This is a genomic window from Rathayibacter sp. AY1C5, from assembly GCF_002931705.1.
GTDB lineage: Bacteria > Actinomycetota > Actinomycetes > Actinomycetales > Microbacteriaceae > Rathayibacter.
Window position 1 is genome coordinate 1 of the sequence record NZ_PSWD01000011.1, and the last position, 89,468, is coordinate 89,468.

The following is an 89,468-nucleotide window of genomic DNA, read 5'->3' on the forward strand; positions in this document are numbered from 1 at the left end:
GGGGTTCGGGTGTCCAGGGGAGGCATGCACAGGAGACGCGCGAGGTCCCTGTTCGTGACGCGGAGGCGCGGAATGCGTTCGGGTGGCGCAGTGATCGGTGTCAGACCGGCTCGACCGGCAGGGGCTGTGCCATCGTCGGGAGGGGCGGAGTCCCCGACGATCCGGAACCGACACCCAGGAGGGGACCGCATGGCGCACGCCGCGCTGATCATCCACAGCGCACGGAAGGTCGACGCGGCCGGGACGGTGGAGGACCACTGGCTCCGCGCGCGGGACGGCGCGATCACGGCGACCGGCACCGGCACCGGCTGGCAGGCGCAGGCGGAGGGGGCGGAGCTGCACGACGCGCGGGGCCTCACCGCTGTCCCGGGCTTCCTCGACCTCCACGTGCACGGAGGGGGCGGTCACGGCTTCGACGGAGGAGCGGAGGCGATCCGCGCGGGCCTCGCGCTGCACCGCTCCCGCGGCACCACGCGCTCGCTGGTCAGCCTGGTGTCGGCACCGCTGGAGCAGCTGGAGGCCTCTCTGGACGCGGTCTCGGCTCTCGCGGCCGCCGACCCGCTCGTGCTCGGCGCGCACCTGGAGGGCCCGTTCCTCGCGCCCTCGCGCAGGGGAGCGCACGACCCCGCGGCTCTCGTGCACCCCTCCTCCGGCGCGGTCAGCCGGCTGCTGGACGCCGCCCGCGGACGCCTCGCGCAGATCACGCTCGCGCCCGAACTGCCGGGAGCCCTCGCCGCGGTGGAGCGGCTCGCCGGCGCCGGCACGGTGGTCGCGGTGGGCCACACCGAGGCGGACGCCGACCAGGCGCGGGCAGCGTTCGACCGCGGAGCCCGGCTGGTCACGCACGCGTTCAACGCCATGCCCGGGATCGGCCACCGCTCCCCGGGCCCGATCCCGGTGGCCCTGGGGGACGAGCAGGTCGCGCTCGAGCTGATCCTCGACGGCCGGCACGTGGACGTCGAGGTGGTGCGGCTCGCGTTCGCGGCGGCTCCCGGGCGGATCGCGCTCGTCACCGACGCGATGGCGGCGGCCGGGGCGGGTGACGGAGTGCACCGCCTCGGCCCGCTCGACGTCGAGGTGCTCGGCGGAGTCGCCCGGCTCGCGGGCACCGCTGTGCTCGCCGGATCCACGCTCACGCAGGAGGAGGCCCTGCGGCGGGCCGTCGGGCCCGGCCGGCTCGGGCTGCAGGCGTCCGTCGCCGCCCTCACCGCCGTTCCCGCCCGCGTGCTCGGCCGTGGCGACCTCGGCCTGCTGGCCCCCGGGTACCGCGCCGACGTCGTCCTGCTCGACGCGTCGCTCCGCGTGCAGCGGGTCTGGGCCGAGGGGCGCCCGTACCCCGACTCCGCGGACGGCGCGTCGCGACCCCGGGTCAGGGCGTCGGCGTCACGGTCCAGGTCCCCTCGGTCTGGACGGCCATGACGCCGGGCAGGTCGGCCTCGAACACCTCGGAGAAGGCGACGGAGTCGCCGAACAGCTGCGGCTGATCGGAGGTCGTGAACACGCGGCCGGAGAACGAGTCGTCCGGACCCGCGGGCGTGTAGTCGACCGTCACGCGCGGGACGTCGTCGGAGAAGAACAGGACGGCCGGGCCGGTGCCGGACTGCGCACCGCTCACCGTCGCGAGGTCGTTCCAGCTCTGCAGGCCGAGCGTCCACGGCCCGTCGGCTCGGACGATCACCTGCTGCTCGACGGGGTCGTCGCGGAAGATCCCGGTCAGGAACGACCCCGTCATCGGGGCGGCGGCCTCGCCGAAGGGCGTCATCCGGCCCGCGGCGGTGACGATCGCCGTGCCGGTGCAGGCCGAGCAGTCCAGGCTCAGGACGACCGCGAACTCGCCCTGCCGCTGGAACGACACGTCGGCCGGGCCGGTGCCCGAGACGGTGGCGGGGACTCCCTCGCCGACCGGCCCGGCGTCGACGACGGTTCCGACCGGCTCGGCGGTCGCCGGAGCGGAGGGGGTCGGGCTCGGAGTGATCAGGTCGGTGATGGCGGGTCTCGGCGTCCGCGAGGCGGGCGCGGACGCCGTGGCGCCCGCCTCGGCCCCGCCGCCGGCGGTGCACCCGCCCAGCAGCAGGAGCCCCGCCGCTGCCGTCGTCGCCACTGCCGCTGTCGTCCCCCGAGCCCTCATGCGTCCAGACTGCCAGGGCTGGTCCGGATCGTCGTCCCCGGAGGGAGTCAGAGGAGCAGGGCGCCGAGGCCCGCGGCGGCGAGGACGACGATCCACGGGGGCACGGTCCAGCGCGTCAGCGCCACGAAGGCGCCGATCGCGAGCGCCAGAGCGCCGGTCGAGCCGATGCCCTCGGTCAGCACCGGATCGTAGAGGGCGCCGCCGAGCAGTCCCACCACGCCGGCGTTCACGCCGGCCAGCGCCCTCTGCGCGACCGGCAGGTGCCGCAGCCGCTGCCAGAACGGGAGCACGCCGACCACGAGCAGAGCGCCCGGCAGGAAGATCGCGACCAGCGCGATCGCCGCCCCCGCGACACCGTCCGGCGTCCCCGCGCCCACCGCGCCGAGGAACGCGGAGAAGGTGAAGAGCGGGCCGGGCACCGCCTGCGCCGCCCCGTATCCGGCCAGGAACTCGCTCTGCCCGACCGTGCCGGCGCCGACCGTCTGCGCCTCCAGCAGAGGCAGCACGACGTGGCCGCCCCCGAACACCAGAGCGCCCGACCGGTAGAAGACGGAGGCGAGACCCGCCGCTCCCTCGCCGGTGAGCGCGGCGAGCAGGGGGAGGCCGACCAGGAGGAGCCCCCAGAGGGCGAGGGCCGAGACCGCGAGCGCCGTCGGGATCCGGACCGCGAACCCCGGGCCGTCGTCCGGAGCCCCCTCCTCGCGGCGGAGCCAGAGAACGCCGGCCAGGCCCGCAGCCGCGATCACCGCCACCTGCAGCGCGGGCTCCGGGGCGAGGAGGACGGCGACAGCCGCTGCGCCGGCGATCGTCGCGCGGCGGCGGTCCGGTGCGAGCGAGCGCGCCATCCCGAGCACGGCCTGCGCGACGACCGCGGCCGCCGCCGCCTGGAGGCCCAGGAGCCAGCCGGCGGAGGCGACGTCGCCCGCACCGGCGACGAGCCCGGCGACGAGGACCAGGGCGATCGCCGAGGGGAGCGTGAATCCGCACCACGCGGCGACCAGTCCGGCGAGTCCCGCGCGCTGCAGGCCGACCGCCATCCCGACCTGGCTGGACGCGGGTCCGGGGAGGAACTGGCACAGCGCGACGAGGTCGGCGTACGCGCGATCGGTCAGCCAGCCGCGGCGCACCACGAACTCCTCGCGGAAGTAGCCGAGGTGCGCGATCGGCCCGCCGAACGAGGTCAGCCCGAGGCGGAGGAACACGAGGAGCACGGGGAGGGCGCCGCCCCGCTGCAGCCGACCCGTCTCCGACACGGGGGCATCCTGCCAGACGGCGGTGTCCAGCACGCGTCGTGTGACCGGAAAAGGGACGATAAGCGGCCGGATAAGCGATTCCTCGCCCATTCTCCTCCGGTCGATGAAACGGTGGGTAGAAATACTGAACCCCTTCTCATCCCCTCTGTTAGCCTGATCCGGCTTCCCTTTCCTTCTCGAGGAGAAGGTGATCCGCATCAGTAACGCGAGCGCTGCCGCTCGTTCACTGAACGCCTTCTCCTCCTCTTTCGATCGGTGTACCCGGAACGGTGACGATCGGAAAGGCTCTCTCTTCCGTGACTCCTCAGGACACTGCCGTCGGCGACTCCGCCGACTCCTCCCGCACCGGCTCCCGATCGGGCGTCAAGGCCCTCTCCGCTCTCTCCCGCCGCACGATCCTCGCCGGATCCGTCGCCGGCGCGGGCGCGATCGCCTTCGCGACGCCGGCCCTCGCGGCCGGCGACCTCACCGCGGTGCCCCGACTGCCCGGCGAGGTCTCGCGCCTGTCCACCGCCACGTCGAAGACGGGCGGGAAGCGCTACGAGATCATCGACGTCGTCGTCGCGGGGGACCGGGCGCGCCTGTTCGTGCCGCACGCGACGCCTCCGTCGCAGACCAGGGGCGCATCGATGCTCTGGTACTACCACGCCCGCAACGGCACCCACACGGCGCTCTCGAGCGCCTTCGCGTACTCGGCCGACCTCGCCGTGGACCGCGGCATCGTCAGCATCTGCCCGACCTACGGCGGCAGCATCTGGTCGAGCCCGCGGGCGATCGAGATCCAGGCCGCTGTCGCCGCCTGGGCCTCGTCGGTATGGCGGATCGACGCGAGCCTCCTCCGCTCCGACTCCGGGGGCGGGCCGCTTCTGACCTGGGCCTACGGGAAGCGGATGGTGCCGAACATCCGGGGCGCGTACCTCTGCAACAGCTCCTACGACATGGAGGAGCGGGCGGCGAGCGAACCGGACCGGATCGGCCCCGAGTACGCCGACGCCGCGGCCATCGCCGCCACCAACCCGGCGCGGCTGCCCGCGTCGGTGTGGCGCGGTGCGCGGCTGAGGATCACCGGATCGCCCGACGACAAGGTCGTGCCGTTCGCCCTGCACGGCGCCGCCCTCCACGCCGCGGCCCTGCCCCTGGCGAAGGAGGCGACGGTCCGCACCCACCCGGGGGAGGGCACCGACGGGCACAAGGTCCCGAGCTTCACCAACAAGGAGATGCTCGACACCTTCCAGCGCTGGATCACCGAGGGCCCCGTGCCGCAGACGGAGCCCGAGCCCGAGACGCCACCCGTGTCCACGCTGCCCGGCGCGGGCACCTACGAGAACGGCGCCGCGCAGATCGTCACCACCGGCACCTGGACGACGCTGAAGGCCACCGCGGACAGCGGCGGGAGCATCGCCTACTCGACCAGCTCCGGCGCCTCCGCGACGCTCGCCTTCACCGGCACGAGCATCGCCTGGATCAGCCGACTCACGTCGTCCTCCGGGATCAACGACGTCGAGCTCGACGGTATGAAGGTCGCCTCCGTCGACCGCTACAGCGCGTCCACCCGCTCGAAGCAGACGGTGTGGAGCAGCGGACAGCTCGCCGCCGGGCCGCACACGCTGACGATCCGCCGGGGGAGCGGCCGCAATCCGGCCTCGACCGGGACCAACCTGCTGCTCGACTCCTTCGTGGTCGGCGACGCGACGCCTCCGCCGGCGACGACGCTGCCCGGAGCGGGCACCTACGAGAACGGCGCCGCCCCGATCGTCACGACCGGCACCTGGTCGACGTTGAAGGCGAGCACGGACAGCGGCGGCAGCATCGCCTACTCGACCACCGCGGGCGCCTCCGCCACCCTCGCCTTCACGGGTACCAGCGTGAGCTGGATCAGCCGCCTCACCGGCTCGTCCGGCATCAACGAGGTCGAGCTCGACGGAGTCAAAGTCGCGTCCGTCGACCGCTACAGCGCCGCGACGCGGTCGAAGCAGACGGTCTGGAGCAGCGGACAGCTCGCGGCCGGGCCGCACACGGTGACCATCCGCCGCGGGAGCGGCCGCAACCCGGCCTCGAGCGGCACCAACCTGATCCTCGACGCGTTCGTGGTCGGCGACGCCGCTCCGGTCCCCACGGTCACCGTGCCCACGCCGATCGCGGAGTGGTCCTTCGCCGAGAGCGCCGCCCCCTTCGCCTCGGCCGTCGCGGGCGCTCCGGCGCTCCGGCAGGGCGCGGGCTCCTCCGCCCGCGCCGTCGCCACGCCGTTCGGCACCGGAGTCGCCCTCAACGGGACGACGGACCACCTGGTCGTCCCCAAGGACGAGGTGGGCCCGCTCAACCTGGGCGCCTCGACCGGCCAGGTGACGATCGCGGTGTGGGTGCTCAACTCCGACGCGGACGGCGCCTGCATCGCGGGCGTCTGGGAGGAGTCGACGGTCGGGCCGCTGCGCTCCTACGCGCTGTTCAACAACCTCCCCGAGTACGGCGGCTGGGAGCGCGTGTGCATGCACGTCTCGAAGCTCGGCGGGCCGACGCCCGGCTACCCGTACTCGCGCGACTACTCGGTGGAGCCCCGCCGGATCACGCGCGGCGTGTGGCAGCTGCACGTCGGGACGTACGACGGCGCAGTCGCGGTCTCGTACCTCGACGGCGCCGCCACCGCGTACCCGGTGTACACCGACAAGCTCGGCGCGACCTACGCCAAGAACCCCTACGTCTACCCCGACGGCCTCAACGCGGCTCCGGGCGACTTCGTGGTCGGAGCGGTCGGCCGGGACGGCACGATGATCAACCGCTTCGCCGGCTCCCTCGCCCGACTGCGGGTGTGGGACCGGGCGCTGACCGCGGAGCAGGTGAAGCAGCTCTACTCGGCCGAGAAGGGCGCTCTCGGGTGACGACCCGAGGGCGGTGACACGAGTCCGAGAAGCGGATGATCCGCTTCTCGGACAAGGCCGTTCGAGCGATAGCGGGCGTCCCTCTTTCGAGGGTGGTGTTATCGGCTGAGTACAGATCGGCGGGCGGCCGCTTCACGGCTGCTCCGCCGTTCTCCGCCGCCTGGATCCGCTGCGCGGAATTCCGTACTCAGGCGGACGTGCGCTCCCGGAGCGCCGTACGGCGGGGGATCATCGCCCGGCGGCCGCGCAGCCCTGTCCCGGATCTCGGAGTGCGGCCCCGCGCCAGATGCGCACCGGCGCGACCACCTCCCAGCCGAGGGTGAGGTAGAGGGCGCGGCCGGATGTGCTGGCGACGAGGAGACCGCTCCATGCCCCTCGGACCGGGCCAAGGCGATGAGGGCGTCGACGACCCGCCGTCCCAGCCCGCGTCGGCGGAACCGCGCATCGGTCTCGATCCGGTCCAGGACCGCGACCGTCCCGTGCACGGCGGCGGTGCCCTGAGCGGCGACGACTCCGTCGACCAGCAGCCGGACGCTCGCCACTCCGTCGGCGGCCTCGAGCACGGCTCCCGCGAGCAGGGCACCCTCGGCGGTGCGGCCCGGGCCGAGGAGCGCCGCCATCAGGCTCTCGTCGCCCAGGCCGATGACCGTCAGCCACTCCTGGGGCCCGGCCACCCGCTCGGCGCCCGCCTGCAGCGCGGAGGGCGACGGATCGACCAGGATCCGCTCCCGCGTGCGCGACTCCGCTCCGACATCGACCAGCCAGACCCCGTCCTCGCGGACGCGCTGCACGCCGCGTGCCCGGCACCAGCCCTCGACCCAGTCGTCCACCCGCTCCGTCGTCGTGATCACGCCCCGAGAGCAGCCGCGACCGGACGGGCGCGATCGTGGGAAGCGGGTTCTCCCGGCGGTGGCCGTCGATCCCCAGCAGGACCGCCCTCGCCCGGATCGCACCCCGCGCACCGCGATCCGCCGGGTCCTCCCTTTGTCAACCTCAGTGCCACGGCGCCGTCCCCGGCCCTACCGTCGGCGCGAGACATCCGCTGCACCGCCGGGACCCTGACGGCCGTGCCGAGAGTGAGGGGCCGATCCGATGCCCAGGCAGGACGGCGACCCGCGGAGCACCACCCGAGTGCTGCGCGAGCTGGTCTCCGCGTTCGAGGATCCGGGGGCCGTGCACCCGGCGCTCGCCCGGCAGGTGCGGAGCGCCGCCCGCGAGCTGCTCGGCGCGTCGGAGCGGGAACCGCTGCGCCTGCGCGTGCGGATGCCGACCCTGATGGTCCCGCGCTCGGTCGTGGACGAGGTGCCCGATCCGCCCCCGGTGCCGCCCGCCGCGCTCTGACCCGACGGCGCTCGTACACTCGGACGATGCGACACGGCATCGTCATCCTCCCGCAGGACCCGTGGGCCGAGGCCCGCCGGAAGTGGCAGTCGGCCGAGGGCCTGGGCTTCGACCACGCGTGGACCTACGACCACCTCTCCTGGCGCTCCCTCGCCGACCAGCCGTGGCACGCGACCGTCCCCACCCTCACCGCTGCCGCGATGGTGACCGAGACGCTCCGCCTGGGCACGTTCGTGGCCTCCCCGAACTTCCGCCACCCGGTGCCGTTCGCGAAGGAGATCGCGACGCTGGACGAGATCTCGGGCGGTCGGACCATCCTCGGGGTCGGCTCGGGCGGCACGGGCTTCGACGCGCGCGTGCTCGGGCAGCCCGACTACTCGCCCCGGCAGCGGCACGAGCGCTTCACCGAGTTCGTCACAGCCCTCGACGCGCTGCTGCGCTTCGAGGAGCCCGGCTCGGGCGGAGTGGACCTCGAGGGGGAGTGGTTCACCGCCCGCTCGGCGCGCATGGTGGGCGAGCCCGTGCAGAGCCCCCGCGTCCCGTTCGTCCTCGCCGCGAACGGGCCGAAGGGCCTCGCGCTCGTCGCCGATCGCGGGCAGGGCTGGGTCACCACCGGCCCGGAGGGAGTGTCGAGCGAGGAGTGGTGGCGGGCGGTCGCGTCCCTCTCCCGGCGGCTCGACGCGGCGCTCGAGGCGGCCGGGCGCGACCCGCGCACCGTCGAGCGCCACCTCTCGCTCGACTCCGGGAGCGACTACTCCCTCGAGAGCGTCGCCCGGTTCGAGGACATGGCCGGCCGGGCGGAGGAGCTCGGCTTCACGGACGTGATCGCGCACTGGCCGCGGCGCGACGGCGTCTACGCGGGCGACGACGAGGTCCTCTACGAGGTCGCCTCGCGCTTCTGACCGGGCCTCGGGGGCTCCGGAGCGGTCCTCAGACCGCGCGGGCGCTCCCGCGGTCGACGAGACGCGCGGGCAGGAGGCGGATCGACGGCTCCTCGCCGCGGGACGGCTGCTCGATCCGCTCGACGAGCGTGTCGACCAAGTGCGCGCCGAGCTCGGCGGCTCCTGTCTCGACATAGCTGTAGGGGAGCGAGAAGTCGCGGGCGAACTCGGCCGAGTACAGGCTCACGACGGACAGCTGCCCGGGCACGGCGACAACGCGTCGGCCCAGGATCGCGGGAAGCATCGCGATGGTCCGGTCGCTGTGGACGACCAGCGCGGTGACACCGGGGTTGTCGTCGAGGAACGCCGTGACCATCGGCTCGACGGCGTCGGCGGCGGTGGCGGCAGGGCGCAGCACCAGCTCGATCCCGAGCCGACCGGCGGTCTCGAGAGCCGACTCGCGGAACCGGAGCCCGTAGGTCCCTCCGCGGTCGAAGACACGCTCAGGAGGGGTGACGAGACCGATGCTCCGATGCCCGAGGGCGCCCAGGTGCTCGATCAGCAGGCGGGCCGCGTCGCCGAAGTCGAGGTCGAAGACGTCCACCCCGGAGGCGTCCGCGGGCACGCCGAGGGCGGCACCGGGCCGCCGCGAGGCGCGCAGGACGGGCAGCCGGTCGTCGTCGTCCGCCACGCTCAGGAGGATCAGTCCATCGACCTGACCGGAGCGCGTGAGCCGGCGGACGGCAGCCGCCCCGTCGGCCTCGGTGGCCAGCAGCACGTCGTAGCCGAGCTCGCGGGCGCGGGCCGTGATGGGGAGGACGTACTCGACCATCGCGGGCGCGAACTCGTCCGGGTCGAAGTGGACGAGCAGGCCCAGCGCCATGGTGCGGCGCGTCGCGAGCGCCCGTGCTCCGGCGTTGACCGTGAAGTCGAGCTCGGCGATCGCGTCCTCGATGCGCTTGCGCGTCTCGGGGGAGATGCTGCGCTTGCCGGAGAGGACGTACGACACCGTGCTGCGAGAGACCCCTGCCGCTTTCGCGACGTCTCCGATCGTGGCCATCTCCACCCCCGCTCGAACCGTGTCGAGAGTGGCAGTGCGGCGCGGCGCACGCAACTCGGGCGCCGCGTCCCCGGAGCGAGGATCGGACGCTGCGGCTCCGGCGCTCTGCTCGTCCACGGCGCGCTCGTCCCCGTCGGGGAACCTCCGGTCCCGACGACACGCCGACGCGGCCGGGCGCACGAGGTGCCCGGCCGCGTCAGGGCGTTCTGGACGGATCAGCCGCAGCGCGCCGCACCGTAGGCCGGTGCCGTGGATCCGCTCGCCGCAGCGCCGTCGACCGTCCCCGCGATCCGCACGTCGAGAGCGCCGGCTCCGACGCTCGCAGCGCGGGTGCTGAAGGCGGCTGAGACCGTCTTGCCGGGAGCGACCCCGGTGAAGGTCTTCGTGCCCCAGGCCGAGCCGATCGTGACGTCAGCGGCGACCGCGCTGGTGTTGGTCGCCGTCCCCGTGATCGTGACCTTCCCCGCGGTGCAGCGCGAGGCCGCCGTGCCGCTCACCGTCAGGCCCGTGGTCCGCCCGACGAAGGGCGTGACCGAGATCCTGTCGATGTTGGGCGCGTACTGCGAGGTGAGCAGGACGCCGGGGAAGGTGTCGGAGAGGTAGGTCGTCCCGTCGAAGCCCGGGAGCTCCTTCGAGGTGATCGCGATGGTGTTCGAGCCCTTCCTGAGCGTGACCGGCACGCTCAGGTCCCACAGCTGGTTCTGGTGGAACGTGTGCGGGAAGAGCACGCGCTGCGTCACTCCGTTGACCGTGATGTCCGCGTGGCGGGCGAGCGGGTCGGGGTTGTAGTGCGTCGCGGGGGACTGCTCCTCGTTGGAGTAGCGCAGCGTGAGCGCGTACGTCCCGTCCTGCTCGGCCTTCACGTCGCCGAAGGTCAGGGTCGAGTCGCCGTCGCGTCCGCCCCCGATGTTCCCGACGGCCTTGCCGCCCGACGCGAAGGACAGATCGCGGACCGTGGCGGGGCCGGTGATCGTGGCCGCCTCCGCCTCATAGCTCGTCGTCGCGGGCGGGTTCGCGCTCGCTCCGATGACGATCCGATCGACGAGGAGCGTGCCGCTCGTGCCGACGACTTCGATCTTGTTCACGCCGCCCGAGAGGAAGACCTGACGGGTCGAGCTCGCGCCCACCGGCCCGACCTTCACATCGTTCACGTAGAGGTCGCCGGTGCCGCCGCCCAGGGTGTCCACTGTCACGGAAGACGGCGCGTCCTTCGCGGAGTAGCCCCAGACGGTGGTGGAGGCGCCGCTGGTGAGCTTCGCCGTGCCCGAGCCGGAGACGCCGGCGCGGGAGTAGTCGGCCGTCGCTCCGTTGTCGAGCGTGCCGGTCTCGGCCTCGTGGATCGAGGTCGCGACGGCCGCGCTGGGGAGGGAGAGCTCGATCTTGTCGACGATCGCGTCGCCCACGGTCGACTTCGTGCCGGCGAGGTTCTTCGCGGCGAGCGAGATCGTGTGGGTGCCGGCGGTCAGCTTCACCTTCGTGTCCGCGTGGTCCCAGACCACGAACTTGTAGGCCAGCGGAAGGAGGATCTCCTGCTCCGCAGCGCCGTCGACGCTCAGGAACGCGTTGATCGGACCCTGCTGGGCGTTGGCGGCGTAGGTGTTGAGGGAGTTGGCGAAGACGCTGAGGTCGTACTCGCCGTCCTTCGGGACGGTGACCGCGAAGTTGAGCTTCAGGTCACCGCCGGTGCGGATCCCGCCCACGTTGCGTCCGCCCGAGGTGTAGAAGCCGCCGACGTTGGTCGGCGAGCCCTCGGGTCCGTTGAGGTTCCGCGATCCGGTGTAGCGGGCGTCCTCGGCCTCGTACTTCTGGCGGAAGTCGACGGGCGAGGCGGACGGCGACGACGCGTTGGCGCCCGGGGTCAGGACGACCTCGTAGGCGGAGTCGACGTCGAGCGCGGGGAGGGATCCGCCGAAGTCCAGCGAGAGGGCGCCGTCCACGACGGACGCGTCGAACTCCTTGACCGTCTGCGGGGCTCCCGAGTCGCCGACCTGGCCGGTCCAGCGGATCTCGCTGACCTCCACGTGGACCTTCGAGCCGAAGGTGGCGGCCGGGATGCGCTCGAACGCGACCTTCTGCGAGCCGCCGACGCCTCCGAAGAGGGCTCTCGCCTGCTTGGCCGCGGTGTCGAGGGTCGCGACGCCCTGGAGGGTGTAGCTCTGGCCGGGCTTGGGCGGCGTGACCGCGACGGTGTCGCCGGTCATCGAGGCGTAGGCGTTGAGGAGCCACCACTGGCCGTTGGCGCGGTTGGCCTGCACCGCGGAGTCGGAGAGGTTGCCGTCGATGTTCCAGTAGGCGATGTCGCCGTCGACCTTCTTGTCCTCGAGCGCGCTGATCCACTGGACCATCTGGCCGGGCACGGAGGTGTGGTAGTTGAAGGCGTACTCGTTGAGGTTCACCGGCAGGTGCTTCCCGGCGTAGGACGTGCCCGCGTACAGCTCGTCCTCCCAGGCCCGGAAGCGGTCGACGTTGGTGCGGATCTCACCCGGGGCGCTCAGCTCGTGCCAGGTCATCACGTCGGGGACGGTGTCCTGCTCGAGCGTGTGGGTCATGAACCCGCGGACCTGGTCGTAGAGGACGCTGGTGTTCGGTCCGGCGATGCGGGCGTCGGGCATCCTGTCGCGGATCAGCGCGTAGGTGCTGTCCCAGGCCGCGAAGAACGCGGTCGGGTCCTCCAGCCAGCTCTTCCCGTCGTAGCTCCACTTCCCGTTGCCGAACATGTTGCCCTCGGGCTCGTTGAACGGCACGAACACGATGTTGTCCTGGTACTCCTCGGGGAGCGCGAGCACCTGGTCGACCTGCGTGGCGATCTTCGCCTGGTAGTCGGCCAGCTTCTCCTGGGGAGTGCTGCCCGGCCACTCGTAGGGGAAGCCGCGGTAGATGTCCGTCATGTAGATGTAGGTGTCGCCGTCCGAGGTGTCGGCGACGGCCTTCGCGACGCTCAACGCGTCCGCGCCCGGATGCTGCGGCCCGTCCTGCGCCTTGGTCGAGACCGTGCGCAGGTCGATCCCCTCGAGGAGGTTGTCGGAGGGGAGGCCCTCGCCGTAGACCCCGTAGAGGGTGCCGGACGCGCCGCCCATGAACTCCCCGGTGCTCGTGCCGAGGTCGATGGTCATCTCGTCGAGTGCGCGCACCGTGACGGTCGCCGTGACCGCGGTGCCGAGGCCGGTGACGGTGCCCTTCACGGTGAAGGTGCCGCGCTTCGCGTACGCGGAGGCGGGGACGCTCTCCCAGGTGACCGGGGCGTCGCGGTTCACGCCGTCGGAGTAGGTGGCGGGGACCCCCGGCAGGGCCGGCGCGACGCCGATGCCGGTGGTGACCGCGACGCTCGTCGAGAGAACGCCGGTGACGGCCGGCGCGGCGTCGCCCGCCAGACCCCGGACCTGAGCGGCGGTCAGAGCCCGGTTGTAGACGCGGAAGTCGTCGATCGCTCCGTCGAAGTAGGGGTGCACGTTCCAGAGCGCCCGGCCGATGTTGCCGCTCTTGGAGGCGGAGGCGGAGTAGAGCTGCTTCGCGAGATCGACGGAGGCGGGAGCCGTCGCGACCTGCAGACCGTTGAGGTACAGGGTCACGGTCGTGCCGTCCATCGTCGCGGTGACGTTGACCCACTGGTCCTTCTGCAGCGGCGAGGAGCTGGAGACCCCGGTCTCACCGCCGTCCTTCAGCTGCTTGATGATCGCGCGGGCGCTGCCGCCGTCGAACGACGGAGCGAAGGCCGACGCGGCGTCGGGGCTGATGCCCAGGCACCACAGCCACTGGAAGCCTCCGGTGCCGGACCACTTCGTCCAGGCGGAGACGGTGGTCTGCGTCACGCCCTGGAAGAGCCCGTTCGGCACGGTCAGGTACGGCGCGGAGGTCGAGTCCGCCGCGCCCCCGGGAAGGTCGATCGCGGTCGTACCGGCCTTCCGACCCGCGACGTACGTCGCTCTCGCGCTGTTGACGACGGTGCCGTCGAGCTTCTTCGACGAGAGGTCGGCGACCGTGGATCCGGACACCTGCCCCTGCTCGAAGTCGTACTGGAGGATGAGCGCGTCGGCGGGGACGGAGGTGTCGGCCGCGGAGGCGGACTCGGCGCTCGGGAGAGCGACGGCGAGGGCGGCGAGTGTCGCGGCACTCAGCGCGAGGGCGAGGGAGCGGGTGCCGCGCCTCGGGGAGGACATCGTTGTCACGCTGGTCACTTTCTGTGGGGACAGCCGGCCGGACGACGGCGGGCGTCGGTCCGGGGTCGGAGCAACAGTGCTTCGAACCGGTTCGACAAAACTAGGTTCCGCGCCTGCGACACGCAAGAGGACCTGAGAAGTTCCTCGTCCGGCTCGCAGGTGACGGCGGTCGCTCCGGGCTCTCGCCCGGACCCGTCAGCCCGCCGGAGCGGCCGTCGCCGCGACGCTCGACGGTGAGCGGACGGGCGCGCGTCGCCGGGGGAGTGCTGCTGATCGGGATGCTCGCCGGATGCACGGCGGGCCCCTCCGCTCCCGTCGACGACCGGATCATCGTCGCCGCGGAGACCGGCGACCGGCCCGCAGGAGGACGTCCTGGACGCGGTCGAGGGGAGCCGCCCGGACTGGCTGAGCCCCGACGGCGTCCTCCCGCGGTGACCCGCAGGACCGCGGCGGCCTGTGCCGCGTGCGGGAGGATGAGGGCATGACGCTCCCTCCGCCGACGCTCCTCTCCCCGCCGCTCCAGGACCGGCTGGCCCGGTGGTTCGACGGGGAGGCGCCGCCGGCCCCCTCGGTGAGCTGGGCCCTGTTCGACCGCACCGGGCTGCTCGTCCACCACGGCCGCGGCGAGCACCGCCTCGACGGCGCCGCTCCCGGGCCCGGGACCGTGCACCGCATCGCCTCCATGTCGAAGAGCTTCGAGGCGGCGGCGGTGCTGATCCTGCGCGACCGCGGGCTGCTCCGCCTCGACGACCGCGTCGCCGACCACGTGCCGGAGTTCACCGACCCGCTCGACTCCGCGGGCCGGCCGCTGCCCGTGACGGTCAGGATGCTCCTCAGCAACTGCTCGGGGCTCCCGGAGGACAACGGCTGGGCCGACGACGTCATGGCTCTGACGCGGGAGGAGTTCCTCGAGGTCGTCAGCCGCGGGCTGACCTTCACGGAGCGGCCGGGTGAGGTCTACCAGTACTCCAACATCGGCTTCTGGCTGCTCGGCGTGCTCGTCGAGAACGTGACCGGGGAGGACTTCCCGTCCTTCGCGACGCGGACGATCCTCGAGCCGCTCGGCCTCCACGACACCCGCTACGACAGCGGCGACTACCCCGACGGCACCGACCTCGCGGCCGGCTTCAGCACCTTCGACGACGGAGCGACCTGGGTGCCCCGCCCCGTCACCGGCACCGGAGCGGGCGCCTGCGCCGCGAGCATGTTCAGCACGGTCGGCGACATCGCCCGCTGGAGCGGCTGGCTCTCCTCCGCGTTCGAGGGCGAGGACGGCGCGGACGACGACCCGGTGCTGAGCCGCGCCTCCCGCCGCGAGATGCAGCGCGGCTGGACGCCGGTCCCCGCGCTGAGCCCTCGCGCCGTCGAGAGCACGCTCGACGGCTCCGCGTACGGGTTCGGCCTCGTCGTCGAGCACGACGTCCGCTTCGGCGGGATCGCCCACCACTCCGGCGGCCTGCCGGGCTGGTCGTCGAACATGCGCTGGCATCTGGAGTCGGGCCTGGGGGCCGTGGTCTTCGCGACCGCGAACGGGGCGAAGCTCGCCGCCGCCGCGACGGGACTCCTCCGCGCCGCCCTCGAGGACACCGCTCCGCCGGCGCGGACCATCACCCTCCTCCCGTCGACGCTCGCCGCGGCCGCCGCCGTCGAGGCCGCGATCGTCGCGGGAGACCTCACCCGGGCGGGGGAGCCGGGCAGCGGCGCCCTGTTCAGCCCCAACCTGCTGAGCGATGTGCCGGCCGACGTGCGCGCCCGCCGCCTCGCCACGGCGATCGCGGAGATCGGCGGGCTCGCCGAGGACCCGACCGCGAGGCCGCTGGTGGAGCGGCTGCTCTGGAGCGCCTCCGCGGCGCAGGCGGCCTTCCTCCTGCCGGGCCGCGACGGAGAGCTCGAGTGCCTGCTCGAGACCACGCCGACCGTCCCGGCCCTGGTCCAGCGCCTCGAGATCGTCGTGCGCGAGGCTCCGACGGCTGCCCTCCCGGTCGTGCGCTTCTACCGTCCTCGGGCCGGCTAGCGGTCGAAGACGAGGCGCGGACGCGGCGGACCTCGACGCTCCCGCACCGAGAACGGCGGGCGGCCCTCGAGGGACCGCCCGCCGTCACGCTCCCGCGGTCAGCGGATCGTCGTGCTCGCCGTGTCCGCGTTGCTGCGGATGGACGGGTCGGGCGTCTTCGTCGAGAACGCCGCCGCCAGCGCGGTCGCCGTGCCCGAGACGGCCGCCCTCACCGTGATCTTCTCCGACACGGTCCGCCCGTCCGCCAGGCCGGCCCGCTGGAACACCACGACGTTCCCGACCCTGGTGTACGAGCCGGTCGCCGAGACGAACTGCACGCTCGCGGGCAGGACGACCTGCGAGACGACCGACGCCGAGGCGGCCGGACCGGCGTTCGTCGTGATGAGGGTGTAGGTGAGCGTCCTCCCCTTCACCGCCGAGGCCGGCCCCGAGAGGTCGACGCGAAGATCGGCCTTCGTCGCGACCTGCTTCGGCGAGACCGTCAGCGTGCTCGTCGCCCGAGCCGTGCCCGCCGAGTTCGCGGCCTGGATGCTGAAGGTGGTGGTCCCGGCCGTGGTCGGCGTCCCGGAGAGGCGCCCGGTCGCGTCGAGGGTGAGTCCGGCGGGCAGTGCGCCGGAGACCAGGGAGACCGACGGAGCGGGCGTGCCGCTCACCGCGTAGCGGAAGTCGTAGGCCGAGCCGACGACGCCGGCCGCGACCGTCCCGGAGAGGGTCGGCGCGACCGTCGGCGACGAGACGGTGACGGTGCTGGTGGTCTCCGCGGAGGCGGTGCCGGCGCGGGCCGCCAGCGTGAACGTGAAGGTGCCCGGCGCGGACGGAGTCCCGGTCAGGCGCCCGGCCGGAGTCAGGGTGAGGCCGGACGGGAGCGCACCTGAGGAGACGGCCACCGACGGCGCGGGGAAGCCGGAGACGGTGTAGCCGAAGTCGTAGGGGGTGCCGACGACGCCCGGCCCGGGGGTGCCGGAGATCGCCGGTGCAGCGGCGGCGGGGGAGACGACGACGGTGCTGGTGGTCTCCGCGCTCCCCGCAGCGTTCGAGGCCCGCAGGGTGAAGGTGGAGCGTCCGTCGGCGGTCGGCGTCCCGGTCAGGCCGCCACGATCATCGAGGCTCAGGCCGGCGGGGAGCGTTCCGGAGACGAGCGAGACCGTCGGCGCCGGTGTGCCCGTCACGCTGTAGTCGAAGTCGTACGGGGTGCCCACCGTCGCGGCGGGCGGGTCGCCGGCCAGGGTCGGCGCGACCGTCGTCTCCGCCACGGCGAACGTGTGCGGGGCCCCGACGGTAGCGCCGAAGGGGTTCCGCGCGGAGACGGCGAAGGTGGACGTGCCCGCGGTCGTCGGCGTGCCGGAGAGGAGCCCGGACGCGCTGAGGGTCAGGCCGTCGGGGAGTGAGCCGGAGGCGATCGCGAACGAGGCGGGGCGGTCGGCCGCGAAGGTGTACGAGGCGGCCGCTCCGAGCGGCCCGGACGCGGGAGGAGCATCCGCCGTCAGGACCGGACGCGGGCCCCGGGCGAGCACGTGATCGGGTCCGGCTGCGAGAGCCGTCGTGCCGGCGAGGCCGGCGGGTGACTGCAGCTGCCCGGCCGAGCTCCGGCCCCAGCCGACGATCGTGCCGTCGCCCTTCAGCGCGAGGCTGTAGTCGGACGCGGCGGCGATCGCCACGACCCCGGACAGGCCTTCCGGCACCGTGGTCTGGCCGTAGTCGACGACGACCGAGTCGGAGCTCGCGCCCCAGGCGACGACGGTGCCGTCCTCCTTCAGCGCGAGGCTGTGGGTCTCTCCCGCCGCGACGGCCACCACGCCCTCGAGCCCCGCGGGGACGTCGGTCTGCCCGTAGAGGTCCCAGCCCCAGGCGACCACCCTCCCGCCGGACACGGCGAGGCTGTGGCGCTGGCCCGCGGCGATGGCCGTGACGCCTCCGAGGCCGGCCGGGACCAGGCCCTCGCCCAGCCCGTTGCTGCCCCACGACGTGACGGTGCCGTCGTTGCCGAGCGCGAGGCTGTTGTCGCGGGAGGACGAGATCGCGACGATCCCGGTCAGCGCGGCACTCCTCGACACCTGCCCGTCGCCGTCGTAGCCCCAGGAGACGACGGTCCCGTCGCTCTTCAGCGCATGGCTGCTGTAGTCGCCGGCGGAGACCGCGACGACCCCCGTGAGACCGTCGGGGACGCTGGTCTGCCCGTACGACCCGCGGCCCCAGGCGACGACCCCGCCGTCGCCTTTCGCGGCGAGGCTGTGGGTCCGGCCCGCGGCGAGGGAGAGGACGCCCTCGACCCCGGCCGGGACCGTGGTCTTCCCGTCGGTGCCGCTTCCCCAGGCCGCCACCCCGAGGACAGGGGCGGACGGAGCGGCGACCGCCGCGAGAGGAACGGCGGTGCCGACGAGGAGCGCGACGGCCGCGGTCAACCCGAGCAGACCCCGCCGGAGCCGCCGCGCCGCTCCTGGATCCCGCGGCTGCGACGTGCCGTCCTGGACGGCGGGCGGACGAGGGACGGTGCTGGAGCGCATGTGCTGCCTTCGATCGGGACGGCCCTCATCGGCCGTCCTCGAACCGTGGCACGGCCGTCCCGCCGCTGACAATGTCCTCTAGCGGCCCTGTCCGGAAGAGGGCGCCGCGGAGCTCCGCGGAGGGGACGTAGGCCCGGTCTCACTGCGGCCGAGCGCTCCCGCCGCGGGCCCGTGACGGTCAGCGCATCCCGAGGGACGCCGTCGCGTCCGGACCGCTCAGCGGGATCGGAACGGGGACCCCGGCTCTCCCGCGTACGGGGCGTCCGCCTGGTCGAAGTCCCAGCGGCCCGCGGTGGACGGGCGGACGACGGGGGTCTTCGTCGGGGTCGGCGTCGCCGACGGCGCCGGCGCGGCGGCCAGCCCGGCGTGCCAGCGGAAGATCGCGTCGATGCCGTCCTGGTTCACCCACGACGGTGCGTTGTGGCCGAGCGCGTGCGTCCGGACGGTCGCCTCCCTGGCCGTGGCCGTCGCCTTCTTCACGAGGGCGAGCCCGTGCAGTGCCGGCGGCACGCTCGGGTCCGGGTGGGCCGTGTCGGACACCACCGCGCGGATGTTCGCGCCGGCCCAGGCGGAGGCGGGCAGCCGCTTCGGGTTGTGGGAGTCGATCTGAGCGGTGCTGCCGCCGAAGGCACCGCCGATCGAGAAGCGGCCCCGCGTCGTGCGGTCGTGGGTGTCGCGGAGGTCGTAGACGCCGTTGACCAGGTAGACGCCGTTGATGCCGGGGAAGACCCGCGCGCCGTAGTCCTCGCAGGCGAGCGCGCCGCCGGCCGACATCGCCCAGAGGTAGCTGGCGGCGATCGGGAACTGGCCGGAGAGGTAGGCGTAGCCGTTCCGCTGGTGCTTCTGCGCGGTGTCGTTGGTCCAGATCGTTCCGCCGAGCGTCTGGCAGATCGCGATGGCGCCCCGCTCGACGGCGAGCTCGGCCGGGTACGCGAAGACGCTGGACAGCGAGGTGTGGTCGGCCTGCGCGGAGTGGATGAACCAGATCACCGGTACCGCCGCGGCCTGCCGCGGCTTCACCGTCTGCGGCACGAAGATCCGCGCGAGGTCGCCCGCGATCGAGACCGTGAGGACGTCGTAGAGCACGCCGCGGTTCTTCGTCCTCACGTTGATCGTGCGGGTCCTCTCCCCGGGCAGGCCGGGCACGGGGGAGGCGGAGGCGGAGGCGGCCGGGAGCGTCGCCGCGCCCAGAGCGAGAGCACCCGTGAGGGCGCCGCCGATGACGGCGCGCCGCCGGAGGCCGGGAGTTCGAGAGGGGGGTACTGCTGAATCGTCGGGGGACACGGGGGCTCCTCGTGCAGGGACCGCGAACCGACGAGGTCGGCGGAGCGGTCCGGGTCGGCGGGGGGTGTGCCTGCAACGCTAGCCGGAGGACCGGCCGGACGACCCGTCGATGCGCGCCAGTCGCGGGACGGCGGAGGGACGACGCCGCACGGACGGAACGGTCGGCGGCTCGGCGACCGCATCGGCGGCGGATCGAGGCGCTCAGGAGGCGAAGGAGAGGCCCGTTCCTGATCGTCCGCCCCGCCGGTTCCGACCCTTTCGCCCCGTTCGGGAGCACTTCCCCGCACCGGTCTGGCCCCCCGGTGTGAAGGCTCCCAGGTTCCTCGCGCTCGTCGGCGGACCGGTGCCAGCGTGAAGGGACCGAGAAGCAGAAGGAGAAACGACCATGACTCTTCGACGAACTCTTGCCACCCTCGCCCTCACGGGCGCCATCGCCTCCGTCGGCGTCGTCGCTGTCGCGACGCCCGCCTCCGCGGCCGAGGTCGCGAACGGACAGTACGTGAGCGCCGGGAACTACGCGTGCGGAGCCCAGGAGGTGGCCACCGGCGCCACCCTCGGACCCGAGGGCGTCCTGCGCCAGCGCGCTCTCGTCTTCCGCAACTGCGGGTCGAGCACGGTCGAGCGCAAGGCCGACATCATCGCCGACTTCGACGGCAGCTGCTACTCCGTGGCGCCGGGCAAGGCCCGAGTCCTCGACGCGCTGTTCGTGGCGGCGGGACGCAACACCTACCGCGCGTCCAAGGCCTGCTGAGGTCGCGTGCTCCGCCGGAGGGGCGGGTCGGGGACATCCCCGGCCCGCCCCTCCAGCTGTCCGGAACGACCACGCCGTCCGAGCCGTCCTCCCGTCGACCCGCCCGAGCATCACTCCAGCACAGGGCCCAGCTCCGCCAGGACCTCCGCGACCCGGGCCCGCGCCCGTGCACCGAGCCCGCGGACCGGACGCGGGAGGCAGCGCGCCTCGGCGAGACCGAGCTGCTCCGCCATCGCTGCGACCACGCGGTAGCTGCCGCCGTGCTCCGCGAAGAGGTCCCAGACGGGCTGCAGGCGTGCCGATCCCGCGATCGCGGCCGCCTCATCGCCCGACTGCGCCGCCCGGGCGATCGACAGCGCCGTCCGCGGGAAGATGCCGCCGATCACCGAGTACCAGGCGTCGCAGCCGCCGAGCAGCCCGCGCGCACCCGCGGCGTCCCCCGAGACCCCGACGGTGACCCCCTCCGGCACCCGCGCCCGGATCTCGCTGACGCGCGCCGCCGCGGCGCCCGGTCCCTCCGGCACGCCGGGGATCTTGAGGGAGGCGACCTGCGGCAGCCGGGCGACGGCCCCGTAGAGGTCGTCGGAGAAGGAGAAGCGCGTCGTCCCGGGGTTGTCGTACACGACGAGCGGCACCGAGAGCTGAGCCGTCACGTCTTCGTAGAGCCCCAGCACGTCCTCGTCCGTCAGCGGCTGGTAGCCGAGCGGCGCCAGGAGCACCGCGCTCGCTCCGGCGCTCTGCGCGTCCTCGGCGAGCGCCAGCACCTGCGAGGTGCGCAGCGCCCCGATCCCGACCACGACCGGCACCGGGCCGGCGCCGCGGACGGCGATCTCGGCGGCGCGCCGGCGCTCGCCGCGGTCCAGGTACGGAGCCGAGCCGGTCGAGCCCAGGGCGCCGATCGAGTCGACTCCCGCCCGCGCGAGCCGCTCGACGAGAGCGGCGAACGACCGCTCGTCGATGCTGTCGTCGCGGAGCGGTGTGAGGGGGAAGGCGCTGAGTCCGGTGAGCACGTCGGTCCGTTCGCTGAGGGCGGGAGGGGCCCGGACAGTCTCCCCGGCGGCAGGGGCCCGGTCGAGGCCAGAACCGCCGGGGGCCGGGGGACCAGCCGTCACTCCGCGTCGAGCACCACTCGGGAGTGGAGTCCGAGCCGGTCGAGGAACGCCTCGTCGTGGCTGACGACGACCAGGCCGCCCCGCCAGGCGGCGAGAACGTCGACGAGGTGGTCGGTCGTGGCGAGATCGAGGTCGTTCGTCGGCTCGTCGAGCACGAGCAGCTGCGGAGCCGGCTGCGCCAGCACGAGCCCGGCGAGCGCGACGCGGAACCGCTCGCCGCCCGAGAGCGACGCGATCCTCCGATCGACCACGTCGCCGCGCACCAGGAGCCGCGCGAGGGCGTTCCGCAGCTCGACCGCAGGACGATCCGGCGCGGCCCGGGAGACGTGCTCCCGCACGGTGGCCTCCTCGTCGAGGAGTCCCTCGCGGCGCTGGGGGAGCCAGCCGACCCGCTCCGTCAGCGCTCGGGCCGTGGTGCCGGCGAGCGGATGCTCCCGCGCACCCGGCGCCCCGACGAGGTGCTCGAGCAGGGTCGTCTTCCCCGTCCCGTTCGCGCCGACCACGGCGATCCGCTCCGGCCCCTGGAGCACCGTCGTCCGGCCGCGCACCGTCACCTCCGCCAGCCGGCGCCCGGCCGCGACCCCGGGGTCCGGCAGGTCGAGGCGGACCCGGTCGTCGTCCCGGACTGCTCGCGACGCTGCGTCGACCTGCTCGCGCGCCCGCGCCTCCGCGGCCCCGTGCCCGGAGCGCAGCCGTCCCGCGGTCGCCTCGGCTCGTCCTCTCCGCGCGTTCGCGAGGATCGCGGGCATCGACTCCGCCGATCGCGCCCCCGCCCGCGCGCGGCGGGCGATGGTCGTCTCGGCCTCGATGCGCTGCCGCCGCTCGGCGCGGAGAAGCCGGTCGGCGTCGCGCAGATCGCGCTCCGCGGCCGCCTGCTCGAGGGCGAGCCGCTCCTCGAACGCCGAGAACGTCCCGCCGGAGGTGCGGACCGCCCCGTCGCGCAGCTCCGCGATCTCGTCGACGTGCTCGAGCAGCTCCCGGTCGTGGCTGACGAGCACGAGCGTCCCGCGCCACCGGTCGACCAGGTCGAGCAGAAGCCCTCGGGAGCGCCGGTCGAGGTCGTTCGTCGGCTCGTCGAGCACGGCGATCGGCCGACCGCGCAGCCGGACGCCGGTCACGGCCGTGAGGACGACCTGCCCTCCGGAGAGGGTCGCGACCGGCCGCAGCAGGTCCGCCTCCTCCAGGTCGAGACCGGCGTCGCCGAGTGCGGCGAGCGCTCGGGCCTCGAGGTCCCAGTCGTCCGCGAGCACCTCGAAGTGCCGCGGATCCGCGTCGCCGCGGAGGATCGCGTGCAGAGCGTCCAGGCGATGCCGGGTCCCGAGGAGATCGGCGACGGTGTCGTCGGGCCCTCGCCGGAGGCGCTGGGGCAGCAGGTCGACGGGTCCCGTCGTCGAGACGCTCCCGGCGGTGGGGGAGAGGCCGCCGGTGACGAGGCGGACGAGGGTCGACTTGCCGGCGCCGTTCGCGCCGACGAGACCGGTGCGCCCGCGTCCGAACGCAGCGGTGACGCGGTCGAGGACGACGGAGCCGTCGGGCCAGGCGAACGTGCAGTCGTGGAGGACGACGGCGGGCGGGGTGGTGCGGGACGAGGAGGGCACGGTGCTCCAGTGGTCGGTGTCGGCGCACGACGACCACCGGGCTCCGAGGGAGCAGGGGCTCGCCCCTGAGGGGCGGGCACGGGGGACGTCAGTGCGAGAGCAGCTGCTGCGTCGTGGACGCAGTACCGGTGCTGGAGCGCAAGAGTCCGTCTTCCGTGCGGGGGGCCCCCGTGACCGCGAGCCGCTGGATCGGCCGGTGTGGCGGCCGCACCGACGTCGCGGCTCGCGACGAGGTACCCGACGACCGTACGTGCCCGTCGATACACGCGCAACCGTGACCGACTGCTCGTCCGCGGCCTGCGTCCGTCGGCGCCGTCGCGCGGCTCGCGGCGGACGGCTCTCCACCCACGGCGGGACGGCCGGACCGCCCTGGTATGCACGCTGCTGCCCACCGGTCGAGGGGGTCGCCGGCGGGCCCTCCCGTCGCCGGGCCCTCACTACGCTGAGCCCATGGTGACCATTCGCGACGTCGCGGCCGATGCGGGGGTGGCCCGCAGCACGGTGTCCTACGTGCTCTCCGGCAACAAGAAGCTCCCGGAGGCGACCCGCCTGCGCGTGCTCGCGAGCGTGGAGCGGCTCGGCTACCGGCCCGACCCGATGGCGCGGGCCCTGGCGCTGCGGCGCACGAACATCCTCGGCTTCTTCGCCTCCGTCGATCCGGAATCGCGGCAGACCGATGTCGACGTCTTCATGCGCTTCGTGCGGGCGGCGATGTACGCGGCCCGCGCCCGCGGCTTCGACCTGCTGATGATGGGCACGGGCGAGGGGGAGCTCGCGCGCGACGTCCTCGCCGATGCGCTCGTCGTGATGGACATCCGCCGGGACGACCCCCGGCTGCCGGTCCTCGCGAGCATCGGCCTGCCGACCGCGCTGGTCGGCTACCCGGGCGAGGGCAGCCCGTTCAGCGCGATCGACCTCGACTTCGACGGCGCGGCGCGGGTCGCCGTCGACCACCTCGCCGACCTCGGGCACGTCGAGATCGCGGTCCTCGGGATGGGCCCCGACGCCTACGAGAGCGGCTACGCCTTCGCCCTGCGGTTCCGCGAGGGCTTCCTCGACCAGTGCCGCCTGCGCGGCGTGCGGGGCGCCGTCATCCCCAGCACCGACGACGTCGACGACTGGTTCGAGCAGGCGCAGGAGCAGCTCCCCGGCCTGAGCGCCGTGGTCACGCACGGGCCGGGCGTGCTCGAGCCGTTCCTGCAGCGCCTCAGCGGCCTGGGCCTGCGCGTCCCGGAGGACTGCTCGATCATGACCGTCGCCCCGGAGGCGGTGATGCGGCACGCCGACCAGCCGGTCACCGTGGTGGATCTGCCCGGCGACGAGATGGTCTCGCGGGCGGTCGACCTGGTGCTCGACGAGCTCGCCGGCACCGCGACTCCGGGAGTGACGGAGCTGCTGCCCGCGGTGGTCGTGGACCTCGGCACCACCGCGCCCTTCTCGCCGGGCACCAGCCGGGGCGTCGTCCCCTCGTGGCGGCGGGCGCGCGGCTGACGTCGACCGGGTCGCCCGGGGCGTTCCCCGGGCGATCGGTGAACCGGTTCTCCGAAATCTATTGAACCGGTTCTCCGACTCGGTTAGGCTCGCCACGACTTCCGGACGGACCGCCCCAGCGGGCGCCCCGGAGGGTCTTCCCGGCGCGAGCGCTCCGCTCGTTCCGACCGTATTCAGAGAGGAATACCGTGAAGAACAGCATCCGACGGGCCGCAGGCGCCGCCTCCCTCGTCCTCATCGCCGGAGTCGCCCTCAGCGCGTGCAGCGCACAGGGAGCGGGCGACGACTCGTCGAAGTCACTCACCCTCTGGGACAGCTTCACCCAGTACGACGCGTCCTCCCCCTACGGCCAGCTCCTGGCCGGCTGCGAGGCCTCGACCGGGATCACCCTCGAGCGCACCTCCGACCCCGACCTCACCACCAAGCTCCTGCAGTCGGCCGCGTCGAAGACGACGCCGAACCTGGTCGTCCTCGACAACCCCAACGTCGCGAAGTTCGCCGACACCGGCCTGCTCGTCGACAACGCCGCCTCCGGGCTCGACACCAGCGACGTCCTCCCGAACGTGCTCGCCGCCGGCCAGCTGGACGGGAAGACCTACGGCTCGTCGATCGGCTCGAACACCCTCGCGCTCTTCTACAACAAGGCGCTCTTCGAGGCCGCCGGCGTCACTCCGCCGACGACCTGGGACGAGCTGACCACCGCCGCGAAGGCCCTCACCGCGGGCGACGTCACCGGGCTCGGCTTCTCCGCTATCGGCACCGAGGAGGGCACCTTCCAGTTCCTGCCCTTCTTCTGGGGCTCCGGTGCGACCCTCGAGGACATCTCCTCCGACGACGCCGTCTCGGCGCTCGCGCTCTGGACCGACCTGGTGAAGAGCGGCTCGGCCTCGCAGGCGAACGTCAACGCCAACCAGCAGGACGTCCGCGACCAGTTCCTCGCGGGCAAGCTCGGAATGATGGTCAACGGCACCTGGCAGCTCTCCGCCCTCGACGAGGCGGGCATCGACTACGGCGTCGTGCCGATCCCGGCGAAGGACGGGGGAGCGGCACCGAGCCCGCTCGGCGGCGAGTTCGTCGAGGTGGTCGCCTCCGACGCCGCGAAGCAGACCCTCGCCACGGAGTTCGCGCAGTGCGTCATCCAGCCCGACAGCCTGAAGGCCTGGGCGGCCGGCCAGTCGTACATCATGCCGTACGCCGACGCGGCCGCCGAGCAGGCGACCGAGGACCCCGCGCTCCAGCCGTGGGTCGAGGCCATCTCGGTCGCGCAGGGACGCACCAGCGACCTCGGCGTCGCCTACCCGGACACCTCGAAGGCGCTCTGGACCGCGATCCAGGAGTCGCTGACCGGCTCGAAGACGCCGCAGGCGGCCCTCGACGACGCCGCGGCGAGCCTGAAGTAGCGGCCGCATGACCGACCCCGCCGTGCTCACGGCGCCGGTCGCGGGCGGGGCGGCCACCAGGCCGCCCGCCCGCCGCCGACCCCGCTCTCACCTCCGCCTCGCCGCCGCCGCGTTCATGGCGCCCGTGGTGATCTTCCTCGCCGTCTTCTTCGTCTACCCGATCATCCGCGGCGTCGTCCTCAGCCTCCAGGACTTCGGACCGTCGTCCTTCGTGACCGGGATCGCCCCCTTCGTCGGCTTCGACAACTACGTCACGGTCGTCACCGATCCGATCTTCGCGAGCATCGCCTGGCACACCGTGGTCTTCACCGTGGTCTCGCTGGTGGGCCAGTTCACGATCGGCATGGCCCTGGCGCTGTTCTTCAGCCGCCGGTTCCCGCTCTCGGCGACGTTCCGCTCCCTCATCCTGCTGCCGTGGCTCCTGCCGCTGATCGTCTCGGCGACGGCCTGGCGCTGGATCTTCGACCAGCAGTTCGGCATCCTGAACGCCGCGATCGGCACGCCGGTCGGCTGGCTGACCGATCCGTCCGTCTCGCTGTGGGCGGTCATCATCGCCAACATCTGGCTGGGCATCCCGTTCAACATGGTGCTGCTGCACGGAGGCCTGCAGGGCATCCCCGAGAGCCTCTACGAGGCCGCGGCACTGGACGGCGCCTCGCGCTGGCGGTCCTTCTGGAGCATCACCTGGCCGCTGCTGCGACCGGTGACCTCCGTCACGCTCCTCCTCGGCCTCGTCTACACGATCAAGGTGTTCGACGTCATCTGGATCCTCACCAAGGGAGGCCCGGCCAACAGCTCGCACACCCTCGCGACCTGGGCCTACGAGCAGTCCTTCACCGACCTGCAGTTCGGAGTCGGTGCGGCGGCCGGCCAGATCCTCGTGATCGTCGCCCTCGTCTTCGGCGTGATCTACATCCGCGCCCAGCGCAAGGAGGACCTCGGATGAACCGGCACACCACAGGGCTGCGCCGCGGGATCGACGTGGTCATCGCGATCGTGCTCTGCGGCTTCCTCCTCTTCCCGCTCTACTGGATGGTCAACGTCTCGCTGACCAAGCCGCAGAACCTGATCCAGACCCCGCCGAGCCTGTTCCCCGGCGACCCGACCCTCGACGGGTACGTGCAGGCGTTCTCGACGCAGCTGCCGAACCTCATCACGAGCCTCGTGATCTCGATCGGCTGCGTGATCCTGACGCTGGCGATCGCCCTGCCCGCCGCTTTCGCGATGGCGAAGTTCCGGGTGCGGGGGACCGGCGTCGTGATGTTCGTGTTCCTCCTCGCCCAGATGATCCCCGGGATCGTCCTGGTCACCGCGCTGTTCGCGATCTACAACGCGCTGGGGCTGCTCAACACCTATCCGGGCCTGATCCTCGCCGACGCGACCGCCTCCGTGCCGTTCGCGGTGATCATCCTCCGGGCCTTCATGCTCGGCATCCCAGACGAGCTGATCGAGGCCGCGCGGATCGACGGTGCGAGCAACTGGCGCTCCTTCGTCTCGATCGTCATCCCGCTGAGCCGGAACTCGATCGTGACCGCGGGCCTGTTCTCGTTCCTGTTCGCCTGGGCCGACTTCCTCAACGCGAACTCGCTCACCTCGGGCAACAGCATCGTGCCGTTCACCCTCGGCCTCTACCGCTACATCGGATCGACCACCACCAACTGGAACGGGATCATGGCGACCGCCGTGATCGCCTCCATCCCGGCCGCCGTGCTGCTGATCGTGGCCCAGCGCTACGTCGCCGCCGGGGTCACCGCCGGCGCGGTCAAGGACTGAGCGCCGTGCCCGACTCGAGGAAGCAGGAGCACATGGACACCGACGCGTTCGCGCTCGAGGGGGACCGCCTCGTCTGGCGCGGCGACGGCGAGACCGTCGTCGTCGAGCCGTGGGGGAGGGACAGCGTCCGGGTCCGCGCCCGCCGGTCCGGGGAGGTCCTCGACACCGACTGGGCGCTGATCGCCCCCGAGCGCCACGCGCCGGAGGTCTCGATCGAGGGACCGCGGGCGACGCTGCGCGCCGGCGGCATCACCGTCGTCCTCGAGCAGCAGGAGGGCTACGGGTACCAGACCGGCTACCACGAGCTCTCCTGCTCCCTCTCCTTCTACGACCGTCGGGGGGAGCTGCTCGTCCGAGAGCTCGGGAGCGGGGGAGCGCTCAAGCTGCGCGCCCGCGAGCAGCGTCCGCACCTGGGCGGCGACTTCCGGCTGACCGCGCTGTTCGAGACGTCCCCCGACGAGAAGCTGTACGGGATGGGGCAGTACCAGCAGGACATCCTCGATCTGAAGGGCTGCACGCTCGAGCTCGCGCACCGCAACTCCCAGTCGAGCGTCCCGTTCGTGCTGTCGAGCCGCGGCTACGGGTTCCTCTGGCACAACCCCGCGATCGGCCGCGCGACTTTCGCAGCCAACCGCACGGAGTGGTCCGCCGAGTCCTCCCAGCAGCTCGACTACTGGGTGACCGCGGGGGAGACCCCGGCCGACATCACCCGGGCCTACGCCGACGCGACCGGGCACGTCCCGATGATGCCCGAGCACGGCCTCGGCTTCTGGCAGTGCAAGCTGCGCTACTGGAACCAGGAGCAGCTGCTCGAGGTCGCCCGCGAGCACCGGCGCCGCGGCCTGCCGATGGACGTGATCGTGGCCGACTTCTTCCACTGGCCGCACATGGGCGACTTCCGCTTCGAGGAGGAGTTCTGGCCGGATCCGTCCGCCATGGTCGCCGAGCTGCGCGAGCTCGGGATCGAGCTGATGGTCTCGGTCTGGCCGCAGGTGTCGGTCGAGTCCGAGAACTACATCGCGATGAAGAAGGGGAACCTCCTCGTCAAGGCCGAGCGGGGCCTGGACCTGCACATGCAGTTCGAGGGTCCGAGCGCGTTCTACGACGCGACGAGCCCCGCCGCCCGGAGGTTCGTCTGGGAGGCGTGCCGGCGCAACTACGGCGAGCACGGGATCCGGCTCTTCTGGCTCGACGAGGCCGAGCCCGAGTACGGCGTCTACGACTTCGACAACTACCGCTACGCCGCCGGCCCCGCCGTCCAGGTCGGCAACCTCTACCCGCAGGCGTTCTCCCGCGGCTTCTTCGAGGGGCAGAGCGAGGGCGGGGAGACCGCGATCGTCAACCTCGTCCGCACCGCGTGGGCGGGCAGCCAGCGCTACGGTGCGCTCGTGTGGTCGGGCGACATCCACTCGACCTTCGCAGACCTGCGCCACCAGATCACGGCCGGCATCCACATGGGCGTCGCGGGGATCCCGTGGTTCACGACCGACATCGGAGGATTCGCCGGGGGAGACCCGTCGGATCCGGAGTTCCGTGAGCTCCTCGTGCGCTGGTTCCAGTTCGGCGCGTTCAGCCCGGTGATGCGCCTCCACGGCGACCGCGCGCCGTCGGCCCCGGTCACGGCCGCCGACGGGACCCGCCGCGCCGCGACCGGAGCCGCGAACGAGGTGTGGAGCTTCGGCGAGGAGGCCACGCCGATCCTCACCCGCCTGCTGCATCTGCGCGAGACCCTGCGCCCCTACACGCGCGAGGCGATGCGGGAGGCGCACGAGCTGGGCCAGCCCGTGCTGCGCGCGGTGTTCCACGAGTTCCCGGGGGACCCGGAGGCCTGGGATCTGGCCGACCAGTACCTCTTCGGCTCGGACCTGCTGGTGGCTCCGGTCACGCACGCCGGAGCCGTCTCCCGACGGGTCTACCTGCCCGCCGGGGCGCGCTGGACGGAGCTCTCGACGGGCGCCGAGCACGAGGGCGGGCAGTGGATCGTCGCCGACGCGCCGCTGGCCGTCATCCCGGTCTTCGCGCGCGACGGCCGGCAGGCGCACCTCGTCGGGCAGCTCTGAGCGGAGGCTCCCCGCTGACCGGAGGGTTCCGCCGCGAGGAGCGCCCCCGCGTCAGCCCGTCCCCGCGAGCCAGAAGTCGACCGCGTCGGGGGACGGGCGCCCGGCGACCCGGACGACGTCGCCGAACTCGAGCACGCTGTCCGGATCCTCCTGGACGGCCGGCCACCGCTCGCGGCCGGCGGCGTCCGGATCGCCGTGGGAGACGAACGCGAGCCAGCGCGCGGTCATCTCCTGCTCGAGCCGGCGGTCGACGTCCGTGTAGTCGGCGTCGCCGTCCGCCCCGAGGTTCCCGTACGCGTACATCACCTCGGCGCCGTGGTACGCGCCGAACCGCTCGAGTCCGCTCTCCGGGGGAGTGCGCGTGAAGATGTAGGCGTGGACGCCCGCCCGCCCGGTCCGGGCGGCCGTCAGCGCCCAGAGCCGCATCGGGGCGGTCATCGTCCGGTCGCTGTCGGCGCGCAGCCGGGAGTCGACGACCTGGTCCTCGACGGCACCCGGGTACAGCGCGAGGAATCGGTCCGCGTCGTCTCCGTGCTCCCGGCGCACCTCCTGCTCGTAGGTGTCCGGATCCGGGTCGACGCCTCCCAGCAGATCGAGCGAGGTCTCGTCGGAGTTGCTGCCGAGCAGGAGGGGGACGTCGTTCTGCCGACCGGCCTCGTAGACGGCGAGCGGCGTGTCGGGGAGGACGACGCCGTCGATCGAGGGCCACCAGTGCTGCGAGAGGCCCGCGGCGGCCGCGACGATGCGCTCGGCCGGCAGGGCTCTCATCTCGGCGAGGCTCGCCCCGCCGAGGGCCTCGCTCAGGCGCGCAGCCGCCTCCCGTGCGGTGGCGGCGTCGTCGTAGAGGTCGCCGGCCTCGCGATCTCCCGCCGACCCCAGGCATCCTCCGCTCTCCCCGATGATCCCGTGGAGGAGGCCGGCCGCGAGGGGCGAGGCCCCGAGGATGCAGGCGCTGCCGGAGCCGGCGGACTGGCCGGCGACCGTCACCCGCCCCGGGTCCCCGCCGAAAGCGGCGATGTTGTCCTGCACCCACTGCAGAGCGGCGACCTGGTCGAGCAGTCCCTGATTCCCCGGGGTGCCGCCGCCGAGCACATCACCGGCGAGGAAACCGAGGACGCCCAGACGGTAGGCGACGGTGACGACCACCGCGCCCCGGGAGGCGAGCGCCGCGCCGTCGTAGGCGGGGAGGGCGCCGGACCCCGAGACGAACGCGCCGCCGTGGAGGTAGACGAGGACCGGGCTGGAGTCGCCCGCCCCGCCGGCCGGCGTCCAGATGTTCAGGCGGAGGCTGTCCTCGTCCGTCGCGTACCCGCCGAGGAGCGTCTCCTCCAGCGGCAGGTCGAGCACGCGGGTCGCCGTTCGGGAGAGGAACGTCGGCTCCGGCTGAACGGCGGAGGGGCCGAAGTCGTCGGCCACGAGGGTCGCCGACCGCTGCGGGGCCGGCCGGGGCGCCTCCCAACGCAGCGGGCCGACCGGGGGAGCGGCGTAGGGGATCCCCGCGAAGGCGTCGACCCCGGCCGCGGCGTCGTGCACACCGACGACGTCGCCCTGCCGGGTCGTGACCGGGGCGGTGTGCGGACCGGCGAGCGTCCGCGTCGCCGGGAGAGGACCCGCGGCGAGCGCGACGGCTCCGACGAGCCCTGCGGACGCGACCCAGGCCGCCGTACGCAGCATCCAGTGCCGGTGCCGCCAGCTCCTCGAGACGGCCGCGATCAGGACCGCGGCCGCCGCGACGACGAGCCACCCCCACCACTCCACCCGGTTCAGCCAGGCGAGGACCGCCCCGATGAGCACGACGGTCGCGGTCGGCAGCCACGGGGACCGTCGCCGTCGAGGTTCGGGCGTTTCAGTTCTCGATACGGTATGCATTGAAAACGAAACGTACTGAAAAGGCCCATTCAGCGCAAGGATCCGAATAGGCTGGGGGCGTGGTCACAGGCGAGCAGGCTCCGGTCCGGCGGAGGAGCGAGACGCGACGACGTCTCCTCGCCGCGGCCGCCGAGCTCTTCGAGAGCACGGGCACCATCGGCCAGCGCGTCGAGGACATCTGCGCGCAGGCGGGCTTCACCCGCGGCGCGTTCTACTCGAACTTCGCCGGTGTCGACCAGCTCTTCCTCGCACTCCACGAGGAGCAGGCCGCGAGAGTGTGGGGGAGCCTGCAGGAGGCCCTCGACGTCCAGCTGCAGGAGGAGCACCGCGCGGCGACCCTCGACGGCGCCGTCCGCTCCCTCCTCGACGCGCTCCCGTCCAGCCGCGAGTGGTTCTCCCTGCGGTCGGTGCTCCTGGCACGCGCTGCCGCGGACCCGGAGTTCGCCGAGCGGATGATGATCGACGACGACCGCGTCTCGCGCGAGCTGGGCGAGCGCTTCGCCACCCTCGCGGCCGTGCACGGCCGCGTCCCCGCCGTCGAGTCCGCCGTCCTGGCGAAGGCGGTCGTCGCGGCGCACGTCGGGTCGGTGAGCCAGTGGCCCGTGGACACCAGCGCCGAACTCACGCAGCGCATGGTCGTCGCCGCGGTGATCCGAGGCCTCACCGTCGAAGCGCCCGGTCTGCCATCGGAGCGCGGCGGCGATCGATGACGTCCTGTCGCAGGAGCGTTGAGGGGAGCCGATCGCCATCCCTGCAGAACGGGACTTCGGTCGAACTGACATAATGTGCATTATCGGATAACGGTGGAAGGGCCGGACGGACCGGGACTGAGGCCGCCCGACGGTCCGGAACGTCATCAGCGGATCGGCGAAGGCTCCACCCACGCCTCGACGTCCTCGTACCAGCACGTCTCGGTCGGAGTGTCGAAGCGCGTGACCAGCCGCAGCTGCGGATCGACGGTCATCGTGCCGCGGACGCGGTCGTCGGCCTGGTGTCGAAGACGGATCACGGTGAGCGCGCCGTCGATCGACGCGCCGGTCATCCGGTACCCGTCGCTCGGCCGTCCCCAGACCGGCAGGTTCAGCGGGAAGGCCAGGCGGGCCGCCAGCGGCTCCGGCAGCAGCTGCCATCGGTCCAGCGGACGCTCCTCGCCCCCGGAGACGTACCGGCCGGTCGGGGCGTCGTACGCGTCGACCGTCCCGGTGCGCTCGTCGACGCAGGAGAACGACGCCTCGACGGGCCGCACCTCCAGTCGGTAGGTCTCGGTCCTCTCGGGCGTCCGCCGGAAGGCGCGGCACCGGAAGGGCGAGCGCCTCCTCCAGTTCGCCATCACCGCGACGGCGTCGAGGAGGATGCTCGTCTCGCCGTCCCTGTCGAAGTCGCCACGCCGCCCGGAGGCTGCCGATGTGCGGAACCCGTCGGCGCGGACGGACTCCCCCGATGCCGGTCCGCTGCCGTCCATCGGAGTCATCCGTCGAGGATCGCAGACCCGCGCGCCGGGGTCATTCCGCGAAGGCGATCAGGCGAAGTCGGAGATGTCGCCGACGAGGCGGGTGTTGTCCGCGGGGATCGGCTCGACGGCCGCCAGAGCGACCTGGGCCGCGAACTCCTGCACGTTGTAGAGCTTGCCGGCCGACTCGCGACGCGAGCTGATCGCGCCCGGGTTCGCGCGCTCCAGCAGGGTCGCGGTGATGGTGCCCTCGATCATGTCGCCCGAGACGACGACGAACTCGATCCCGCGCTCGGCGAGCTCACCGATCCGCTCGCGCAGGGCGTCCTCGCCGGCGCGCTTGGAGAGCGCGACGGGCTCGTACTCGGGCATCGTGGGCGTGGTCCGGATGAAGTGCGCCTGGTGGCTCGTGACGAACACGACACGGGAGCCCTCGGAGAGCAGCGGCAGCGCCGCGTCGAGCACGGCGACCTGCGAGTCGCGGTTGAGGACCATCGCGTAGTCCTCCCCCATGTTGCTCTCCATGCCGCCGGAGGCGTTCAGGACGAGCACGTCCAGTCCTCCGTACTCCTTCTCGATGCGGGAGAAGAGCTCGGCGCGCGAGTCGGCGTCGGTGAGATCGGCGCCGACGGCGATGGCGGTGCCGCCGGCCTCGACGATCTGCGCGACGAGCTTGTCGGCGCGCGGCGCCTTCGAGCGGTAGTTGACGACGACGCGGGCTCCGGCCTCGGCCAGGTAGCGGACCGTGTCGGCGCCGATGCCGCGGGACGACCCGGTGACGAGAGCGCGCTTGCCGTCGAAGGAGCCGGGGGCGAGGGGATTGGACACGGGTATTCCTCCAGAACGCCGGCTCGGAGACCGGATCGGGCACGATGACGGGCCACGGCCCGACGGAGGAGTCTACCAAGGGCCTCGAGATCGTCGGCGCACCCCCTCTCCCAGCCCTCGTCCGGGGGGGCGTTGATAGCCTGGGAATGCTCGTCGAGGGGAAGGAGCACACAGCATGGACGCTGTCACCCAGTACGCGTGGATCCTCTGGCTCGCGCTGATCCTCATCTTCGTGATCGTCGAGATGATCACTCTCGAGTTCACGTTCCTGATGCTCGCCGTCGGCAGCATAGGCGGACTGCTGACCGGGCTGGTCGGGGCTCCCTTCTGGGTCCAGGTCCCCGTCGCGGCCGTCCTCGCCGCCCTCCTGCTGTTCTCCGTCCGTCCGCCGCTGCTGCGGCTGCTGAAGCGGGGCGGCGATCCCACCCCCAGCGGAGCGGACGCTCTCCTCGGGCTCTCCGGCAGCGTCGTCCTCGCCGGCCCCGGAGCCGGCCAGGTCAAGCTCGCCAACGGCGAGACCTGGACCGTCCGCCTGTCCCCGCTCGTCGAGGACCGCACACTCGGAGTCGGCGAGAGAGTCGTCGTCACCGCCATCGAGGGCGCGACCGCGGTCGTCGTCCCCGCCGAAAGGAGCACACCGTGACACCGTCCTCCGTCGTGACGATCGTCGTCGTCGCCGCCGTCGTCCTCTTCGCCCTGGTCGTCCTCTTCCGAGCGGTCCGCATCATCCCCCAGGCCACCGCCGGGGTCGTGGAGCGCCTCGGCAAGTACCACAAGACCCTGCTGCCGGGCCTCAATCTCGTCGTGCCGTTCATCGACCGGGTCCGCCCGCTGATCGATCTGCGCGAGCAGGTCGTCTCGTTCCCGCCCCAGCCCGTGATCACGGAGGACAACCTCGTCGTCTCGATCGACACGGTCGTCTACTTCCAGGTGACGGACGCCCGGGCGGCGACCTACGAGATCGCCAACTACCTCGGCGCGGTCGAGCAGCTGACCACCACCACGCTCCGCAACGTCGTCGGCGGCCTGAACCTCGAGGAGGCGCTGACCTCCCGCGACAACATCAACGGGCAGCTGCGCATCGTCCTCGACGAGGCCACCGGCAAGTGGGGCATCCGCGTCGGACGCGTGGAGCTCAAGGCCATCGACCCGCCCCTCTCCATCCAGGACTCGATGGAGAAGCAGATGCGCGCCGAGCGCGACCGTCGAGCCGTGATCCTCACCGCCGAGGGCACCAAGCAGTCCCAGATCCTGAACGCCGAGGGTCAGCGCCAGGCCGCGATCCTCGCTGCGGAGGGCCAGGCGAAGGCGGCGGTCCTGCGGGCCGAGGGTGAGGCCAAGGCGATCACCACCGTCTTCCACGCCATCCACGAGGGCCGCCCCGACAGCGAGCTCCTCGCGTACCAGTACCTCCAGACACTCCCCAAGATCGCCGAGGGCAGCGCGAACAAGCTCTGGGTCATCCCGAGCGAGCTCACCGAGGCGCTGAAGGGCATCGGAGGCGCGCTCGGCCAGCGCGGCCAGTCCGCCCCGGCGGTCCGCCCGCAGGATGCGGCACCCCCGTCGGCGCCTGCGGCGTCCGCGCCTGCCGCATCCGGGTCCGTCGGCTCCACTCCTGTCGAGCCCGGATCCGACACGTCCGCCCCCGTGGCGCCCGCGACGACCGACGGAGCCCTCGGCTCGGCGCCCACTCCTCCGCCGCCGGCCGTCTAGCCGCGGACCCGGTCCGCGATGCGCACCCCTGAGCGACCCCTCGCCCTGAGCGGGCCGACCCCCCGGGTGATCGCGCATCGCGGATTCGGCCCGCAGGCCGAGGGCAACACGCTCGCCGCCTTCGAACGCGCCCTCGCCGCGGGTGCGGACCTCCTCGAGACGGACGCGCGCGCCTCCCTCGACGGGGTCGCCGTGCTCGTCCACGACGCCGAGGTGATCGACCGCTCCGGCCGCCGCCACGTCGTCGCCGCCACCCGGTGGGAGGAGCTCGCCGACCTCCGACTGGCGGGCGGCGCCCGGCTCGCCTCTCTCGAGCAGGCCCTCGCCGCACTCCCCTGCGCGCGCTTCAATGTCGACGTGAAGTCGCGGGACGCGATCGACCCGGTCGTCGCGGCGGTGTCCGGCGCCGCCGCCGCGGAGCGCGTCCTGATCACCTCGTTCTCCGAGATCCGTCGAGCAGCGGCCCTCCGCCGTCTTCCCGGCGCCGCGACCTCGGCGTCGGCGGTCCGCTTCGTCGTCGCCCTGGTCGCCGCCCACCTCGGCGCCGCCCTCCCCGTGCGTCTCGCTCTCCGCGGCATCGACGCGCTCCAGGTGCCCGAGCGCGCGCTCGGCCTCCGCGTCGCCGAGCCGCGGATCCTCGCCCGGCTGCGGGTGACCGGCTGCGAGATCCACCTATGGACCATCGACGATCCGGAGCGGATGGAGCAGCTCCTCGCGCTCGGGATCGACGGGCTCGTGACCGACCGCACCGACCTCGCCCGAGCGGCCGTCGTCGCCTTCCTCAGCGCCCGTCAGCCACGCCCTCAGGAACCGCGGAATACGCCTCCGACCTGAGGATTCTCTGGCAATGGCAGGGACGGGAAGACCACCTCCAGGTACGACGTTGACACTGGGGAAGCACAGCGAGAGGAGACCACACAATGGCAGATCGAAGCTTGCGAGGAATGCGGCTCGGATCCCAGAGCCTGCAGAGCGAAGAAGGCGTCGTCTTCTCCCCGCGATCGACGTACGAGTACCACTGCGCGAACTGCGGCCACGACACCGACATGGTGTTCTCGGCCGATGCGGAAGCACCGGAGACCTGGGAGTGCCGCTCCTGCGGTCACGAGGCCACTCTGATGGTGGACTCGAAGCCGGTCGTCGTGGACAAGGGCGAGCAGAAGGCTCCGCGCACCCACTGGGACATGCTGCTCGAGCGCCGGACCCGCGCGGAGCTGGAGGAGCTGCTCGAGGAGCGGCTCGCCTATCTGCGCGCCAGGCGCGGCGAGCACAAGATCGGCGCGTAGCGCCGGTCAGCGGGAACGGCGTCGCGGCTCGCGCGTCCTGAGGACGAACGAGACCATGCCGATGAGACCGGCGGCCAGGAAGTACCAGCCGAGGTCTCGCGCCCACACCAGAGCCGGGGTCGTGGTGGAGCTGAGGGGGACCTCGTCCACCATGGCACCCGGCTCGAACCATGTCAGGGAATCGATCGTCGAGCCGTCCGGCCCGATGATCGCACTCGTCCCGACGGTCGAGATGTTGACCACGCTGCGCCCGGTCTCGATGGCCCGCAGGCGAGCGATCGCGAGCTGCTGGACGCTCTCGTCCGTCCGGCCGAAGTCGGCGTTGTTGGTCTGCCCGAGGATGACCTGGGCTCCCCCGTCGACCATCGCGTTCGTCAGCGCGTCGTCCGAGATGTCGAAGCAGATCGCGATGCCTGCGAGGACGCCGTTCACGTCGAAGACGTTGGGACGGGTGCCGATCGAGTAGTCGCGGCTCACCAGGTCGACCAGGTCCGGAGCGAACATCCGCCAGAACGCCCGGTCCGGCATGTACTCGGCGAACGGCACGGGATGCACCTTGTCGTAGACCTGCGTCGCCCCCTCCCCCGCCTTCCAGAGCAGCGAGCTGTTGTAGAAGACGTCGTCCGAGGGGTTCGTGATCGTGCCCACGATGAACGGCGCGTCCATCGTCCGGCTGAGGTAGTCGAGGACGGCGGCCGACTGGGCGTTCCGGGTCGGATCGATGTCGACGCCGTTCTCGGGCCACACCACCATGTCGACGTCCTGGTCGAGGATCGGCAGCGTCGCCGAGGTGTGGTCCTCGAGGATCTGCCCGCGGTAGCTCTGCGAGAAGAGGCCCGCATCGGAGTCGCCCTGGACGGCGGCGATCCGGGTCGTGCCCTCCGTCGGTGCCGGCCAGGCGGGGAACACCAGCGCCACGATCGCGAAGCCCGCGAGAGCGCTGACCCGGGCGGAGGCCGGGACGGACATCTCGCGGACGGCCTGCGCGAGCACGGCCGCGAGGAACGCCACCACGAAGCCGAGGCCGGCGAAGCCGATCCACGCCGCGAGACCGGCGAGCGGGCCGAGGGACTGCGAGATCGCGAGGCGGCCCCAGGCGAAGCCGCCGTAGGGCCAGACGCTGGTGATCGACTCGCGCCCGATCCAGAGCGCCGCCAGGAGGGCGGGGAGGCCGACCATCCGGCCGAGCGGTCCCGTCCAGACGCGGTGGCCGCGCGTGGAGACGACCGCCATCAGCCCCGCGGAGACCGCGAAGAAGATCGCCTGCAGGCCGGCGAGGGCCGCCCACGGGACCGGGCCGAGGTAGAGGGTCAGCCACTCGATGTGGACGCCCCAGAAGACCGCTCCGCCGACGAGACCGACGAGGCTCCCGCTCCAGAAGCCGCGCCCCGCCAGCGCGAACAGGATCACCGCGGCGCCCACGATCGCCAGCGGCCAGACATCGGAGTCGGGGAAGCCGCGGTCGAGCACGGCGCCGCCGAGGGCGGCGAGGGGCAGCGCCACCCACAGCGGAACGGTCCGCCCGTCGGGCGGAGGAGCGACCGGCGTCATGCGACGGTCGAGTACGCGACGATGCCGCGGCGGACCAGGTCGAGGGCGGTCCGGGCCGCGCGGCCGACCTTGCCCTCGGCGACGACGGAGAGCTGATCGAGGAGGTCGATGGTCTGCTTCGCCCAGCGCACGAAGTCGCCGGCGGCCATGTCGGACTCGCGGAGCACCATGTCGAGCGGCATGCCCTTGGCCCACATGTTCATCGACAGCGCCAGGCTCGTCGAGATCGGGTTGCTGCCCGGCAGGCGGTGCTCCCGCTCGACGTCGTCGAGCCGGGCCCACAGAAGCTGGGTCCTCTCCAGCGCCTCGGGGAACGCGCCGCGGGGCAGGAACTGCTCGCCGAGCGTCCCCTCCTCGCGTCGCGGCTCGAAGACCAGGCAGCACGCCATCGCCGCGAGGCCGGCCGGATCGAGCTCCGTCCACGCCTGCTTCCGGAGGCACTCGGCGACGAGCAGGTCCCGCTCCCCGTAGATCCGGCGGAGCGTGCGACCGTTGGGCGTCAGCGAGAGCTCGCCGACCTCGTCCCGGCGGAAGTAGCCGAGCTCGAGCAGCACGTCCGTGATGTGGTCGAAGATGCGGGCGACGGCGCCGGTGCGCGAGCGGATCTGGCGCTCGATCTCGTCGGTCTCGCGGCGCAGCTTCCACCAGCGCTCGGCCCAGCGCGCGTGCTGCTCGCGGTCGGAGCAGGCGTGGCACGGGTGCGCCTTCATCCGACGCCGCAGGCTCGTGAGCTGTCCCTGGCGCTTCTCGCGCTCGGCGTGGGAGGCCGACTCGCCGCGCACCGCGCCCCGGCGCTCGAGGTCGCCGATCTCACGGCGGATCGCCGCGTACTGCTCGAAGTCGCCCAGGTGGCACTGCATCGCCGTGACGTAGCCCGCCATCGACTCCTCCTGCTGGCGGAACCGGCGGGCGAGATCGACGACGGACCGGTCGGCCTGGAACTGCGCGAACGACGACTCGAGGATCTCGCGCGTGCGCACCCGCCCGAACTGCTCGATCAGGTTCGCGGCCATGTTGTAGCTGGGGCGGAAGCTGGAGTTGAGCGGGTAGGTCCGCCGGGAGGCGAGGGACGCGACCGCCTGAGGGTCCATCCCGCCGCGCCACTGGATCACCGAGTGGCCCTCGACGTCGATGCCGCGTCGGCCCGCCCGGCCGGTGAGCTGGGTGTACTCCCCCGGTGTGATCGGGACGCGCGCCTCGCCGTTGAACTTCTCGAGCTTCTCGAGGACGACCGTGCGGGCCGGCATGTTGATGCCGAGCGCGAGCGTCTCGGTCGCGAAGACCACGCGCACGAGCCGGCGCAGGAACAGCTCCTCGACGACCTCCTTGAAGGCGGGGAGCATCCCGGCGTGGTGCGCGGCGACGCCCCGCTGGAGTCCGTCGAGCCACTCCCAGTAGCCGAGCACCGCGAGGTCCTCGTCGCGGATCGTCCGGCACCGCTCCTCGACGATCGCGCGGATCTCGTCGCGCTCGTGGCGCTCGGTGAGGCGCACGCCCGACCGCAGCACCTGGCGCACGGCCTGGTCGCAGCCCGCACGGCTGAAGACGAAGAAGATCGCGGGGAGGAGGTTCTTGCCGCGGAGGATCTCGACGACCTCCGAGCGCAGCACGAGCTCCTCGGTGCGCTGCTCCGGGTAGCGGCCGCGACCGCCTCGGCCGTTGCGGCCGCCCCTGCCGCCGCGCTCGACCCGGGAGCCGCCCTGGGCCATGCGGGCGAGCTCGGGGTTCACCCGGTTCGTCGCCGCCCGACCGGAGGAGTCGAAGAGATCGACCAGCTTGCCGCCCACCAGGACATGCTGGTCGAGCGGGACGGGCCGCTCCTCGGAGACGATGACCTCGGTCTCGCCCCGGACGGTCTGGAGCCAGTCGCCGAACTCCTCGGCGTTCGACACGGTCGCGCTGAGCGAGACCAGCCGCACGCGCTGCGGGAGGTGGATGATGACCTCCTCCCAGACGGCGCCGCGGAAGCGGTCGGCGAGGTAGTGCACCTCGTCCATCACGACGTAGGCGAGGTCGCGCAGGAGGTCCGAGTCGGCGTACAGCATGTTGCGCAGCACCTCGGTCGTCATCACGACGATGCGGGCGCGCGCGTTGACGTTCGAGTCGCCGGTCAGCAGGCCGACCTCGGAGGCTCCGTAGTCCTCGACGAACTCCTGGAACTTCTGGTTGCTCAGCGCCTTCATCGGCGTCGTGTAGAAGACCTTGGCCGTCGGGTCCTGCATGGCCAGGTGGATCGCGAACTCGGCCACCGCGGTCTTGCCGGCGCCGGTGGGCGCGGCGACGAGGACGCTGTGGCCGTCGTCGAGCGCGCTGCAGGCCTCGTACTGGAAGGGGTCGAGGTCGAACGCGAGGGTCGAGCGGAACGCCTCGACCCTCGCGTGGCCCTGGCGCGTCCGGAACGCGGCGAACCGCTCGGCGGGAGACGGTCCGGTCACGCGGGCAGGTCGGAGGGGCTGCCGTCGAACACCAGCTGGCGCTTGGCGGCGCGCCGGTCGTGCAGGATCGCGATCCCGCAGGCGAGGAAGAACAGGAAGATGATCGGGATGGCCAGGAGGAACATCGAGATCGGGTCGGCCGCGGGGGTCGCGATCGCCGTGAAGAGCACGATCGCCATGATCGCGATGCGCCACGACTTGAGGATCAGCATGCCGGGGAGGATGCCGAGGAAGTTGAGGAGCACCAGGAAGACGGGCAGCACGAAGGCGATGCCGACGACCAGCACGAGCTTGAGAACGAACTCGTAGTAGATCTTGGCGTCGAGGAAGCTCGCCGCGTTGCTGCCGGTGAAGCTCGTCAGGAGCTCCACGATGTGCGGGAACACGAACCAGCCGGCCGCGCAGCCCGCGAAGAACAGCGGGATGGCGGTGAGGATGAAGCCGAGGCCGTACCGCATCTCCTTGCGGGTCAGGCCCGGGACGAGGAACGCCCAGATCTGGTACAGCCAGACCGGGCTTGCCAGGACGATGCCCACCGTGATGGCGATCTGCAGCCGCAGGTCGAAGGCACCGGCGATCGTCGGGAAGTTGAGGATCGCCTCCTTGCCCTGGGTGGAGGCCACCTCGGAGATCGGAGCCTTGAGGGCCTCGAAGACCCACTCCGAGACGAACCACCCCGCGACGCACGCGATGACGATCGCGATCGCCGACTTGAAGAGCCTGTTGCGAAGCTCGACGAGGTGCGCCCCGAGCGACATGCGCCCGTCGGGGTTCTTCGTCCGCTTCGTCCGTGGCTTCTTCGGTGCCACGGACGTCATTACTTGAGCGGGGACTCGGGCGGCGTGGTGGTGCCGGTGCCGGTGGTCGTGCCGGTGGATCCGGCGACGGTGCCGGTGGTCCCCTCGGTCGACTCACGGCGCTCGGTGCCGTCCTCGTCCTTCATGGTCTTGACCTCGCTCTTGAAGATCCGCATCGACTGCCCGACACTGCGGGCCAGCTGCGGGAGCTTGGGCGCACCGAACAGGAGGAGGATCACGGCGAGGATGATGAGGAGGTGCCACCCCTGGAGGCCAGCGAACATTGCAGACTCACTTCACTTGTCGGTTGCGGTGTACGAGGAGCTTACCCTGTTCGACCCGTTCTGACCGGCGGAGATCGATCCTGTCGCGACGTGCGTCACGCCGGCCCTCGTGCGCACGCCTCACGTCGTCGCGATCGGCGAACAGCGACGAGGACGGCCGGGGCGGCAGGTCGTCCGTCATTCCAGGACTCAGTGTCTCGAGTTTCGCGGTGACCTCGGACAGCTGTCCGAGGAGCACCTTCCCCTTGCGCCAGTAGGAGAGGGCGAAGAGGACCAGCATCGCCAGAGCGCCCAGCGCGAGGCCGAGCCAGATCAGGATCCACGACCACCAGGTCACGACGGCTCCCCCTCGTTCGCGGCGAGCGCGGAGGCCGCCCAGAGCGCGACCGCGGTGCGCGCCTCGGGGGGTGCCACCACGGTGACGAGACCCGCCAACGACGCCACCAGGCGCGTCAGTCCCTCCAGATGGGCGACGCGGAGACGGACGAGGACACCGTGGTCCTCCTCCCCCGGCACGGGATCGGGGAACTCGGCGTCGGCCGCGTAGTCGCCCAGCAGCACGACGGCGCTGGGGGCGACGCATAGGTCCACGACGAGATCGGAGGCGGAGGCCTCGAAGAGCCGTTCCGAGAGGGTCACCTCGTTGCGGCGCCGGACGATCGGCGTCCCCGTGTCGCGGAGGGAGCGCATCCTGTCGACCCGGAACGTCCTGACGCCCTCGCGGAGGTGGTCCCATCCGCGCAGGTACCAGTCCCGATCGACCGATTCGAGCACGAAGGGGTCGACGAGCCGGGACTCGGTCTCGCCGCGGGCGCTGCGGTAGTCGAAAGCGACCTGCGTCGCCGAGCCCATCGCTGTCCGCAGGAGCGCCACAGCGCTGTCCGCGCCCGTGCCGCGCGAGACCGCGACCGCGCTCGGGGCCGAGGAGGCGCCGCGTGCGAGCTTCCCCATCAGCGAGGCGATCCGGTCGTTGCCCTGGTTCTCGGGCAGCGCTGCGAGGTACTGCATGCCGGCGATGAGGGCGGCGGCCTCCCGCGCCGAGAACCTCGGCGAGTCGTCGATCGCGACCTGGTGGGTGAGGACGACGTGGTCGTTCTCCTCGAAGTCGTCCCAGCCGATGTCGAAGAGGTCGTTCGCCTGGTACTGCGCGGTCTCGCCGGGGATGCCCGAGACGGCGATGAGGCGCACCGCGCGGCGCACCTCCTCCTCCGGGATCTCGAAGTGCGCGGCGACCTCGGCGACGGAGACGCGGCCCCGGTCGAGCAGGTAGGGAACGAGGGAGAGGAGGACGGCCAGGCGGTCGCGCGCCTGCAGGGAGCGGGGTCTAGCCACGGGGATCCCCTCCATGGTCGTCCAGGGTGCGGCGGAGGCGGTCGAGGACGCGGCGGCGGAGCTCCTCCGGCTCGAGCACCCGCACCTCGGGACCGTGACCGGCGAGCTCGTCCGCGAGCACGTCCGGGTCGGTGTAGTGCAGGCGCAGCAGGCCCTGGCCCTCGCCCTCGGCCTCGGCACGCCCGCCGAGACGGAGGGCGGCGTCGGAGTCGGGGGCGACGCGCAGGAGCGCGCTGTTGCGCTGCAGGATCTCGTCGAGCTGGGCGAGAGCGGTCGCCGCGTGGTCCCCCTCCACGAGAGGCGCGGTGCGGCCGGTGGACGCGACCGGCCCGACGATCCGCGACAGGAGGAAGGTCCGCGTGCCCTCGGCGCCCTCGTCCCAGCCGTGGAGGTGCCAGCGCCCCTGGTGGTTCACCAGGGCGCGGGGCTGCACGGTGCGCACGCGCGGCTCCTCGCCGCCGGGCTTCAGATAGGGGAAGCGGACGACCTGGCCGCGGTCGAGCGCAGCGTTGAGCGGCTCGAACGAGGCCTCGCGGACCCGGATCGAGGGGCTGATGCCGATGACGGGGTCGACGGACTCGACCCCGATCGAGCGCAGCTTGATCAGCGCGCGCCGCGACTCCGCCGAGAGCGTCCCCTCGCGCCAGACCGCCCCGGCCAGGCGGAGCAGCGCGAGCTCCTCCGGGTCGAAGGTCAGGTCGGCCGGGAGGTCGTAGCTGCGCTTCGCGATGCGGTACCGGACGGTCTGGGTGTTGCCCGGGTCGCCCGGGGCGTCGACCGTCTCGATCGGGATGCCCAGCTCGCGCAGGTCGTCCTTGTCGCGCTCGAACTGGCGCTCGAGCGAGGTCCGGTCGCCCCGGCCCACCCGCTGCCGGTAGCCCTGCACCGTGGAGAGGACGTCGGCCTTCGTCAGTCCGTTCTCGGCCGCGACGAGCGCGAGCACGAGGTTGAACAGACGCTCCTCGGCCGGGACGCGGCTCGAGGACGGGGCGTCGGAAGGCACGCCCTCCAGTCTAGGGCCGGGCCCGGTCAGACCTTTCCGAGGATGTCGGCGACGAAGATCAGCGTCGCGCCGCCGGGGATCCCGCCCTGAGGGGAGCCCTGGTCGCCGTAGCCCTGGTCCGGCGGGATGACCGCGATGACCTGGGATCCGACGGGCTGGCCGATGAGGGCGTCGGCGAATCCGGCGATGACTCCGCCCTGGGTGGTCGAGCCGTCGGCGGCCGTGAAGACGGCGGGAGCGCCCTTCTCCCAGCTGGAGTCGAACACCTTCCCGTCGCTCCACTGCCAGCCTGTGTAGGCCACGACGACCTGGTCGCCCTCGGCGACGACGTCGCCGTCGCCCTTCTTGAGCTGGGCGATGCGGAGGTCGGTCGGCGCGTCACCGGAGGGCTTCGCGAGCCCCGGGCGTCCGTCGTCGCCGAGCGTCACCGTCGGGAAGCCGTCGGGCGCGGGCTGGGCGGCGCCGTTCGCGCGGGCCAGCGAGGCCTCACGGACGTCCGCGACGAGCACGAGCGTGTCGTCCTCCGAGATGCCGAGCTGCGACGAGGACTGGCCGAAGCCGTCCTCGGGGGCGATCGCGATGGCGACGCGCGAGCCGACCTGCGTGCAGAGGAGGCCCTCGTTCAGGCCGACGAGCCCGGCTCCGCCGACGCCGAAGCGGGCGGTGCTCGACCCGTCGTAGGGCGAGGTCTCGAGGACCGTGCCGTCCGCTCCGTTGACCAGGGTGTAGTCGATGGTGACGAGCTGGCCCTTCTCGAGCGGTGCGCCCGAGCCCTCGATGAGGGTGCTGACCTGCGTGCCGTCCGCCTTCAGCGGCGTCGGGACGCTGACGTCCGGCTTCGCTCCGAAGTCGCCCGTGGCGCTGACCGCCGCCGAGGAGTCGCCGGAGGAGAACGGAGCGTCGCAGTCCGCCTGCGAGGAGGACGCGGTGCATCCGGTGAGAGCGGCGACGATGCCGATGCCGGCGATGAGCGCGGTGGTCCTGCGCACGGGTCCTCGATTCGAGTGAAGGGGAGCGGTGACGCCCGGGGTGGAGACGGCCCGGAGGCCGGGAACAGCTTAGAGGATGCCCTCGTCGTCGGGCTCCGCGGTCTCCTCGCCGAACCCGCGGGCCCGGGAGAGCTCGGCGCTGGTGGCGGACTCGCGGACCCGCTTGCGCAGGCTCTTGGGGCTCACGGCGCGCTCGCCGAGCGCGCCGGGGGTCCAGGCCTCCACGTCCTCGTCGCTGAAGTCCGTCTTCGACGGGCGACGCTTGAGCTCGGGGAGCACGGTGTCCGGAGCGAGCCGGCGAGCGGTGATGAGGAAGCCGGTGTGGCCGATCATCCGGTGGTCCGGCCGGACCGCGAGGCCCTCGACGTGCCAGCCGCGGACCATGGTCTCGTTCGACGACGGGTTCGTGAACAGGCCCGAGGCGCGGATCGCCTCCGCCGTCCGCGAGAGCTGCGTGACGGTGGCCACGTAGCAGAGGAGCACTCCCCCGGGCGTGAGAGCCTCGGCGGCGACGTCGAGGCACTCCCAGGGCGCGAGCATGTCGAGCACGACGCGGTCGGCCTCGCCGGACGGGACCGTGCCGGGCAGCGCCTCGACGAGGTCGCCGACGGTGACGCTCCAGTTGTCGGGCGTGTAGCCGAGGAAGGTCTCGATGTTCGCCCGTGCGACATCCGCGAACTCCTCGCGCCGCTCGAACGACGACAGCCGGCCGGTCGGACCCACCGCCCGCAGCAGCCAGAGCGAGAGCGCGCCGGAGCCGACACCGGCCTCGACCACGCGGGCGCCGGGGAAGACGTCGGCGAGGGCGAGGATCTGGGCCGCGTCCTTCGGGTACACGATCGCCGCGCCGCGGGGCATCGACATCACGAAGTCGGCGAGGAGAGGGCGCAGCGCGAGGTGCTCGACGCCGACGGTGTTGGTCACCACCGAGCCGTCGGGCAGCCCGATCACCGTGTCGTGCTCGATGCCGCCCCGGTGCGTGTGGAACACCTTGCCGGGAACGAGCGTGATGGTGTTCATCCGCCCCTTGGGTCCCGTCAGCTGGACGCGGTCTCCCGCGCGGAAGGGTCCGGAATGCTGCAGTGCCTCACCGGTCATCGGCGGGCCTCCGTCTCGGTCGTGGCCGGGCCGGAGCCGCGGTGCTCGGAGGACACCGTCGCGAGGTCCGCGACGGTGCGGCCCGCGAGAGTGGGCCAGAGGGCGTAGGGGCCAGCGGGGTCGAGCTCCAGCTGGTGCGGGACGCCGATCGACGCGGCTCCGGAGGCGACGGCCGCGCCGAGGCCCGTGAGGGAGTCCTCGATCGCGACGCAGGCGGCGATGTCGACACCGAGGGTGCTCGCGGCGAGGAGGTACGCCTCGGGGTGAGGCTTGCTGCGCTCGACCATGTCGCCGCTGACGACGGCGGCGAAGGCGGGGAACGGGATCCGGTCCACGACGGCCGCGGCCATCCGCGAGATCGACATCGTGACCAGCGCCTGCGGCACTCCCGCCTCGGACACCGCGCGCAGCAGCTCGAGCGCGCCCGGTCGCCACGGGATGCTCACGGCCAGCTGGTCGACGACCTCGTCGGTCATCCGGTCGATGATCGCGTCGACGGAGAGGTCGACGCCCTTGCCCTGCAGGATGCGGGCGGCGGCGGGCAGGCCCGAGCCGACGAGTCCCATCGCGTCCTCGTGGGTCCACACTCCGCCGAAGGAGGAGACGAGCGCGTGCTCCGACGCCATCCAGTACGGCTCGGTGTCGACGAGCGTCCCGTCCATGTCCCAGAGGACGGCGGCGGGGGCGGACGCTCCTCCGAGCGGCTCGGAGGACAGCGGCCGGGCGGAGGTCTCGGGAGTCACGAGCGACCATGGTACCGGCAGGGCCGCGCCCCTCCCCGGCCGCGGGCCGAGAGCGAACAGCGCGGCCGATCCCGCCGGACGGGACGGGCGGGGCCGGGGGCGGTCCTATCCTGGACGGAGGGACAGGCGCGGTGTGCGCTCCCCGCACATCGAGCCGAACGCGGAGATCCTGCCTATGAACGTGATCACGGGGAACGTCCTGGTCGTGGCCTTCGAGGGCTGGAACGACGCCGGGGACGCCGCCAGCGGCGCGCTGCGGCTGGTCAAGGACGCCGGGGAGTACGTGCCCCTCTTCGCCGTCGACGCCGAGCAGTACTACGACTTCCAGTACACCCGCCCCATGCTCTCGATCGGCGAGGACGGCCGCCGCAACCTCGCCTGGCCCGGCACCCAGATCTTCGGCCCGGCCGACACCTCGGTCGACGCCGAGAGCGCGCTGTACCTCATGATCGGCACCGAGCCCTCGCGCAGCTGGAAGAGCTTCGCGGCCGAGGTCGTCGACGCCATGCTCGCGATAGACATCTCCGCCGTCGTCTTCCTCGGCGCGATGCTCGCCGACGTCCCGCACACCCGGCCGATCTCCATCTTCGCCTCGAGCGAGAACGCGGAGCTGCGGAGCTCGTTCGAGCTCGAGCGCTCCAGCTACGAGGGGCCGGTCGGCATCCTCAGCGTGATCGGCGAGGCCGCACAGAAGGTCGGCATCCCCGCCGTCTCGATCTGGGCCTCCGTCCCGCACTACGTGCACAACGCGCCCTCGCCCAAGGCGATGCTGGCGCTGCTCGAGAAGCTCGAGGAGGTCGTCGGCCTGGCGATCCCCCGCGGCGACCTCGTCGAGGAGGCGGAGGAGTGGGAGCGCGGCATCGACGCCCTCGCCGCCGAGGACGAGGAGATGGCGTCGTACATCGCCCAGCTCGAGCAGGCGCGCGACACCGTCGACTCGCCCGAGGCGAGCGGCGAGGCGATCGCCCAGGAGTTCGAGCGCTACCTGCGCCGCCGCGGCGACGGCCGCTCCGGCGAGGAGCCCTGGCGCCCGTAGCCTCCGCCGGCGCCCGCTCGTCCGAGACGGTCGTCGATCACGGGACCGCTCCCGGCCGCCCTGACGGGACTCGCCCACGACGGGACTCGAGCCTGACGGGACTCGAGCCTGACGAGGTTCAGGCCGGGCGCACCCCGAGCAGGGCGTCGACCGCGTCGCGCAGGAGCGACGGGTCGTCCACGCCCTCGGTCAGTGCGGCGTCGACGACGGCGAGGGCGGCCGGAGTGCCGAGGTCGTCGGCCAGCGCCTCGCGCAGCTGCGCCAGCACCTCGAGCGCCGAGCGCGGTCCGACGGCGGCGAGGGCCGCCTCCCAGCGCGCCAGGCGCGCTTCGGCCGACGGCAGGTCCTCGGGCAGCCACTCCCAGTCGGAGCGGTAGTGGTGCGCGAGGAGCGCGAGGCGGATCGCCCGCGGGTCCGCGCCCTCGCTCCGCAGACGTGAGACCAGCACCAGGTTCCCGAGCGACTTGCTCATCTTCTCGCCCTGGTAGGCGACCATCCCGGCGTGCGCGTAGGCGCGGGCCAGAGGACGGCCGGACAGCGACGCGGCGTGGCCGGCGCTGAACTCGTGGTGCGGGAAGACCAGGTCGCTCCCGCCGCCCTGCAGGGTGAACTCGGGTCCGAGCCGGTCGAGGGCGATCACCGAGCACTCGATGTGCCAGCCCGGACGGCCGCGGCCGACCTCGGCGTCCCAGGCGGGCTCGCCGGCGCGCTCGGCCCGCCAGAGCAGCGGATCGAGGGGGTCGCGCTTGCCGGCGCGCTCCGGGTCGCCCCCGCGCAGCGCCGAGAAGCGGGCCATCGACTCCGCGTCGAGCCGGCTCTCGCTGCCCAGGTGCCAGACGGCGCTCTCGGCCGCGGCGATGTCGTAGTAGAGGTCGCTCGCGCCCTCCTCCGCCGCGTCCGGAGCAGCGACGCGGTAGGCGACGCCGTCGCGCTCCAGGCGGGCGACCGCCTCCGCGATGGGATCCACGGTCTCGGTGACTCCGACGTAGTGCTGCGGAGGCAGGACGCGCAGGGAGGCCATGTCGCCGCGGAACAGCTCGACCTGCTCCTCGGCGAGGTCGCGCCAGTCGACACCGGTGGCCGTCGCACGCTCGAGCAGCGGGTCGTCGACGTCGGTCACGTTCTGGGCGTACTCGACCGTGTAGCCCGCGTCGAGCCAGACGCGCTGGACCGTGTCGAAGGCGAGGTAGGTCGACGCGTGCCCGAGGTGGGTGGCGTCGTAGGGCGTGATGCCGCAGACGTAGAGGCTCGCGACTCCGCTGGGCGCGTCGAGCTCGACGGGGCCGGCGGTCGCGGTGTCGTGCAGGCGCGGTGCGCTCCCCCGGCCGGGCAGGGCGGGGACGTCGGCGGCGGTCCAGGCGCGCATCTAGGCGGCGATCAGGCCGGTGGCGAGCGCGACCATGAGGACGACGCCGAGGACGATGCGGTACACGACGAACGGGAGGAAGCTGCGGCGGGAGATGTAGCTCATGAAGAACGCGATCACGACGAAGCCGACCACGAACGCGACGATGGTCGCCACGAGAGTCTCGAGCCCGCCGACCTGGACCTGGTTCGGGAGCACGACCGGGTCGCTGATGCTCTTGTACAGCTGGTAGAGACCGCTGCCGAACACCGCGGGGATCGCGAGGAGGAAGGAGTAGCGCGCCGCCGCCTTGCGCTCGTAGCCGAGGAAGAGGCCCGCGGTGATGGTGCCTCCCGAGCGCGAGACGCCGGGGATCAGGGCGAGTGCCTGCGCGCCTCCGAAGATCAGGCCGTCGCGGACGCCCAGGTCGCGCAGGCGGCGCTTCTTCGCGCCGACCGCGTCGGCGATGCCGAGCAGGATGCCGAAGAGGATGAGGGTGGTGGCCACCACCCACAGGGAGCGGAGGGTCGTCTCGATCGCGTCCTGGAAGACGAGGCCGAGGACGATGATCGGAAGGCTGCCCAGGATGATGAGCCAGCCCATGCGGGCGTCCGGGTCCGAGCGCGGGATCCGGCCGACGAGGGAGCGCGCCCAGTGCGACACGATCCGCACGATGTCGCGCCAGAAGTAGATGATGACGGCGGTCTCGGTGCCCAGCTGCGTGATCGCGGTGAACGCGGCTCCGGTGTCGCGGCCGCCGAGACCGGGCAGCAGCTCGCTGACGATCCGGAGGTGGGCGCTGGAGGAGATGGGGAGGAATTCGGTCAGACCCTGGACGAGTCCCAGGATCAGCGCGTCGAGCAGGCCCATGCGTCACTTTCGAGGAGGGCTGGGGCGTCGTCGGCCAGCAGTCGGTCGGGATCGGTCGGTGCTGACCCCGTCCGCGGCGCCGTCAGGAGCTCAGCAGGAGATCGGTCAGGACCTTCCTGCCAAACACTAGTGCGTCCAGTGGAACGCGCTCGTCGACCCCGTGGAACAGCGCCGGGAAGTCCAGGGACGACGGCAGCTGGAGCGGCGCGAACCCGTATCCGGTGATGCCGAGCGTCGAGAGCGCCTTGTTGTCGGTGCCTCCGGAGAGCAGGTACGGGAGGACCTCGGCGCCCGGATCGAACCGGCGGATCGAGGCGGCCATGCTCTCGACGAGGGGGCCGGCGAAGGGCACCTCGAGTCCGATGTCGCGGTGCTGGACGAGGATCTCGACGTGCTCGCCCGCGAGGACCTTCAGCCGCTCGAGCACCGAATCCTCCTCGCCGGGGAGGACGCGCACGTCGATGGTGGCCTCCGCGGTGTCCGGGATGACGTTGGCCTTGTAGCCGGCAGACAGCATCGACGGATTGGCGGTGGTGCGCAGCGTCGCGGCGATGAAGCGCGAGGCGGTGCCGGTGGCGAGTGCCAGCTCCTCCGGAGTGCTGCGCTGGGGGTCGTGGCCGAGCAGGCGGGCGACCTCGTCGAGCAGCTCGCGCGTGGTGTCGGTGAGGCGCGTGGGCCACTCCTCGCTGCCGATGCGGGCGATCGCCTGCGCCAGCCGGGTGACGGCGTTCTCGGAGTTGATCTGCGAGCCGTGCCCCGCCGTGCCGTGCGCGCGGAGGGTCAGCCACATCAGCGCCTTCTCGCCCGTCTGCACGAGGTAGGCGCGCTTGCCGGCCAGCTCGATCGAGTAGCCGCCGACCTCGCTGATCGCCTCGGTCGCTCCGGCGAACAGCTCGGGCCGCTCACGGGCCAGGAATCCCGATCCCCGCACGCCGCCAGCCTCCTCGTCGGCGAAGAAGGCGATGACGAGGTCGCGGGAGGGGCGCCGCCCCTCGCGGAGGATGTCGCCGAGCGAGGCGAGGATCATCGCGTCCATGTTCTTCATGTCGACCGCGCCGCGGCCCCAGAGCATGCCGTCCTTGATCTCGCCGCCGAACGGGTCGACGCTCCAGTTGTCGGCGATGGCGGGCACCACGTCGAGGTGCCCGTGGACGACGAGGGCGCCGCGCTCGCGGTCCTCCCCGGCGACCCGCGCCACGACGCTCGTGCGTCCCGGGTCGGAGTCGATCAGCTCCGGCTCGAGGCCGAGGTCGCGCAGCTTCGCCGCGACGTACTCCGCGGCCGGGCGCTCCGGCTCCGCCTTCCCGTCGCCGTAGTTGCTGGTGTCGAAGCGGATGAGATCGCGCGCGATGAGCGCCGTCTCGTCGAGGGTGCTGTCGGTCACGGGCGCGCTGTCGATGCTGTCGGACATGCGGGCAACGGTACCGGCGCGGGCTCGACGGCGCGCGGAGGCCGGTGGGCCGCGAGGTGGCGTGAGAGGCTCCGGAACCGTGCTAATGTCTTCTTCGGCCGCGGAAACGCAGGTCGAAGGAAGCACTCGTCCGGGTGGCGGAAATGGCAGACGCGCTAGCTTGAGGTGCTAGTGCCCGTATAGGGCGTGGGGGTTCAAGTCCCCCCTCGGACACACTGATCGGAACCCCTCGTCTCTCCTCGGAGAGGCGGGGGGTTCCGTCGTTCCCGGCACCGTCCCCTCCTCGCGCCGGCGGGAGGGATGCTGTGGGCGGAGAGTGCAGACGCCCCGGCTCCTCACGAGGAGACGGGGCGTCTGCTGCATCGGACGGGCGCTTCTGCAGCGGACGGGCGCTCCTGCACCGCAGGGCCCTCCTGCACAGACCGTGCCTCGGCGTCAGACGCCTGCTGTCGCCGGCGACCAGCCGAGAGCCGGAGCGATCGATTCCACGACAGTGCGCAGGAGCCGCGCGTTGTACTCGACCCCGAGCTGGTTGGGAACGGTGAGCAGCAGCGTGTCCGCCTCCTGCACGGCGGCGTCCGCAGCGAGCTCGGCGGCGACGGCGTCCGGCTCGCCCGTGTAGCTGCGGCCGAATCGGGCGCGGACGCCCTCGAGGGTGGCGACCTGGTCCTGCTCGCCGCGGCCGCCGAAGTACAGCCGGTCGAGATCGGTCGTGATCGGAAGGACGCTGCGCGACACGGAGACGCGCGGGGTGCGCTCCCAGCCCGCCTCGCTCCACGCGGCGCGGTACTCGCGGATCTGGCGGGCCTGCAGCTCGTCGAAGGGCACGCCCTCCTCCTCCAGGAGCAGGGTCGACGACTGCAGGTTCATGCCCTGCTCGGCCGCCCAGCGCGCGGTCGCGAAGCTGCCGGCACCCCACCAGATCCGGTCCTCGAGGCCGGGCGAGCGCGGCTCGATCGAGAGCGGGAGCGACTGGCGCGTCATCGCAGGATCGGACTGCGCGACCGGCGCCCCGGCGAGCGCCTCCCGGAGGATGCGCACCTTCTGCCGGGCGAGGTCGGCGTCGGTCATCCCCTCCGGGGGGACGAAGCCGAACACCTCGGACCCGCGCAGGGCGGTCTCGGGCGATCCCCGGCTGACCCCGAGCTCGAGCCGGCCGTCGGAGATCAGGTCGGTGGCGGCCGCCTCCTCCGCCATGTAGAGCGGGTTCTCGTAGCGCATGTCGATGACCCCGGTGCCGATCTCGATGCGGCGGGTGCGCGCGGCGATCGCCGCCAGCAGCGGGAACGGCGAGGCGAGCTGCGGCGCGAAGTGGTGCACGCGGACGTAGGCGCCGTCGATGCCGATCTCCTCCGCCGCCTCCGCGAGCTCGATCGTCTGGAGGAGGACGTCGCGAGCCGAGCGGGTCTGAGACCCGGGGACGGACTGGTAGTGGCCGAAGGAGAGGAAGCCGATGCGCGAGACCATGCCTGCCTCAGCGCTCGGGGGTCCCCCGCTATTCCCGGAGGGTGTGCACGGCGGACGCCGAACCGCGACAGCGCTCCCGAGGAGTCCTCAATACACGTATGGTGGTCGCGTGCCCGCTGATCGGGGCGGAGAGGGGTCGTCGTGGAGCCGATGGTCGGTCACCTCGGGGCGACTCTCGGGGTCGCCATGCAGACGATCAGCGGGTCGCAGGTGCAGGCATGCGCTCTCCGTCCGCAGCGGAACCGGTCGCCCGGTCGCGTCTTCGCGTCAGTGCGCCTCGAAGTCGGCGGAGACCGAGGCGGTGACCTCGATGTCCTCCGGCTTGAGGGCCAACGGCTCCTCAGGAGAGGAGAACGCCTTGGCGCGGCTCATCATCGCCGAGCCGCCCTCGATGCGCGTGTGCGGCCGCAGTCCCGGCTCGAAGAGGGTCAGCACCCGCACCTCGGTCAGGCCGAGGGCCGCCGCATAGGCCTCGGCCCGCTCGCGCGCGTCGCGCACGGCAGCGGTGCGGACCTCGCGCTCGATGCCCGCCCGTCGCGCCGCCGTCACGTCCCAGTCGACCCCCGAGATCTGGATCCCCGGCACCTCCGAGATCGAGCCGACCCAGCGCCCGAGAGCCGCGAAGTCCCGGTACTTCACCCGGACCCCGGCGGCCGCGACATGGAACAGCTGCGTGACGTCCGAGTCCTTGATGTACCGGCGGATCGAGGAGACCGAGATCTGATCGGAGGACCACCAGGTGGCGGCGCCGGACGCCTGCTCGGCGGCCGCCTCCTCACGGACCCGCGCGTGCAGGGCGGTGACCTCGGCGAGCGCCTGGGGTCGGGATCGCGACTCGCGCCGGATCTCGAGGCGGACGGTGCCCCGCTCGGCGGGGTGGAAGTGCTGGGCGAGACCGGCGACGGTGATGGTGACCATGGCCCCATGGTGCCGTACGCACCCCGTCAGCTCCGAGCGGCGAGCATCTCCCGGATGCGGTCGGCGAGGGCCCGCTCCGTCGTCAGGTTGCTGACCAGCTGGGCTCGGTGCCCCCCGCAGGCGCCTGGGAGGGGATCTCCGGTGCTCGGGTCGACCCGGCCCAGCAGTGCCCGCTCCCCCTGGGCGATCGAGGCCTCGAGCAGGGCGAGCCGCCGCTCGAGCCGCTCGATCTCGAAGCTCTCGGGCGTGATGTCGGACTCGCGGAAGTGGCCGGCTGTGGAAGTGGGGACGCTCATCGATGATCCGTTCCGTCGGGGGCGCCCAGGAGCGGCGCCATCACCAGGAAGACACCGGAGAACGGCGATCATGACGCGAAGGCGCGAAATGCACTGAGACGTGGCGCGCCACCGGCGGTCAGGAGCGGAAGACGGCCAGGTTCTCGTTCTCCACGATGGCGAGGGTGCGGACGAGGCGGGTGTAGCGCTCGACGAGCTCGCCCTCCCCCGCGCCCTGTCCCAGCAGGGCCGAGATGCTCTCGGCAGGGAAGAGGGAGACGATCTCCATCGCGACGGCCCGCGCGTGCTCGGAGGAGAGAGTTCGCGCGTACTCCAGAGCGCGGGTCAGCTGCGGCCTCTCCTCCCCCTCCGGACTCGCCGACGGCGCCGTCGTGGCGGCATGCCCGAGGACCGCCACGAAGACGCGAGCGATCTCGTCGACCCGGAGTGCGCGGACCAGGGTCAGCAGACGCGAGGAGACGCGGGAGACGCCGCGCGCGAGGAGCTCTCCGCTGAGGGCGCGCACCTCGATCACGTCGCCGCCGCCGAACTCGCCGGAGACGCGCTTGATGCCCGAGGCGAACAGGCTCGAGCCGGCTCCGATGCTCCGCTCGGCCTCGAGGTTGATCTCGACGCGGCCGCGGCCGGTGGCCACTCCGGAGATCCAGCGCTGCTCCACGGGCGGATGCGCGTGCACGGCGCGGACGAGGGTGCCCGGGCCCGGCCCTCCCAGGGCGCCCAGGATGACCTCGGGGGTGCGCGCCCCGGCGATCCTGGTCGAGACGCCGTTGTGCGCGGCGAGCTCGGCGGCCCGCAGCTTGGAGCGGATGCCCCCTCGGCCGGTACCGCCCTTCTGCACGCCGATGCGGCGCAGCTCCGAGATGCCCAGCTCCTCGAGGTGCACGCCCTCGGCGATGCTGCCGGCGAAGACGCCGGGGACGTCGGTGAGCAGCAGCAGCAGGTCCGCGCCGAGGAGCATCGCCAATCCGCCGGCGACGCCGTCGTTGTCCGAGCCGGCGGAGTCGATCGTGTCGTTGCCGTTGACCACGGGCACGACTCCGGCGTCGAGGGCGTGGCGGATCGCCTCGGCGACGTGTGCCATCTGCCGGGGAGAGGCGAGGTCGGACTCGCCGATGAGGATCTGCGCGATCAGGGCGCCCGAGAGCTCGGCCACCGAGCGGTAGAAGCCCATCAGGACGGTCTGGCCCACCGCTGCCGCCAGGCGGGCGCTGATCGGCTCCTCCTGCGAGCGGGCGAAGAGCGCCCGACCCGAGGAGACGGCGCCGGAGGAGACCAGCACGACGTCCCAGCCCAGCGCGCGGGCGGCGAAGGCGCTCTCGAGCGCGCTGGCCAGGAGAACGGGATCCGGACCCGACTGCTTGGTGACCGAGCTGGACCCCATCTTGACCACGAGGGTCCTTCTGCGCGGCGCGGCCGGGGCGGTGGCGTCGGAGTCGGCGGGGTCGGGCAGGGCGTCGGACATGGCTCCATGCTAGAGGCGCGGTAGGAGGCCCTCCCTCGCCGAGACCCGGCGGAGAACGCCCCCGGACGGGGATGTCGGGGGCGGATGCGAGACTGCCCGGGACGTCTGGAACCTCCTTCACGGTGCCCCTTGCCGGGCGGTCACGGAGGGGTCCGAGCGGCTCGCCGGTGGATGTCGGTGGCGATTGACATACTCGAACACATGTTCGAACATGGGCAGATGAGCCCCCCTTCATCCCTCGTCTCCGCGGAGACGGCCGAGGCCGCAGAGCCCCTTCTGCGGCAGCTCGCGTCGGTGAAGGAGCTGCAGTCCCGCATCCGGGACATGCAGGCGACCACTCTCGAGACCAGGAGCCTCGCCACCCTGCCGGCCTTCTCCTCCGTGCTCCCGGGCGGCTCGCTCAAGCAGGGTGCCGCCTACTCGGTGGAGGGCTCGATGAGTCTGGCGATGGGGCTGCTGGCCGGCCCGTCCGCCGAGGGCTCGTGGTGCGGCGTGGTGGGCGTCCCGGAGTTCGGGGCCGAGGCCGCGGCCGGCATGGGGATCGACCTCGAGCGCCTGGTGCTCGTGCCCGCACCGGCCGAGCACTGGCTCACCGTCACCGCCGCTCTGGTCGATGTGCTGACCGTCGTGCTCACCCGTCCGCCCGCCTCCGTCTCCTCGACCGACGTCTCACGTCTGGGAGCACGACTGCGCCAGCGGGGTGCCGCGCTCGTGGTCCTCGGCGAGTGGCCCCAGGCCGAGGCGCGGCTCAGCATCCGCAGCAGCCGCTGGGAGGGGCTCGGCGACGGCCACGGCTACCTGCGCTCCCGGGAGGCGATGGTCGATGTGGTCGGCCGGGCCGGCACCCGGGTGCGCACGGTGCGGATGAGCATGCCCGGCGTCGAGAGCGCCTTCGGCTCCCGGGTCGAGCACGGCCGCCTGCACGAGCGGGCGGTCTGAGATGGCGAGCGCACCCGAGCTGCGGCGGACGATCCTCGTCTGGTGCCCCGACTGGCCCCTCCTTGCGGCCGCCGCCGACGCCGGCCTCGGCGCCGGGCACCCCCTGGCCCTCACGGAGAAGAGCCTGGTCTTCGCCTCCTCCCCCGCTGCTCGGGCGGAGGGGGTCCGGCGGGGCATGCGCGTGCGCGAGGCGCAGTCCCGTTGCACGGGTCTCGCCGTCCTCCCGTACGACCCGGTGCTCGACCACCGGGCGTTCGAGCCGCTCATCCAGGCGCTCGAGGAGATCACCCCGGGCGTCCAGCTGATCCGGCCCGGTCTGTGCGCGATCCGCGCCCGCGGTCCGCGCCGCTACTACGGGAGCGAGCAGAGCGCGGCCGAGGCGATCCTGCAGCGGCTGGCCGAGCTGGGTCTCCCCGACGCCCGCATCGGGATCGCCGACGGGCTCTTCGCCTCCGAGCTCGCCGCGAAGCACTCCGGCTGCCCCGTCGCCGTCGTGCCCCCAGGAGCAGCGGCAGGCTTCCTCGCTCCTCTCCCGCTCGACGCCCTCGAGACCGAGTCCGTCGCTGCCCCTGCCCGTGCTCCCCGCCGGGGGGACGACCTGGTGGCGCTCCTGCGCAGGCTCGGCGTCCGCACCCTCGGCGCCTTCGCCGCCCTCCCTCGCGAGGACGTCGCCGCCCGGTTCGGACCGGAGGGCGCCCACGCGCACCTCCTCGCCGCCGGTGCGGAGTCGGAGACGGTGGTGCCCCGGCTCCCGCCGGAGCGCCTCGACCGGGCGATGGAGTTCGAGCCCCCTCTGGACCGCATCGACCAGGCCGCCTTCGCCTTCCGCGTCCCCGCGGAGGAGTTCGTCGCCGGGCTCACCCGCGCACAGCTGGTCGCGACCGCCATCCGCATCGAGGTCGTCAGCGAGCGCGGTGAGGTCTCCTCCCGGAGCTGGCTGCACCCGAGATGGTTCACCCCGGGCGACGTGCTCGACCGGGTCCGCTGGCAGCTGCAGGGCAGCGGGGAGATCGACACCGGTCTCGGAGCGCCGATCTCGCGGCTGTGCGTCGAGCCCGAGGCGGTCGACGCGATCGGCAACCACGAGCAGGGTCTCTGGGGCACCGCTCCGGAGGAGCGCGTCCACCACGGGCTGAGCCGCGTGCAGAGCATGCTCGGGCACGAGGCCGTGATGACCGCGTCGATCGGAGGGGGTCGATCCCTCCGCGACCGCCAGCACCTGATCCCCTGGGGCGACCGGGAGCCGGGCGACGCACGGCCGAGGACCCTGCCCTGGCCCGGCTCCCTGCCGCCGCCCCTCCCGCCGACGGTCTTCGCGGAGCCCGCGGCCGTGCTGGTCCGCGGACCGAGGGGCGAACCCGTCGCCGTCGACGAGCGCGGCGCCCTCAGCTCCGTGCCCGCCTACTTCACCCCCGGGACCTCTCAGGCACGACTGGAGCCCCTCGCCGGATGGGCGGGTCCCTGGCCGATCGACGAGCGCTGGTGGGATACGAGCACCGCCGTCCGCTACGACCGCTTCCAGGTGGTCGACGCCGCCGGTGTCGCCTGGCTGCTGCTCTGCCTCGACGGGGTCTGGGCAGCAGAGGCCCGCTACGACTGAACCGGAGCATCCCTCCACCACCGCGAACGAGCACCGAAGGAGCCCCGATGGGCTGGAACAACCCGCCGATCCCCTGGTCGGAGTTCGAGCGCCGCCTCTCCAGCGGCAAGCGCGCCGACGGCACGGTCGTCCGGGGCGACGGCGGCGACAGTCCGGCCTGGTCGCACAAGCGCCCCGCCTACGTGGCAGGGGACGACGTCCGGCCGCCGGCTCATTCGGTGCCCTACGCCGAGCTGCACGCCCACTCCCACTTCAGCTTCCTCGACGGGGCGAGCAAGCCGGAGCAGCTGGTCGAGGAAGCGGTCCGGCTCGGCATCGACACTCTCGCGCTCACCGACCACGACGGCCTCTACGGCATCGTGAGGATGGCCGAGGCCGCGCAGGGGCACGCCGTCCGCACGGCCTTCGGAGCCGAGCTCTCGATCGGGCTCACCTCGCCTCAGAACGGGGTCGCCGATCCGGAGGGGACCCACCTGCTCGTCCTCGCGCGCCGCGAGGAGGGCTACCACCGCCTCGCCCGTGCGATCACCACCGCCCAGCTCGCCGGAGCCGAGAAGGGCAAGCCGAGCTACGACCTCGAGGAGCTCGCGCGCGCCGCCGACGGCCACTGGATCGTGCTGACGGGCTGCCGCAAGGGAGCGGTCCGTCAAGCGCTCGCCGCCGCAGGAGTGGCCGCGGCCGAGCAGGAGGTCCGCGAGCTCGTCCGGCTCTTCGGTCCCGCCAACGTCCTCGTGGAGCTGTACGACCACGGGGATCCCCTCGCCTCGCGCGCCAACGACCAGCTGGCGGCGATCGCCGAGAAGCTCCGGCTGCGGACGGTCGCCACCGGGAACGTGCACTACGCCCGGCCGGAGGAGCGCCCCCTCCAGACGGCCCTCGCCGCGGTCAGAGCACGCCGGAGCCTCGACGAGATGGACGGCTGGCTCCCCGCAGCGGGCGGCGCCCACCTGCGCTCCGGCGCCGAGATGGCCGAGCGCTTCGGCCGCTACCCCGGCTCCGTGGAGAACACGGTGCGCGTCGCCGACGAGATCGCCTTCGAGCTCGGCCGAGTCCGGCCCCGGCTGCCGCGCCAGGAGGTCCCCGAGGGGCACACCTCGATGAGCTGGCTGCGCGAGCTCGTGCGCGAGGCCGTGCCGGCCAAGTACCCCCGCGCCGACGCCGACGTCCTCGCGCGCCTCGAGAAGGAGCTCGCGGTGATCGAGCAGAAGGACTTCCCGGGCTACTTCCTGATCGTCCACGACATCGTCCACTACGCCAAGCGGAACGGCATCCTCTGCCAGGGACGCGGCTCGGCCGCCAACTCGGCGGTCTGCTACGTCCTGGGCATCACGGCGGTCGACTCGATCTTCTACGACCTGCCGTTCGAGCGGTTCCTCTCCAGCATCCGCGACGAGGAGCCCGACATCGACGTCGACTTCGACTCGGAGCGGCGCGAGGAGGTGATCCAGTACGTCTACCGGAAGTACGGACGTCTGAACGCGGCCCAGGTCGCCAACGTCATCACCTACCGGCCCAAGTTCGCCGTGCGCGACATGGCCAAGGCCCTCGGATACAGCGCCGGGCAGCAGGACGGCTGGTCGAAGCAGGTCGAGCGGTGGGGGTCCGTCACCGAGAGCACCGACCACGACATCCCCGAGGACGTGGTCGCCCTGACCACCCGGGTGCTGGGCACGCCCCGGCACCTGGGCATCCACTCCGGCGGCATGGTGCTGACCGACCGGCCCGTGGGCGAGGTCTGCCCGATCGAGCCCGCTCGGATGGAGGACCGCACCGTCCTGCAGTGGGACAAGGACGACTGCGCCTGGATGGGCCTGGTCAAGTTCGACCTCCTCGGGCTCGGGATGCTCGCCGCCCTGCAGTACACGTTCGACCTCGTCGCCGAGCACGTCGGCGAGAAGTGGGACCTCTCCACCCTCCCCCGGGAGGAGAAGGGCGTCTACGACCAGCTCTGCCGCGCCGATTCCATCGGGGTGTTCCAGGTCGAGAGCAGGGCGCAGATGGGCACCCTCCCCCGGCTGCAGCCTCGCCGCTTCTACGATCTGGTGATCGAGGTCGCGCTCATCCGCCCCGGCCCCATCCAGGGCGGTGCGGTCCACCCCTACATCCGCCGCAAGCTCGGCGAGGAGCCGGTGACGTACCAGCACCCCCTCCTCGTGACGCCGCTCAAGCGCACCCTCGGCGTGCCGCTCTTCCAGGAGCAGCTCATGCAGGTGGCCGTGGCCGTCGGCGACTGCAACGCGGAGGACGCCGACCTGCTGCGCCGGGCGATGGGGTCCAAGCGCGGGACCGAGAAGATCGAGACCCTCCGCGAGCGGCTCTATCAGGGGATGGCCCGCAACGACATCACAGGCGAGGTCGCGGACGACATCTACCTCCGGATCCAGGCCTTCGCGAACTTCGGCTTCGCCGAGAGCCATGCGATCAGCTTCGCCCTGCTGGTCTACGCGAGCGCCTGGCTCCGCCTGCACTACCCCGCTGCGTTCACCGCCGCGCTGCTGCGGGCGCAGCCCATGGGCTTCTACGCCCCGCACACCCTGGTCGCCGATGCCCGGCGTCACGGAGTGGAGGTCGTCTCGCCCGACGTCAACCGCTCGCTGGCGCCTCCCGGGCTCGAGGCGAAGGAGGACACCCCCGCACGCCGGAGGGGCGGTGCCGCCTACGGGAGCGACGACTGCCTCCGCGCCGATCAGCCGCCCACGGGGCTGTTCGACCGCACCGAGCACTTCCACACGGACGACCACAGGCGCGACAGCGGCTTCGTGATCCGGCTCGGGCTGGCCGGGGTGAAGGGCATCGGCACCTCGCTCGCCGAGCACATCGTCGCCGAGCGCGAGCGCGGCGGACCCTACGCGAGCATGGCCGACCTCTCGCGTCGGGTCGGCACGACCGCGGCTCAGCTGGAGGCCCTCGGTGCCGCGGGCGCCTTCGACACGCTCGGTCTGCAGCGCCGGCAGGCGCTCTGGGAGGCCGGCACCGCCGCAGGCGACCGCGAGGAGTTCCTCGCCGGTTCCACGGTCGTCGTGCAGCCCCCGCTCCTGCCGATGCTCTCCCCTCAGGAGCGCGTGGTCTTCGACTTCTGGGCCACCGGCATCTCGCCCGACGACCATCCGCTGCGCCACCTCCGCGAGGGACTCGCTCGCCGCGGCGCCCGCTCCTCGGCCGATCTCCCCGCCATCCCCTCGGGGACCCGGATCGAGGTCGGCGGGGTCGTGATCCACCGCCAACGTCCCTCCACAGCCGGTGGAGTGACCTTCCTCAACCTCGAGGACGAGCACGGGATCCTCAACGTGATCTGCTCCGTCGGAGTATGGAACCGCTACCGCCGCGTGGCCCGCGAGGCACCCGCCCTGCTGGTCAGGGGGATCCTCGAGCGCTCCGACGAGGGGGTGACGAACCTCCTCGCCGACAGGTTCGAGACCCTCACGGTCGGCGCTCGCACCACCTCCCGCAACTTCCGATGACCCCTCAGCGGCACCGCCCGCTCGCCCCATGAGAAAGCGACACCATGACCACTCTCGACCACGCCGCTCCCGCTCCGCACCTCGATGCGCCGCTCCTGAACGACCGCGAGCTGCGCGAGCGCGTCTCCTCGCTGATCGGACCGGCCTACCGCCGGGCGCTGTGGCCGATCTTCCTCGACCGCGACGGCGTGCAGCTGCCGATCCTCTACCCGGTGGACGGGCTCCCCGTGCACCCCGACGAGGAGAAGACCGAGCGGATCGTCGCCACCCTCGCCAAGGCCGTGGCGCACCAGGACGTGGGCTCGCTCGCCTTCGCCCTCGAACGTCCCGGGCGCGCCTTCCTCGGCGAGACCGATCGGGTCCTCGCCCGTCACCTGGCGGCGGCGTGCCACAAGCGGGCCATCCCCCTCCGCGCGCTCCTGCTCGTTCACGACGAGGGAGTGCGGGTCGTGACCGCGACGGAGTACGCCGCGGTCACGCTCTGAGCGCTCGGGCCCGAGGCGACCGTTCAGGACAGCGGCGGCCGGCCACCTGATCAGCCGGCCGCCACGGAGCTCAGGCGCTCAGGCGCTCAGCGTCACCAGCAGCGAGGAGGCGCCGAGATCCACCTCGGTGTCCCCGGGCTGCACCGCGTACTCCCCGACGCCGAGCAGCGTCTCCGCCACCTCCGGCAGGGCGATGCGGGCGGCGGACTCGCCGACGTTGATCGCCACGGTCACCCGACCGCGGCCGAGAGTCAGCCAGCGGGCATCCTCGTCGAACTCCACGCGGAGCGACCCGAAGCGCGGGTCCGTCAGCTCGGGGTAGCGGCGGCGGATCGCCGCCAGCTCGCGGTACACCTCGAGGGTGCGGGCGTGACGCCCCTCCCCGACCTCGGACCAGTCGAGCCGCGAGCGCAGGAACGTCTCCGGGTCCTGCGGGTCGGGCACGACCTCCGGATCCCAGCCCATCTTCGCGAACTCCTCGATGCGGCCCTTCGCCGTCGCCTCGCCCAGATCCTTCTCCGGGTGCGAGGTGAAGAACTGCCACGGGGTCGACGCCGCCCACTCCTCGCCCATGAACAGCATGGGAGTGAAAGGGCCCAGCAGCGTCAGAGCAGCGGCGATCGCGAGACGGCCCTCGTCGAGGGACGCCGTCAGACGGTCGCCGACCGCCCGGTTGCCGATCTGGTCGTGGTTCTGGCTGCAGACCACCAGGCGCCAGGTCGGCATGTGCTCGGTGTCCACCGGACGGCCGTGGTGACGGCCGCGGAACGTCGAGAGGGTGCCGTCGTGGAAGAAGCCCCGGGTCAGCACCTTCGCGAGGGCGCCGAGCGGCGCGAAGTCCTCGTAGTAGCCCGTGGTCTCCCCGGTCAGCGCGACGTGGACCGCGTGGTGGAAGTCGTCGCTCCACTGCGCGTCGAGCCCGTAGCCGTGCGCCTCCCGCGGAGTGATCAGCGTCGGGTCGTTGAGGTCGGACTCGGCGATCAGCGTCAGAGGGCGCCCGACGTGGGCCGACAGCACGGCCACCTCGCTCGCCATCTCCTCGAGCACGTGCACGGCCCGCTCGTCCGAGAGGGCGTGCACCGCGTCCAGGCGCAGGGCGTCGACGTGGTAGTCGCGCAGCCACATCAGAGCGTTGTCGATGATGTACCCGCGGACGGTGTCCGAACCCTCGCCGTCGAGGTTGATCGAGCTGCCCCAGGTGTTGGCCTTCTCGTTCTTGAGGTACGGGCCGAACTCCGGCAGGTAGTTGCCGCTCGGGCCGAGGTGGTTGTAGACGACGTCCTGGACCACGCCGAGGCCGGCACGGTGGGCGGCGTCCACGAAGCGCTGGTACGCCTCGGGTCCGCCGTACGGCTCGTGCACGGCGTACCAGAGGACGCCGTCGTAGCCCCAGTTGTGCGTTCCGTTCACCGCGTTGACCGGCAGCAGCTCGATGAAGTCCACGCCGATCGAGCGCAGGTGCTCGAATCGCTCCGCCGCCGCGTCCAGGGTGCCCTCGGGTGTGAACGTGCCGAGGTGCAGCTCGTAGATGACGGCGCCGGCGAGCTCGCGCCCGGTCCAGGCGGAGTCGCCCCACTCGTGCGCCGAGGGGTCGAACGTGCGCGAGAGCTCGTGCACGCCCTTCGGCTGGCGGCGCGAGCGGGGGTCCGGCAGCGGACCACTGCCGTCCACCCGGTACCCGTAGTCGACCTCGCCGGTGGCCGGGGCCGACGCGGGCGCCCGCCACCATCCGTCGTCTCCGTGGCGGGTCATCGTCAGCGACGAGTCGTCGCCGAGAAGGAGCTCGACCGTCGAGGCCTCGGGGGCCCAGACGTCGAACCGCTCGGGCCCGGTCGTCGGGAGTGCGTAGCGGTAGGGAGTCGTGCTGATCACTGCTGTCTCCAGGAGGGGTCGGATCGGTCTGCGGTGCGGTGCGGAACCGGTCAGGAGACCGGGGCGAGCAGTGCCACGGGGTAGTCGGCGAGGATCTCGGCGACCGGAGTCACTCCTCCCGCGAAGGTGCGGCCGGTGAGGACGTCCTCCATCGGGTGCCCGGGCAGGACCACGACCGTGCCGTTCCACCCGCCCGAAGCGGCAAGGCCCTCGGGGAGCCTGGTCGCGACGGTCAGCGCGCCGCCGCGGTCGAAAGCGATCGCGTGCTCGGCGGCGGGCCCGATCGCGGGGACGGCGGCGTAGCGGGTGAACAGCTCGGGGCGGTCGCGGCGGAGCCGGAGGGCGCGTGAGGTGACGAGGAGCTTCGCGGCTCCCTCGGCGTCGATCGCGGGCTTCCAGCCGCCGTCGATCCGCTCCAGCAGCGCTCGACGCTGCCCGAAGTCGACCTCGCGGCGGTTGTCCGGGTCGACGAGGGAGGTCTCCCAGAGCTCGCTGCCCTGGTAGACGTCCGGGATGCCCGGGGCGGTGATCTGCACGAGCTTCGCGGCGAGGCCGTTCGACCAGCCGGCGGCAGACACCCGCTCGACGGTCTGCTCGACCAGCCGGCGGACGGCGGGCTCGTCGAACGCCGCGTCGATCGCCGCGTGCATCCGCTTCTCGAACTGCTCGTCAGGAGCGGTCCAGTGCGTCGAGTCGTCGGCCTCGCGCGACGCCTTCTCGGCGTAGGCGTGCAGGCGCTCGCGGCTCGCGGGCCAGGTCCCCACGACGGCCTCCCAGAGCAGGTGCTCGATCGGGCCGTCGCCGAAGCCGACGAGGTCGTGGAGCTCGCGGAGAGTCGCCGCCCACGCCTCCGGGTCCTCGGCCAGTGCGGTGATGCGGGCACGGGTGTCCTCGCCGCGCTTCGTGTCGTGGGTCGAGAGCGTGGTGAGCGAGGCGGGGAACGAGGCCTGGCGCACGGCCTGGCGGCGGTGGAACTCGACCAGGTCGATCGCGAACTCGTCCGGGTCCGCTCCGACCTCGTTCAGCGAGGTGAGGCGGCTGAAGCGGTAGAACGCCGTGTCCTCGACGCCCTTCGCCATCACCATGCCGGAGGTCTGCTGGAAGCGCACGGACACCGGCGTGCCGGTCTCGCCGAGCGCCGCGGCGACCTCGTCGATGGTCGCGCGGATCTCTGGGCGGCGGCGCACGGCGTCGACGCGGGCGTGCTCGAGGTGCTCCGCTCCGTACGGGAGGTAGCTGCGGTAGACCGGGTAGGTCGCCAGGAGCTCCGCCAGCGCGTCGTCCGCCCCCTCGATGCCGGGGATCAGGCGGGCCAGCCGCAGGACCTCGGAGCGGAGGATGCCGTCGGCGATGCCGCGCTTGGTGTCGTGGATGAGGTCGGCCCACTGCAGCGGGGCGCCCTTCCCCGTGAGCTCGGCGTCGAGGCCCTCCAGCACGGGGCGGGCGTCGGGGTCGACCAGGATGCGGTCGACGTCGGCCAGGGCGTCGTAGCCCGTGGTGCCGACGGTCGCCCAGTGCGGCGGGAGCTCCTCGTCGCCCTCGAGGATCTTCTCGACCCAGATCGGCGCGCCGCCGATCGCGCGGGCCAGGTCGTCGAGGTATCCGCCCGGGTCGGCCAGGCCGTCCGGGTGGTCGACGCGCAGGCCGTCTGCGAGCCCCTCGGTGAACCAGCGGACGATCTCAGAGTGCGAGGCGTCGAACACCTCGGGCCGCTCGACCGTGATGGCGGCGAGGGTGTTCACCGCGAAGAAGCGGCGGTAGTTCAGCTCGGCATCGGCGCGGCGCCAGTTCACGAGCTCGTAGCTCTGGCGCTCGTGCACCGTGCGGCCGGAGTCGCCGGGCTCGGCGGTGCCGGGCGCGATCGGCAGGCGGTTCTCGTAGTAGTGCAGCTCGTCGCCGACGACCTCGAGCGCGTCGAGCTCGCTGTCGCTGTCTCCCTCGCTCGCACCGTCGCCGAGGATAGGCACGCGCAGCTTCCCGCCCCCCGCCTCCCAGTCGATGTCGAAGGCGGTGGCGTAGCGGGAGGACTTCCCGTTCCTCAGCAGGTCCCACCACCACGAGTTCTCGCTCGGGGTCGCGACGCCCATGTGGTTGGGGACGATGTCGATGAGGACGCCGAGGCCCTCCGCCCGCGCCGCGGCCGAGGCGTTCGCCAGGCCGGCCGCGCCACCGCGGTCGGGATCGACCTCGGTGTGGTCCACCACGTCGTAGCCGTGGTCCGAGCCGGGCTCGGCCTTCAGCAGCGGCGAGAAGTACAGCCAGTCCGCTCCGAGCGCGCGCACGTAGTCGGCGACGCGGGCGGCGTCGTCGAGGTCGAACGCCGACCGGATCTGGAGGCGGTAGGTGGAGGCGGGCAGACGCACGTCAGGCTCCTGTCGAGGGTGCGGTCGCGGAGTCGGTCGACTCGGCGTGGGGGCTGGTGGGTCCGGTCGAGGAGACGATCGGGATGGCCGAGGTGGCGGCCAGGGACGCGAGCGAGGCGGCGACCGAGTGGTCGACCTCGGGCTCGGGGGTGCTGTGCTCCTGGAGGATGACGAGCGACTTCGCCTGGACGGTGAGCATCGCCCCCGCCGGACGCGGGATCGAGTCCGCCTCGGCACCGGCGGTGTCGACGAGGACGCTCCACTCGAGCGCGTACTCGTCGCTCGGGATCGCGAACTCGACGTCGACGTCGTCGGCGTTGAAGTACAGGAGGAAGCTGTCGTCGGTGACGGGGCGTCCGCGCTGGTCGCGCTCGCGGATCCCGTTGCCGTTGAGGTAGATGCCCACCGATCGGCCGAGACCGGAGTCCCAGTCGGACGGGGACATCTCGGTGCCGGCGGCGGTGAACCAGACGATGTCGGGCAGGGGCTCGCCGTCGCCGCGCAGGACGGGGCGGCCGTCGAAGAAGCGCATGCGTCGGAAGGTCGGGTGCTCGGCGCGCAGGCGGATGAGCGCCGCGGTGAACTCGAGCAGCGGCCGGTCGGCGTGCGCCCAGTCGATCCAGGTCAGCTCGCTGTCCTGGGCGTAGGTGTTGTTGTTGCCGTTCTGGGTCCGGCCCAGCTCGTCGCCGTGGAGGATCATCGGGACGCCCTGGGAGATCAGCATCGTCGCGAGGAAGTTCCGCTGCTGGCGTGCCCGGAGCGCGAGCACCCGCGGGTCGTCCGTGGGCCCCTCCACGCCGTGGTTCCAGGAGCGGTTGTGCGACTCCCCGTCGTTGCCGTCCTCGCCGTTGGCGTCGTTGTGCTTCTCGTTGTACGAGACCAGGTCCCGGAGGGTGAAGCCGTCGTGCGCCGTGACGAAGTTGATCGAGGCGACCGGGTAGCGGCCCGAGTGCGCGTAGAGGTCGGCCGAGCCGGTGAGGCGCGAGGCGAACTCCCCCAGCGTCGACGGCTCGCCGCGCCAGAAGTCGCGGACCGTGTCGCGGTACTTGCCGTTCCACTCCGTCCACTGGGGCGGGAAGTTTCCCACCTGGTAGCCGCCGGGCCCGACGTCCCACGGCTCGGCGATCAGCTTCACCTGCGAGACCACCGGGTCCTGCTGGACGAGCTCGAAGAAGGTGGAGAGCCGGTCGACGTCGTAGAACTCGCGTGCCAGCGCCGAGGCGAGGTCGAAGCGGAAGCCGTCGACGCGCATCTCCGTCACCCAGTAGCGCAGCGAGTCCATGATCAGCTGGAGCGAGTGCGGGTGTCGCACGTTCAGGGTGTTCCCGGTGCCGGTGTAGTCCATGTAGTAGCGCTTGTCGTCGTCGACGAGGCGGTAGTACGCCTCGTTGTCGATGCCGCGGAACGACAGGGTGGGGCCGAGGTGGTTGCCCTCCGCCGTGTGGTTGTAGACCACGTCGAGGATGACCTCGATGCCGGCCGCGTGGAGCGCCTTCACCATGCTCTTAAACTCCTGGACCTGCTGGCCCTGGTCGCCCGTGGAGGAGTAGGTGTTCTGCGGAGCGAAGAAGCCGATCGTGTTGTAGCCCCAGTAGTTCGAGAGGCCCTTGTCCATCAGCGTGGAGTCGTTCACGAACTGGTGCACGGGCATGAGCTCGATCGCCGAGACGCCCAGGTGCTTGAGGTGGTCGATCACCGCGGGGTGGGCGACTCCGGCGTAGGTGCCGCGGAGCTCCTCCGGCACGTCGGGGTGCGTCTTGGTTAGCCCCTTCACGTGCGCCTCGTAGATCACGGTGCTGTCGTAGGAGGTGCGCGGGCGGCGGTCACCGGCCCAGTCGAAGAAGGGGTTGATGACGACGCCCATCATCATGTGCGGCGCCGAGTCCTCGTCGTTCGTCGAGTCCGGGTCGCCGAAGGTGTACGAGAAGAGGGACTGGTCCCAGTCGATCTCCCCCGAGATCGCCTTCGCGTAGGGGTCCAGCAGCAGCTTGTTCGGGTTGCAGCGGTGGCCGGCATCGGGGTCGTACGGTCCGTGGATGCGGAAGCCGTAGCGCTGGCCCGGCTGGACCTGCGGGAGGTAGCAGTGCCAGACGTAGGCGTCCGACTCCTGGATCTCGACGCGCGTCTCGGTGCCGTCCTCCTCGAAGAGGCACAGCTCGACGCGCTCGGCGATCTCGCTGAACAGGGCGAAGTTCGTGCCGCTTCCGTCGAACGTCGCGCCCAACGGGTAGGCGGTTCCGGGCCAGGTCTCCACGAGACTCCTCAGGGGATTGTTCTCGGGCAGTCCGGGAGACGCCGATGTGCGGTCTGCGGATGCCCGACGTCGGGGGTGATGGTCCGTCACTTCCGCGACGGACCGACTGCTCAGCTTAGCGAGCGTGTCTCGAGCATTCCCCTGACGGTCAGCGCTCATCGCGCGGTCCTCCTCCGGTGGTCACGACCGGCGGCCGGAACCGCCGTCCGGTTCGTCCTGCGGGCGCGTGAGCGGGCAGGTCGTTCCGGTGGGTCACGCTCGAACAGTACGGTCGCGCCCGGTCCGCCGGGGAGGGCTGGCGCCGCGCCGGGTGCATCGGCTAGAACGCGCCGGAGGGACTGTCCGGTGCACGCGGAGGGGCCGGCCGGGCTGGACAGGAGCAGCGATCGGCTCCGTCGTCGAGAGCGCGGCGCCACGTACCGGGGCGCCTCACCGCGATCAGTGCGAGCCGAGCCTGCGCCGCAGGAGATCGATCCGCGCCTGCAGCTGGGTCACGCTCGCCTGCGCCACCGCGGGTCCGCCGCAGAGCCGGCGCAGCTCGGTGTGCACCTGGCCGTGCGACTCGCCCGTCCCCCGTGCCCACAGGCCGACCAGGGAGTTGAGCAGGCTGCGCTGCTCCTTGAGCGTGCGGTAGAGCGGTGCCGGGATCTCGCTCACCGGCTCGGCCGGGGCCGCCGCCCCCGCGCGGCTGCCGGCGCGCTTGGCCTGCCGCTGCTGCCGGTGCTGGAGGAGCTCCCGCACCTGGTCGGGCTCGAGGAGCCCCGGCAGGCCGATGAAGTCGAGCTCCTCCTCGCTCTCGACCTCGACCTCCATCCCGAACTCGGCGCCCTCGTAGACGACGCGGTCGAAGGTGGCGGCCGAGCCGATCGACTCGAAGCGGCCCTCCTCCAGGAGATCGGAGGACGCCTTGTCGCTGCGCTCGGCGTCGGCCATCAGGTCGGCCTCGGGGTACTCCTCGTCGTCGGAGGTCCTGCGGTCGAGGGCGTGATCGCGCTGCAGCTCCATCGAGCCCGCCAGCGCGAGCAGGCCAGGCACGTTCGGGAGGAACACCGAGGCGGTCTCGCCGCGGCGCCGCGCGCGCACGAAGCGGCCGATCGCCTGGGCGAAGAACAGAGGAGTCGACGCCGATGTCGCGTAGACGCCGACGGCGAGCCTCGGCACGTCGACGCCCTCGGAGACCATGCGGACCGCGACCATCCAGCGACTGGTGTCCTTCGCGAACTCCTCGATCCGGTCGCTCGCCTCCTTCTCGTCGGAGAGCACGACGGTGACGGTCTCGCCGCTGATCTCGCGGAGCATCGCGGCGTAGGCGCGCGCGGTGTAGTGGTCGGTCGCGATGACCAGGCCGCCGGCGTCGGGCACGGCGCGCCGCACCTCGGTGAGGCGGGTGTTCGCGGCGCGGAGGACAGAGGGGATCCAGTCGCCCTTCGGGTCCAGCGCGGTCCGCCAGGCCTGCGAGGTGATGTCCTTGGTGTTGCCCTCGCCGAGCCGCGCCTCCATCTCGTCGCCGGCCTTCGACTTCCAGCGCATCTGCCCGGCGTAGACCATGAACAGCACCGGCCGGACGACGCCGTCCGCGAGCGCGCGGCCGTAGCCGTAGGCGTAGTCGGTGAGCGAGGTGCGGATGCCCTCCTCGTCCGGCAGGTAGCTGACGAACGGGATCGCTGCCGTGTCCGAGCGGAACGGCGTCCCGGTCAGCGAGAGCCGGCGGACGGCGGGCTCGAAGGCCTCGCGCACCGCGTCGCCCCAGCTGAGCGCGTCGCCGGCGTGGTGCACCTCGTCGAGGATGACGAGGGTGCGCCCGGACAGGGTGAGCTCGCGGTGGAGCTCGGCGCGGACCGCGACCTGCGCGTAGGTGACGGCGACGCCGTGGTAGTGGCGGGCGTGGCGGCCCATGCGGTTGGTGAAGGTCGGGTCCAGGCGGATGCCGACGCGGTGCGCGGCCTCGGCCCACTGGCGCTTGAGGTGCTCCGTCGGCGCGACCACGGTGATCCGGTCGACCGTGCGGTTGTGCAGCAGCTCGGCGGCCAGCCGCAGCGCGAAGGTGGTCTTGCCCGCGCCCGGGGTCGCGGCGGCCAGGAAGTCGCGCGGCTCGTGCTGGAAGTAGGCCTCGAGCGCCTCCGCCTGCCAGGCGCGGAGCTTGTTCGCGGTACCCCACGGTGCCCTGCCCGGGAACGACGGGGACAGGTGCTCAGCGGCGGAGGTGCCGACCTGATGACCGAAGCTCGAGGGACTGTTCACGTGGACCGAATCTAGCCGACGCCTCCGACAGCGGCTCGGTCTCCGCGGCCCGCCGGGAGGCGCACGGCGTGTCGCGCCGTGCCACCGGCGGCCGGGTGCGGAGCATGATGGAGGGATGGTCGAGCAGCGTCATCCGTGGTCCCGCTACGTCGCCCTGGGCGACTCCTTCACCGAGGGGATCGGCGATCCCGAGCCCGGCAGCCCCGGCGGGCACCGCGGCTGGGCGGACCGCGTGGCGGAGGTCCTGGGCAGCCAGAACGAGGACTTCGCCTACGCCAACCTGGCGGTGCGCGGCCGCCTCCTGCAGCAGATCGTCGACGAGCAGGTCGAGCCCGCCCTGGAGCTGCGCCCCGACCTCATCACCATCTCCGCGGGCGGGAACGACGTCATCCGCCCGGGGACCGACCCCGACGACATCGCGTCCCGCTTCGAGTCGGGCCTCGCCCGGCTCCGCTCCGACGGGGCGACCGTCGTCCTCTTCACCGGAGTGGACGTGGGCTTCTCCCCCGTGTTCGGGCGGATCCGCGGGAAGGTCGCGATCTACAACGAGAACCTGCGGGCGCTGGCCAAGCGGTACGACTGCATCGTCGCCGACCAGTGGTCCCTCCAGGAGATCCAGGACGTGCGGATGTGGGCGCCGGACCGCCTGCACCTCAACCCGCACGGCCACCACGAGGTCGCGCGCATGGTCCTCGAGTCGCTGAACGTCGAGAACGACCTGCGCCCCCTCGCCCCGGAGCCGCTGCACGCCCGCACGTGGCGTGCCGCCCGCACGGAGGACATCCAGTGGGCGCGGGAGTACCTCGTGCCCTGGGTGCTGCGCCGAGTCCGCCACCAGTCCTCCGGCGACTTCATCACCGCCAAGCGGCCCTCCGCCGAGCGCTGGAGCATCGATCCCGCGGCCTCGGAGCCGGGCTCGGTCGTGCCGGGCAACGCGACGCCGGAGGAGGTCGCCGAGGACATCGCGACCGCCGGCGTGCGGATCATCGGCGATAGGGCCGCGGATCCCCTGGCCTGATCCGCTCCCGGGAGGCGGCGGCTCGCCCCGCGCTCAGCCGAACAGCTCGGCCGGGTGGCCGAGGCGCCAGGCGAAGCCCGGGTCCTCGATCGACCCGTCGGCGACGAGGGGAAGCTCGTACGGGGTGCCGTTGACGTCGACGGTCGCGGTCCCCACGCGCTCGCCGTCGGCGACGGTCTCGAGCGGATCGAGGGCGACCGTGGTCGTCGTCGAGACCGCGCCCCACACCAGCACGGACCGCGCCTCCGCGGTCTCGGCCGTCGCCGTCTCCCCCCAGGCGCTCGTGAGGGTGCCGTAGTCCTGGCCCTCGACGGTCAGCGGGACGGTCCGGAAGCCCGCCTCGACGGTCGGGACGAGGGTCAGCACGTCCGCGGCGAGCTGCGGGTGCGTGCGCGCGCCCACCACCACGCCGACCAGGGTGACCGGCCGGCCCTCGACGGTCGAGTCGAGCGAGAACAGCAGGCACGAGCCCGCCTCGTCGGTCGTCCCCGTCTTGATCCCGTCCACTCCCGAGCGGCCGAGGAGCGAGTTGGTGTTGTCGACCTCGCCGACCCCCGGGATGACCGCGGTCGGCATCGCGACGATCGGAGCGAGCACCGGGTCCGCGATCAGCAGCTCGCCCAGGCGCACCATCTCGGCCGTCGTGCTGACCGTCGCCGGCGAGAGCCCGCTGGTGTCGGCGAGGGAGGTCCGCTCGAGCCCCTGCCCGTCGAGCCAGCCGCGCGCCGCGGCGAGGAAGGCGTCCTCCGAGCCGTACGCCCAGATCGCGAGCGACTTCGCGTAGTTGTTCGCGGACGGGAGCATCATGGCGGTCAGCGCCTCCCGCTCGGTCAGCTGCAGACCCGCGGTGACCGGAGCGTTCGAGCCGTTCTCGGCCAGGGTGTCGTTGTAGTACTGCACGTCCGCGCTCGTGAAGGTGATGGTCTCCCCGTCCGTCCCCGCCGCGATCGGCTTCGCCGCGAGGACGACGAGAGCGGTGACGACCTTGGCGATGCTCCCCGTCGGCACGGTTCCGGTGGAGCCGTAGCGGGCGAGCAGCCCGTCCTCCTCCGTCCCGTCGATGCCCACGGCCGCCACGGCGCCGGAGCCGTAGGCAGGCCAGGCCAGAGCGGGCGCGTCGACGGTGCTCGAGACGGGGTCCACCGCGACGGCGCTCGCCGTCGGCAGCTCCGCGGTCGCCGCGTTGGTCGCGTAGGCACCGCCTCCACCGACCAGCACGGTCGCGGCGACGAGACCGGCGACGACCGCCCCGCGCCGTCGACGCGGTCGCGGCTCCGGCGCGGCGGGCTCCCCGAACAGGTCGAGGGCGTCGTCGGATCGGGTCGGGGAGGTCATTCCGTCATCGTACGGGCGGGCCTCTCACCCGTCCCGGACGCCGCCCCGTCGTCGGACGCGGCGGGTGACGCGCGGCACCGACCCCGATCCAGCGTCGGGAGCGTCAGCAGCAGGTCACCGCGGGGCCGCCGAGCGCCGGAGCCGGGCGGTCAGCGCCCGCGGGTCAGCGCCCACAGTGCGACGGCGCTCGCCGAGGCCACGTTGAGCGAGTCGACGCCGTGCAGCATCGGGATGGTGACGACGGTGTCCGAGGCGTCCAGCGCCGCGCGGCTGAGCCCGTCCCCCTCGGCGCCCAGGACGATCGCGACGCGCTCGGGGCGAGCCGCCGCGTACTCGTCGAGCGGCACCGCGTCCGGAGCGAGCGCCAGCGCGGCGACCGAGAAGCCGGCCTCCTCCAGAGCGCGGCGAGCCGGTGCCCACTCGGGGGTGCGCGTCCACGGCACCTGCAGGACCGTGCCCATGCTCACCCGGACGCTGCGCCGGTACAGGGGGTCCGCGCACCGCGGCGTCACGAGCACCGCGTCCGCGCCCATGCCGGCCGCGGCGCGGAAGACGGCGCCGACGTTGGTGTGGTCGACCAGGTCCTCCAGGATCACGACGAGGCGCGCGCCCTCCAGCAGCTCGGCCATCGGCTGCAGCGGCGGACGGTGCATCGAGGCGAGCGCTCCGCGGTGGAGGTGGAACCCGGTCAGCTCCTCGATCAGCGGATCCGGTGCCACGAAGACCGGCACCTCGGGATGACGCTCGAGCACCCCGGCCGCGTCCGGCAGCCGCTTCTCCTGCACCAGGACCGAGCGGGGACGGTGCCCGGCGTCGAGCGCCCGCTCGATCACCTTGGCCGACTCGGCGATGTACAGACCGCCCTCCGGCTCCAGCACCCGCCGCAGCGCCACGTCGGTGAGGCGGTGGTAGTCGGCGAGGAGCGGGTGGTCGAGGTCGGTGATGTGCACGATCGGCATCCCGGCAATCTAGGGCACGGCGCGGACTAAACTCGTCCAGGGGCCGCTCGAACGGCCCTCGAAGGAGGCGCGCATGGAGTCGAGTTCGACACCGGTCGCCGAGGGCCCCGAGGCGCTCGCGGTCGAGCAGGCCGTCGAACTCCTCAGCGGGCGCCGCATCGCCGCCGTCACCGGCGCGGGCATGAGCACCGACTCGGGCATCCCCGACTACCGCGGAGCCGGGGCACCGGTGCGCAGCCCGATGACCTACTCCCAGTTCGTCGCCGATCCCGACTACCGCCGCCGGTATTGGGCCGGCAGCCAGCTCGGCTGGCGCCGCTTCACCAGCACGCTCCCCAACGACGGCCACCGGGCCCTGGCCCGGCTCGAGGAGCGCGGCCTGCTCACGGGCGTCGTCACCCAGAACGTCGACGGCCTGCACGTCCGGGCCGGCTCGCGCCGCGTCGTGGATCTGCACGGCTCGGCGGACCGTGTGCGCTGCATGACCTGCGGCCAGTACTTCGCCCGCGACGCGGTGGCCGAGCGGATCGAGGCGCTCAACCCCTGGCTCGACGACCCCGACGTCTCCTCCCTCAACCCCGACGGCGACGCCGAGGTCCACGACGTCTCGGCGATGACCGTCCCCGAGTGCACGGTCTGCGGCGGGATCCTGAAGCCGGACATCGTCTTCTTCGGCGAGTTCATCCCGACCGAGCGGTTCGAGGAGGCGCGCGCCATCGTCGCGGGCGCCGACGCGCTGCTCGTGGCCGGCTCGTCGCTCGTGGTCAACTCCGGCATCCGCTTCCTCGAGATCGCCCGTCGCGCCCGGATGCCGATCGTGATCGTCAACCGCGGCACCACCAAGGGCGACTCGCGCGCGAGCATCAAGATCGACGGCGGCACCAGCGAGGTGCTCCGCGAGCTCGCCGAGCGCCTGCCCGCGCGCCGCACCGCCGCCCTCTGAGCTCCCGCCCGCTCCGCACCCGACCTCCCGAGAGGCCCCTGTGACCCAGCTCACCCTCGTCCGCCACGGCCAGACCGACTGGAACGCCGCCCGGCGCATCCAGGGCAGGAGCGACATCCCGCTCAATGCGACCGGGCGCGCCCAGGCGCGGGCGGCGGCGCGGCTGCTCGCCGACCGGCGCTTCGACGCGGTGGTCGCCAGTCCGCTGCAGCGCGCCTTCGACACCGGAGCGATCATCGCGCGCGGTCTCGGACTCGACGAGCCGCTGGCGGCGCCGGGCCTGGCCGAGCGCGCCTACGGCGAGGCGGAGGGGATGACCGGTCCCGAGCTCGCCGAGCGCTTCCCCGGAGGCATCGAGCGCGCGCCGATCCCCGGCTGCGAGACCCGCGCCGAGGTCGTCGAGCGGGCGACCGCCGCGCTGCTCGAGGTGGCCGAGCGCTTCCCCGACGCGTCCGTCGTCGTCGCCACGCACGGTGCGGTCATCGGCAGCCTGATCCGCGCGCTCAGCAGCGAGGACCTCCCCGCGCACGGCGTCTCGGTCGGCAACGGCTCCCGGCACGACTTCGCGATCGTCGACGGGGCTCTGCGCATCGTCGGCGTCGACGACTCCGGCGACGTGGTCGTGGCGGACGTCGACCTCGACGACGTGCTCAGCCCGGCCCCGGGAGCCTGACGGCCCCGCCTCCCGGCGGCGGTCCGATCGCCGGCCCCGCGTCAGCGCCGGCCGAGATCCTGCAGGAGCCCGAAGAGCACCCGGGCGGAGTCGCGCCAGGAGAAGGCCGCGGCCCGCTCCGTCGCCCGGGCCGAGTGCGTCCGCCACACGGCGCCGTCCTCGAGCGACCGCACACCGTCCGCGATGCCCTTCGCGCTCGACGGGTCGACGTACACGGCGGCGTCCTGTGCGATCTCGCGGAAGATCGGGATGTCGCTCACCACGACCGGCGTCCCGAGCGCCATCGCCTCGACCAGCGGGATCCCGAAGCCCTCGTCCCTGCTCGCCGTCACGAGAGCGGTCGCCCGCGCGAGCACCGCGCGGTACTCCGCGTCCGGCGCCCCCTGGTGGAACACCAGCTTCGCGGTCGGCGCCAGGGCCCGGAGCGTCTCGACGGTCTCGTCGCTCGCCCGGCTCATCAGGTGCAGCTCGTAGTCGGGCAGAAGCCGCATCGCGCGCGCGAGCGTCTCGACGTTCTTGTAGGGCATGAACGAGCCCATGTAGACGAGCGAGCGCCCGGCCGACCGGTCGGGCAGCGATCCCGCCAGAGCGGCGCTCGCCTCGTCGGGCTCGGTCGCCGCGTTCGGGACGACGACCACCGGCCGGGTGGTGAGGCGGTGGGAGCGGATCAGGTCGCGGGTGGTCTCCGAGACGGTGACGACCGCGTCGGCGCGCTGGAGGAGCCTCCGCTGCGGCCACCAGGCGAGGTGGTAGAGCCGCCAGAGCGCCCGCACGGGAGCGGCCAGGTCGCGCGGCGGAGTGCGGTGGCGGTAGTAGATGAGGTCGTGCACGGTCAGGACGAGCCGGTAGCGGCGGCCGAGCGAGCCCATGGTCTGCATCGGCGAGAAGACCACGTCGGGCCGCAGCCGGTTCACCAGCAGCGCGACGAACGGCTCGAACGGGCTGGTCGGCCCGGTCACGCGCTCCCACGGGAGCGACGGGAGCATCGCGAGCTGGCGGCGGTCGCTGATCAGCATGGTCACGTCGTGCAGCTTCGCGAGCTCGCGGACGAGCTCCGCGGTGTAGCGGCTGATCCCGTCGTGCCGCTCGAGCCGGGTGTACCGGCAGTCGACGACGATCCTCATCGGTCGATCCCCTCCTCGAGGGCCGTCCGCAGCACGGCGGCGGCCTCGTCCGGCGTCTCGTAGTGGATCAGGTGGCCGACTCCGTCGATGACGTGCAGGCGGGCGTGCGGCAGCCTCTCGAGCAGGCGGTACTGCGCCGGGAGCGGAGTGATGTCGTCCTGCGCCGCGGCGATCAGCTGCGTCGGCACGCCGATCCGGGAGGCGTACTCGCCGACGTCGTGCGAGACGGAGGCGCGGAACGCCTCGAGGACCGTGTCGCGGGAGGCGAAGGCGCTGAAGTAGCGGTCGTGCTGGTCGTGCACGAAGCGTCGCAGCGCCGGCTCCTTCGTCTTCACCATCGCCAGGCTCATCACCCGCACGATCAGCGGGTCGCTGAGCAGGCGGCGTCCGAGGGGCCCCGGCAGGAGCGCGCCGAGCCTGTAGTAGAGGACGGCGAGCCTGGTCAGGACTCCGCGGGGACCCTGCAGGGCGGGCGCGCCGATCGGGTTGACCAGCACCAGGAGCGGAGCGGGCAGTCCGTCGGCGACGGCCGCGGCCGCGACGATCGAGCCGAAGGAGTGGCCGAGGACGGCCGCCTCGCCGCGGAGCCCCAGCGCGTCGAGGAAGGAGCCGAGCCAGGAGGCGTAGCCGTCCACGTCGTGCGGCAGGCGCGTCATCGGGGTCGAGGCGCCGAAGCCGGGCAGGTCGGGAGCGACGACCCGCACGTCCGCTCCCCCGGCGAGCAGACGGGCGACGACGGGCTCGAGGCCGTGGTGCTCGCCGCGGAACCCGTGCACCAGCACGAGGACGGTCGAGGCGTCCGGAGCGCCGTAGGTCCAGTAGGCGGTGCGGGATCCGGCGACGTCCACCGCGGCCTCGCGGACGGGGACACGGCCGAGATCGGAGGCGTAGGGGGAGGGAGTGGTCATCGCGTTCCTTATCGTAGGGAAAGCCCGTCGAAGATCTGGCCGCAACGCCTTGCGTGGCCTCGATCCGAGCCGGGAGCATGATCACGCGCTCGCAACACGGCGCACCGCCCACCCGTCTCGCGAGACGGTCATCCGCTCAGGCAGCAGCAGAAGGAGCACCGTGAGCTTCACGTCGCCGATCCAACTCCCCGGACTCGCCCTCGACCCCCAGTGGTACCGCCGGGCGGTGTTCTACGAGGTGATGATCCGGTCGTACTACGACTCCAACGGCGACGGCGCCGGCGACATCAACGGGCTCGCCTCCAAGCTCGACTACCTGCAGTGGCTCGGCATCGACGCCCTCTGGCTCCCGCCGTTCTACATGTCGCCTCTGCGCGACGGCGGCTACGACGTCTCCGACTTCAAGGCGATCCTCCCCGAGTTCGGCACGATGGAGGACTTCCGCGACCTCGTGCGGAAGGCCCACGAGCGCAACATGCGCATCGTGATGGACTTCCCGCTCAACCACACCAGCGACCAGCACGAGTGGTTCCAGCAGTCCCGGTCCGACCCCGAGGGCCCCTACGGCGACTTCTACGTCTGGAACGACACCGACGACAAGTGGCCGGACATCCGCATCATCTTCGTCGACACCGAGGACTCGAACTGGGCCTTCGACGCCGAGCGCCGCCAGTTCTACTTCCACCGCTTCTTCTCGCATCAGCCGGACCTCAACTTCGAGAACCCCGCCGTGCACGAGGCGATCCACGACGTGGTCAAGTTCTGGCTCGACCTCGGCGTCGACGGCATCCGGCTCGACGCGATCCCCTACCTCTACGAGTCCGACGAGGGCAACGGAGAGGGCGAGCCGCCCACCCACGAGTTCATCAAGAACCTCCGCACCATGGTCGACCGCGACTACCCCGGCCGCATCCTGATCGCCGAGGCGAACCAGTGGCCGCGGGAGGTCGCCGCGTTCTTCGGCACGGAGGAGGAGCCCGAGTGCCACATGGCGTTCGACTTCCCGGTCATGCCGCGCATCTTCTACTCCCTCCGCGCGCAGACGGCGAACGAGCTGAAGAAGGTGCTCTCCGAGACGTTCGACATCCCCAGCGGCGCCGCCTGGGGCGTGTTCCTCCGCAACCACGACGAGCTCACGCTCGAGATGGTGTCCGAGGAGTACCGCCAGGCCATGTACGGCTGGTACGCCTACGACCCGCGGATGCGCTCGAACATCGGCATCCGCCGCAGGCTCGCGCCGCTGCTGGACAACTCGCGTGCCGAGCTCGAGCTGATCAACGCCCTGCTCTTCTCCCTCGCCGGCAGCCCGTTCCTGTACTACGGCGACGAGATCGGCATGGGCGACAACATCTGGCTCAACGATCGCGACGCGTCGCGCACGCCGATGCAGTGGACGCCCGACCGCAACGCCGGCTTCTCGGCCGCCGACCCCGGCAAGCTCGTGCAGCCGATCGTCCAGTCGCTCGTCTACCACTACAACCAGGTCAACGTGGAGGCGCAGCTGGCGCAGTCCCGCTCCCTGCTGCACTGGATGCGGAACGTCCTGCACGTGCGCCGCGGCCACCCGGCGTTCGGCCTGGGGTCGATGCGCGTCCTCGAGACGGACCACGAGTCGGTGCTCGCCTTCGTGCGGGACTACGCCGGCTCGGGCTCCGAGATGGGCGACCAGCCCGAGGAGGTGCTCTGCGTCTTCAGCTTCAACCACAACCCGGTCTCGGTCACGATCACGGACCCGGAGAACCCCGGATCGACGCTCAGCGACCTGTTCGGCGGCGGCCGCTTCCCCGGATTCTCGGACGACGGCACGCTGACGATGACACTCGGCACGCAGGGCTTCTTCTGGCTCCACGTCGCCAAGGCGCACGAGGCCCGCTGACCCGGCAGCACGCCGAGGGGCCTCCGGCCGATGTCGGAGGCCCCCTTTAGGCTGTCGGCGTGAGCACCACCGGAACGACCGAGACGCAGACCGAGCCGATGCTGTTCGACGACGCCGAGCAGGAGCTCGTCCCCTCCGAAGGGGCGCGGTGGTTCGACCTGCTGGCCGTGTTCGACCTCGAGACCACCGGCATCGACGTCCGCACGAGCCGCATCGTCACCGCGCACGTCGGCGTGATCGACGCGGCGGGCGAGCCGATCGAGGGCACGACCTGGCTCGCCGATCCCGGGGTCGAGATCCCGGCCGGCGCCTCCGCCGTCCACGGGATCAGCACCGAGCACGCCCGCGCGCACGGCCGCCCCGCCGGCGAGGTCGTGGCCGAGATCTCCGAGGCGCTGCGCTCGCTCCTCGCCCGCGGCATCCCGGTCGTCGTCTACAACGCCCCCTACGACCTCTCGCTTCTCGCCCACGAGGCGCGCCGCTGGGGCGTGCCCGTGCTGCTCGACCCGAGCCCCGTCGTCGATCCGCTCGTGATCGACAAGGCGGTGGACCGCTACCGCAAGGGCAAGCGCACCCTGACCCTCGCCGCCGAGCACTACGGCGTCGCCCTCACCGAGGCGCACGACGCGGGCGCGGACGCGATCGCGGCGGGTCGGGTCGCCCAGGCGCTGGGCCGCGCCTTCGCCGACGAGCTCGGAGTCGGCGCGGAGGCCCTGCACGCGCTCCAGGTCGACTGGTGCCGCACCCAGGCCGAGTCCTTCCAGGAGTACATGCGCCGCGTCCGCGACGAGTCCTTCGTCGCCGACGGGGGCTGGCCGGTCCGCCACTGACCCCTCAAGTCAGCGTGCGCCCCTCGCGCAGGAGCGCCACGTACTCCGCGATCCGCCGCTCCCGCGTCGCCGCCCGCTTCAGCTGCGAGAGGCGGAAGAGGAACGCGAAGCGCTTCTGCCCGCCGACGGTCGCGAAGAAGGCCAGGGCCTGCGGATCCGCGTCGAGCGCCCGCTGGAAGTCGTCCGGCACCTCCGCATCGCGCTGCCGGTAGGCCGCGTCCCAGCGCCCGTCGGCGCGTGCCCGCTCGACCTCGGCCAGCCCGCCCGGCAGCATCCGGCCCTCCGCCAGCAGCCGTGCGACGTGATCGCGATTGACCTTGGACCACGGGCTAGCGCGACGCCGCGGGGTGAAGGCCTGGAGCTTGAACTGCTCGTCGAAGGCTCCCGCCTGACCGTCGATCCAGCCGTGGCAGAGCGCGATGTCGAGCGCCTCGGCGTAGGTGATCCCCGGATCGACGGCGGCCTTCTTCCGCAGCTTCAGCCGGGCTCCGTCCGGGTCGGGCTCGCCGCGGAGGTAGGCGTCCCACTCTTCAGGAGTCGTGAACGGCAGGATCGGCTTGTCGGCGAAGGACACCATGCCGGGACGCTACCGCGCCGGCTCCCCGACGGCCACGGCCCGCCCGTCGGCGCAAGCCCTCGCTCCGCGGACCGCGGCGCTGTGGGATCGGGTGAGCACGTGTTCCCCCTCCCCCCTCTCGCAAGGAGAAGTCATGCCCACGATCCGCACGGTCACCGTCCTCGGCAGCGGAGTGCTCGGCTCCCAGATCGCCTTCCAGTCGGCCTTCCACGGCTTCGACGTCACCGTCTACGACCTCTTCGACGACGTCCTCGAGTCGGCGCGCGAGCGGCTCCGCGGTCTCGCGGGCGTCTACGAGTCGGTGCCCGGCGGCGTCGCCGGCGGACCGCAGGAGGCGCTCGACTCCCTCCGCCTCACCTCCGACCTCGCGGAGGCTGTCGCCGACGCCGACCTCGTGATCGAGGCCGTCCCCGAGGACCTGGGCCTGAAGCAGGAGCTGTACGGCCGCCTGGGTGCGCTCGCTCCCGAGCGCACGGTCTTCGCGACCAACTCGTCCACGCTGCTCCCCAGCGACCTGAAGGCCTCGACCGGCCGACCCGACCGGTTCCTCGCGCTGCACTACGCCAACCGCGTCTGGGCGCAGAACACGGCCGAGATCATGGGGACGGCGGACACGGACCCCGCCGTGGTCGACGCCGTCGTGGAGTTCGCCGTCTCCAGCGGCCTCGAGCCCATCAGGCTGCAGAAGGAGAAGGCCGGCTACGTCCTGAACTCGCTGCTGGTGCCGCTCCTCAACGCCGCGTCGGGTGTGCTCATGGGCGGCTACGCCGACCACGAGACCATCGACAAGACCTGGAGGATCGGCACCGGCGCCCCGCTCGGACCCTTCCAGATCTTCGACGTCGTCGGTCTGCGGACCGCCTACAACATCGCCGCCGCGGCCCCGGACGAGGCCTCCCAGGCCTTCGCCGCCCACCTGAAGACGGCGTACCTCGATCGCGGCCGCCTCGGAACGGCCACCGGAGAGGGCTTCTACCGCTACTGAGGACCGCCCCGCGGGAACGACGAAGGGCCCCCGACCGTGAGGTCGAGGGCCCTTCGAGGAGTGCTACTTGCCGAAGTTCTTGTAGCGGCTGTTGAACTTCTCGACGCGGCCGGCCGAGTCCATGATGCGCTGCTTGCCCGTGTAGAACGGGTGCGAGGCGGAGGAGATCTCGACGTCGATGACGGGGTAGGTCACGCCGTCGAGCTCGATCGTCTTGCTGCTCTTCGCGGTCGAGCGGGTGAGGAAGGTCTCACCGGACGCGAGGTCGCGGAAGACGATCGCGGAGTACTCGGGGTGGATGTCGGTCTTCATGGTCGTGTCCTGTCGTCGATGGTCCTGAACCGCACCTGTCGTCGACGGGAACGGGTGGATGAGGGCGGGCGCACCGCGAACGGGCCCGAACCAGCTACCGAGAATACCAGACCGGCAGCGCGCTCAGAAGTCGCGGCGCGTCCGGACCCCGGAGCCGGGGTCAGCCGCGGGCGCGGGCCGAGAAGCGCCCGTTCTCGCGGGTGAGAGCGATGTCGAGCCCGAAGGTCTCGGCGAGCGTCGCCTCGGTCAGGGACTCGGCCAGCGGGCCCGCCGCCACCACCGCTCCGTCGCGGAGGAGCAGGGCGTGGGTGAAGCCGTCGGGGATCTCCTCGACGTGGTGGGTCACCATCACGATCGCGGGCGACGCCGGGTCCTTCGCGAAGCCGCCCAGCAGCTGGACGAGCTCCTCGCGGGCGCCGAGGTCGAGGCTCGCGGCCGGCTCGTCGAGCAGGAGCAGCTCGGGGTCGGTCATGATCGCGCGGGCGATCTGGACGCGCTTCTGCTCGCCGTCCGAGAGCGTCCCGAAGGTGCGCTCGGCGAGGTGCTCGAGCTTCCACTCGGACAGCACGCGGCGGGCGCGGCGCTCGTCGATCGCGTCGTAGCCCTCGTTCCAGCGGCCGGTGACGGCGTAGGCGGCGGTCATCACGACGTCGAGCACGCTCTCGCCGGCCGGGAGGCGGCGCGCCATCGCGGTCGAGGCGTAGCCGATGCGCGGGCGCAGCTCGAACACGTCGACCCGGCCGAGGGTCTCCTCGAGCAGGTGCGCGGCACCGGTCGAGGGGTAGTTCTGCGCGGCGGCGATCTGCAGGATCGAGGTCTTGCCCGCCCCGTTGGGGCCGAGGATCACCCAGCGCTCGTCCTCGGCCACGTCCCACGACACGTGGTCGAGGATCCGCTTGCCGTTCCGGACGAAGGACACATCGACGAACGAGACAACGCTGGGCATGGGAGCCATTCTAAAGGAGGCGGCCGGGAGGCTCAGACGAGCGAGTCGTAGATCGCCCGGGTGTCCCGCGCGATCTGCGTCCAGCTGAAGTGGCTCTGCGCGCGCTCGCGGCCCGCGGCGCCCATCCGCTTCGCCGTCTCCGGGTCGGCGACGACCTCGGCGAGGGCGGCGGCCAGGTCGGCGACGTAGCGCTCCGGGTCCACGGGGGTACCGGTGCCGTCGGTGACCTGCTCGATCGGGACGAGACGGCCGGTCACGCCGTCGTCGACGACCTCCGGGATGCCGCCGGTCGCCGTCCCGACGACCGCCGCACCGCAGGCCATCGCCTCGAGGTTGACGATGCCGAGGGGCTCGTAGATCGAGGGGCAGACGAACGTGGTCGCGTTCGTCAGGACCGCGGAGAGCTGGTGGCGCGGCAGGTGCCGGTCGATCCAGACGACGCCGGTGCGCTCCTCCTGGAGGCTGCGGACGAGGGAGGTGACCTCGGCCATGATCTCGGGGGTGTCGGGGGCGCCCGCGCAGAGCACGAGCTGCACCTCGGGAGGCAGGGTCGCCGCGGCGCGGAGCAGGTAGGGCAGGCCCTTCTGCCGGGTGATGCGGCCGACGAAGACCACGGAGGGGCGCGAGGGGTCGATGCCCAGCTCGGCGAGGACGGCCTCGTCCTCGACCGGGTGCCAGGCGTCGAGGTCGATGCCGTTGTAGACCACGTGGACCTTCGCCGGGTCCAGGGCCGGGTAGGAGCGGAGGATGTCCTCGCGCATGCCGCCGGACACCGCGATCACGGCGTCGGCGTTCTCGTACGCCTCCCGCTCGATCCAGCTCGAGACGCGGTAGCCGCCGCCGAGCTGCTCGGCCTTCCACGGACGCAGCGGCTCGAGGCTGTGCGCCGAGACCACGTGCGGGATGCCGTGCAGGAGCTGGGCGAGACGCCCCGCGGCGTTGGCGTACCAGGTGTGGGAGTGGACCAGGTCGGCCCCCGCCGCGTCCTGCGCGATCTGCAGGTCGACCCCGAGGGTCTGCAGCGCGCCGTTGGCCTCAGCGAGCTCCGCGGGGACGGAGTACGCGAACGTGCCCTCCTCCTCGCGCGGCGCGCCGAAGCAGCGCACCACGACCTCCAGGTCGCTGCGCAGCGCCTTGGTGAGCTCGGCCACGTGGACACCGGCTCCCCCGTACACCTCGGGCGGGTATTCCTTGGTCAGCAGATCGACTCGCACCCCCGAACCGTAGTACAGGGCGCTCCCCCGGCGACAGCCGGGGTCCACGGGGAAGCCCGAGCCCCTACTGTGGTGGCATGCAGTCAAAGAAGATCTTCGGCATCGTCCTCGCCGGCGGCGAGGGAAAGCGCCTCATGCCCCTCACGGCGGACCGGGCCAAGCCCGCGGTGCCGTTCGGCGGGCAGTACCGGCTGATCGACTTCGCGCTGTCCAACCTGATCAACTCCGGTCTCACCCAGATCGTCGTGCTGACGCAGTACAAGTCGCACTCGCTCGACCGCCACGTCTCGCAGACCTGGCGCCTCTCCGGGCTCCTGAACTCCTACGTCGCCTCGGTCCCCGCGCAGCAGCGCCTGGGCAAGCGCTGGTTCAGCGGCTCGGCCGACGCGATCCTGCAGAGCCTCAACCTGATCCGCGACGAGAAGCCCGACATCGTCGTCGTGGTCGGCGCCGACCACGTCTACCGCATGGACTTCTCGCAGATGATCGACGCGCACATCACGTCCGGTGCGAAGGCGACCGTCGCGGCCATCCGCCAGCCGATCGAGCTCGCGGACCAGTTCGGCGTCATCCAGCTCGCCGGTGACGAGGCGGGCGACGGCATCGTCCCGACGATGATCTCCGAGTTCCTCGAGAAGCCCAAGGACGCCGTCGGCCTGGCCGACTCCCCGCACGAGGTCCTCGCCTCCATGGGCAACTACGTCTTCGACGCGGACGCCCTGATCGACGCGGTCATCCGCGACGGCGAGTCCTCCACTTCAGACCACGACATGGGCGGCGACATCATCCCCGACTTCGTCGCGCGCGGCGAGGCGGGCGTCTACGACCTCAAGCTCAACGACGTCCCCGGCTCGACCGACCGCGACCGCTACTACTGGCGGGACGTCGGCACCATCGACTCCTTCTTCGAGGCCCACCAGGACCTCATCTCGGCGCTGCCGGTCTTCAACCTCTACAACCAGCAGTGGCCGATCTTCTCGTCGCAGCTGAACTCCCCGCCGGCCAAGATCGTCCGCGACGGCAAGGGCAACATGGGATCGACGGTCGACTCGGTCGTCTCGCTCGGCACCGTGATCTCGGGCGCGCACATCGAGCGCAGCGTCGTCGGGCCCTGGACGGTCATCGAGTCGAACGCGACGGTCACCGACTCGGTGGTCTTCGACAAGGTCCGCATCGGCCCGGACGCGCTGGTCGTCCGCGCTATCCTCGACAAGGACGTCGTCGTCGAGCCCGGTGCTCGAGTCGGCGTGGACCACGACCGCGATCGCGAGCGCGGGTTCACCGTCACCGAGTCGGGCATCACCGTCGTCGGCAAGGGCGTCGTCGTCCACCCGTAGCACCCCCGCGGGTCGAGCTCTGCGCCCCGGCGCGCCCACCCGACCGATCGGACCGGCCCATGAGTGAGCGTCCTGCGACGCCTGCCCGCTTCCTCGTCGTCCTCGACGCGGACTCCACCCTCCTCCAGGACGAGGTGATCGAGCTCCTCGCGGTGCACGCCGGCTCCGAGGAGCGCGTCGCCGCCGTCACGGAGCGGGCGATGCGCGGCGAGCTCGACTTCGGCGAGAGCCTCCGCGAGCGGGTCGCCACTCTCGCCGGGGTCCCGGAGTCGGTGCTCCCCGGTGTGAGCTCGGGCGTCCGCGTCACGCCCGGCGCCGCCGAGCTCGTGGCTGGCGTCCACGCCGCCGGCGGCCGCGTCGGTGTGGTGTCCGGAGGGTTCCACGAGGTCCTCGACCCGGTCGCCGGTGCGCTCGGCCTCGACTTCGTCCGGGCCAACCGCCTCTGCTGCGGGGACGGCCTGCTGACCGGAGCGGTCGACGGGGCGGTCATCGACGCCGCGGCCAAGGCGGAGGCGCTCCGCGAGTGGGCGGCGCTCTCGGGCGTCCCGCCGCAGCGCACGATCGCCGTCGGCGACGGTGCGAACGACCTGGAGATGATGGCGGTCGCCTCCCTCGCGGTCGCCTTCAACGCCAAGCCCCTGGTGCGCGAGCGCGCCGACCTCGTCGTCGGCGGCCTCGACCTGTCGCAGCTGCTGCCTGTCCTCGGCCTCCGCGGCTGAGGCCCGCCTCCCCCGGCCTCAGGAAGGTCAGCGGCCCGCGATCGCGACGAGTCCGGCGCAGCCGAGCGCCAGCGCCCAGCTGACGAGCGAGCCCACCAGGAAGTACTCCGCCTTCTCGCCGCTGCCGCCGTCGCGGGAGATCTCGGGGAAGCGCACGATCCCCTTGGCCGCGAGCACGGCACCGGCGAGGCCGATCGCTCCGGCGAGCGTGAGGCCGGCGATCAGCAGCCGCTCCAGCGGTCCGATCGTGCGCCCGCCCTGGAGGTCCGGCAGGCGGGCGTCGGCCGGCTCCCGACGCGCGAACCGCTCGCTCCAGCGCGGACGCGGCGCGGGCTCGGCCTGCGGGAGCTCGCGGAACAGTGCCGCCCGCACGATCACGTTGCCGCTCTCCAGCAGGAAGAGCCCGGCTCCGACCGCCAGAGCGAGCTGCTCGATCGGAGGGAGCGTGCTCGCGACGATGGTCGGCGCGAGCGGCCCCGTCGGGATGCCGACGGCGCGGTCGACAGCGGTCAGCACCAGGACCGCCGCGACGAGGGCGACGGCCGGACGCAGACCCCCGGGCGGCCGCGCGTTCTCGACGGTCGTGGTCGTCAGCAGCCAGGCTCCGGCCAGGACGACGACGATCGCCGCACCGAGCGGCGGGGCTCCGGCGAGGAGCGCTGCGGTCACGGCTGCGGCGGCGAGCACGGGGATCGCGAGGAGGGCCGCACGGCGGCGGAGGTGCGTGCGCGCGAGGTCGCCGAGGCCGATCACGGCGAGCAGCAGCGCCGTCAGCACGTCTCCTCCAGCAGGCGCGCGCCGGCGAGGAGGGCGCCCGCTCCCGCGCGCCGCAGCGCCTGCGAGACGGCGGGCTGCGAGATCGACTCCTGCTCGCCCAGCTCCTTCTGCGACGCTCCGCGCAGGCTCCCCAGCACGAGTCGGCGATCGCGCGCGCTGAGCGCTCCGACCAGCGCGTCGCGGGAGAGGAGGTAGGCGTTGACGGCCGCCTCGCCGGAGTCCCCGGCGACGAACCATCCGCGGGCCGTGGGCACGGCACCGTCCTCGAGCGCGTGGGCGCGATCGATGGCCTCGCGCGCGCGCCACCAGCCGGACCCGTCCTCGAGGTCCCCGGCGATCCCCGACCCGACCACCCGCACCTCGCCCAGGCCGATGCCCGCGCGGCAGTCGACGCCGGCCGGGAGCGAGAGGCGCGCCTGCAGCGTCGCCCGGAGCGCGGCGTGGACGGAGGGGTAGATCGCCTGGAACTCGTCGCCGACCGTCGGGTGCAGGGGCTGGATCGCCGGGACCGCGGCCTCCACCTCGGCGAAGCCCCGCTCGATCTCGCGCTGAGCACCCGCGCGGTCGACGAGGGAGCGGGAGGTCACCAGATCCAGGAGCACGGCGACGACATCGGAGGAGGTCATCGCATAAGCCTAGAGCTTATATCCGTCGGATATAAGCCCAGGGCTTATCGGTCAGTGGCCCATCCCGAGGCCGCCGTCGACCGGGATCACGGCACCCGAGATGTACGCCGCCTCGTCGCCGGCCAGCCAGCGCGTGACCTTCGCGACCTCGGCAGCGGTGCCGTAGCGGGCGAGCGGGATGCTCTTCCGGTACTCCGCCTGCTGCTCCGGCGAGAGCTCCGCGGTCATGTCGGTCTCGATGAAGCCGGGAGCGACGACATTGGCGGTGATGTTGCGGGCGCCGAGCTCGCGGGTCAGCGAGCGGGCGAAGCCCACGAGGGCGGCCTTCGACGAGGAGTAGTTGATCTGGCCCGGCGACCCGTAGAGGCCGACCACGCTGGAGATGAGGACGACGCGGCCGAAGCGCTGCTTGAGCATCCCCTTCGATGCGCGCTTGACGACGCGGAACGCCCCGGTGAGGTTCGTGTCGACGACGGACGTGAAGTCCTCCTCCGTCATGCGCAGCAGCAGGGTGTCGCGGGTGATGCCCGCGTTCGCCACCAGGATCTCGACCGGGCCCAGCTCGGCCTCGACCTGCGTGAACGCGGCGTCGATGGAGGCGGCGTCGGTCACGTCCGCGACGACGGTGAGGGAGCCCTCCGGGCCGGAGCCCGAGCGCGCGGTCACGGCGACCCGGTGACCGGCGGCCACGAACTCCTGGGCGATGGCGAAGCCGATCCCCCGGTTGCCCCCGGTGACGAGGACGGTGCGCGGCGTGGTCATGGTGTCCCTCCTGCCGGCGCTCGTGCGGCGCCGGGCGACCCGTACATCCTAGAGGCGCGTCGCGCAACAGATTCCGGGATGAGGCCCTCCCGGCCTGCACCCGCCCGCCGCGACGTAGGCTTGCAGGGCTGTGAAACCACGCGAGACACTCACCTCCCTACCGCCGTCGCCGAGCGCCGAGCGGCGCTCCCGCGCGATCAAGTACTCGATCGCCATGGGCATCAGGATGCTCTGCGTCATCTGCCTGCTCTTCGCCCACGGCTGGTGGCTGCTGTTCTTCGCCATCGGCGCCGTGGTCCTGCCCTACTTCGCCGTCGTGCTGGCCAACGTCGGCAGTGCGGGCGAGCGCGGCAACGTCGAGCGGCCGGGTGCGATCGTCCTCTCCCGGCCGAGCGAAATCACGGCCGGTCTCCTCGCGGGTCGCCGCCCTCGGGGCCGGTGGGCGCCTCGGAATCGGGGGCGGGGG

Annotated in this window: 74 protein-coding genes and 1 tRNA gene; 31 read left to right on the plus strand and 44 right to left on the minus strand. The window is 72.5% G+C overall.

Annotated elements, in window-relative coordinates:
* Positions 1-189: 189 nt before the first annotated feature.
* Positions 190-1,419: an N-acetylglucosamine-6-phosphate deacetylase gene (locus tag C5C57_RS09725; RefSeq protein ID WP_104297555.1), complete on the plus strand. Its 1,230-nt coding sequence runs from the start codon at positions 190-192 to the stop codon at positions 1,417-1,419.
* Here C5C57_RS09725 and C5C57_RS09730 read toward each other — a convergent pair.
* A complete protein-coding gene (locus C5C57_RS09730; RefSeq protein ID WP_104225243.1) occupies positions 1,370-2,101 on the minus strand; it encodes a hypothetical protein in 732 nt (243 codons plus the stop codon). The genes C5C57_RS09725 and C5C57_RS09730 overlap by 50 nt on opposite strands.
* Before the next feature lie 74 nt (positions 2,102-2,175).
* A complete protein-coding gene (gene chrA / locus C5C57_RS09735) occupies positions 2,176-3,381 on the minus strand; it encodes a chromate efflux transporter (RefSeq protein ID WP_258063222.1) in 1,206 nt (401 codons plus the stop codon).
* A gap of 296 nt (positions 3,382-3,677) precedes the next feature.
* Between chrA and C5C57_RS09740 the strand changes: the two genes are divergently transcribed.
* Complete coding sequence (locus C5C57_RS09740; protein ID WP_104297556.1) at positions 3,678-6,257, plus strand: LamG-like jellyroll fold domain-containing protein; 2,580 nt, start codon at positions 3,678-3,680, stop codon at positions 6,255-6,257.
* Positions 6,258-6,355: 98 nt separating this feature from the next.
* On the opposite strand, the gene C5C57_RS09745 is transcribed toward C5C57_RS09740, so the two are convergent.
* Positions 6,356-7,108 carry a GNAT family N-acetyltransferase gene (locus C5C57_RS09745; protein WP_104297557.1) on the minus strand — a complete coding sequence of 251 codons (753 nt, stop codon included), beginning with the start codon at positions 7,106-7,108 and terminating at the stop codon, positions 6,356-6,358.
* Between the two features lie 241 nt (positions 7,109-7,349).
* Here C5C57_RS09745 and C5C57_RS09750 point away from each other — a divergent pair, with 241 nt between their 5' ends.
* Together C5C57_RS09750 and C5C57_RS09755 are read left to right on the plus strand one after the other, a co-directional pair.
* Complete coding sequence (locus tag C5C57_RS09750; protein ID WP_146076891.1) at positions 7,350-7,598, plus strand: hypothetical protein; 249 nt, start codon at positions 7,350-7,352, stop codon at positions 7,596-7,598.
* Positions 7,599-7,624: 26 nt separating this feature from the next.
* Complete coding sequence (locus tag C5C57_RS09755) at positions 7,625-8,500, plus strand: LLM class flavin-dependent oxidoreductase (RefSeq protein WP_104273073.1); 876 nt, start codon at positions 7,625-7,627, stop codon at positions 8,498-8,500.
* Between the two features lie 28 nt (positions 8,501-8,528).
* Here C5C57_RS09755 and C5C57_RS09760 read toward each other — a convergent pair whose 3' ends face one another.
* Positions 8,529-9,539 (minus strand): LacI family DNA-binding transcriptional regulator, encoded by a 1,011-nt coding sequence (locus C5C57_RS09760; RefSeq protein WP_104222146.1) that lies wholly within the window; start codon positions 9,537-9,539, stop codon positions 8,529-8,531.
* A gap of 215 nt (positions 9,540-9,754) precedes the next feature.
* The gene (locus C5C57_RS09765) at positions 9,755-13,696 is read right to left on the minus strand and encodes a LamG-like jellyroll fold domain-containing protein (protein WP_104297558.1); all 3,942 of its coding nucleotides are present in this window, start codon (positions 13,694-13,696) and stop codon (positions 9,755-9,757) included.
* Between the two features lie 481 nt (positions 13,697-14,177).
* Between C5C57_RS09765 and C5C57_RS09770 the strand changes: the two genes are divergently transcribed.
* Complete coding sequence (locus C5C57_RS09770; RefSeq protein WP_104297559.1) at positions 14,178-15,710, plus strand: serine hydrolase; 1,533 nt, start codon at positions 14,178-14,180, stop codon at positions 15,708-15,710.
* A gap of 98 nt (positions 15,711-15,808) precedes the next feature.
* Here the strand turns inward: C5C57_RS09770 and C5C57_RS09775 are convergent, their stop codons facing one another.
* Both C5C57_RS09775 and C5C57_RS09780 read right to left on the minus strand, forming a co-directional pair.
* The gene (locus C5C57_RS09775) at positions 15,809-18,214 is read right to left on the minus strand and encodes a putative Ig domain-containing protein (RefSeq protein ID WP_104297560.1); all 2,406 of its coding nucleotides are present in this window, start codon (positions 18,212-18,214) and stop codon (positions 15,809-15,811) included.
* A gap of 216 nt (positions 18,215-18,430) precedes the next feature.
* Positions 18,431-19,498 carry a hypothetical protein gene (locus C5C57_RS09780; RefSeq protein ID WP_104297561.1) on the minus strand — a complete coding sequence of 356 codons (1,068 nt, stop codon included), beginning with the start codon at positions 19,496-19,498 and terminating at the stop codon, positions 18,431-18,433.
* A 385-nt stretch (positions 19,499-19,883) separates the two neighbouring features.
* On the opposite strand from C5C57_RS09780, the gene C5C57_RS09785 reads away from it, so the two are divergent.
* A complete protein-coding gene (locus C5C57_RS09785; RefSeq protein WP_104222056.1) occupies positions 19,884-20,249 on the plus strand; it encodes a hypothetical protein in 366 nt (121 codons plus the stop codon).
* A gap of 110 nt (positions 20,250-20,359) precedes the next feature.
* On the opposite strand, the gene C5C57_RS09790 is transcribed toward C5C57_RS09785, so the two are convergent.
* Entirely contained in the window at positions 20,360-21,259 is a 900-nt protein-coding gene (locus C5C57_RS09790; RefSeq protein ID WP_104222054.1) for a dihydrodipicolinate synthase family protein, read from the minus strand.
* Between the two features lie 98 nt (positions 21,260-21,357).
* A complete protein-coding gene (locus C5C57_RS09795) occupies positions 21,358-22,959 on the minus strand; it encodes an ABC-F family ATP-binding cassette domain-containing protein (RefSeq protein ID WP_104297562.1) in 1,602 nt (533 codons plus the stop codon).
* 450 nt (positions 22,960-23,409) lie between these two features.
* On the opposite strand from C5C57_RS09795, the gene C5C57_RS09800 reads away from it, so the two are divergent.
* The 5 genes from C5C57_RS09800 to C5C57_RS09820 all read left to right on the plus strand — a co-directional run bounded on the left by C5C57_RS09800 (position 23,410) and on the right by C5C57_RS09820 (position 29,683).
* A complete protein-coding gene (locus tag C5C57_RS09800) occupies positions 23,410-24,450 on the plus strand; it encodes a LacI family DNA-binding transcriptional regulator (RefSeq protein ID WP_104297563.1) in 1,041 nt (346 codons plus the stop codon).
* 188 nt (positions 24,451-24,638) lie between these two features.
* Positions 24,639-25,850, plus strand: a complete 1,212-nt coding sequence (locus tag C5C57_RS09805; protein ID WP_104222048.1) for an extracellular solute-binding protein — start codon at positions 24,639-24,641, stop codon at positions 25,848-25,850.
* Positions 25,851-25,857: 7 nt separating this feature from the next.
* A complete protein-coding gene (locus tag C5C57_RS09810; protein ID WP_104225253.1) occupies positions 25,858-26,796 on the plus strand; it encodes a carbohydrate ABC transporter permease in 939 nt (312 codons plus the stop codon).
* Entirely contained in the window at positions 26,793-27,623 is an 831-nt protein-coding gene (locus tag C5C57_RS09815; RefSeq protein WP_104222044.1) for a carbohydrate ABC transporter permease, read from the plus strand. Before C5C57_RS09810 ends, C5C57_RS09815 begins: the two co-directional genes overlap by 4 nt.
* A gap of 32 nt (positions 27,624-27,655) precedes the next feature.
* Entirely contained in the window at positions 27,656-29,683 is a 2,028-nt protein-coding gene (locus C5C57_RS09820) for a TIM-barrel domain-containing protein (RefSeq protein WP_104297564.1), read from the plus strand.
* 51 nt (positions 29,684-29,734) lie between these two features.
* Here C5C57_RS09820 and C5C57_RS09825 read toward each other — a convergent pair whose 3' ends face one another.
* Positions 29,735-31,477: a carboxylesterase/lipase family protein gene (locus tag C5C57_RS09825; RefSeq protein WP_219827752.1), complete on the minus strand. Its 1,743-nt coding sequence runs from the start codon at positions 31,475-31,477 to the stop codon at positions 29,735-29,737.
* Between the two features lie 134 nt (positions 31,478-31,611).
* On the opposite strand from C5C57_RS09825, the gene C5C57_RS09830 reads away from it, so the two are divergent.
* Positions 31,612-32,262 carry a TetR/AcrR family transcriptional regulator gene (locus C5C57_RS09830; protein WP_104246829.1) on the plus strand — a complete coding sequence of 217 codons (651 nt, stop codon included), beginning with the start codon at positions 31,612-31,614 and terminating at the stop codon, positions 32,260-32,262.
* Positions 32,263-32,408: 146 nt separating this feature from the next.
* On the opposite strand, the gene C5C57_RS09835 is transcribed toward C5C57_RS09830, so the two are convergent.
* Together C5C57_RS09835 and C5C57_RS09840 are read right to left on the minus strand one after the other, a co-directional pair.
* Positions 32,409-33,023: a hypothetical protein gene (locus C5C57_RS09835; protein WP_146082407.1), complete on the minus strand. Its 615-nt coding sequence runs from the start codon at positions 33,021-33,023 to the stop codon at positions 32,409-32,411.
* Between the two features lie 48 nt (positions 33,024-33,071).
* Positions 33,072-33,830: an SDR family oxidoreductase gene (locus C5C57_RS09840; RefSeq protein WP_104260700.1), complete on the minus strand. Its 759-nt coding sequence runs from the start codon at positions 33,828-33,830 to the stop codon at positions 33,072-33,074.
* A 175-nt stretch (positions 33,831-34,005) separates the two neighbouring features.
* On the opposite strand from C5C57_RS09840, the gene C5C57_RS09845 reads away from it, so the two are divergent.
* The 4 genes from C5C57_RS09845 (at position 34,006) to C5C57_RS09860 (ending at position 36,829) form a co-directional block, all read left to right on the plus strand.
* Positions 34,006-34,473 carry an NfeD family protein gene (locus C5C57_RS09845; protein ID WP_104260699.1) on the plus strand — a complete coding sequence of 156 codons (468 nt, stop codon included), beginning with the start codon at positions 34,006-34,008 and terminating at the stop codon, positions 34,471-34,473.
* Positions 34,474-34,487: 14 nt separating this feature from the next.
* Positions 34,488-35,543 (plus strand): SPFH domain-containing protein, encoded by a 1,056-nt coding sequence (locus C5C57_RS09850; protein WP_374953304.1) that lies wholly within the window; start codon positions 34,488-34,490, stop codon positions 35,541-35,543.
* 18 nt (positions 35,544-35,561) lie between these two features.
* Positions 35,562-36,377 carry a glycerophosphodiester phosphodiesterase family protein gene (locus C5C57_RS09855; protein WP_104260697.1) on the plus strand — a complete coding sequence of 272 codons (816 nt, stop codon included), beginning with the start codon at positions 35,562-35,564 and terminating at the stop codon, positions 36,375-36,377.
* Between the two features lie 86 nt (positions 36,378-36,463).
* Positions 36,464-36,829, plus strand: coding sequence for an RNA polymerase-binding protein RbpA (locus tag C5C57_RS09860; RefSeq protein WP_068207052.1), 366 nt, complete (start codon positions 36,464-36,466; stop codon positions 36,827-36,829).
* A 6-nt stretch (positions 36,830-36,835) separates the two neighbouring features.
* On the opposite strand, the gene lnt is transcribed toward C5C57_RS09860, so the two are convergent.
* The 10 genes from lnt to C5C57_RS09910 form a co-directional block, all read right to left on the minus strand.
* On the minus strand, positions 36,836-38,380 hold the full coding sequence (gene lnt, locus C5C57_RS09865) for an apolipoprotein N-acyltransferase (protein ID WP_104260695.1): 1,545 nt from the start codon (positions 38,378-38,380) through the stop codon (positions 36,836-36,838).
* Positions 38,377-40,815: an RNA helicase gene (locus tag C5C57_RS09870; RefSeq protein ID WP_104297566.1), complete on the minus strand. Its 2,439-nt coding sequence runs from the start codon at positions 40,813-40,815 to the stop codon at positions 38,377-38,379. Before C5C57_RS09870 ends, lnt begins: the two co-directional genes overlap by 4 nt.
* Positions 40,812-41,633: a twin-arginine translocase subunit TatC gene (gene tatC / locus C5C57_RS09875; protein ID WP_374952911.1), complete on the minus strand. Its 822-nt coding sequence runs from the start codon at positions 41,631-41,633 to the stop codon at positions 40,812-40,814. Before tatC ends, C5C57_RS09870 begins: the two co-directional genes overlap by 4 nt.
* Positions 41,633-41,896: a Sec-independent protein translocase subunit TatA gene (gene tatA / locus C5C57_RS09880; protein WP_104222022.1), complete on the minus strand. Its 264-nt coding sequence runs from the start codon at positions 41,894-41,896 to the stop codon at positions 41,633-41,635. The genes tatC and tatA overlap by 1 nt, the downstream gene beginning before the upstream one ends.
* A gap of 7 nt (positions 41,897-41,903) precedes the next feature.
* On the minus strand, positions 41,904-42,233 hold the full coding sequence (locus C5C57_RS09885) for a hypothetical protein (RefSeq protein WP_104222020.1): 330 nt from the start codon (positions 42,231-42,233) through the stop codon (positions 41,904-41,906).
* Positions 42,230-43,228 (minus strand): YafY family protein, encoded by a 999-nt coding sequence (locus C5C57_RS09890; RefSeq protein ID WP_258063224.1) that lies wholly within the window; start codon positions 43,226-43,228, stop codon positions 42,230-42,232. The genes C5C57_RS09885 and C5C57_RS09890 overlap by 4 nt, the downstream gene beginning before the upstream one ends.
* A complete protein-coding gene (locus C5C57_RS09895; protein WP_104222016.1) occupies positions 43,221-44,231 on the minus strand; it encodes a YafY family protein in 1,011 nt (336 codons plus the stop codon). The genes C5C57_RS09890 and C5C57_RS09895 overlap by 8 nt, the downstream gene beginning before the upstream one ends.
* A 26-nt stretch (positions 44,232-44,257) precedes the next feature.
* Positions 44,258-45,220 (minus strand): FKBP-type peptidyl-prolyl cis-trans isomerase, encoded by a 963-nt coding sequence (locus tag C5C57_RS09900; protein WP_104222014.1) that lies wholly within the window; start codon positions 45,218-45,220, stop codon positions 44,258-44,260.
* A 69-nt stretch (positions 45,221-45,289) separates the two neighbouring features.
* Positions 45,290-46,318, minus strand: coding sequence for a tRNA (adenine-N1)-methyltransferase (locus C5C57_RS09905; RefSeq protein ID WP_104222012.1), 1,029 nt, complete (start codon positions 46,316-46,318; stop codon positions 45,290-45,292).
* Positions 46,315-47,061: an HAD family phosphatase gene (locus tag C5C57_RS09910; protein WP_258059236.1), complete on the minus strand. Its 747-nt coding sequence runs from the start codon at positions 47,059-47,061 to the stop codon at positions 46,315-46,317. The genes C5C57_RS09905 and C5C57_RS09910 overlap by 4 nt, the downstream gene beginning before the upstream one ends.
* 175 nt (positions 47,062-47,236) lie before the next feature.
* Here C5C57_RS09910 and C5C57_RS09915 point away from each other — a divergent pair, with 175 nt between their 5' ends.
* Positions 47,237-48,097 (plus strand): proteasome assembly chaperone family protein, encoded by an 861-nt coding sequence (locus C5C57_RS09915; protein WP_104246850.1) that lies wholly within the window; start codon positions 47,237-47,239, stop codon positions 48,095-48,097.
* A 118-nt stretch (positions 48,098-48,215) separates the two neighbouring features.
* Here the strand turns inward: C5C57_RS09915 and mshC are convergent, their stop codons facing one another.
* The 3 genes from mshC to C5C57_RS09930 all read right to left on the minus strand — a co-directional run bounded on the left by mshC (position 48,216) and on the right by C5C57_RS09930 (position 51,723).
* Positions 48,216-49,463, minus strand: a complete 1,248-nt coding sequence (gene mshC, locus C5C57_RS09920) for a cysteine--1-D-myo-inosityl 2-amino-2-deoxy-alpha-D-glucopyranoside ligase (RefSeq protein ID WP_104246821.1) — start codon at positions 49,461-49,463, stop codon at positions 48,216-48,218.
* On the minus strand, positions 49,464-50,312 hold the full coding sequence (locus C5C57_RS09925; protein WP_104222008.1) for an undecaprenyl-diphosphate phosphatase: 849 nt from the start codon (positions 50,310-50,312) through the stop codon (positions 49,464-49,466).
* Between the two features lie 82 nt (positions 50,313-50,394).
* A complete protein-coding gene (locus C5C57_RS09930; RefSeq protein ID WP_181027105.1) occupies positions 50,395-51,723 on the minus strand; it encodes a M20/M25/M40 family metallo-hydrolase in 1,329 nt (442 codons plus the stop codon).
* A 128-nt stretch (positions 51,724-51,851) separates the two neighbouring features.
* Here C5C57_RS09930 and C5C57_RS09935 point away from each other — a divergent pair.
* Positions 51,852-51,936, plus strand: a tRNA-Leu gene (locus C5C57_RS09935).
* Between the two features lie 222 nt (positions 51,937-52,158).
* Here the strand turns inward: C5C57_RS09935 and C5C57_RS09940 are convergent.
* The 4 genes from C5C57_RS09940 to proB form a co-directional block, all read right to left on the minus strand.
* Positions 52,159-53,190 (minus strand): LLM class flavin-dependent oxidoreductase, encoded by a 1,032-nt coding sequence (locus C5C57_RS09940; protein WP_104246820.1) that lies wholly within the window; start codon positions 53,188-53,190, stop codon positions 52,159-52,161.
* Positions 53,191-53,457: 267 nt separating this feature from the next.
* On the minus strand, positions 53,458-54,108 hold the full coding sequence (locus C5C57_RS09945; protein WP_104225267.1) for an SIMPL domain-containing protein: 651 nt from the start codon (positions 54,106-54,108) through the stop codon (positions 53,458-53,460).
* Positions 54,109-54,134: 26 nt separating this feature from the next.
* Positions 54,135-54,404, minus strand: a complete 270-nt coding sequence (locus tag C5C57_RS09950; protein ID WP_104222002.1) for a hypothetical protein — start codon at positions 54,402-54,404, stop codon at positions 54,135-54,137.
* Between the two features lie 118 nt (positions 54,405-54,522).
* Complete coding sequence (gene proB / locus C5C57_RS09955) at positions 54,523-55,866, minus strand: glutamate 5-kinase (protein ID WP_104222000.1); 1,344 nt, start codon at positions 55,864-55,866, stop codon at positions 54,523-54,525.
* 219 nt (positions 55,867-56,085) lie between these two features.
* On the opposite strand from proB, the gene C5C57_RS09960 reads away from it, so the two are divergent.
* Genes C5C57_RS09960 through C5C57_RS09975 form a run of 4 tightly spaced genes read left to right on the plus strand, consistent with a single transcriptional unit; the run spans position 56,086 to position 62,351 of the window.
* Positions 56,086-56,805 (plus strand): hypothetical protein, encoded by a 720-nt coding sequence (locus tag C5C57_RS09960; protein ID WP_104246819.1) that lies wholly within the window; start codon positions 56,086-56,088, stop codon positions 56,803-56,805.
* Between the two features lies 1 nt (position 56,806).
* Positions 56,807-58,405 carry a DNA polymerase Y family protein gene (locus C5C57_RS09965; RefSeq protein WP_104246818.1) on the plus strand — a complete coding sequence of 533 codons (1,599 nt, stop codon included), beginning with the start codon at positions 56,807-56,809 and terminating at the stop codon, positions 58,403-58,405.
* A gap of 47 nt (positions 58,406-58,452) precedes the next feature.
* A complete protein-coding gene (locus C5C57_RS09970; protein WP_104246817.1) occupies positions 58,453-61,866 on the plus strand; it encodes an error-prone DNA polymerase in 3,414 nt (1,137 codons plus the stop codon).
* A 44-nt stretch (positions 61,867-61,910) separates the two neighbouring features.
* Positions 61,911-62,351, plus strand: coding sequence for a hypothetical protein (locus tag C5C57_RS09975; protein ID WP_104221992.1), 441 nt, complete (start codon positions 61,911-61,913; stop codon positions 62,349-62,351).
* Positions 62,352-62,429: 78 nt separating this feature from the next.
* On the opposite strand, the gene treZ is transcribed toward C5C57_RS09975, so the two are convergent.
* The 4 genes from treZ to C5C57_RS09995 form a co-directional block, all read right to left on the minus strand.
* Positions 62,430-64,223 carry a malto-oligosyltrehalose trehalohydrolase gene (treZ, locus tag C5C57_RS09980; RefSeq protein ID WP_258066371.1) on the minus strand — a complete coding sequence of 598 codons (1,794 nt, stop codon included), beginning with the start codon at positions 64,221-64,223 and terminating at the stop codon, positions 62,430-62,432.
* Between the two features lie 50 nt (positions 64,224-64,273).
* Positions 64,274-66,586: a malto-oligosyltrehalose synthase gene (gene treY, locus C5C57_RS09985; protein WP_104246816.1), complete on the minus strand. Its 2,313-nt coding sequence runs from the start codon at positions 66,584-66,586 to the stop codon at positions 64,274-64,276.
* A 1-nt stretch (position 66,587) separates the two neighbouring features.
* A complete protein-coding gene (gene glgX / locus C5C57_RS09990) occupies positions 66,588-68,840 on the minus strand; it encodes a glycogen debranching protein GlgX (protein WP_104237465.1) in 2,253 nt (750 codons plus the stop codon).
* A 438-nt stretch (positions 68,841-69,278) separates the two neighbouring features.
* Positions 69,279-71,081, minus strand: a complete 1,803-nt coding sequence (locus C5C57_RS09995) for a DEAD/DEAH box helicase (protein ID WP_104246815.1) — start codon at positions 71,079-71,081, stop codon at positions 69,279-69,281.
* Positions 71,082-71,196: 115 nt separating this feature from the next.
* Here C5C57_RS09995 and C5C57_RS10000 point away from each other — a divergent pair, with 115 nt between their 5' ends.
* Complete coding sequence (locus tag C5C57_RS10000) at positions 71,197-72,099, plus strand: SGNH/GDSL hydrolase family protein (RefSeq protein WP_104246814.1); 903 nt, start codon at positions 71,197-71,199, stop codon at positions 72,097-72,099.
* 33 nt (positions 72,100-72,132) lie between these two features.
* Here the strand turns inward: C5C57_RS10000 and C5C57_RS10005 are convergent, their stop codons facing one another.
* Positions 72,133-73,434 (minus strand): D-alanyl-D-alanine carboxypeptidase family protein, encoded by a 1,302-nt coding sequence (locus C5C57_RS10005; protein ID WP_104246813.1) that lies wholly within the window; start codon positions 73,432-73,434, stop codon positions 72,133-72,135.
* A 149-nt stretch (positions 73,435-73,583) separates the two neighbouring features.
* Complete coding sequence (locus tag C5C57_RS10010) at positions 73,584-74,393, minus strand: RNA methyltransferase (RefSeq protein ID WP_104297567.1); 810 nt, start codon at positions 74,391-74,393, stop codon at positions 73,584-73,586.
* A gap of 73 nt (positions 74,394-74,466) precedes the next feature.
* On the opposite strand from C5C57_RS10010, the gene C5C57_RS10015 reads away from it, so the two are divergent.
* On the plus strand, positions 74,467-75,336 hold the full coding sequence (locus C5C57_RS10015; RefSeq protein ID WP_104297568.1) for a Sir2 family NAD-dependent protein deacetylase: 870 nt from the start codon (positions 74,467-74,469) through the stop codon (positions 75,334-75,336).
* A 40-nt stretch (positions 75,337-75,376) separates the two neighbouring features.
* Positions 75,377-76,009 (plus strand): histidine phosphatase family protein, encoded by a 633-nt coding sequence (locus tag C5C57_RS10020; RefSeq protein ID WP_104260686.1) that lies wholly within the window; start codon positions 75,377-75,379, stop codon positions 76,007-76,009.
* 41 nt (positions 76,010-76,050) lie between these two features.
* On the opposite strand, the gene C5C57_RS10025 is transcribed toward C5C57_RS10020, so the two are convergent.
* Positions 76,051-77,133: a glycosyltransferase family 1 protein gene (locus C5C57_RS10025; protein ID WP_104297569.1), complete on the minus strand. Its 1,083-nt coding sequence runs from the start codon at positions 77,131-77,133 to the stop codon at positions 76,051-76,053.
* Positions 77,130-78,041, minus strand: a complete 912-nt coding sequence (locus C5C57_RS10030; protein ID WP_104250357.1) for an alpha/beta fold hydrolase — start codon at positions 78,039-78,041, stop codon at positions 77,130-77,132. The genes C5C57_RS10025 and C5C57_RS10030 overlap by 4 nt, the downstream gene beginning before the upstream one ends.
* Positions 78,042-78,201: 160 nt before the next feature.
* On the opposite strand from C5C57_RS10030, the gene treS reads away from it, so the two are divergent.
* Together treS and C5C57_RS10040 are read left to right on the plus strand one after the other, a co-directional pair.
* Positions 78,202-79,917 carry a maltose alpha-D-glucosyltransferase gene (treS, locus tag C5C57_RS10035; protein ID WP_104221970.1) on the plus strand — a complete coding sequence of 572 codons (1,716 nt, stop codon included), beginning with the start codon at positions 78,202-78,204 and terminating at the stop codon, positions 79,915-79,917.
* A gap of 98 nt (positions 79,918-80,015) precedes the next feature.
* Positions 80,016-80,747: a 3'-5' exonuclease gene (locus C5C57_RS10040; RefSeq protein WP_104222136.1), complete on the plus strand. Its 732-nt coding sequence runs from the start codon at positions 80,016-80,018 to the stop codon at positions 80,745-80,747.
* A gap of 4 nt (positions 80,748-80,751) precedes the next feature.
* Here the strand turns inward: C5C57_RS10040 and C5C57_RS10045 are convergent, their stop codons facing one another.
* A complete protein-coding gene (locus C5C57_RS10045) occupies positions 80,752-81,324 on the minus strand; it encodes a YdeI family protein (protein ID WP_104297570.1) in 573 nt (190 codons plus the stop codon).
* 133 nt (positions 81,325-81,457) lie between these two features.
* Here C5C57_RS10045 and C5C57_RS10050 point away from each other — a divergent pair, with 133 nt between their 5' ends.
* Entirely contained in the window at positions 81,458-82,309 is an 852-nt protein-coding gene (locus tag C5C57_RS10050; RefSeq protein WP_104297571.1) for a 3-hydroxyacyl-CoA dehydrogenase, read from the plus strand.
* A gap of 63 nt (positions 82,310-82,372) precedes the next feature.
* Here the strand turns inward: C5C57_RS10050 and C5C57_RS10055 are convergent, their stop codons facing one another.
* The 3 genes from C5C57_RS10055 to glgA form a co-directional block, all read right to left on the minus strand.
* Positions 82,373-82,621: a type B 50S ribosomal protein L31 gene (locus tag C5C57_RS10055; RefSeq protein WP_068253003.1), complete on the minus strand. Its 249-nt coding sequence runs from the start codon at positions 82,619-82,621 to the stop codon at positions 82,373-82,375.
* A gap of 160 nt (positions 82,622-82,781) precedes the next feature.
* Positions 82,782-83,567 (minus strand): ABC transporter ATP-binding protein, encoded by a 786-nt coding sequence (locus C5C57_RS10060; protein ID WP_104221964.1) that lies wholly within the window; start codon positions 83,565-83,567, stop codon positions 82,782-82,784.
* A 32-nt stretch (positions 83,568-83,599) separates the two neighbouring features.
* Entirely contained in the window at positions 83,600-84,781 is a 1,182-nt protein-coding gene (gene glgA / locus C5C57_RS10065; RefSeq protein WP_104225282.1) for a glycogen synthase, read from the minus strand.
* Positions 84,782-84,858: 77 nt separating this feature from the next.
* On the opposite strand from glgA, the gene C5C57_RS10070 reads away from it, so the two are divergent.
* Positions 84,859-86,118, plus strand: a complete 1,260-nt coding sequence (locus C5C57_RS10070; protein ID WP_104221960.1) for a glucose-1-phosphate adenylyltransferase — start codon at positions 84,859-84,861, stop codon at positions 86,116-86,118.
* Positions 86,119-86,177: 59 nt separating this feature from the next.
* The gene (gene serB, locus C5C57_RS10075) at positions 86,178-86,837 is read left to right on the plus strand and encodes a phosphoserine phosphatase SerB (RefSeq protein WP_104297572.1); all 660 of its coding nucleotides are present in this window, start codon (positions 86,178-86,180) and stop codon (positions 86,835-86,837) included.
* Positions 86,838-86,864: 27 nt separating this feature from the next.
* Here the strand turns inward: serB and C5C57_RS10080 are convergent, their stop codons facing one another.
* From C5C57_RS10080 to C5C57_RS10090, 3 genes are read right to left on the minus strand one after another with little or no spacing between them, the layout of a single operon-like run.
* On the minus strand, positions 86,865-87,614 hold the full coding sequence (locus C5C57_RS10080; protein WP_104287904.1) for a hypothetical protein: 750 nt from the start codon (positions 87,612-87,614) through the stop codon (positions 86,865-86,867).
* A complete protein-coding gene (locus C5C57_RS10085) occupies positions 87,608-88,240 on the minus strand; it encodes a SatD family protein (protein ID WP_104287905.1) in 633 nt (210 codons plus the stop codon). Before C5C57_RS10085 ends, C5C57_RS10080 begins: the two co-directional genes overlap by 7 nt.
* A 51-nt stretch (positions 88,241-88,291) precedes the next feature.
* Positions 88,292-89,002 (minus strand): beta-ketoacyl-ACP reductase, encoded by a 711-nt coding sequence (locus C5C57_RS10090; protein ID WP_104225284.1) that lies wholly within the window; start codon positions 89,000-89,002, stop codon positions 88,292-88,294.
* A 130-nt stretch (positions 89,003-89,132) separates the two neighbouring features.
* On the opposite strand from C5C57_RS10090, the gene C5C57_RS10095 reads away from it, so the two are divergent.
* Positions 89,133-89,468: DUF3099 domain-containing protein (locus C5C57_RS10095; RefSeq protein WP_146082408.1), on the plus strand; the 336-nt coding region annotated here is incomplete at its 3' end.

Coding starts and splice junctions, on each gene's coding strand:
- C5C57_RS09725 (WP_104297555.1), top strand. CDS start 190: ATGGCGCACGCCGCGCTGATCATCCACAGCGCACGGAAGGTCGACGCG.
- C5C57_RS09750 (WP_146076891.1), top strand. CDS start 7,350: ATGCCCAGGCAGGACGGCGACCCGCGGAGCACCACCCGAGTGCTGCGC.
- C5C57_RS09755 (WP_104273073.1), top strand. CDS start 7,625: ATGCGACACGGCATCGTCATCCTCCCGCAGGACCCGTGGGCCGAGGCC.
- C5C57_RS09760 (WP_104222146.1), bottom strand. CDS start 9,539: ATGGCCACGATCGGAGACGTCGCGAAAGCGGCAGGGGTCTCTCGCAGC.
- C5C57_RS09765 (WP_104297558.1), bottom strand. CDS start 13,696: ATGTCCTCCCCGAGGCGCGGCACCCGCTCCCTCGCCCTCGCGCTGAGT.
- C5C57_RS09770 (WP_104297559.1), top strand. CDS start 14,178: ATGACGCTCCCTCCGCCGACGCTCCTCTCCCCGCCGCTCCAGGACCGG.
- C5C57_RS09775 (WP_104297560.1), bottom strand. CDS start 18,214: ATGCGCTCCAGCACCGTCCCTCGTCCGCCCGCCGTCCAGGACGGCACG.
- C5C57_RS09785 (WP_104222056.1), top strand. CDS start 19,884: ATGACTCTTCGACGAACTCTTGCCACCCTCGCCCTCACGGGCGCCATC.
- C5C57_RS09800 (WP_104297563.1), top strand. CDS start 23,410: ATGGTGACCATTCGCGACGTCGCGGCCGATGCGGGGGTGGCCCGCAGC.
- C5C57_RS09810 (WP_104225253.1), top strand. CDS start 25,858: ATGACCGACCCCGCCGTGCTCACGGCGCCGGTCGCGGGCGGGGCGGCC.
- C5C57_RS09815 (WP_104222044.1), top strand. CDS start 26,793: ATGAACCGGCACACCACAGGGCTGCGCCGCGGGATCGACGTGGTCATC.
- C5C57_RS09820 (WP_104297564.1), top strand. CDS start 27,656: ATGGACACCGACGCGTTCGCGCTCGAGGGGGACCGCCTCGTCTGGCGC.
- C5C57_RS09835 (WP_146082407.1), bottom strand. CDS start 33,023: ATGACTCCGATGGACGGCAGCGGACCGGCATCGGGGGAGTCCGTCCGC.
- C5C57_RS09845 (WP_104260699.1), top strand. CDS start 34,006: ATGGACGCTGTCACCCAGTACGCGTGGATCCTCTGGCTCGCGCTGATC.
- C5C57_RS09855 (WP_104260697.1), top strand. CDS start 35,562: ATGCGCACCCCTGAGCGACCCCTCGCCCTGAGCGGGCCGACCCCCCGG.
- C5C57_RS09860 (WP_068207052.1), top strand. CDS start 36,464: ATGGCAGATCGAAGCTTGCGAGGAATGCGGCTCGGATCCCAGAGCCTG.
- lnt (WP_104260695.1), bottom strand. CDS start 38,380: ATGACGCCGGTCGCTCCTCCGCCCGACGGGCGGACCGTTCCGCTGTGG.
- tatC (WP_374952911.1), bottom strand. CDS start 41,633: ATGACGTCCGTGGCACCGAAGAAGCCACGGACGAAGCGGACGAAGAAC.
- tatA (WP_104222022.1), bottom strand. CDS start 41,896: ATGTTCGCTGGCCTCCAGGGGTGGCACCTCCTCATCATCCTCGCCGTG.
- C5C57_RS09905 (WP_104222012.1), bottom strand. CDS start 46,318: ATGACCGGTGAGGCACTGCAGCATTCCGGACCCTTCCGCGCGGGAGAC.
- C5C57_RS09915 (WP_104246850.1), top strand. CDS start 47,237: ATGAACGTGATCACGGGGAACGTCCTGGTCGTGGCCTTCGAGGGCTGG.
- mshC (WP_104246821.1), bottom strand. CDS start 49,463: ATGCGCGCCTGGACCGCCGCCGACGTCCCCGCCCTGCCCGGCCGGGGG.
- C5C57_RS09925 (WP_104222008.1), bottom strand. CDS start 50,312: ATGGGCCTGCTCGACGCGCTGATCCTGGGACTCGTCCAGGGTCTGACC.
- C5C57_RS09930 (WP_181027105.1), bottom strand. CDS start 51,723: ATGTCCGACAGCATCGACAGCGCGCCCGTGACCGACAGCACCCTCGAC.
- C5C57_RS09940 (WP_104246820.1), bottom strand. CDS start 53,190: ATGGTCTCGCGCATCGGCTTCCTCTCCTTCGGCCACTACCAGTCCGTC.
- C5C57_RS09945 (WP_104225267.1), bottom strand. CDS start 54,108: ATGGTCACCATCACCGTCGCCGGTCTCGCCCAGCACTTCCACCCCGCC.
- C5C57_RS09950 (WP_104222002.1), bottom strand. CDS start 54,404: ATGAGCGTCCCCACTTCCACAGCCGGCCACTTCCGCGAGTCCGACATC.
- proB (WP_104222000.1), bottom strand. CDS start 55,866: ATGTCCGACGCCCTGCCCGACCCCGCCGACTCCGACGCCACCGCCCCG.
- C5C57_RS09960 (WP_104246819.1), top strand. CDS start 56,086: ATGAGCCCCCCTTCATCCCTCGTCTCCGCGGAGACGGCCGAGGCCGCA.
- C5C57_RS09965 (WP_104246818.1), top strand. CDS start 56,807: ATGGCGAGCGCACCCGAGCTGCGGCGGACGATCCTCGTCTGGTGCCCC.
- C5C57_RS09970 (WP_104246817.1), top strand. CDS start 58,453: ATGGGCTGGAACAACCCGCCGATCCCCTGGTCGGAGTTCGAGCGCCGC.
- C5C57_RS09975 (WP_104221992.1), top strand. CDS start 61,911: ATGACCACTCTCGACCACGCCGCTCCCGCTCCGCACCTCGATGCGCCG.
- C5C57_RS10000 (WP_104246814.1), top strand. CDS start 71,197: ATGGTCGAGCAGCGTCATCCGTGGTCCCGCTACGTCGCCCTGGGCGAC.
- C5C57_RS10005 (WP_104246813.1), bottom strand. CDS start 73,434: ATGACCTCCCCGACCCGATCCGACGACGCCCTCGACCTGTTCGGGGAG.
- C5C57_RS10010 (WP_104297567.1), bottom strand. CDS start 74,393: ATGCCGATCGTGCACATCACCGACCTCGACCACCCGCTCCTCGCCGAC.
- C5C57_RS10015 (WP_104297568.1), top strand. CDS start 74,467: ATGGAGTCGAGTTCGACACCGGTCGCCGAGGGCCCCGAGGCGCTCGCG.
- C5C57_RS10025 (WP_104297569.1), bottom strand. CDS start 77,133: ATGAGGATCGTCGTCGACTGCCGGTACACCCGGCTCGAGCGGCACGAC.
- C5C57_RS10030 (WP_104250357.1), bottom strand. CDS start 78,041: ATGACCACTCCCTCCCCCTACGCCTCCGATCTCGGCCGTGTCCCCGTC.
- C5C57_RS10040 (WP_104222136.1), top strand. CDS start 80,016: ATGCTGTTCGACGACGCCGAGCAGGAGCTCGTCCCCTCCGAAGGGGCG.
- C5C57_RS10045 (WP_104297570.1), bottom strand. CDS start 81,324: ATGGTGTCCTTCGCCGACAAGCCGATCCTGCCGTTCACGACTCCTGAA.
- C5C57_RS10050 (WP_104297571.1), top strand. CDS start 81,458: ATGCCCACGATCCGCACGGTCACCGTCCTCGGCAGCGGAGTGCTCGGC.
- C5C57_RS10055 (WP_068253003.1), bottom strand. CDS start 82,621: ATGAAGACCGACATCCACCCCGAGTACTCCGCGATCGTCTTCCGCGAC.
- C5C57_RS10060 (WP_104221964.1), bottom strand. CDS start 83,567: ATGCCCAGCGTTGTCTCGTTCGTCGATGTGTCCTTCGTCCGGAACGGC.
- C5C57_RS10070 (WP_104221960.1), top strand. CDS start 84,859: ATGCAGTCAAAGAAGATCTTCGGCATCGTCCTCGCCGGCGGCGAGGGA.
- serB (WP_104297572.1), top strand. CDS start 86,178: ATGAGTGAGCGTCCTGCGACGCCTGCCCGCTTCCTCGTCGTCCTCGAC.
- C5C57_RS10085 (WP_104287905.1), bottom strand. CDS start 88,240: ATGACCTCCTCCGATGTCGTCGCCGTGCTCCTGGATCTGGTGACCTCC.
- C5C57_RS10090 (WP_104225284.1), bottom strand. CDS start 89,002: ATGACCACGCCGCGCACCGTCCTCGTCACCGGGGGCAACCGGGGGATC.